97 protein-coding genes and 4 tRNA genes (2 of these 101 running past the window's edge) are annotated in these 115,343 nt (G+C 57.6%); 55 read left to right on the top strand and 46 right to left on the bottom strand.

What is annotated here, in order from left to right; all coding sequences use genetic code 11:
* Positions 1 to 240: the 3' end of a DUF2975 domain-containing protein gene (locus DX909_RS11475; RefSeq protein ID WP_229311016.1), read on the top strand. It extends 420 nt beyond the left edge of the window; 240 of the gene's 660 nt are visible here — the last part of the coding sequence; the start codon falls outside the window, past its left edge; it ends in the stop codon at positions 238 to 240.
* A gap of 3 nt (positions 241 to 243) precedes the next feature.
* The gene (locus DX909_RS11470) at positions 244 to 471 is read left to right on the top strand and encodes a helix-turn-helix domain-containing protein (RefSeq protein ID WP_128545312.1); all 228 of its coding nucleotides are present in this window, start codon (positions 244 to 246) and stop codon (positions 469 to 471) included.
* Positions 472 to 612: 141 nt separating this feature from the next.
* Here the strand turns inward: DX909_RS11470 and DX909_RS11465 are convergent, their stop codons facing one another.
* The 4 genes from DX909_RS11465 to hflX form a co-directional block, all read right to left on the bottom strand.
* The gene (locus DX909_RS11465; RefSeq protein ID WP_128545311.1) at positions 613 to 1,596 is read right to left on the bottom strand and encodes a glycoside hydrolase family 43 protein; all 984 of its coding nucleotides are present in this window, start codon (positions 1,594 to 1,596) and stop codon (positions 613 to 615) included.
* Between the two features lie 479 nt (positions 1,597 to 2,075).
* Entirely contained in the window at positions 2,076 to 3,101 is a 1,026-nt protein-coding gene (locus tag DX909_RS11460) for a ligand-binding sensor domain-containing protein (protein WP_128545310.1), read from the bottom strand.
* A gap of 969 nt (positions 3,102 to 4,070) precedes the next feature.
* Positions 4,071 to 4,145, bottom strand: a tRNA-Arg gene (locus DX909_RS11455).
* Between the two features lie 68 nt (positions 4,146 to 4,213).
* The gene (gene hflX, locus DX909_RS11450; protein ID WP_128545309.1) at positions 4,214 to 5,470 is read right to left on the bottom strand and encodes a GTPase HflX; all 1,257 of its coding nucleotides are present in this window, start codon (positions 5,468 to 5,470) and stop codon (positions 4,214 to 4,216) included.
* Positions 5,471 to 5,899: 429 nt separating this feature from the next.
* Between hflX and DX909_RS11445 the strand changes: the two genes are divergently transcribed.
* Positions 5,900 to 7,285 carry an MATE family efflux transporter gene (locus tag DX909_RS11445; RefSeq protein ID WP_128545308.1) on the top strand — a complete coding sequence of 462 codons (1,386 nt, stop codon included), beginning with the start codon at positions 5,900 to 5,902 and terminating at the stop codon, positions 7,283 to 7,285.
* Positions 7,286 to 7,577: 292 nt separating this feature from the next.
* Positions 7,578 to 11,024, top strand: coding sequence for a pyruvate carboxylase (locus tag DX909_RS11440; protein ID WP_128545307.1), 3,447 nt, complete (start codon positions 7,578 to 7,580; stop codon positions 11,022 to 11,024).
* Between the two features lie 12 nt (positions 11,025 to 11,036).
* On the opposite strand, the gene DX909_RS11435 is transcribed toward DX909_RS11440, so the two are convergent.
* A complete protein-coding gene (locus DX909_RS11435) occupies positions 11,037 to 11,315 on the bottom strand; it encodes an Rdx family protein (protein ID WP_128545306.1) in 279 nt (92 codons plus the stop codon).
* A 23-nt stretch (positions 11,316 to 11,338) separates the two neighbouring features.
* Between DX909_RS11435 and DX909_RS11430 the strand changes: the two genes are divergently transcribed.
* From DX909_RS11430 to DX909_RS11415, 4 genes are all read left to right on the top strand, one after another.
* Complete coding sequence (locus DX909_RS11430; RefSeq protein WP_128545305.1) at positions 11,339 to 11,914, top strand: Crp/Fnr family transcriptional regulator; 576 nt, start codon at positions 11,339 to 11,341, stop codon at positions 11,912 to 11,914.
* An 81-nt stretch (positions 11,915 to 11,995) separates the two neighbouring features.
* Positions 11,996 to 12,427 (top strand): ester cyclase, encoded by a 432-nt coding sequence (locus DX909_RS11425; protein WP_164851263.1) that lies wholly within the window; start codon positions 11,996 to 11,998, stop codon positions 12,425 to 12,427.
* Between the two features lie 59 nt (positions 12,428 to 12,486).
* Positions 12,487 to 12,879, top strand: a complete 393-nt coding sequence (locus tag DX909_RS11420; protein ID WP_128545303.1) for a DUF4870 domain-containing protein — start codon at positions 12,487 to 12,489, stop codon at positions 12,877 to 12,879.
* A 119-nt stretch (positions 12,880 to 12,998) separates the two neighbouring features.
* Entirely contained in the window at positions 12,999 to 13,793 is a 795-nt protein-coding gene (locus tag DX909_RS11415; RefSeq protein WP_229311022.1) for a DUF2490 domain-containing protein, read from the top strand.
* A 10-nt stretch (positions 13,794 to 13,803) separates the two neighbouring features.
* Here the strand turns inward: DX909_RS11415 and DX909_RS11410 are convergent, their stop codons facing one another.
* The 7 genes from DX909_RS11410 to tamL all read right to left on the bottom strand — a co-directional run bounded on the left by DX909_RS11410 (position 13,804) and on the right by tamL (position 22,002).
* Positions 13,804 to 14,421 carry a hypothetical protein gene (locus tag DX909_RS11410; protein WP_128545301.1) on the bottom strand — a complete coding sequence of 206 codons (618 nt, stop codon included), beginning with the start codon at positions 14,419 to 14,421 and terminating at the stop codon, positions 13,804 to 13,806.
* Positions 14,422 to 14,568: 147 nt separating this feature from the next.
* Positions 14,569 to 14,952 carry a preprotein translocase subunit SecG gene (gene secG, locus DX909_RS11405; RefSeq protein WP_128545300.1) on the bottom strand — a complete coding sequence of 128 codons (384 nt, stop codon included), beginning with the start codon at positions 14,950 to 14,952 and terminating at the stop codon, positions 14,569 to 14,571.
* Between the two features lie 57 nt (positions 14,953 to 15,009).
* Positions 15,010 to 15,900 (bottom strand): DUF8458 domain-containing protein, encoded by an 891-nt coding sequence (locus DX909_RS11400; protein ID WP_128545299.1) that lies wholly within the window; start codon positions 15,898 to 15,900, stop codon positions 15,010 to 15,012.
* Positions 15,901 to 15,989: 89 nt separating this feature from the next.
* Entirely contained in the window at positions 15,990 to 16,490 is a 501-nt protein-coding gene (locus tag DX909_RS11395; RefSeq protein ID WP_128545298.1) for an LptE family protein, read from the bottom strand.
* Positions 16,480 to 17,781 carry a sigma-54 interaction domain-containing protein gene (locus tag DX909_RS11390; protein WP_128545297.1) on the bottom strand — a complete coding sequence of 434 codons (1,302 nt, stop codon included), beginning with the start codon at positions 17,779 to 17,781 and terminating at the stop codon, positions 16,480 to 16,482. Before DX909_RS11390 ends, DX909_RS11395 begins: the two co-directional genes overlap by 11 nt.
* Positions 17,782 to 17,882: 101 nt before the next feature.
* Positions 17,883 to 19,313: a tRNA (N6-isopentenyl adenosine(37)-C2)-methylthiotransferase MiaB gene (gene miaB, locus DX909_RS11385; protein WP_128545296.1), complete on the bottom strand. Its 1,431-nt coding sequence runs from the start codon at positions 19,311 to 19,313 to the stop codon at positions 17,883 to 17,885.
* Between the two features lie 157 nt (positions 19,314 to 19,470).
* Positions 19,471 to 22,002, bottom strand: a complete 2,532-nt coding sequence (tamL, locus tag DX909_RS11380; protein ID WP_128545295.1) for a translocation and assembly module lipoprotein TamL — start codon at positions 22,000 to 22,002, stop codon at positions 19,471 to 19,473.
* On the opposite strand from tamL, the gene DX909_RS11375 reads away from it, so the two are divergent.
* The 8 genes from DX909_RS11375 to DX909_RS11340 all read left to right on the top strand — a co-directional run bounded on the left by DX909_RS11375 (position 22,001) and on the right by DX909_RS11340 (position 37,699).
* Positions 22,001 to 22,747, top strand: a complete 747-nt coding sequence (locus tag DX909_RS11375; protein ID WP_128545294.1) for a TrmH family RNA methyltransferase — start codon at positions 22,001 to 22,003, stop codon at positions 22,745 to 22,747. The two genes, tamL and DX909_RS11375, sit on opposite strands and share 2 nt — an antisense overlap.
* A gap of 183 nt (positions 22,748 to 22,930) precedes the next feature.
* Positions 22,931 to 26,170, top strand: coding sequence for a ligand-binding sensor domain-containing protein (locus DX909_RS11370; RefSeq protein WP_164851262.1), 3,240 nt, complete (start codon positions 22,931 to 22,933; stop codon positions 26,168 to 26,170).
* Between the two features lie 217 nt (positions 26,171 to 26,387).
* Positions 26,388 to 27,038 carry a response regulator gene (locus tag DX909_RS11365; RefSeq protein ID WP_128545292.1) on the top strand — a complete coding sequence of 217 codons (651 nt, stop codon included), beginning with the start codon at positions 26,388 to 26,390 and terminating at the stop codon, positions 27,036 to 27,038.
* A 245-nt stretch (positions 27,039 to 27,283) separates the two neighbouring features.
* Entirely contained in the window at positions 27,284 to 30,436 is a 3,153-nt protein-coding gene (locus DX909_RS11360; protein ID WP_128545291.1) for a SusC/RagA family TonB-linked outer membrane protein, read from the top strand.
* A 12-nt stretch (positions 30,437 to 30,448) separates the two neighbouring features.
* Positions 30,449 to 31,885 (top strand): RagB/SusD family nutrient uptake outer membrane protein, encoded by a 1,437-nt coding sequence (locus DX909_RS11355; protein WP_128545290.1) that lies wholly within the window; start codon positions 30,449 to 30,451, stop codon positions 31,883 to 31,885.
* Positions 31,886 to 32,304: 419 nt separating this feature from the next.
* Complete coding sequence (locus tag DX909_RS11350) at positions 32,305 to 35,499, top strand: SusC/RagA family TonB-linked outer membrane protein (RefSeq protein WP_128545289.1); 3,195 nt, start codon at positions 32,305 to 32,307, stop codon at positions 35,497 to 35,499.
* Between the two features lie 26 nt (positions 35,500 to 35,525).
* Entirely contained in the window at positions 35,526 to 37,067 is a 1,542-nt protein-coding gene (locus DX909_RS11345) for a SusD/RagB family nutrient-binding outer membrane lipoprotein (RefSeq protein ID WP_128545288.1), read from the top strand.
* A gap of 200 nt (positions 37,068 to 37,267) precedes the next feature.
* On the top strand, positions 37,268 to 37,699 hold the full coding sequence (locus DX909_RS11340; RefSeq protein WP_128545287.1) for a hypothetical protein: 432 nt from the start codon (positions 37,268 to 37,270) through the stop codon (positions 37,697 to 37,699).
* Between the two features lie 106 nt (positions 37,700 to 37,805).
* On the opposite strand, the gene DX909_RS11335 is transcribed toward DX909_RS11340, so the two are convergent.
* The 7 genes from DX909_RS11335 to DX909_RS11305 all read right to left on the bottom strand — a co-directional run bounded on the left by DX909_RS11335 (position 37,806) and on the right by DX909_RS11305 (position 49,201).
* Complete coding sequence (locus DX909_RS11335; protein WP_128545286.1) at positions 37,806 to 38,678, bottom strand: YybH family protein; 873 nt, start codon at positions 38,676 to 38,678, stop codon at positions 37,806 to 37,808.
* 4 nt (positions 38,679 to 38,682) lie between these two features.
* Positions 38,683 to 39,468: a queuosine precursor transporter gene (locus DX909_RS11330; RefSeq protein WP_128545285.1), complete on the bottom strand. Its 786-nt coding sequence runs from the start codon at positions 39,466 to 39,468 to the stop codon at positions 38,683 to 38,685.
* Positions 39,469 to 39,607: 139 nt separating this feature from the next.
* Entirely contained in the window at positions 39,608 to 40,819 is a 1,212-nt protein-coding gene (locus DX909_RS11325) for a pyridoxal phosphate-dependent aminotransferase (RefSeq protein ID WP_128545284.1), read from the bottom strand.
* Positions 40,820 to 40,918: 99 nt separating this feature from the next.
* Complete coding sequence (locus DX909_RS11320) at positions 40,919 to 42,409, bottom strand: glutamate synthase subunit beta (RefSeq protein ID WP_128545283.1); 1,491 nt, start codon at positions 42,407 to 42,409, stop codon at positions 40,919 to 40,921.
* A gap of 47 nt (positions 42,410 to 42,456) precedes the next feature.
* Positions 42,457 to 47,031 carry a glutamate synthase large subunit gene (gene gltB, locus DX909_RS11315; RefSeq protein WP_128545282.1) on the bottom strand — a complete coding sequence of 1,525 codons (4,575 nt, stop codon included), beginning with the start codon at positions 47,029 to 47,031 and terminating at the stop codon, positions 42,457 to 42,459.
* A gap of 300 nt (positions 47,032 to 47,331) precedes the next feature.
* Complete coding sequence (locus tag DX909_RS11310) at positions 47,332 to 48,273, bottom strand: glycosyltransferase family 2 protein (protein ID WP_128545281.1); 942 nt, start codon at positions 48,271 to 48,273, stop codon at positions 47,332 to 47,334.
* A gap of 25 nt (positions 48,274 to 48,298) precedes the next feature.
* Complete coding sequence (locus tag DX909_RS11305) at positions 48,299 to 49,201, bottom strand: glycosyltransferase family 2 protein (protein WP_164851261.1); 903 nt, start codon at positions 49,199 to 49,201, stop codon at positions 48,299 to 48,301.
* Between the two features lie 227 nt (positions 49,202 to 49,428).
* Here DX909_RS11305 and DX909_RS11300 point away from each other — a divergent pair, with 227 nt between their 5' ends.
* Together DX909_RS11300 and DX909_RS11295 are read left to right on the top strand one after the other, a co-directional pair.
* Positions 49,429 to 49,887 carry an FAD-binding oxidoreductase gene (locus DX909_RS11300; RefSeq protein ID WP_229311015.1) on the top strand — a complete coding sequence of 153 codons (459 nt, stop codon included), beginning with the start codon at positions 49,429 to 49,431 and terminating at the stop codon, positions 49,885 to 49,887.
* 42 nt (positions 49,888 to 49,929) lie between these two features.
* Positions 49,930 to 53,199 carry a M4 family metallopeptidase gene (locus DX909_RS11295; RefSeq protein ID WP_128545279.1) on the top strand — a complete coding sequence of 1,090 codons (3,270 nt, stop codon included), beginning with the start codon at positions 49,930 to 49,932 and terminating at the stop codon, positions 53,197 to 53,199.
* Between the two features lie 82 nt (positions 53,200 to 53,281).
* Here DX909_RS11295 and DX909_RS11290 read toward each other — a convergent pair whose 3' ends face one another.
* Positions 53,282 to 54,193: a ribonuclease Z gene (locus tag DX909_RS11290; RefSeq protein WP_128545278.1), complete on the bottom strand. Its 912-nt coding sequence runs from the start codon at positions 54,191 to 54,193 to the stop codon at positions 53,282 to 53,284.
* A 56-nt stretch (positions 54,194 to 54,249) separates the two neighbouring features.
* On the opposite strand from DX909_RS11290, the gene deoC reads away from it, so the two are divergent.
* The 3 genes from deoC to DX909_RS11275 all read left to right on the top strand — a co-directional run bounded on the left by deoC (position 54,250) and on the right by DX909_RS11275 (position 57,137).
* A complete protein-coding gene (gene deoC, locus DX909_RS11285) occupies positions 54,250 to 55,017 on the top strand; it encodes a deoxyribose-phosphate aldolase (RefSeq protein ID WP_128545277.1) in 768 nt (255 codons plus the stop codon).
* Positions 55,018 to 55,187: 170 nt separating this feature from the next.
* A complete protein-coding gene (locus DX909_RS11280) occupies positions 55,188 to 56,096 on the top strand; it encodes a sugar phosphate isomerase/epimerase family protein (protein ID WP_128545276.1) in 909 nt (302 codons plus the stop codon).
* Positions 56,097 to 56,114: 18 nt separating this feature from the next.
* Positions 56,115 to 57,137 carry a Gfo/Idh/MocA family protein gene (locus tag DX909_RS11275; RefSeq protein WP_128545275.1) on the top strand — a complete coding sequence of 341 codons (1,023 nt, stop codon included), beginning with the start codon at positions 56,115 to 56,117 and terminating at the stop codon, positions 57,135 to 57,137.
* Positions 57,138 to 57,179: 42 nt separating this feature from the next.
* Here DX909_RS11275 and DX909_RS11270 read toward each other — a convergent pair whose 3' ends face one another.
* The 5 genes from DX909_RS11270 to DX909_RS11250 form a co-directional block, all read right to left on the bottom strand.
* Positions 57,180 to 57,602: an STAS domain-containing protein gene (locus DX909_RS11270; RefSeq protein WP_128545274.1), complete on the bottom strand. Its 423-nt coding sequence runs from the start codon at positions 57,600 to 57,602 to the stop codon at positions 57,180 to 57,182.
* 12 nt (positions 57,603 to 57,614) lie between these two features.
* Positions 57,615 to 58,562 carry a phosphoribosylaminoimidazolesuccinocarboxamide synthase gene (locus tag DX909_RS11265; RefSeq protein ID WP_128545273.1) on the bottom strand — a complete coding sequence of 316 codons (948 nt, stop codon included), beginning with the start codon at positions 58,560 to 58,562 and terminating at the stop codon, positions 57,615 to 57,617.
* 17 nt (positions 58,563 to 58,579) lie between these two features.
* Positions 58,580 to 59,755, bottom strand: coding sequence for an acetyl-CoA C-acyltransferase (locus DX909_RS11260; protein ID WP_128545272.1), 1,176 nt, complete (start codon positions 59,753 to 59,755; stop codon positions 58,580 to 58,582).
* A gap of 67 nt (positions 59,756 to 59,822) precedes the next feature.
* Entirely contained in the window at positions 59,823 to 60,530 is a 708-nt protein-coding gene (locus DX909_RS11255) for a tetratricopeptide repeat protein (protein WP_128545271.1), read from the bottom strand.
* A gap of 58 nt (positions 60,531 to 60,588) precedes the next feature.
* Positions 60,589 to 61,551, bottom strand: a complete 963-nt coding sequence (locus tag DX909_RS11250; RefSeq protein WP_128545270.1) for a vWA domain-containing protein — start codon at positions 61,549 to 61,551, stop codon at positions 60,589 to 60,591.
* 167 nt (positions 61,552 to 61,718) lie between these two features.
* On the opposite strand from DX909_RS11250, the gene DX909_RS11245 reads away from it, so the two are divergent.
* Both DX909_RS11245 and DX909_RS11240 read left to right on the top strand, forming a co-directional pair.
* Positions 61,719 to 61,806, top strand: a tRNA-Ser gene (locus DX909_RS11245).
* Between the two features lie 34 nt (positions 61,807 to 61,840).
* Positions 61,841 to 61,915 (top strand) — tRNA-Pro (locus DX909_RS11240).
* A 266-nt stretch (positions 61,916 to 62,181) separates the two neighbouring features.
* Here DX909_RS11240 and DX909_RS11235 read toward each other — a convergent pair.
* A complete protein-coding gene (locus DX909_RS11235; protein ID WP_128545269.1) occupies positions 62,182 to 62,571 on the bottom strand; it encodes a hypothetical protein in 390 nt (129 codons plus the stop codon).
* 454 nt (positions 62,572 to 63,025) lie between these two features.
* Here DX909_RS11235 and DX909_RS11230 point away from each other — a divergent pair, with 454 nt between their 5' ends.
* Genes DX909_RS11230 through DX909_RS11220 form a run of 3 tightly spaced genes read left to right on the top strand, consistent with a single transcriptional unit; the run spans position 63,026 to position 65,074 of the window.
* Positions 63,026 to 63,853 carry a ParA family protein gene (locus DX909_RS11230; RefSeq protein WP_164851260.1) on the top strand — a complete coding sequence of 276 codons (828 nt, stop codon included), beginning with the start codon at positions 63,026 to 63,028 and terminating at the stop codon, positions 63,851 to 63,853.
* 1 nt (position 63,854) lies between these two features.
* Complete coding sequence (locus DX909_RS11225; protein WP_128545267.1) at positions 63,855 to 64,331, top strand: hypothetical protein; 477 nt, start codon at positions 63,855 to 63,857, stop codon at positions 64,329 to 64,331.
* On the top strand, positions 64,328 to 65,074 hold the full coding sequence (locus tag DX909_RS11220; RefSeq protein WP_128545266.1) for a hypothetical protein: 747 nt from the start codon (positions 64,328 to 64,330) through the stop codon (positions 65,072 to 65,074). Before DX909_RS11225 ends, DX909_RS11220 begins: the two co-directional genes overlap by 4 nt.
* A gap of 588 nt (positions 65,075 to 65,662) precedes the next feature.
* Here the strand turns inward: DX909_RS11220 and DX909_RS11215 are convergent.
* Entirely contained in the window at positions 65,663 to 65,890 is a 228-nt protein-coding gene (locus DX909_RS11215; protein WP_128545265.1) for a hypothetical protein, read from the bottom strand.
* A gap of 100 nt (positions 65,891 to 65,990) precedes the next feature.
* Between DX909_RS11215 and DX909_RS11210 the strand changes: the two genes are divergently transcribed.
* Positions 65,991 to 66,497, top strand: a complete 507-nt coding sequence (locus tag DX909_RS11210; RefSeq protein ID WP_128545264.1) for a hypothetical protein — start codon at positions 65,991 to 65,993, stop codon at positions 66,495 to 66,497.
* A 104-nt stretch (positions 66,498 to 66,601) separates the two neighbouring features.
* Complete coding sequence (locus DX909_RS11205; protein WP_128545263.1) at positions 66,602 to 66,781, top strand: hypothetical protein; 180 nt, start codon at positions 66,602 to 66,604, stop codon at positions 66,779 to 66,781.
* A gap of 18 nt (positions 66,782 to 66,799) precedes the next feature.
* Here DX909_RS11205 and DX909_RS11200 read toward each other — a convergent pair whose 3' ends face one another.
* Positions 66,800 to 68,092 (bottom strand): nucleoside hydrolase-like domain-containing protein, encoded by a 1,293-nt coding sequence (locus tag DX909_RS11200; protein ID WP_128545262.1) that lies wholly within the window; start codon positions 68,090 to 68,092, stop codon positions 66,800 to 66,802.
* A 299-nt stretch (positions 68,093 to 68,391) separates the two neighbouring features.
* Between DX909_RS11200 and DX909_RS11195 the strand changes: the two genes are divergently transcribed.
* The 8 genes from DX909_RS11195 to DX909_RS11160 all read left to right on the top strand — a co-directional run bounded on the left by DX909_RS11195 (position 68,392) and on the right by DX909_RS11160 (position 78,388).
* Positions 68,392 to 68,946 (top strand): hypothetical protein, encoded by a 555-nt coding sequence (locus tag DX909_RS11195; protein ID WP_128545261.1) that lies wholly within the window; start codon positions 68,392 to 68,394, stop codon positions 68,944 to 68,946.
* A 167-nt stretch (positions 68,947 to 69,113) separates the two neighbouring features.
* On the top strand, positions 69,114 to 72,413 hold the full coding sequence (locus DX909_RS11190) for an ATP-binding protein (RefSeq protein ID WP_128545260.1): 3,300 nt from the start codon (positions 69,114 to 69,116) through the stop codon (positions 72,411 to 72,413).
* A gap of 179 nt (positions 72,414 to 72,592) precedes the next feature.
* Positions 72,593 to 73,309, top strand: coding sequence for a hypothetical protein (locus tag DX909_RS11185; protein WP_128545259.1), 717 nt, complete (start codon positions 72,593 to 72,595; stop codon positions 73,307 to 73,309).
* 152 nt (positions 73,310 to 73,461) lie between these two features.
* Positions 73,462 to 74,727: a hypothetical protein gene (locus tag DX909_RS11180; RefSeq protein WP_229311014.1), complete on the top strand. Its 1,266-nt coding sequence runs from the start codon at positions 73,462 to 73,464 to the stop codon at positions 74,725 to 74,727.
* Positions 74,728 to 74,750: 23 nt separating this feature from the next.
* On the top strand, positions 74,751 to 76,556 hold the full coding sequence (locus tag DX909_RS11175; RefSeq protein WP_128545257.1) for a T9SS type A sorting domain-containing protein: 1,806 nt from the start codon (positions 74,751 to 74,753) through the stop codon (positions 76,554 to 76,556).
* Between the two features lie 90 nt (positions 76,557 to 76,646).
* Positions 76,647 to 77,111, top strand: a complete 465-nt coding sequence (locus DX909_RS11170; RefSeq protein WP_128545256.1) for a GNAT family N-acetyltransferase — start codon at positions 76,647 to 76,649, stop codon at positions 77,109 to 77,111.
* Positions 77,112 to 77,218: 107 nt separating this feature from the next.
* Positions 77,219 to 78,187, top strand: coding sequence for an MBL fold metallo-hydrolase (locus tag DX909_RS11165; protein ID WP_128545255.1), 969 nt, complete (start codon positions 77,219 to 77,221; stop codon positions 78,185 to 78,187).
* A 127-nt stretch (positions 78,188 to 78,314) separates the two neighbouring features.
* A tRNA-Arg gene (locus DX909_RS11160) sits at positions 78,315 to 78,388 on the top strand.
* Between the two features lie 68 nt (positions 78,389 to 78,456).
* On the opposite strand, the gene DX909_RS11155 is transcribed toward DX909_RS11160, so the two are convergent.
* Positions 78,457 to 80,862, bottom strand: a complete 2,406-nt coding sequence (locus DX909_RS11155) for a TonB-dependent receptor (protein WP_128545254.1) — start codon at positions 80,860 to 80,862, stop codon at positions 78,457 to 78,459.
* A 239-nt stretch (positions 80,863 to 81,101) separates the two neighbouring features.
* Here DX909_RS11155 and DX909_RS11150 point away from each other — a divergent pair, with 239 nt between their 5' ends.
* Complete coding sequence (locus DX909_RS11150) at positions 81,102 to 81,515, top strand: response regulator (protein ID WP_128545253.1); 414 nt, start codon at positions 81,102 to 81,104, stop codon at positions 81,513 to 81,515.
* On the opposite strand, the gene DX909_RS11145 is transcribed toward DX909_RS11150, so the two are convergent.
* Positions 81,512 to 81,694, bottom strand: coding sequence for a hypothetical protein (locus tag DX909_RS11145; RefSeq protein WP_128545252.1), 183 nt, complete (start codon positions 81,692 to 81,694; stop codon positions 81,512 to 81,514). The genes DX909_RS11150 and DX909_RS11145 overlap by 4 nt on opposite strands.
* 213 nt (positions 81,695 to 81,907) lie before the next feature.
* On the opposite strand from DX909_RS11145, the gene DX909_RS11140 reads away from it, so the two are divergent.
* A complete protein-coding gene (locus tag DX909_RS11140) occupies positions 81,908 to 82,720 on the top strand; it encodes an ATP-binding protein (protein WP_128545251.1) in 813 nt (270 codons plus the stop codon).
* Between the two features lie 350 nt (positions 82,721 to 83,070).
* Positions 83,071 to 85,191 (top strand): tetratricopeptide repeat-containing sensor histidine kinase, encoded by a 2,121-nt coding sequence (locus tag DX909_RS11135; RefSeq protein WP_128545250.1) that lies wholly within the window; start codon positions 83,071 to 83,073, stop codon positions 85,189 to 85,191.
* Here the strand turns inward: DX909_RS11135 and DX909_RS11130 are convergent.
* Positions 85,166 to 85,804, bottom strand: a complete 639-nt coding sequence (locus DX909_RS11130) for a response regulator (RefSeq protein ID WP_128545249.1) — start codon at positions 85,802 to 85,804, stop codon at positions 85,166 to 85,168. The genes DX909_RS11135 and DX909_RS11130 overlap by 26 nt on opposite strands.
* A gap of 175 nt (positions 85,805 to 85,979) precedes the next feature.
* The gene (locus DX909_RS11125) at positions 85,980 to 87,299 is read right to left on the bottom strand and encodes a vanadium-dependent haloperoxidase (RefSeq protein ID WP_164851259.1); all 1,320 of its coding nucleotides are present in this window, start codon (positions 87,297 to 87,299) and stop codon (positions 85,980 to 85,982) included.
* 432 nt (positions 87,300 to 87,731) lie between these two features.
* On the opposite strand from DX909_RS11125, the gene DX909_RS11120 reads away from it, so the two are divergent.
* Positions 87,732 to 88,610, top strand: coding sequence for a hypothetical protein (locus DX909_RS11120; protein ID WP_128545248.1), 879 nt, complete (start codon positions 87,732 to 87,734; stop codon positions 88,608 to 88,610).
* 462 nt (positions 88,611 to 89,072) lie between these two features.
* Complete coding sequence (locus DX909_RS11115) at positions 89,073 to 90,281, top strand: hypothetical protein (RefSeq protein ID WP_128545247.1); 1,209 nt, start codon at positions 89,073 to 89,075, stop codon at positions 90,279 to 90,281.
* A gap of 10 nt (positions 90,282 to 90,291) precedes the next feature.
* Here the strand turns inward: DX909_RS11115 and DX909_RS11110 are convergent, their stop codons facing one another.
* On the bottom strand, positions 90,292 to 90,879 hold the full coding sequence (locus DX909_RS11110) for a hypothetical protein (protein ID WP_128545246.1): 588 nt from the start codon (positions 90,877 to 90,879) through the stop codon (positions 90,292 to 90,294).
* A gap of 36 nt (positions 90,880 to 90,915) precedes the next feature.
* Here DX909_RS11110 and DX909_RS11105 point away from each other — a divergent pair, with 36 nt between their 5' ends.
* The 4 genes from DX909_RS11105 to DX909_RS11090 all read left to right on the top strand — a co-directional run bounded on the left by DX909_RS11105 (position 90,916) and on the right by DX909_RS11090 (position 94,461).
* The gene (locus DX909_RS11105) at positions 90,916 to 91,110 is read left to right on the top strand and encodes a helix-hairpin-helix domain-containing protein (RefSeq protein WP_128545245.1); all 195 of its coding nucleotides are present in this window, start codon (positions 90,916 to 90,918) and stop codon (positions 91,108 to 91,110) included.
* A gap of 106 nt (positions 91,111 to 91,216) precedes the next feature.
* Positions 91,217 to 92,809, top strand: a complete 1,593-nt coding sequence (locus DX909_RS11100; protein ID WP_128545244.1) for a hypothetical protein — start codon at positions 91,217 to 91,219, stop codon at positions 92,807 to 92,809.
* Between the two features lie 219 nt (positions 92,810 to 93,028).
* Positions 93,029 to 93,493, top strand: coding sequence for a YsnF/AvaK domain-containing protein (locus DX909_RS11095; protein ID WP_128545243.1), 465 nt, complete (start codon positions 93,029 to 93,031; stop codon positions 93,491 to 93,493).
* A 44-nt stretch (positions 93,494 to 93,537) separates the two neighbouring features.
* Positions 93,538 to 94,461 carry a YsnF/AvaK domain-containing protein gene (locus DX909_RS11090; RefSeq protein ID WP_128545242.1) on the top strand — a complete coding sequence of 308 codons (924 nt, stop codon included), beginning with the start codon at positions 93,538 to 93,540 and terminating at the stop codon, positions 94,459 to 94,461.
* Positions 94,462 to 94,529: 68 nt separating this feature from the next.
* On the opposite strand, the gene DX909_RS11085 is transcribed toward DX909_RS11090, so the two are convergent.
* The 3 genes from DX909_RS11085 to DX909_RS11075 are packed head-to-tail and all read right to left on the bottom strand — an operon-like array spanning position 94,530 to position 96,958.
* Positions 94,530 to 95,102: a hypothetical protein gene (locus tag DX909_RS11085; RefSeq protein ID WP_128545241.1), complete on the bottom strand. Its 573-nt coding sequence runs from the start codon at positions 95,100 to 95,102 to the stop codon at positions 94,530 to 94,532.
* Between the two features lie 42 nt (positions 95,103 to 95,144).
* Positions 95,145 to 95,936, bottom strand: coding sequence for a LytR/AlgR family response regulator transcription factor (locus tag DX909_RS11080; RefSeq protein ID WP_128545240.1), 792 nt, complete (start codon positions 95,934 to 95,936; stop codon positions 95,145 to 95,147).
* Positions 95,933 to 96,958 carry a sensor histidine kinase gene (locus tag DX909_RS11075; RefSeq protein WP_128545239.1) on the bottom strand — a complete coding sequence of 342 codons (1,026 nt, stop codon included), beginning with the start codon at positions 96,956 to 96,958 and terminating at the stop codon, positions 95,933 to 95,935. The genes DX909_RS11080 and DX909_RS11075 overlap by 4 nt, the downstream gene beginning before the upstream one ends.
* 556 nt (positions 96,959 to 97,514) lie before the next feature.
* Between DX909_RS11075 and DX909_RS11070 the strand changes: the two genes are divergently transcribed.
* On the top strand, positions 97,515 to 98,423 hold the full coding sequence (locus DX909_RS11070) for a Nif3-like dinuclear metal center hexameric protein (RefSeq protein ID WP_128545238.1): 909 nt from the start codon (positions 97,515 to 97,517) through the stop codon (positions 98,421 to 98,423).
* Positions 98,424 to 98,433: 10 nt separating this feature from the next.
* Here DX909_RS11070 and DX909_RS11065 read toward each other — a convergent pair whose 3' ends face one another.
* Complete coding sequence (locus DX909_RS11065; RefSeq protein WP_164851258.1) at positions 98,434 to 100,599, bottom strand: xanthine dehydrogenase family protein molybdopterin-binding subunit; 2,166 nt, start codon at positions 100,597 to 100,599, stop codon at positions 98,434 to 98,436.
* Between the two features lie 208 nt (positions 100,600 to 100,807).
* Here DX909_RS11065 and DX909_RS11060 point away from each other — a divergent pair, with 208 nt between their 5' ends.
* The 3 genes from DX909_RS11060 (at position 100,808) to DX909_RS11050 (ending at position 103,227) form a co-directional block, all read left to right on the top strand.
* A complete protein-coding gene (locus DX909_RS11060; RefSeq protein WP_128545236.1) occupies positions 100,808 to 101,962 on the top strand; it encodes a zinc-dependent alcohol dehydrogenase in 1,155 nt (384 codons plus the stop codon).
* Positions 101,963 to 101,978: 16 nt separating this feature from the next.
* Positions 101,979 to 102,488: a hypothetical protein gene (locus DX909_RS11055; RefSeq protein WP_128545235.1), complete on the top strand. Its 510-nt coding sequence runs from the start codon at positions 101,979 to 101,981 to the stop codon at positions 102,486 to 102,488.
* 445 nt (positions 102,489 to 102,933) lie between these two features.
* On the top strand, positions 102,934 to 103,227 hold the full coding sequence (locus DX909_RS11050; protein ID WP_128545234.1) for a hypothetical protein: 294 nt from the start codon (positions 102,934 to 102,936) through the stop codon (positions 103,225 to 103,227).
* Here the strand turns inward: DX909_RS11050 and DX909_RS11045 are convergent, their stop codons facing one another.
* Positions 103,228 to 104,019 (bottom strand): MBL fold metallo-hydrolase, encoded by a 792-nt coding sequence (locus DX909_RS11045; RefSeq protein ID WP_128545233.1) that lies wholly within the window; start codon positions 104,017 to 104,019, stop codon positions 103,228 to 103,230.
* Between the two features lie 68 nt (positions 104,020 to 104,087).
* Complete coding sequence (locus DX909_RS11040; protein ID WP_128545232.1) at positions 104,088 to 104,714, bottom strand: dioxygenase family protein; 627 nt, start codon at positions 104,712 to 104,714, stop codon at positions 104,088 to 104,090.
* A 226-nt stretch (positions 104,715 to 104,940) separates the two neighbouring features.
* Between DX909_RS11040 and DX909_RS11035 the strand changes: the two genes are divergently transcribed.
* The 5 genes from DX909_RS11035 (at position 104,941) to DX909_RS11015 (ending at position 108,731) form a co-directional block, all read left to right on the top strand.
* A complete protein-coding gene (locus DX909_RS11035; protein ID WP_128545231.1) occupies positions 104,941 to 106,002 on the top strand; it encodes a sensor histidine kinase in 1,062 nt (353 codons plus the stop codon).
* Position 106,003: 1 nt separating this feature from the next.
* Positions 106,004 to 106,516: a hypothetical protein gene (locus DX909_RS11030; RefSeq protein WP_128545230.1), complete on the top strand. Its 513-nt coding sequence runs from the start codon at positions 106,004 to 106,006 to the stop codon at positions 106,514 to 106,516.
* Positions 106,513 to 107,031, top strand: coding sequence for a hypothetical protein (locus DX909_RS11025; protein WP_128545229.1), 519 nt, complete (start codon positions 106,513 to 106,515; stop codon positions 107,029 to 107,031). Before DX909_RS11030 ends, DX909_RS11025 begins: the two co-directional genes overlap by 4 nt.
* Before the next feature lie 13 nt (positions 107,032 to 107,044).
* A complete protein-coding gene (locus tag DX909_RS11020) occupies positions 107,045 to 107,779 on the top strand; it encodes a LytR/AlgR family response regulator transcription factor (RefSeq protein ID WP_128545228.1) in 735 nt (244 codons plus the stop codon).
* Between the two features lie 64 nt (positions 107,780 to 107,843).
* Positions 107,844 to 108,731 carry a cation diffusion facilitator family transporter gene (locus tag DX909_RS11015; RefSeq protein WP_128545227.1) on the top strand — a complete coding sequence of 296 codons (888 nt, stop codon included), beginning with the start codon at positions 107,844 to 107,846 and terminating at the stop codon, positions 108,729 to 108,731.
* A gap of 177 nt (positions 108,732 to 108,908) precedes the next feature.
* On the opposite strand, the gene DX909_RS11010 is transcribed toward DX909_RS11015, so the two are convergent.
* The gene (locus DX909_RS11010) at positions 108,909 to 109,307 is read right to left on the bottom strand and encodes a hypothetical protein (RefSeq protein WP_128545226.1); all 399 of its coding nucleotides are present in this window, start codon (positions 109,305 to 109,307) and stop codon (positions 108,909 to 108,911) included.
* A gap of 222 nt (positions 109,308 to 109,529) precedes the next feature.
* On the opposite strand from DX909_RS11010, the gene DX909_RS11005 reads away from it, so the two are divergent.
* Complete coding sequence (locus DX909_RS11005; protein WP_128545225.1) at positions 109,530 to 110,072, top strand: YciE/YciF ferroxidase family protein; 543 nt, start codon at positions 109,530 to 109,532, stop codon at positions 110,070 to 110,072.
* A 365-nt stretch (positions 110,073 to 110,437) separates the two neighbouring features.
* Here DX909_RS11005 and DX909_RS11000 read toward each other — a convergent pair whose 3' ends face one another.
* The 6 genes from DX909_RS11000 to DX909_RS10975 all read right to left on the bottom strand — a co-directional run.
* A complete protein-coding gene (locus tag DX909_RS11000; RefSeq protein WP_128545224.1) occupies positions 110,438 to 111,646 on the bottom strand; it encodes an MraY family glycosyltransferase in 1,209 nt (402 codons plus the stop codon).
* 139 nt (positions 111,647 to 111,785) lie between these two features.
* A complete protein-coding gene (locus DX909_RS10995; RefSeq protein WP_128545223.1) occupies positions 111,786 to 112,538 on the bottom strand; it encodes a glycosyltransferase family 2 protein in 753 nt (250 codons plus the stop codon).
* Positions 112,535 to 113,113 carry a WcaF family extracellular polysaccharide biosynthesis acetyltransferase gene (locus tag DX909_RS10990; RefSeq protein WP_128545222.1) on the bottom strand — a complete coding sequence of 193 codons (579 nt, stop codon included), beginning with the start codon at positions 113,111 to 113,113 and terminating at the stop codon, positions 112,535 to 112,537. The genes DX909_RS10995 and DX909_RS10990 overlap by 4 nt, the downstream gene beginning before the upstream one ends.
* Positions 113,052 to 113,996 carry a glycosyltransferase family 2 protein gene (locus DX909_RS10985; RefSeq protein WP_128545221.1) on the bottom strand — a complete coding sequence of 315 codons (945 nt, stop codon included), beginning with the start codon at positions 113,994 to 113,996 and terminating at the stop codon, positions 113,052 to 113,054. Before DX909_RS10985 ends, DX909_RS10990 begins: the two co-directional genes overlap by 62 nt.
* Complete coding sequence (locus DX909_RS10980) at positions 113,993 to 115,171, bottom strand: glycosyltransferase (protein WP_128545220.1); 1,179 nt, start codon at positions 115,169 to 115,171, stop codon at positions 113,993 to 113,995. The genes DX909_RS10985 and DX909_RS10980 overlap by 4 nt, the downstream gene beginning before the upstream one ends.
* A gap of 16 nt (positions 115,172 to 115,187) precedes the next feature.
* Positions 115,188 to 115,343, bottom strand: the final stretch of a protein-coding gene (locus DX909_RS10975; protein ID WP_128545219.1) for a glycosyltransferase family 4 protein. Its footprint extends 1,005 nt past the window's final position; 156 of the gene's 1,161 nt are visible here — the last part of the coding sequence; the start codon falls outside the window, past its right edge — the gene reads right to left on this strand; it ends in the stop codon at positions 115,188 to 115,190.

The raw sequence follows: 115,343 nt of genomic DNA, 5'->3' as shown, positions 1-115,343 counted from the left end.
AACTCCGTTAAGGCTTTAACAAGTATTAAGTATTGTGCTATAGCACTGAGCATATTAATTGTGACGGCCGGGCTATACATCCTGATTGCCCACCACCAGGACGACGACCCTGCGGGTTTCCTTGCCATTTGTATCGTGACTACGCTGGCTTCAATCGTAGTAGCAACGGCTGCGGCAATATTTGAAAAATTACTGCAAAACGCGGTGGATATGAAATCTGAAAATGACTTAACCGTTTAAGTGATGCCCATAACAGTAAACTTGGACGTGGTGATGGCAAAGCGGAAAATTTCTCTGAATGAACTTTGCGACAGGGTCGATCTGACATTATCTAACCTGTCTATCTTAAAGACAGGGAAAGCGAAAGCCATTCGTTTCAGCACTTTAGAGGCCATTTGTAAAGCATTGGACTGCCAGCCGGGAGATATTCTGGAGTATGTAATGGAAGAGGAAAGAACCACGAACCGCTAATAGGTTCCGGTACTATCTGAGCTGAGAGTTTTTTATAGCCCCACCATTTTAGATGGACATACCGATACAACCGGCGGGGTGGAAAGGTTTTAAAACCGCCTGACCGGTATTTTAGGATAGTCGATTCCTGAATTGGGCTCTTTATTTTTCGGCCATTACCGGAACAATAACTCCTTTCCCGTTTACGCTGAACGTGTAAACACCGGCTTTTTGATCCCACTGTTTTATTACCGGTACTATGCGGGTTCTGCGTGGGCTTACGTTGTCCGATGAATTGTGAATGTGGTACACATAATACAATTGATTGCCCGGGCCTTCAAAAAGGTCGCCGTGCCCTGATCCATTCTCGCCAACGATAGAACGATGAATGATCGGGTTATTCTTATATTTCTGCCAGGGTCCATAAGGCGAATCGGCCACGGCATAGCCAATCGCATAATCGATGTTTTGAAAATGGTTGGCCGAATAAAACAGGTAGTATTTATTTTTCAGCTTTATGACGGTAGGACCCTCCATAATCGGTACTGATTTATAATTAGGGGTAGCCTCCCAGGCCTCCGTTTGGTCAAAACATCTTTTCAGGGTCCGGGGGTTTATCCTGCCGGTTTTCAGGTCAAACTCGGCTACATACAGGTAATTTCCTTTATTAAAACGGACACAATAGAGATACGTTTTACCGTCGGTATCCTTGAAAATAAAGGAATCGATATTTTTCTCGGACCCATCAATAGGGCCGACCTCTTTTTGCCTATATGGTCCCAATAACGATTCCGACTCAGCCAGGACGGTTTGTTCGTCGGCCGTATAGGTGATATAATAAGTGCCGTTCTCTCTGACGATCTGTGGTGCCCAGAAGCCCCTGGTGCCGAAGGTGTGGTCGCCTTTGGTGAGGATCATTCCCAGCGAGTCTTTGGACCTGGCAGGCACTGCCCAGGTTTTCAGGTCTTTCGACTCCAAAACGGCAAATCCCTCCGGTCCGCCGGATCCCCCTTTTGACCCGGTAAGGTAATACTTGCCTCCCTCCGCAAAGATGGTTACATCAGCAAAAAAAATCTCTCGCTTTGTCTGAGTTGATCCCTGCAGTACAGTGAGTACAAGGATAGAATAAACAAGAAATAATTTCATTCCTTCGGGGTTATGGCTACGAAGTTACTAAATCCCATCCCCGGTTCGGCTTGTAAAAGGCTTATTTTAACACCGGCTGTTGGACACGGGCCTTTTCCTCGAAACGAAATGGATAGAGCCGGGCTGTTCTAAACCTCCTATCAGTCAGGAAGAGCAAAGAGACAATCTCCGAAAAGAACACGGTTTTGAAAGAGTTGGACCGCCATTAACCGTTCTGAAACAATGAATAAGTAGTAAAGCTATTTATTCCCGGCAGAGTTTTGAAGCCGCCTAAATTCACGGGTTAAAAAATGAGATGAATAATTTTGAGGGCTTTCCTTTCAGGGTCCGGATCGAAGTGTCCTATGAATAGGCCAGATGAAAATGCTTCATAACATTCATAGGGTAGGACGCAATTTCAATTGGACCAATAATTTCAGTCAGTTCAGGAAAGGCAGGTCGGTGGTTTTGAATTGCTATCCATTTTTTATTTGATCTCTTTACTTCTTAAAGTCCGTGATGGTCTTTCCATCATACCGATACACCCCTCCCGCACCGAACCAAATACTGCCATCAGTAGCCTCTAAAATCCCAAAAAGCATCGTTTTAGTATCTTCAGATTCCAGTTCTACTTCGGTTACCGTGGGAGTTTTGTTGGACAAAGTATTTCCATCATATCGGAAAAGTGACCAACCCCAGTTCGTTTCGGAACTCGTCCAGATGTTGCCTTTTCTATCCTCGTAAACATACGAAACACCACGCTGGGTGAAATTGGTAAATGTATTGCCGTCATAGCGCCAAAGGCCATACTGGCTCCCAAGCCAGATATTGCCTTTTTTATCTTCAATGATCGTACGAACATTCCTGAATGGGAGGCCGTTATGGATTAATACGGTAAATGTTTTTCCATCATAAATACAGGCATTGCCCCGGGTGCCAATCCAGAATTTTCCGGTTTTGTCTTCAATTATGGAATTAACATCATTATGATCTTTAAACAAGAGTTTTTCCGTCGTTGTCAGATTGGTTGAATCTTCCATCATCCTGTAATTCTGAAATGATTTTCCATTATACCGGCTTGCTCCGTTTGAAGTGCCAAACCAAACAGTACCGGCTTTATCTTCATAAATATCTATCACCTGATTTTCGGCAAGCCCATCCTTCGTTGTGTAATTTCGAAAGGAGGTTCCATCGTAATAATAAACCCCTGAACCGACCGTACTGAACCAAAAATTTCCTTTTTTATCTTCTAAAACCGAAAAGAAACGGGCCGAACTTACTTGGCTGGTCACATTAGTAAACGATTTTCCGTCGTATCGAAAAACACCACCAAATGTGGCCATCCAAATGTTGCCCTTTCTATCTTGCTTGATCGTACGAGTGATATGGGTAGGTCCATAGGAGGTAATTACCTCTTTGGTTTCGGACCTAATTGTGTCTTTTGGCAGGTCTGATTTGTTCTGTGCTTTCCCGAAGGAATAAAAAGCAAACAGCAAGACCAGTGCAAGTTGGGGTACATACTTCATCAGTATTTCTTTTTATGGTCCAATGGTTTTAACAAACCTAATTGGTTTTGTAGTGAGCTTTAGTTAAGGATTTGTTAATGAGTATTAAAGAAAGCTATAACTGACTACGGAGAATTTTATTCGTGAGCAGGGTGTCCAATACAATTGTCTCACATTAAAGCTCCTTTTTTGAAAATTACATGCATTGCGTAGAATCGCACTTTTTGATTCTGGCAAGCCGGTTAGGCCTATATTCATTACGCGTAAACCTGATCCAGGTTGAATGAGGAGGTAATTACATCTACTCTAAAAAGTTAGGCAAAAACAGAGGACAACGGGACGCCTATCAACCTTTCAGGAGACTTGGGCGATTTACTAAATTTTAGCCAGAGCGAATAGAAAAGGAATGGCTATAGGATGGGCTGGTGTTCACAGGTTCATACCTGGAAACGGAATGGCAGGCCCATGAAGTACCGAGTCGAATGGGTGCAACTACCGGACACTACCGTTGGCTCACAGAATTTAAGCTCGATGAGGCTTTTCAGCAGGCGTATAAACGGTATGCCAAAAAGCATGATCGGGGCAAAGCCACACCGGCCATGAGAAGATCATTATAGCTAAAGAGAAGCTGGGAGGCAAGTCGGGATTTGAGAAGGGCAACCCTTTAGAGGTTGTTTGGGGAAGCGTTTTGTCATCCCGACGCAGGAGGGATCCTGGGGCTTGGGCGGCTTTTACCTCCAACCCCCAGCCGGACCACCCCCCGGCCCCCTCCTTAGCAAGGAGGGGAGAGCGCTGCCAGATTCAAATCCTGCGGAGCCACCCCCTCCTTGACAAGGAGGGGGCTGGAGGGTGGTCAACAGGATGACAAAACGCCCGGAAGGGCAAAAACCCTTCCCAAACAAGCTCTTAACAGCCCTATACAAAACCGTCGACGAAAGGACTTAAAAAGGCAGGTAAGTTGCTGACCTTCAAGCTGTTGACTTTTTCTACTGGTGGTCTCGCCGGGAATCGAACCCAGATCAAAAGTTTAGGAAACTTCTATTCTATCCGTTGAACTACGAGACCGGGAGGCAATGAAAAACCTGCAAGGCCGGACCGGCCTCACAGGTTTCGCAAAAATGCTTAAAAATCCGCTATTTACCAAAATCGCCCGTATCGTCGGCGTCCTCGGCCCAGTCGGCCAGCGGCACGTCGAGCCAGTTCGGGTAGATGTTGTAGTGCTTCTCTTTCACCATCCCGTAAAGCAGGTCGCGCAGCGCGTCGATGTTCTCGCGTGTCTCGGCGGAGATGAAGACCACGTTGTCGGCCCGGCGGGTCAGATACGTCTTTCTGAGGTAATCCAGGGCGGTCTGTTTCCGGATCGCCACCGGCAGCTCGTCGTCGAAGTCGTCCTCATGGTGCATCCATTCGTCGCGGGGTTCGAACTGGTCGATCTTGTTGAATACCAGCACCGTGGGTTTATCTCCGGCCCCGAGCTCGGTCAGGATGTTGTTGACTACCTCGATGTGTTCCTCGAACGAGGGATGCGATACGTCGACCACGTGCAGCAGAATATCCGCTTCCCGAACCTCGTCCAGCGTCGACTTGAACGACTCGATCAGGGTCGTAGGCAGTTTCCGGATGAACCCGACGGTATCCGTCAGCAGAAACGGGATGTTGCCCAGCACCACCTTCCGGACCGTCGAGTCCACGGTGGCGAACAGCTTGTTTTCCGCGAAGACCTCGGCTTTGGCCATTGTCCGCATCAGGGTCGATTTTCCGACGTTGGTATACCCGACGAGCGACACCCGCACAAGCCGGTCGCGTTCCTTCCGGCGGGTGATGCTCTGCTTGTCGATCTTTTCCAGCTTCTCTTTCAGGAAGGCGATCCGGTCCTGCACGATCCGGCGGTCGGTTTCGAGTTCCTTTTCCCCCGGACCGCGCATCCCGACCCCGCCTTTCTGGCGGCTCAGGTGAGTCCACATCCGGGTCAGACGCGGATACAGATACTGGTATTGAGCCAGTTCGACCTGAAGTTTGGCCTGGGCGGTCTGCGCCCGCATCGAGAAGATATTCAGGATCAGGAGGCTGCGGTCGAGCACCTTGATTTCCTGGAATGCCGACTCGAGGTTCCGGACCTGGGCCGGCGTCAGATCGTCATCGAAAATGATGGTGTCCACGGGATGTTCCGTAATGAACGTCTGTATCTCCTCCAGCTTCCCTTTGCCCACATAGGTGCGGGTATCGGGCCGTTCCAGCCGCTGAACAAACGATTTTACGGTATTGATGCCCGAGGTTTCGGCCAGGAACGCCAGTTCTTCCAGGTATTCCTGCGTTTTTTCGGCCGACTGTTTCTGGGTGACCAATGCCACCAGAACAGCCGTTTCGGGCTGCTTGTGCGTTTCAATCATATAGTATGGAGAAAAATTTAGTCGCCGGAGGGGATACATCCGTCCGGTGAATGGTTAAACAACCTCAAATTACAAATGGATATTAAAATTGCAACCGCCCGGGTTGGGTGGAGCGGTCGGAGGGGGATGAGAGGGGCCGGTTTCCGGCTTACTTGATCATGGGAGTAACTTCTTTTAAGGAGACTACAAAGGTAACACATTATTTAGCCGAATAATTGCCGTTCGCTCAATAGTTGTTTTCTGAAAACGATCTTTCCTTAATTTTGCCGTCTCAAAGTCTCAATGCTTTCAGCCGATGACCACTTTCGCCGTTTAACGGCCCCCTCCGCTACCCTTTGACCGCCACGTCGCCTGTCCGGCGGTCGCTCTTGCTTTACCTCATTTCGTATTAAATCCGGCGTCCGCGACGCCCCATTTCCGTTTTCACTCATGACGAAGTTTTTTCGCCTGCTGCTGGCCGCATTGCGCGGTTCTGAAAGCAATTTTACTTCCGGTAGTATCAACCGGGCCATCTTCCTGCTGTCGGTTCCGATGATTCTGGAGATGGTTATGGAGTCCCTTTTTGCGGTGGTCGACGTGTTTTTCGTGGCCAGGATCGGTACGGAAGCCGTCGCCACCGTCGGGCTGACGGAGTCGGTTCTGACGCTGGTTTATTCCATCGCCATCGGCCTGAGTACGGCCGCCACGGCGCTGGTATCCCGCCGGGTAGGGGAAGGCAATCCCCGGGAAGCCGGCAAATCGGTTGCCCAGGTGATTCTGGTTTCCCTGTTTCTGGCCCTGGCGCTCGGCATTCCCGGGTTCATCTTCGCCGAAGACATACTGCGCCTGATGGGCGGCAGCGAGCGTCTGATCGCCAACGGATCCGGCTTTACCCGGCTTATTTTTGCCAGCTCGCCGGCCATCATCCTGCTGTATACCCTGAGCGGCTGTCTGCGGGGAGCCGGTGAGGCCTCCACCGCCATGCGCTCGCTCTGGCTGGCCAACGGGGTCAACATCGCCCTGTGTCCGCTGTTCATATTCGGCTGGGGTCCGGTGCCGGCCCTGGGGGTCATGGGCTCGGCGGTCGCCACCACAACCGGACGCACCATCGGGGCGCTGTATCAGCTGTACAGCCTGATGCGGAACGGGCGGGACGTGCAGGTGCGGGGGTCGGATTTCGGGCCGGACCTCGCCATTATCCGCAACCTCCTGAACATAGCCGCCGGCGGCACCGCCCAGTTTCTGGTGGGTTCGGCCAGCTGGGTGTTCCTGACCCGCATCCTGTCCACCTTCGGCAACGACATCGTGGCCGGATATACCATCGCCATCCGGATCATCGTCTTTACGATCATGCCGTCCTGGGGCATGGCCAACGCTGCGGCCACCCTGGTGGGTCAGAACCTGGGGGCCGGACAGCCCGACCGCGCCGAGACTTCGGCCTGGCGGGCGGCTTTCTGCAACATGCTGTTCCTGGTCGGGGTAGGGGTGCTGTTCTTCACCGGGGCCGGCGAAATCGTCCGGCTGTTCAACCGGGATGCCGAGGTGGTCGCCATTGCGGTGCAGTGCCTCCGCATCTTCTGCCTGGGCTACGTGTTCTTCGCCTACGGCATGGTGATCAGCCAGGCGCTCAACGGGGCCGGCGACACCCGAACCCCGACGCTGATCAACATCGTCTGTTTCTGGCTCATCGAAATCCCGCTCGCCTACCTGCTGGCGAACGGGGCCGGATGGGGGCCGGAGGGAGTATTCTGGTCGGTGGCCATCAGTGAATCTCTCCTGGCGGTCATGGCGGTGATGGTTTTCCGTCGGGGGCGCTGGAAGCTGGTTCAGGTCTAACCGGAACATTTCACTCCGGGCAGGTGGCGTCAGGGCGAAAGCCGTGGCGCCACTTTGTTTTTAGGGCAGAAATGATGCGTTCCCGGTTTTCCGCCGGCAACGGGACACCGGTCCGGCGGTTTCGGGCATTGGCGGAAGTCCTTGTTGAATCGCAAAGCGATGCTGGAATATTTCGGGAAAAACATGGTTTTTCCGATGATACTTCGGTAAAAGATACAATTTTCAAACTTTTCAACAAACTTGCCGAATTATTGACCACCTCAGTTTCCTTTCAATGCCTTATCAGGTACCTATGAAAGAATACATCCGACCGATTCACCGCCTGCTGGTTGCCAACCGGGGCGAGATTGCCATCCGCATCATGCGGGCCGCCACCGAACTGGGTATTACCACCGTTGCCGTTTACACCTACGAAGACCGCTATTCGCTGCACCGGTACAAAGCCGATGAAGCCTATCAGATCGGGCGTGACGACGAACCCCTGAAGCCGTATCTGGACGTGGAAGGGCTGATTCTGCTGGCAAAGCACAAGAAAGTCGACGCGATTCATCCGGGTTACGGCTTTCTTTCGGAGAACGTGTACCTGGCCCGCCGGTGCCGGGAGGAAGGCATTATTTTTATCGGTCCGTCGCCCGAAGCGATGGAAGCGCTGGGCGATAAGGTCCGGGCCAAAAACCTCGCGATGCGGGCCGACGTCCCCATGATTCCGGACAGCCGGGGCGAACTGTCCGACTTTACCGTCGCCTTATCGGAGGCCCGAAAGATCGGTTTTCCCGTGATGATCAAGGCGGCTGCCGGTGGGGGCGGGCGCGGGATGCGCGTCGTTCGGGCGGAGGAGGATTTCGAACGGTCCTACAACGAGGCCCGCAATGAAGCGCGCAACGCCTTCGGCGACGATACCATCTTCCTGGAGAAGTTCGTCGTGGACCCCAAGCACATCGAGGTGCAGCTGCTGGGCGATCAGCACGGCAACATCGTGCACCTGTACGAACGCGACTGCTCGGTGCAGCGCCGGTTCCAGAAGGTCGTCGAAGTGGCCCCCTCGTTCGGGCTGCGCCAGGAAACCAAAAATAAACTGTACGAATACGCCCTCAAAATCGGTCGGGAAGCCAATTACTCCAACGCCGGAACGGTGGAGTTCCTCGTCGACAAGAACGAAAATATCTATTTCATCGAGGTGAATCCGCGGATTCAGGTCGAGCATACGATCACGGAAGAAGTGACCGGGATCGACCTGGTGCGGACCCAGATTCTGGTGGCGATGGGCTATAAGCTGTCCGACAACGGCATTTACATCAATCATCAGGATGAAATACCGCTCAACGGCTACGCCATCCAGTGCCGCGTCACCACCGAAGACCCCGCCAACGGCTTCAAACCGGACTTCGGCACCATCATCGCCTACCGCAACGCGGCCGGCTTCGGCATCCGTCTCGACGAGGGCAGCAGCTATCCCGGCGTTAAAATCTCGCCCTACTTCGACTCCATGATCGTGAAGGTGTCGGCGCGGGGCCGGACGCTGAAAGGCGCCACCCAGCGGCTGAAACGGGCGCTGGTGGAGTTCCGCATCCGGGGGGTCAAAACCAACATTCCGTTCCTGCTGAACGTGATCGACCACCCCATTTTCCAGCGGGGGGAAGCCCGGGTGTCGTTCATTGAAAACCACCCCGAACTGTTCAACCTGCGGAAGCCGAAAGACCGCTCGACCCGGGCGCTCAACTTCCTGGCGGATGTGATCGTCAACGGAAATCCGGAAGTGAAAGTGAAGCAGGAAAAGGTGTTCCGTACGCCCGTGGTGCCCCTCTTCGACCCCTATGCGCCCTACCCGAAAGGCAACCGCGACCGGCTGAAAGAGATGGGCCGCGAGAAGTTTGCCGAATGGGTCCGCGACCAGAAATCCATTCTTTATACCGATACGACTTTCCGCGACGGCCACCAGTCGCTGCTGGCAACGCGGGTCCGCACGCGCGACCTGCTGAAAGTGGCCGAAGGATTCGCCAAAAGCCATACCGAACTGTTTTCCATGGAAGTATGGGGCGGTGCGACCTTCGACGTGGCGATGCGGTTTCTGTATGAAAGCCCCTGGAGACGGCTCGAAGCCTTCCGGGAAGCCATGCCGAATATGCTGCTCCAGATGCTGTTCCGAGGCTCCAACGCCGTGGGGTATTCGGCCTATCCCGACAACCTGATCGAAAAGTTCGTCGAGAAAAGCTGGGAAACCGGGATCGACGTTTTCCGGATTTTCGACTCGCTGAACTGGGTCGAGGCCATGAAGGTGAGCATCCGGGCCGTGCGGGAGCGCACCGACGCCATCGCCGAAGCCGCCATCTGCTATACCGGCGACATGCTGGCTCCGAATCAGCAGAAATATACGCTGCAGTATTACCTCGATATGGCCCGCCGGCTGGAGGATGAAGGCGCCCATATGCTGGCCATCAAGGACATGGCCGGACTGCTGAAACCGCTGGCCGCCGAGGTGCTGGTCCGGGAACTGAAGCAGGCCGTCAGCGTTCCCATCCACCTGCACACCCACGATACGGCCTCCATCCAGGCGGCCACCTACCTGAAGGCCGTCGACGCGGGCGTCGACATCATCGACTGCGCCCTGGGCGCCCTGTCGGGCCTGACCTCCCAGCCGAACTTCAACTCGGTGGCGGCCATGCTGAAAGGGCACGAGCGCGAAGGGGCGATCGACCTGGAATCCCTCAATGCTTATTCGAACTACTGGGAAGACGTCCGGGAGTGGTATTATCCGTTCGAATCGGGCATGAAGGCCGGCAGCGCCGAGGTGTACGAAAACGAGATTCCCGGAGGGCAGTATTCCAACCTGAAGCCGCAGTCCATCGCGCTTGGCCTGGGCGACAAATTCGAGCTGCTGAAGAAGAATTACAGCGTCGTTAATACCATGTTCGGCGACATCGTCAAGGTGACGCCCTCTTCGAAAGTGGTGGGGGATATGGCCCTTTTCATGACCTCCAACAACCTGACGGCCGAAGACATTCTCACCAAAGGGGCCTCGCTCTCGTTCCCCGAATCGGTCAAGGGCTTTTTCCGGGGTGAACTCGGCCAGCCGCACGGCGGCTTCCCGAAGGAGTTGCAGGAGATCGTGCTGAAAGGCGAACAGCCGCTTACCGGCCGCCCCAACGAAAACCTGAAACCGATCGACTTCGAGGAGGATTTCAGGAAATTTGAAGAGAAGTTTCCGCAGAACGACGGGTTTCTGGACTACCTCTCGTACCAGATGTACCCGAAGGTATACGAGGAATATTACAAGGCCATCGAACAGCACGGCGACGTCAGCATCATCCCGACTCCGGCCTTTCTCTACGGGCTCAAACCGAATGAGGAAATCCTGATCGGGATCGACGAAGGCAAGAACATTCTGGTGCGGCTGCTGTTCGTGTCGGAAGCCGACGACCAGGGCATGCGGACCGTCACTTTTGAACTGAACGGCCAGAGCCGGCAGGTGCAGGTGCGCGACAAATCGCAGAAGGTCGACCGGCCGCAGCACGCCAAAATTTCGAAGGAAGGAGACGTCGGTGCACCGCTGCAGGGCCGTCTGACCCGGATCCTGGTGCAAGCGGGCGATGCGGTCCGGAAGAACCAGCCGCTGTTCGTCATCGAGGCCATGAAGATGGAAAGCATCGTGGCCGCTCCGAAAGAAGGCACCGTCAAGCAGCTGCTGCTGAAGGAAGGTACTGTGGTCGAACAGGACGACTGGGTCGTGGAGCTGGGTTGATCCCGGCTTCGGCTACCGGTGATCAGAATGCCCCAGCGATTTGTCCGGGTTGACGACGTCGCGCACCAGCTGTTTCAACTCCTTGATTTCCGGAAACCGTCCGGCTTCTTTCTGGTCGAAGAGGTTCCGGCCGTCGATGCTGACCGAAAACCGGCCGCTCAGTTCGGCCGGTTTTAGCAGCACGCCCCCGACGTCTTCCGTGAAAGTGGTGAGCAGTTCCTGCGCCATCCAGGCGGAGCGCAGCAGCCAGCCGCAGCGGGGGCAGTATTCGATGGTGATGACAGGTTTCATACGTGTAATTAAGCCGTGAAGTTATGGATTCCGATCTGATCCGGACGATTCGAACCTATATTCAGGTGGAACCGTCGGAAGAGCAGATCCTCCTGGATCGGTTCCGCGAAAAATTTCTGGAAAAGGATGACTATCTGCTGCGGGAAGGCGAAACCTGCCGGTATTTCGCCTTTCTTCAGCAGGGCCTGGTCCGGTATTATTATTCCCGCGACGGCGAGGAGATCACCTACAATTTCGGCCGCGAGGGTGATTTTGTCTGCAATTACGTCAGCTTCCTGCAAAAAATTCCATCGAATAAAACCATCCAGGCGCTGGAGCCGACCCGGCTGCTGCTGATCCCGTTTGACGACCTGCAACGCCTTTACCGGCAACTCCGGGAAGGGGAGAAACTGGGCCGGCTGCTGATGGAAGAGGTCTATATCCGGGGCATCGGCCAGCTGGCCTCCCAGTATACCGATTCGCCGGAGGAACGGTATCTCAAATTTCTCGGCCAGTTTCCGGACCTGGCGCAGCGGCTCCCGCAATATCTGATCGCTTCCTACGTCGGGGTGCGCCCTCCGTCGCTCAGCCGCATCCGCAAACGGATCATGGTCCGGTGATTTATTAACTCAGGTGAATGCACCGCCGGCTGCGGTGTGCCAACTTGCGGCCCTGTTCAACCTTTTTTCCAAATCATGACTATGGAACGCAGAACCGACATCCTGGCGCACAATCGCCGGCTCATCGAAGCTTATTTTCAGGAGGTATGGAATGAGGGCCGGCTCGACCGGCTCGACGACCTGCTCACCCCCGACTACCGGAACCACTCCTCCAGCATACCGAACCCCCAGCCCGGCCCGGAAGGGCTGAAGCCCATCGTTCAGGCCATCCGAAACGCCTTTCCCGACCTGAACTACCGGATCGAGGACCTGATCGTGACCGAAGACCGGGTGGTGGCCCGGGTGGTGATGAGCGGCACCCAGACCGGCGATTTTTTCGGAATCGCGCCCACCGGCCGAAGAATCGAGGTCAGTCAGATGAACATCGAGGCCGTGCGTGACGGCCGGATCGCCGAACACTGGCGTCTGACCGACGAGGCCGCGATGCTGCGGCAAATGGGTACGGCGGGTTAAAGGTTGTAAAAATCAATTCTTTATCCGTATTTGGGTCGATCAAAACCATTCCCTCCATCATGGAAAATCAACCCTACGGCAACCCGACTCCTCCGCCCACCACCAGCCAGCTAAGCCCCGCCGACGAACGGATGTGGGGCCTGCTGGCACACCTGAGTGCGCTCGCCGGTTTTATCATTCCGTTTGGAAACATCATCGGGCCGCTGATCGTCTGGCAGATCAACAAGGACAAGTCGGCCTACGTGGATTACCACGGTAAGGAGTCGCTCAATTTTCAGATTACCGTCTCCATCGCCTATGTGATCGGATTTTTCCTGATTTTCCTGCTGATTGGGATTCCCCTGCTGATCGTGCTGGCCCTGACGAGTCTGGTGCTGCTCATTCTGGCGGGTGTCAAGGCCAATAACGGGGAATATTACCGGTACCCGCTGACGGTCCGGTTTATCAAATAATTAGATACCGGAAAGAACGGCGAACAAAAAATTGGTTGTGGTCAATACCGGACGGCAGGCGTCCGGGTGCCGGGAGTTTATTACTTTTGCAGGAATTGACGACACCAATCGCTTGTTTGATGAATTCTTTCCGGTATTACCGTCCGGTTTCCGGCCCTTCCATGTGCATTCGTAGTTTACGGAGGGGCGTCTTTCTGCTGTTGTTGCTGAACGCCGGAGCTTTCGCGCAGTCGAATCCCTGGGGGAGCTGGTTCATAAGTACTTTACAGCTTCCGGCCACCGAACACGGCTGGGGTGGTTTTCTGGAGGTCCAGGCCCGCAGCCGCGCGCTTTTCGATGAGTTCAATTACTACGAAGTAAAAGGCGGGGTCAGCTACGACCTCGGCCCGAACTTCTCGGCCCTGATCGGGGCGGGCCGGTATCATAGCTATAACTACCGGGAACTGGACCTGGGGCCTCAGGCGCTCGAAACACGCCTGTGGGAGCAGCTCACCCTCAGCCAGTATCTGGACCGGCTCAAGTTTGAGCACCGGTACCGGGTCGAGCAGCGCTGGTACGGGGAGTCGACACCCGAACAGCAGGCGATTTTCGGCCGGTTCAGGAACCGCGTCCGATACCGGCTCAACCTGCTGATTCCGCTGAACGCCGATGCCATTCAGACCAAAACTGCGTTCCTCTCCATTTACGACGAACTGTTTCTAAACCCGAAATCGCCCCATTTCGAACGGAATCGCCTGTACGCCGGGCTTGGCTACCAGCTGAGCCGCAGCGTTACGCTCCAGGCCGGATGGCTGTACCAGTATGATTTCGCTCCGATCCGAACCGGGGGAAAAAACAACGCCGTCATCTCGGTCCTGTACCGCATCCACCGGAAAACCGCTGAGCGCGAGCGGCTCCCGACGCAGATGGACTAAGCCGGCCGGCTTAGAACCACGGCCGGCGAACCCTGAAGCTCTTTTTCAGCCCGCGGATGAGCAGGAAGGCGCCCAGGAGGCCGAAGATAATGGCCAGAATGGCAATCTTGAAAATGGCGAATACCAGCGCCACCGCAATCACCGGGATGGCGGCTTTCAGCTGCCAGGGAATGCGCTGCCACCAGTTCAGCTTTTTGCGCGGTTTCAGGCCCAGAATTTCCCGCAGCGTCTTTTTCTGCCCGGTTTTGGGTTTGGGACGCGGTTGTTCCGAAGCCCGGCTCTCCGAGGCCCGGCTTTCCGGAGCGGTCGGGGAGGAGGGCGTCCGCAGCAGGCCCGTAACCCGGTGAAGATGCTGCCGAACCTGCTGCGACGGATTCGTGCGGGGCCGCCCGGCAGTTGAAGCAAGCGCTTCCGGCCCGGAAGCGCCTTTACGGACCGGCTCCCCGAGCGGAACAACCGGCGGCTCCGGTTCCGGAACGGGATCCACGGCGGGCCGTTGCGTAGTTGCCGGTGTTACCGAAGTAAACCGTTCGACGGGTATCGGCTGGTAGCGGGCAATGGGACGATGGCAGGAAGCAGCAAAAACGAAACAGGCTACGGCAATCGGGGTAGCAGCACTTTTTCTCATTAACTTGAACCGGGATTCAGTGTGCAAATCTTGCAATTACAACGAAACCGGCAAGCCTGTTCATATTTTTGGGTCGAAAAAACTCTTTAAAAGATAAAAGCCCTTCCGATTTTCGACCGGAAGGGCTTTTTATGGGGGTAGCTGAACTTATTTCGCTGCGGAGTCGGCCTTCGGTGCTGCGGCCGGGGTCTGCTGCGCGCCGGCGGCCGGACGCTGTGCCGGAGCCTGAAGACCGGCACCCGGAACGGTTTTGGAAGCGGCCGCGTCGACGTTGGCGCTGTTGATGGTGGCCCCCGTACCGCTGCGGTCGACAAGGACGTAGGAAGCGAGGGTCAGCACCATGATGCCAATGGCGAGGCCCCAGGTGATCTGCTCAAGCAGGTCGGTCGTTTTCTTGACGCCCATCAGCTGGTTGGAACCGATTCCGCCGAATTCGCCGGAAAGTCCACCGCCTTTGGAATTCTGAATCAGTACTACCAGGATCAGCAGTACGGTAATAATGCAAATCAGGACAATGAATACAGTTAACATAAACAGGTCGCGACGGCGATTAGTAGGTAAATGTCTTTTGGTTTCGAACGAAGGCAGTTACGGTTGCTGCTGCTCTTTCAGTTCGTCGATTTTGTCTGCAAAATAAACCTTTTTTTCCGGATTTTTCACCATTAACTTCTGGTAAATGTCGATGGCGCGGTCGAGTTTGCCCTGGCGGATCAGAATGCGGGCGAAGGCTTCGGTCACCGGAACGTTGCCGGGGTTGGCCGGGGCCCGGCGGGTCAGGTCTTCCTGTTCGGCCACCTCATTGGGAGTGATGCGCGGCCGCTGGATCATCGGTTCCCGTTTGATGAACTCGTCGATCAGCTCCATCTGGCGCTGACGCCCCGGATCGACGGCCGGCTCGGCCGCTGCCGGAACTGCCTCCGTCACCGCCGGCTTCAGGTCGGACTGCAATACCGTTTCGGCCAGCGCGAGGTCGTCGACGATGGACCGATCTTCCGGTTCAGGGGATGCCGGGCCCTCCGGCTCTTTCGTAGCCGTCCTGGCCGACCATTCATCGAAGGACTGCGTATCGAAGCCGCCGGAGCGGGCAAAGTCAAAGAGAGGAATCGACGGGAAACTATGATTCTGATCGGCTTTCCGTTTGAACAGTTCGTAGCTTTCCTTTTTGTAATCGTCCGGAATCGGAACGTGCTTCAGTGACAGTTCATTCAACCGGCTGAGCAGGTTCTCCGACCACTGGAACTCGTTCTCGATGAGTTTGCGGAGGGCATTGCGGCTCAGGGCAAAGGCAGCCGCCTGCCGGACCTGGTCGATGGCATGCCCCTTCTGATGAACCGAAGCGGCCTTGGCCGCCAGAGTATACAGCGACTGGCAGTAGGGATACTGGCCGATGGCCTCCTGTAACTGCTGATAATCAGTAGGAATCAGTTCTTCCGGGTGGGTCACCCAGAACGAAAAGGTTTCTTTATCCAGAGAATTCATTGGGTCTGCTCGCAGAAAGGGTGTCGCCGAACCCGAAGTTAGTGATTTTCAACCGGCCCGATGAGCCGACGGAGAAAAAAAGTTATGATTTACCAGTCGGCGGCCGTTTTATTGAAAATGTCCAGCACGAGCTGGTCCTGAATGCGGGGCAGAATGCGGCTCTCGGCCTGGCTGAGGGTCTGGTTCTGCGGAAAGTCCTGATAGAACGAAAACGTCTGGTCGAAGTTCTTCGCTTCGTCCTTGTTGTTGGCGAACCGGACCTGCACCGTCAGCTGAAGCCGGTTCTGGGCTGCCTGATCGGAGGCCGTTGCGGACACGGGCAGCACGTCATACCCCGTGATGGACCCTTCCAGTACAATGTCGCCGTTGCTCTGCACCACCTTCAGGTCCGTATACCGCTGGTAATATTCCTTCAGCTTCTCGGTAAACTGGAGCGGCAGGTTGGCCGGGCCGCCGGCCGCCGAGGTCGTGAAGGTGTTGACCGTGATGGTTTTGATGGTCGGGTCGAGGGTCGTTCCGGTGAACGAATATTTTCCGCAGGCCTGGGAAAGCAGGCAAAAAAAGAGTCCCAAAAACAGCTTACTCTTCATCGATCTGATACTGCTTGATTTTTCGATATAACGTCCGCTCGGAAATGCCGAGTGCCTGAGCCGCGTATTTTCGTTTGTTGTTATTGCGCAGCAAGGCCTTGACGATCATTTCTTTCTCCTGCTTCTCGAGGGAGAGCGAGTCGTCCTCCTCGGTTTCGTGGGTAATGTCCTCCACGGTGACGTCGGTGCCGTTGTCTTCACTCTCATAGCCGTCGATGTCGATCACGTTGCCGGCCGGCAGCAGCCGGGCCACGCTCGGCTCCGGCTCGGGCGTCAGGTCGGCGGGCTGGAGGGTATCGAACAGTTCCTTGTGGTTGTTCAGGATTTCGCGGCCGTTCTGTTCATTCTTCAGCATATCCAGCACGAGCCGTTTGAGGTCGTTCATATCCCGACGCATATCGAACAGCACCTTGTAGAGCAGTTCGCGCTCGGAGATGGAACCGCCGTCGGTGGCGGCCCCGGGCAGAACCATGGGCGGCTGCGGCTGGCGGGAGGAAACCGGAGGCAGGTATTTTGCCAGGGCTTCGGCCTCGATGACCTTGCCGATTTCGGATTCCAGGATGGAAATCTGTTCGGCAATGTTTTTCAGCTGCCGGATGTTGCCCGGAAACGGATAACGGAGCAGCAGGAGTTTGGCGGCTTCCGAAAGCTGAATGGGTTTGATGCGGTAGCGTTCGGCAAAGTCGGTGGTGAACTTCCGGAACAGCAGCTCGATGTCGTCTCCCCGGTCGCGCAGGGGCGGAACGAAGATCGGGACGGTATTCAGGCGGTAGTAAAGGTCTTCGCGGAATTTCCCGTTTTCGACCGCAGCCAGCAGGTTAACGTTGGTGGCGGCCACTACCCGCACGTCGGTTTTCATCACCTTCGACGAGCCTACGCGGATAAACTCCCCGTTTTCCAGAACGCGCAGCAGCCGGGCCTGGGTGCCCATCGGCATTTCGCCGATTTCGTCCAGGAAGATGGTGCCGCCGTTGGTGGTTTCAAAATAGCCCTTCCGCTGGTCGACGGCCCCCGTGAAGGAGCCTTTTTCATGCCCGAACAGTTCGGAATCGATGGTTCCTTCCGGAATGGCCCCGCAGTTGATAGCGATGAACTGGCCGTGTTTGCGGCTGCTCAGGCTATGGATGATCTTGGAAAACGATTCTTTTCCGCTTCCGCTTTCGCCCGTGATCAGCACGGTCAGGTCCGTTGCCGCCACCTGAATCGCCACGTTGATGGCGTAATTCAGAGACGGTGCGTTGCCGATGATGCCGAACCGCTGCTTGACGGACTGGATTTCCTGTAAATTCATAAGTAAAAAACCGGGTCACCCCAAAAGAAGACCAACACCAACCCCTCGATCATCCCTTCTCCAACCATCCCAACTCCAAAACCCCCCAATCCCCAAACTCCTCAACTTTCCACCGTTTCTCCCAGCAGCGTGGCCGCCGTGCAGTCGGTGACCAGGACGTTGACGTAGTCGCCCTTGGCATAGCGTCCTTTCGGGAAAACCACCATTTTGTTCTGGTCGTTGCGGCCGCAGAGAAAGTCTTCGGAGCGTTTGGAAGTGCCCTCGATCAGCACCCGGTGGACCTTGCCGATGTGCCGCCGGTTGCGTTCGAGCGAAAGCCGCTGCTGAAGGGCGATGATCTCGTTCAGCCGCCGGAGTTTCACGTCGTACGGGATGTCGTCCGCGTATTTTTTGGCTGCCGGGGTGCCGGGGCGCTCCGAATAGGCAAACATATAACCGTAGTCGTAGCGGGCGTATTCCATCAGCGACAGCGTATCCTGATGTTCTTCCTCGGTTTCGGAGCAGAAACCGGCGATCATGTCGTGCGAAATGCCGCAGTCGTCGCCCAGGACGGCCCGGATGCGGTCGATTTTCCGTAGATACCATTCCCGGTCGTAGGTCCGGTTCATAAGCTTCAGAATCCGGCTGTTGCCGCTCTGGGCCGGCAGATGGATGTATTTGCAGATGTTGTCGAACTTCGCCATCGTGTACAGCACCTCGTCGGTGATGTCCTTCGGGTGGGAGGTCGAGAAGCGGATGCGCAGATCGGGGCTGACCCGGGCGACGCTTTCCAGCAATTGGGCGAAGGTCACGGTTTCGGTAGAGCCTTCGGGCGTCCATTTATAACTGTCGACGTTCTGACCGAGCAGCGTCACCTCGCGATAACCGGCTTCGAACAGGTCACGGGCTTCCCGGACGATGGAATGCGGATCGCGGCTGCGCTCCCGGCCCCGGGTATAGGGGACGACGCAGAAACTGCACATGTTGTCGCAGCCCCGCATGATAGAAATGAACGCCGTGACACCGTTGGAATTCAACCGGATAGGGGAGATGTCGGCGTAGGTTTCCTCCCGCGACAGAAAGACGTTCACCGCCTTCTGGCCCGATTCGGCCTCCTCCACCAGTTTCGGAATGTCGCGGTAGGCGTCCGGCCCGGCCACGATGTCCACGATCTTTTCTTCTTCGAGCAGTTTGGCCTTCAGGCGCTCGGCCATACAGCCCAGCATCCCGACGAGGAGTTCGGGCCGGCGTTTTTTGAGACCGTTGAGCTGCTTGAGCCGGTTCCGGACTTTCTGCTCCGCATTGTCACGGATGGCGCAGGTATTCAGGAAGATGACGTCGGCTTCTTCGGCGGTGGAGGTGGTGGCGAAACCCGCGTTGCGCATGACGGCGGCCACGATCTCGCTGTCGGAATAGTTCATCTGGCAGCCATAGCTTTCGATATAAAGCCGCTTTTTGCCCACGGCCAGCTCGTCTTCCGATACTTTGGGAAGATCGCCGGCTTCCTTGTCCGCTTCAGTCAGTATGGTGAGTGTTTCGGTAATGCGTTCCATAAAAGATACGACCGGAGGATCAGGAACGGCTCCGTGATTCGGCGCTCCGGTTCCTTCTGGTCAACCGTTGTGATTCGAAATTTGCCCCAAAGGTACGAAGATTTGAGGAAATGGTGACAGTTTGTCAGGTTTTGACCGGCCTGAATTTGCCTAAGCCTCAGAAAGGATACCCGATGCCGAAGTTGATGACCAGCGGATTCGGTCCCCGAAACATCTTGTCGAACCGGAACTGCGGCAGAAAAAACCGCTCGTCGACATACTCGGCGCTGCCGTCGTTGCCGACCTTTAAATACCGCCGGGCCGGGTCGTAGACCTTCACCGCCCCGTCGAAGCGGATGATGAAGAACGAAAAGTCGATGCGCAGCCCGACCCCGGCTCCCACGGCGATCTGGCCGGCAAAGGTGTTGAAGGCAAAATTTTCGTTGATCCGGTTCACGTTGTTCCGCAGCGCCCAGACGTTGCCCGCATCCACGAACACCGCTCCGTTGATGTCCCCGCCCAGGTGGAAAAGCCGCCCGCGCAGCTCGGCGGAGGCTTCCAGCAGAATGTCGCCGGGCTGCTCGAACCGGTAGAGGAACTGGCCGGGCCGGTTAGGATTGAAAACAGGCACTTTGATGTCTTCGGGATTGGTCAGCGGGAGGGAGGCCCCGGGGCCGAGCCGGCGGGGGAGCCAGGCCCGGATGCTGTTGCTCCCGCCCGCGAAGAACAGCTTTTCGTAAGGGGCGGTCTTGTTGGGTCCGTAGCCGATCACCAGCCCGGTGTTTACCCGAAAGGCCAGGGTGGAATTGGCCCGCAGGGGAATATAATGCCGGTAGTCGACGTTGGCCCGCAGGTATTTATAGAACTGAAGGCCGTTCGGGGAATCGGAGTTGAAAAACTTCTTCAAATTCTCCTCCCTGAAAAAATTCAGCGTCGTTCCGCCCGACTCGACCGCTACGCGCAGGAAGTTGGCCCGGCGGTTCTGCCCCAGCACGCTCGTGTTGTAGGTGTAGGAAAATCCGATGTTGGACGCGAAGGCGTTCCGGAAACTGTTCCGGATGGTATTGCCCAGCGAATCCTGCTCATTCAGAAACCGCTCGAACTCCCTGTCTTTGATGCTGGCCCTCAGGAAGTTGATGTCGGCGATCGTGAAGGCATACTGGTTGGTGTTCTTCAACCAGTTGTAGGAGACGCCGGAGCGAAAATTCCGACGGCGGTAATCCGGGCGGTCCGTGAAGTTGTAGCCGACGCTGATCTGCGTCCGGGGGCTGAGCCGGTTGAATTTGAACCGGATTTTTCCCGGAAACAGGATATGCGGGAAGATCACCGACGAGTTCAGCCCGAACTCCTGCGCCAGATAGACGCGGGAGTTGCTGGTGAAGCCGGTCTGGGCTTCGAAACCATACCGCAGGGCGGTTTCGAACGTGCCGAGGCCGCCGAAAATATTATGAACCCGGAACGTGAAATTGGTAAACGGACCGGGATACCCGCCCTGGCCCTGATACAGCACGAAAAGACCGCCCTCGGCCGAGACCTCGTACTTGTCGATGGGAACCAGGTTGATGCGGGTTCGGAGCCGGCGGCCGGTGGTGTCGGTAAAGTTGATGTTGGCGAAACGGAACTGGTTAAGCAGATATAGCTGCCGCTGGGTATCCTGGAAATTCCGGATGCGGTAGAGGCTGTCGGGCCGCAGGAAAATCCGGCTGTCGAGCAGGCGCATCGAGTACGGCTGCCGCCCCAGCTGGAACCGTAAACCGTTGTACATCACCGTATCGACAAAGGCGCGGTCTTCGGTCCGGGCCACGCGGACTTCCACCTCCCCGATGGTATACAGCGGGTGTCCGGACTGGCCGGGCGGGTTGGCGATCCGGAGCCACATATCCAGGTTCCGATAGGTCGAATCGGGACCGAAGGAGGCCGTCGAATCCACGTCGAGGGGCAGGGGAATGTATTGGCGGGTGAAGCCGTAGTAGCCGTTGTTCCGCATCAGTTCCTCGATCCGCACCCGTTCGTTGTTGATCTTGTCGGCGTCGTACCGTTCGCCGGTTTTAAGCACCGAGCGGTTCAGGGTTTTCCGGACGAGCGTATCCACGCGGGGGTCGCCGATCTGGTAGGTGATGTTGCGAAGGTGGAAAGGAATGTTTTCCGTGATGGTATAGGTCACCCGCACCCGCCGTCCGAGCGTCGTGCTGCTGTCGATGGAATAGCCGGCTTTCCCGAGAAAGAACCCTTTGTTGAACAGGTACCGCTGCATTTTTTCGGCGTTCTCCTTTGCGTCGGCTTCCACGAAGTAGGCCGGGGGTTCGCCCAGGACGCGCATCACCCAGTTGCCTTCTTCGGCCTTCCGGCGCAGTCGGGTGATCTGCCGGTTCATGCGCTTCACTTCTTTTTTAAAGGCGTTGGTCGAGTCGTTGCGGGCCGTCAGGGCTTCATATTCCTGGAGTTTGGCGTTGAGTTCGGCCTGCACGGCCTCGCGGTTGTAATTTCGCGACCCGATCTGATAGAACCAGAGGGCCGGGGTGATGGGCAGCCGGAGCAGCCTCCGGTTCGGTTTCTGGGGAATCAGATCCTCCAGATCTCCGCTCGGAATGGCCTTGTTCCCCCGGATGGTCTGGCCGTAGAGCAGATACTGGTTTTTCTGTAACTTTTCCGAACTTACGCAGGCCGAGAGGAACAGCACGAGTCCGAGAAACCAAAAAATATTCTTCATGCTTTCCAAATCACTAAGTAAGTATATTCAGTCGTTACACCATAAAAAGTACCGGCAGGAACACGGCGCTTTTCTGGTCGAAGGGGCCAAAAGTGTGCTCGAACTGCTGACGTCTGATTACCGGGTCGAGGTGCTTCTCAGTACCGAGTCATTCTACAAAGAAAATGCCCCGCTGCTGGATAAGCAACGGGTACGGCTGGAAATGGTGACGCCCGACGAACTGGGCCGCGCCGGTTCGCTGACTACCAACGACAGCTGCCTCGCTGTAGCCGGAACGAAGGAAAACCGGGTTTTAGTCGCTGATAACGAAGAATTTGTGCTGGTGCTGGACGACATCCGCGATCCCGGGAATCTCGGCACCATCCTCCGGATCGCCGACTGGTACGGCATCCGCAAACTGATCTGTTCTTCCTCGACGGCCGACGTCTACAATCCCAAGGTCATTTCGGCCAGCAAGGGGAGTTTTACGCGCGTCGCCTGGTATTACTGCGACCTGGCGGAGTATCTGGGCGGGCTGGACGGCGCCCGGGTGTTCGGGGCGTTTCTGACCGGCGGCAGCGTTCATACCACCGACTTCGGTACAACCGGGTACATCGTGATGGGCAACGAATCGAACGGGATCGGGCCGGAGGTGGAGCGGTTCGTGGGCCGGCGCATCACTATTCCGAGATATGGAGAGGCCGAGTCGCTGAACGTCGGGATCGCCACGGCGGTGATCTGCGACAACCTCCGGCGGGGGCGGTAAAATAAAAATAGCCCTGGTCGACGCAAGGCTACTTTTACTGCTTTCTTAACCTAAACTAAATGTACATGTTTGAACAAAGTTAGTGCCGGAATTCGCGATCGAATTACCCCAGATTGGGGGATTTATTAAGCCGCCGGAACGTCGTATTTTTGTAAAAATGGGGATATGTATCCCCCAGACTGGATGAGGTCTCTACTGGGCATACTGATTCTTTTCAGCCTCCGGACGGCGGGCCTGGGTCAGTCCGTTCAGAACCTGCCCAAAGGCAGCTCCTGGTACAGGCACGGCTCCGCTTCCCGGTTTCTGGATCAGCTTTCGGTCGACAACGGCCTCTCCCAGAGCGAGGTATTCTGCATTCTGAAAGACAGCCGGGGGTATGTATGGTTCGGTACGCAGGACGGCCTCAACCGCTACGACGGCTACCAGATCACCCACTATAAACACAATCCCTTCGACAGCACGACGCTCTCCCAGGATCATATTCTTTCTCTCTGTGAGGACGCCCGGGGCCACATCTGGGTCGGCACCATCAACGGACTCAATCGGTATGACCCCCTCACCGGGCGGTTTCAGCGGTACTGGGACCTGCTCGAGCCCAAACGCCGGCGGTTTAACCTCACCACCATCAATGCCGTCAAAGCCGACCGGTTCGGAACCCTGTGGGTCGGCACGAGCTGGGGGCTGAAACGGCTCGTCTTCCGGAAGAACGGTTCCTACCAGGTACAGCATTACAGCCTGGGCAACGCGGACGACCGGGCTTCTCAGGTGGTCACGACCCTGCTGCCCGATGCGAACGGAACCCTCTGGATCGGAACGGGGGGCGGGCTGGCCGAACTGCCGATGGCCCGGCCCGGAGCCGCACCGACCCAACCGCTGTCGATCGTGGCCTGTACCGAAAAACGGAAATACCAGCTTCCTGCCTCCTGGGTCAAAACGCTGGCCGTCGACCGGTACGGAACGCTCTGGGTCGGCACTACCAACGGGGTGGCGCGGATCAATCCGAAACTCGTTCAGTCGGAAATCCTGGGGGAAATCACGGCCCAGACCGGCGACAACGTCATCACCTCTCTTCACGCCGACCGTAACAACATCCTGTGGGTCAGCACCCAGAAAAGCGGCATCTGCCGGTTCTGGATCATCAGCGACCAGCACCTCCGGTATGAAGATTCCATCCGGGAGGACCCCTTCGGCCGGAAAGGACTGAAAACCGGGTACATCAACACCATCTACGAAGGACCGTCTCCCAACGAGGACGTGCTCTGGATCGGCACCCACGATTCGGGCGTGCAGCTCTACAGCCGGTCGAAGAACACGTTCCGGCAGTGGCCGATCATCACCAACCGGCAGCAATCGTCGGCGGCCAACCTGGTCTGGGCCCTTTGTACGGACCACTCCGGAAAACTCTGGGTCGGCACCCACGAGGGCCTGCTGAAGATCGACCGGCTGACGATGCAGGTGGAGCGGTACCGGGCCGACCCCGCCAACCCGAACAGCATCGGAAGCGATAAGATCGAGTCGATCCGGGAAGACCGCAAGGGCCGGCTCTGGGTCGGAAACCCCGCCGGCCTGTTCCGTTTCGACCGGGAAAAGAATCATTTCGTGAAAGTGCTGGCCGGGTCGGGCAAGGAAATGTCCGCCGGAACGGATGATCAGGGGGACGGCGTCCTGAGCCTCTACGAAGACAGCCGGGATAACCTCTGGGTAGGCGGGTATTCGAGCCTCCGAAGGATCGATGCCCGCACCGGCGCAGTGACCACCTACCGCTACGATCCGAAAGAACCCAACAGCCTGCGGGCCTTCGTGGTCTATGCCGTTCAGGAAGACCGGAACGGGATGCTCTGGGTCGGAACGGGTTTCGGCCTGAACAAGATCAATCCGAAAACCGGCCGGATCACCCACTACGAAAATAATCCCAAAGACCCCAACAGCCTGATCGGGGAACAGGTGCTCGGCTTCCTGCGCGACAGCCGCGACCAGTTCTGGGTGTGCAGCAACAAGGGTTTCAGCAAGATGGTATACGGCCGCGACGGGAAAGAGAAGTTCATCCATTATACCGAGCGCGACGGCCTGCCCAACGGGCTGGTCTACGGGGCGCTCGAAGACGCCCGGGGCCGCATCTGGATGAGTACCAACCTGGGTCTTTCGTGCTTCGATCCGGCCACGGAACGGTTCGAGAATTTCGACGCCAACGACGGCCTGACCATCAATGAGTTCAACATGAACTCCTACCACCAGAGCCGCGACGGAGAGATGTTTTTCGGCGGTATCGGCTCCCTGATCAGCTTCAACCCGCTCCGGATGACCCGCAACCGCCATCTGCCCCGGACGGTGCTGACCTCCTTTCAGAAATTCGAGAAGCCGGTCAACATCGACAGCCTGCTGGCCCAGAATGCGGAGATCGAGATTCGGCCGGGCGAGAATTTCTTCTCCTTCTCGTTTGCCTCCCTCGATTTTACCAACCCGCAGAAAAACCAGTACGCCTACATGCTCGAAGGCTTCCACGACGACTGGGTCTATAGCGGTACCCGCCGGTATGTGAGCTTCACGAACCTGAAACCCGGAACGTATATCCTGAAGGTGAGGGGCTCCAACAGCGACGGCGTCTGGAGCGACCGCGTGAACGGCCCGAAGGCGGGCCTGCAGATTCCGATCCGGGTGCTGCCGCCGTTCTGGCAGACGTGGTGGTTCCTGGTGCTGGTGCTGGCCGTGGTCATGGTCGGTTCGCGGGTCTATTACAACTACCGGGTTAAAAAACGGGTCCTGCATCTGCTGGAACTGGAGCGCGTGACCCTGGCGGAGAACGAGCGGGTCCGGAAAATGGCCGCACAGGACCTGCACGACGAGTTCGGAAACACGATCACCCGCATTTCGATGCTGACCGAGATCATCAAGAGCAAGCTGAACGGCCACGGGGAGGAGATCGCCCCCCTGCTGACCAAAATCAGCGACAACAGCAACCGGCTGTATCAGGGAACGAAGGACTTTATCTGGGCCATCAATCCCGAACATGACAACTTTCTGGAAATTGCCATCCGGCTGAAGGATTTCGGCGACGACGTCTTCGACCGGACCCGGATTACCTTTCAGGCGCTGGGCATCACCGACGACCTCCGGAAGGCCGTACTGCCCGTCGGGACGAGCCGCCACCTGATCTTCCTGTTCAAGGAGGCCATGAGCAATACGCTCAAGCACTCCCACGCTACCGAGGCCCGGATTACCTTCGCGATGCTGAACCGGCGGATCGAGGTGCAGTTGAAGGACAACGGAATCGGCATTCAGCCGAACGGAAAGTCGTCGATGGGCAACGGCCTGCACAACATCCAGAGCCGGGCCGAGAAGATCGGCGGCCGGGTGGAGATCACCTCGGAACGGATGGAGGGCACGACCATCACCTTCCGGATGGACATCCCGCAACCTGGGTGAACCGGGTGAGAAGGAATTTGAAAAAAATTGAAAGTCTAAACGCAACGTCCCCCGGATTGGGGGTGTCTATTACCAGAGAACCGGGACGAAGTCTCCGGCGATCTGCCGCTTCATCAACCTCCCTTTCGTAAAGTCAATCGTTCCGTTGGTGTAAAAACGGGGCCGTTTTTTGACAAATCCCTTTATTTTCCTACTGCAAACTCTAATGAACACACTCATGAACGTAACTCAACCGTTACGAAGTCCGCAGACCATCCGCATCTGCATCGTCGAGGATGATAACCTGATCCGCGACGGTTTTGCCCTGCTCATTAACAGTACGTACGGCTTCAAGATCGTCAACACGTACTACCGCTGCGAAGATGCCATCAAGAACATTCATACGGACGCCCCCGACGTCGTTCTGATGGACATCGAACTGCCCGGCATGAACGGCATCGAAGGCATCGCCCGAATCAAGAAGCTCCGTCCCAAGACCAATATCATCGTGGTCACCGTCTATGAAAATGACGAGCTGGTTTTCAAGGCGTTATGCGCCGGAGCGGGGGGCTACCTGACCAAGAACATGCAGCCCACCCGCCTGCTGGAAGCCATCCGGGATATTCAGGAAGGGGGGGCGCCGATGAGTACCAACATCGCCCGCATGGTGGTGGCCTCGTTCCAGAAGAACCGCAACTCGCCCCTCACGGCCCGCGAAACCGAAGTGCTCGAACTCCTCTCGAAAGGGAAAAGCTACACCACCATCGCCGAGCAGTTATTTGTCGACAAGGAAACCATCCGGACGCATATCAAGAATATTTACTGGAAACTCGAAGTCCACTCCAAAGCCGAGGCCATCGAAAAGGCCATCAAGGACCGGCTGATCTGAACCACCCCCCGACCCCCTCCTTGGTAAGGAGGGGGAGGGCGCTGCCAGATTCAAACCCTGCGTAGCCGCCCCTCCTTACCAAGGAGGGGGCGGACCGGCGCACCGGTTGGGGGTGGTCCCCGCCGACTGATAAAATCCCCCATTTAAGGGTAGAATTCCCCCATCCCGGATTCGGACATTTGTTTGTAAACTATCCCAGCAGGGGAATTACAACCTGATTCTCTACCCCATGTCCAATCCGTTCTATGAAAACAATTCTATCCATTACCGTTGTCCTGTTATTGGCCGTTCAGGCCTGGGCGCAGGACGTGAGTGTGACGGGAAAAGTCACCGCTGCCGAGGACGGCATCAACCTGCCGGGCGTCAGCGTGGTGGTGAAAGGCACGAGCACCGGCACTACCACCAACCCTGAAGGCACCTATCGCCTGTCGGTTCCGCCGAACGCCACGCTGGTTTTCTCCTATGTGGGATATATGCCCCAGGAAGTTACCGTTCAGAACCGCAGCACCATCAACGTCTCCCTGTCGGCCGATGTCCGCTCGCTGCAGGAGGTGGTGGTCGTGGCCTACGGGCAGCAGACCCGGCGGGCGCTGACCGGTGCGGTATCGGCCGTCAACGCGGACCAGATCCGGGCGCAGCAGGTGGTATCGCCCGTTCAGGCCCTTCAGGGAACGGCCCCGGGCGTACTGGTCGTCAACGGCTCCGGCCAGCCCGGCGACAACCCGGCCATCCGCATCCGGGGCGTCGGCTCCATCAATGCCTCCTCCAACCCGCTCATTGTGGTCGACGGCATTCCCTTTCAGGGCAACATCAACAGCATCAACCCGGGTGACATCGACAACATCAGTGTCCTGAAAGACGCTTCGGCCGCGGCCCTCTACGGGTCCCGGGCCGCCAACGGCGTGATTCTCATCACCACCAAAATGGGCAGGAAGGGAACCACCGAGATCAGCGTCTATTCGAGCTACGGGGTGTCGTCGCGGGCTGTGAAGGAATATTCGTTTCTGAATACGCAGCAGCAGTTCGAACTGGGGTGGGAGGCCATCCGCAACCTGGCGCAGGACGCCGGTATTCCCCAGCCCGAGCAATTTGCTTCCGAGAATCTGGTGTCCGAATTTCGGTACAACCCCTACGGCATCGCCCAGCCGGTCGGCGCGGACGGTAAGCTGGTTTCGGGTGCGAATCTGCTCTGGAATACCGACTGGACCAAAGAACTCACCAACCGGAATGCCGCCCGGAAGGAAGTCGGGGTAAGCGTCGGCGGAGGAAACGACAAAACCCGGTATTTTCTCTCTACGGCCTATCTGGGGCAGGAGGGGTATCTCATCACCTCCAAATTCGAGCGGATTTCGGCCCGTATGAACCTGACCTCCGATCTGAAAGACTGGCTCCAGGTCGGCCTTCGGACCCAGTTCGTCTATGCCGATCAGAACGCTCCGACCCAGGGCGGGTCCAGCTTCGATAACGTCGTACAGTACACGCGGTCCATGTCGTCGATTTATCCGGTGTACGAACGCGACGATAAGGGCAACCTGGTTCTCGACGCCAACGGCCAGCCGATCTACGACTTCGGGAATCCCAATCCTGACCGTCAGGTTAACCAGGACCGCCCGGTGCTGACCCCCTCGAACCTGGTGGCGACCACCTATCTGAACGACGCCCGTCGCGAGCGGTTCACCACCTCCCTGAACGGTTTTGCGGAAGTGCGGCCCCTGCCCGGCCTGCGGCTCCGCTCCAACTTCGGCATCGACCGGTATTCCTATTCCCTGCTCGACTATGAGAATCCCCGGCAGGGCAATGGGGCCAATGTGGGCGGTCGCGTCACCCGGCAGAACGACCTGACCACCTCCTGGACCTGGAACAACATGGTGAACTACACGAAGGCGTTCGGACCGCACAGCATCGACCTGATGGGCAGCATCGAAGCCTATAATTTCCTGTATGAAACCATGAGTTCGCAGAAGATCGGCTTTCCGTTTTTCGGGTTGAAGGAACTCAGTTCGGGCGCCCAGACCGAATTTGCCAACGGCTATACCAACCGCGAACGCATCGTCAGCTACCTCGGCCGGGCGGTGTATTCCTACCGGGATAAACTGTTCCTCGAAGCGACGGTTCGCCGGGACGGGTCGAGCCGGTTCTCGCCGGAGGGCGGCCGGCGCTGGGGCTTCTTCCCCTCGGTCGGGGCCTCGTGGGTGCTGAGTGAGGAAGCCTTCGTGAAACCCATCACCTCGCTGAGTTTCCTCAAGCTGCGGGCCAGCTTCGGAACCCTGGGGAACAACGGCCTGCTGACCCAGGCCGGCGGTATCCTTGCCGACAACTACTTCCCCTACCTGAGCCTGTTCAGCACCGGTTACAACGACCTGACCAATTCCGGCGTCTACTTCACCTATCTGGCCAATCCGCAGATTTCGTGGGAAAAACAGGCGTCCCTGAACGTGGGCGTCGACTTTGGCTTCCTGCAGGACCGCATCCGGGGCAACCTGGATTATTACGTCAAAAATACCTACGACCTGCTGTTCGGGCGGCCTCTGGTGCCCTCGTCGGGCATTCCGTCGGTGGATGAAAATATCGGCGACCTCCGCAATTCGGGCATCGAACTGGCCGTCAATACCGTCAACATCCGCGGGAAGAACCTGACCTGGGAAACCGGCATCAACTTCACCACCGTCAAAAACCGGCTCACCTCCCTGCCGCAGGGTGTAATCAAGAGCGGGGAGTTCCAGCGGGAAGTCGGCAAGTCGGTCTATGAGTTTCATATTCCGCTGTATGCGGGCGTCGATCCGCAGGACGGCAGCGCGATGTGGTATCAGGACGTACTGGACGCGAGCGGCAACCCGACCGGTGAGCGCACCACCACCAAAGTTCAGGGCGACGCGACCGATTATTACCAGGGAACGGCCATTCCGAAATGGCTGGGCGGTTTCACCTCGAAGCTGACCTACCGGGGCTTCGATCTGTCGTTGCTGCTGAACTTCGCCGGAGGGAACAAGATCATCGACTACGATTACACCGGCCTCATGCACGGGTTTACGGCGGTCGGCTACCAGCTTCATACCGACATGCTGAACCGCTGGCAGAAACCGGGGGATGTAACCGGCGTACCCCGCCTGGACCCGACCAATACCGACATCGTACAGCGGTCTTCCAATTATCTCTTCAAGGGCGATTACGTCCGGCTGCGGAACGTGACGCTGGGCTACAACGTCAAAGTGCCCGCGCGGTTCGTCCGGAATTTCAGGGTGTATGTGCAGGCGGATAACTACTGGACCTGGGTGCCGGGCGCGAAAAAGGGTCTCGACCCCGAAACCACCAACGCCAATAACCTGCCCAACGGGACCACCAGCAACACCTCGTCCATTTTCAAGACCCTGACGGGCGGTATCAACCTGACGTTCTAATCAACCGATCCGATGAACAAGACCATCAAAATCATACTGGGACTCGGCCTCATCCTGGCCTCCTGTTCCAAACAGTATCTGGAGGAACCCCAGCCGACCCAGCAGGTGTCGGCCCAGCAGGTGTTCTCCACCGAAGAGGGCGCCCGCGCCTTTTTCAACGGCATCTACGGCTGGGTCCGCAACCAGTGGAGCAACCTCAACTCGACTGCCGGAGGGGTGACCGACACCTGGGGCCTCGTGTCGATCAACCTGACGCGGGAGCAAAAGGGCGACGACGTCATCAATCCCGGCGGTTATTACCAGTTCGACTACCGGCACGAAAACCGCGAACCAACCTACCGCCGGGTGAACTTCACCTGGTCGTTTTTCTACGAGTTCATCAACCAGGCCAACATTCTGATCGACGGGGTCGGGAAGAGCAACTTCCCGGAAGCCTCCAAAAAGCGGCTGATCGCCGAGGGGCGGGCGCTGCGGGCCTGGCTCTATTTCGAAGCCATCCGCGAATTTCAGCACACGATCCTGAAAGATCCGAACGCCCCGGGCATCCCGGTGTATACCGAGCCGACGACGATCGAAACCGGGGGCAAGCCGCGCGGAACCATCAAACAGGTCTTCGACCAGATCAATGCCGACATCGAGTATGCGGTCGCCAATCTGGACAATAACCGGCTGCTCAAGAGCAACATCAACCAGAGCGTCGCCTATGGGCTTCAGGCCCGGATTTATCTGGAGCAGGGCCAGTGGGCGAAGGCGCGGGATGCGGCCGTCAGCGCCCGGAAAGGGTACGCCCTGCACCCTGAGGAATACGGTACCGGGTTCAAGGATATCAACAGTGCCGAGTGGATGTGGGCCTTCCCCAACACCACCGAAGGCCAGCAGACCCTGTATTACGGCGTACCCAGTTCGTTCTGGGAAAAATCCGGGGCGGGCTACGACAATTTTTACATCAACGAGGAATTCGTCGCCCGATTCTCGCCCACCGACGTCCGGAACCTTTTCTACAAGACCGGCCAGACCAACGCCCAACTGCGGTTTGCCACCACGAAATTCGGGACGACCACCGACTTCAACCAGGCATTGCCGATGATGCGGGTTCCGGAAATGTATCTGATCGAAGCGGAGGCCCGGGCCGAACTGGGGGATGCCACCGCGGGCGATCTGCTGTATGAAGTTCAGAAAAGCCGTGACCCCAAAGCCGTCAAGTCGGGCAAAACCGGCGCGGCCCTGGTCAGCGAGATTCTGCTGGAACGCCGGAAGGAACTCTACGGGGAACTGGGCATCAACTTCCTGGATCTCAAACGGCGGCAGCTCCCGCTGGTTCGGACGGGCAACCACTCGGCGGCTTTCAAATTCAACATTCCGGCCAACGATCCCCGGTTTATTATGAAGCTCCCCAAAACTGAAATCGACGCCAACGATGCCATCGGACCGCAGGACCAAAATCCCTGATAAATCACCTTTAATGGGGTAGGGCAGGACGAAATAATGCGCCTACTTTTGTTCTGTTGACACACGGGCAGGGCAAAGCAGTGTGCTCATCAGATAGGAGAATTGCGTTAGGTTCCGGACCTCCGGACCTAATCTATGAGATGAACGTAAAAAGAATAAACCGGTCGCTTCGGCCGGTTTATTCTTTTTATTGGTTTTCAGGATGTTGAAAGAAAAATACGTTAAAAGGCTGCGTCCGGCAAAGGCGGTTTCCGGCCTTGTTTTTCTCCCCCATTTTCTAATAAATCCTGCTTTTTCCGCGAATAAAATCGATTTAAAATCCCCCGCTTTGCGTGATTAATCCGCTTTAAAGGTTCATGAACTTTGTTGTTTAACATTTTTCATAATTGTTAACAACAAACAAATAATCAACAAACCAAATGAAATTACTACTACAAAGTTTGGTAGGGGTGCTGCTTTTTATTCAGATTGGGTTAGCCCAGACCCGATCCGTTTCCGGCACTGTCCGGAGCGCATCCGACAAGGGGCCCATGCCGGGCGTGAACGTGGGGATCAAAGGGACTTCTCAGGGCACGACGACCGACGGGAACGGGACATTCCGGCTCAGCAACGTCGAGCCGAACGCCACCCTGGTTTTTTCGTTCATCGGGTTTAAAACGCAGGAAGTTACGGTCGGTAACCGCAGCCGGTTCGATATTACGCTGGAAGAAGGGGCCGCCATTCTGGAGGAGGTCGTCGTGACGGCCTCGGCCATCGAACGGGAAAAGAAAACGCTGGGGTATGCCGTCACCAATGTCCGGGGCGATGAACTGGTACGGGCCAGCGAAGCCAACCTGCTGCGCTCCCTGCAGGGCCGGGTGGCCGGCGTCCAGATTTCGAGTGCCTCCGGGGCCGCCGGCGGAGCCACCCGCGTGGTCATTCGGGGGGCGCAGTCGTTCAACGGCAACAACCAGCCGCTGTATGTCGTCGACGGGATCATCATCAACAATAACAACACCACCACCGCCATCATCAACGGCAACGGCACGCCCTCCAACGCCGGAACGGGCGGGGACCTCAACAACGGGGTCGACATCACCAACCGGGCCGCCGACATCGATCCGAACAACATCGAGTCGGTTTCCATCCTGAAAGGCCCGGCCGCAGCCGCCCTTTACGGCTCCCAGGCGGCTTCGGGCGTCATCATCATCACGACCAAAAACCGGAGCAAAAACATTACGGACAAACCCCAGATCAGCCTGAACAGCGCGGTCAGCTTTGAAAATCCGCTGCGGCTGCCGGATTACCAGAACACCTACGGCGCCGGTTTCGACGGCGTATATGACCTGCTCGATGCCGGAAACATAAGCTGGGGGCCGAAGATGGACGGCCGGCGGGTGGCCGACTGGCGTACCTACGGGCTGTATTCCCTCGGCCAGCTGGAAGCGCCGGATTCCATTCCGCTGACGGCCAAGCCGAACAACATCCGCAACTTCTTCAATACCGGCGTGTCGCTGAACAACTCGTTCTCGATCCGGAACAACAACGGCACGTCCAACTACATCCTGACTTTTTCGGACGTCAACACGAAGTCGATGATCCCGAATACCGCCTACCGGCGGACCTCCGTAAACGTAGGGGCCGGCACCCGGTTTTTCGACAACAAGGTGTCGACCAACATCTCGGTCACCTACACCCGCTCGGGGGGTGATCGGGGCGTTCAGGGGCAGGGCCGCTCGAATATTCTCCAGACGATCTTCAACACCCCGCGCGACATTGAACTGACCGAGCAGAAGGATTACAACGACCCGCGGTATGACCTGCGCGGCTATTATCTGGCCGACTTCCGGAACAACCCGTACTGGCTTCTCGACAACAACCTGCTGAAAGACAACGTCAACCGGTTTTTCGGAAACGCGCAGGTGTCGTATGATCCGCTGCCCTGGCTGAACCTGACCTATCGCATCGGAACGGATATGTACTCCGACCTGCGGACCCAGACTTTCGCCCAGGGAACCATCGCCACCGTCGGCGGGCGCTATGTGGAAGACAACACGACCTTCAAAAGCCTGCTCTCGGACTTTATCCTTACGGCGAACCGGAACCTGACCTCGGACCTCAACCTGAAGGTGATTCTGGGGCATAACCTCCAGGATTACAGCAGTTCCCGGGGTGTTTATGACGGCCAGCCGCTGATCGTTCCGAACTTCTATGACCTCAGCAACGCCAGCACCATCGTCACCACCCGCATCGACTCCCGGACCCGGCTGTACGGGATCTACGGCGACGTGCAGCTGTCGTATAAGGACTATCTGTTTCTGGACGTCACGGGCCGGAACGACTACTCCTCCACGCTGCCCTCCAAAAACCGGTCGTTCTTTTACCCGGGCGCCAGCGTGAGCTTCATCCCGACCGCGGCCTTCGACATTAAAAGCACGAATCTGAACTACGTCAAGCTGCGGGCCAACGCGGCCCAGGTGGGCAAGGTGGCCAACGCCTACCAGATTCTGCCGGTCTACACCCGGACCAGCATCGTCGACGGTTTTCAGGGACAATACCAGTTCCCCCTGAATGGGGTAGCCGGCTTCTCCGTCGGGAACATCCGGGGCAACCCGGACCTGCGCTCCGAACGGACCACCTCCTGGGAGGTCGGGGCGGAAGTGCTCATGTTCAACAACCGCTTCGGCATCGACTTCACCTATTACAACTCGAAAAGTGACCAGCAGATCGTGAACGTGCCGATCTCCAGTACCTCCGGCTTTGCGGCCCAGACCCTGAACGCCGGGGCCATGACCAACAAAGGGATCGAGCTGCTGCTGACCGGCACCCCGGTGCGGGCGCGGAACGGTCTGCGTTGGGATGTGTCGTTCAACTTCACCCGGAACCGCAACGAGGTAACCGAGCTGTACAATCCCCTGGCCCCGGTAAACCTCGGCGGTCTGGCGTCGCCCGGCCTTCAGGCGCGTCTGGGCGAACCTTACGGCACCTTCTTCGGGAGCAGAATGCTGCGCGATCCGCAGGGCCGCGTCGTGGTGAACCCGACCACAGGCCGCCCGCTCGCCGACCCCGTGCTTCAGTCGCTGGGCAGCATCCAGCCCGACTTTACGGCCGGTCTGAGCAACACGGTTTCGTTCAAGGGTCTGTCGCTCAACGTGCTGTTCGATACCCGCCAGGGCGGCAAGTTCTTCTCCCAGACGATCAATCAGGGCCGGTTTGCCGGATCGCTGAAGGAAACCACCTACAACAACCGCGAGCCGTTCGTCTATCCTAACTCGGTGACTCAGAATCAGGACGGTACGTTCACGCCCAACACCAGCATCACCACCAACGGCGGCTTCGAATACTGGTCGACGGTCGCGAACTTCGGGGAAAATTCCCTGTTCGACGCGTCGTTCGTGAAGTTCCGCGAGCTGAGCCTGAGCTATGCCCTGCCGAAGACGCTGCTCGGAAAAACGCCCTTCACGAACATTCAGGTGTCGCTGATCGGCCGCAACCTGATGCTCTGGACGCCCAAATCCCAGCCGCACGTCGACCCGGAGGTCAGTTCCTTCGGTACCGGCAACTCGCAGGGGTATGAGTTCCTGGCCTACCCGACGGCCCGTTCGTACGGCGCCAGCCTGAAAATCGTCCTGTAATCTCCATCGACATTCATCGAAATCCCATGAAACTCAAAGTCATAAAAGCCCTGATGCTGACGGCCCTGCTCGGCATCAACACCGCCTGCGAAAAGGATTATCTCGACATCAATACCGACCCCAACAACCCGTCGGTGGCCGACATCAACCTGCTGCTGCCCGCCGGCCAGGCGCAGGTGGCCTTCGTCGTCGGCGGACAGTTCAACATTCTGGGCGGCATCATGGCCCAGTACTGGACTATCCCGCGCGGAGGAAACCAGTACCGGGTCTGGGATCAGTTCAACATTACCTCCTCCACCTTCGACGGGCAGGGCGGGCAGTTTGTAAACCTGTATGCCGGGGCGCTGGCCGATTTTCAGGACGTGATCAACAAGGGAACCCCGCAGAACGAATGGCGGATGGTCGGCATCTCGAAGATCATGAAGGCCTACACCTTCGGCATCCTGACGGACCTGTACGGGGATATTCCGTTCTCGGAGGCCCTGAACGCCGACAAGACCATTACCCCGAAATACGACACCCAGAAGGACGTGTATGCCGGGATGCAGGCGCTGCTCGATGAGGGCAAGGCCGACATCGCCAAAAAGCAGGGGCGCTTTCCGGGAACGGCCGACATGATTTATTCGGCGGGGAACGAAGCCGGCATGGACCGCTGGGTCCGGCTGGCCAACACCCTGAAACTGCGGTTCTATCTCCGGCTGAGCCAGGTGGACCCGACGCTGGCCCGGACCGGGATTCAGGCGCTGTATGCCTCGGCCGGGTCGGCCTTTATGCGGGCCGGGGAGAGCTTCCAGTTTGCCAACGGAACGACGACGAACACCGAAAATCCGCTCTGGCAGGCCAACTTCCGCCTGCCCAACAACCTGACGGCCAGCACCACCATCGGCAGCCTGATGACGGCCGCCGGCGACCCCCGCATCCCGGTCTATTTCCTGGATGCCGACCTGCGGACGCCCGAAGCGGAGTATGTTTTCACGCCCAACGGCACCACCTCGACCAATACCGCCCAGTATACGTCCTACCCCGGTAAATACTTCATCGGGCAGCGGTTCAGCAACGGGGCCATCACCGGAACCTCGGCCGCCAGCGGTGTGTCGGCCGCCGACGACAACGCGGCCAAGGCGCGGCCTGTCGTGCTGATGGCGTACGAGGAAAGCCTGTTCCTGCGGGCTGAAGCCGCCGTGCGGGGCTGGACCGGCACCACCGCCGAAGACCCGGCGAAGCTGTATTCGGAAGCCGTCACCGCATCCATGACCCGGTTCGGTGTTCAGGTGGGTGACTACCTGACCCGGCCGACCGTCGATTATTCCAAACAGACCAATAAGATTCAGGCCATCATTACCCAGAAGTACCTGGCCCTGTACGGTCTGAATGGGGTAGAGGCCTGGTCGGAACAACGCCGGACCGGCTTCCCGGCGCTCTCCGTCCCGGTGGTGAACATTACCGGCGGCAAGTTCATGAAGCGGCTGCCCTACGTCGATTCGGAACTCCAGAGAAACCCCAACATCACCACAACCGGCATCGCGCCGGGCGATGTGCTGACGCCCGTCTGGTGGGACGTCGATTGAGTATGGGGACTGACCCAAACCATAAAAACCAGCCTTTTTGGGCTGGTTTTTTATTTATCAGCGGTTTTAACCGCTTATCACCCCGAACGGCGTTTTGGCGGAAATCACCTGAAATGGGGTAGGCCGGGGCGGTGGCGTCCGGCTACTTTTATCCTATTGATACCTGATAAACTAATTGGTCAACTGAACAGCAAGTACGTATGAAACGCGCCCTGAACCTCCTCGCCATCGCGCTCCTGGCAAGCGCCCCGGTTTTTGCAACGGACCCGACCGACGACGGGAAAGAAAATGAGAAATTGGCAACCGCCCCCAACGTCAGCCGTACCAAAGCCATGGGCGTCGCCATCTACCAGTCCATTCACACCACCAAAATGAACCTGCTCATCGAGAATTACATCGAGGTGCCGCTGAAGGTGTCGTTGCTGAACGAGGACAATGAGGTGCTGCATTCGGAAAAGGTCAGCAAACGGCTGAAAACCTACTGGCGCAAGTTTGAAATGGCGACGATGAAAGACGGCCTGTACACCTTCGAAGTCAGTGACGGATTCACGACCGTCCGGAAATCGTTCCGGATCGACACGCCGAAGGTGGAGGTGAAGCAGCCGGACCGCTTCGTCTCCCTGCTGAATTAACCGCAACCCAACCTATCCTAACCGAACCATCCCTCGCCGGTGGAGAGGGGAGTGGATCAAAGAGGGCCGCTCTTCCACTTCCGACTTCCCGGTGGGGGATTTGTATTCAGGAGGGTGGTTCCAGATTGATCAGGTCCAGAACGATCTTCCACTGTCCCTGACTGTCTTTCTTCCAGATTCTGAGATAATTACCTGCCCTCCGGACCGCCTTTTCTGACTCGGTGGTCGTCACGACGGTATTCCCGTATACATAGCCGAGGTCACCCGAGGGGGCTACGGAAGCGTTCAGCGGATCGAACTGAACGGTTTCCGGTCTTTTCAGCAGGGAGTCGATGGCCGGGCGCTCCGTGAAGGGTTGCCGCCCCATGCGGTAAACGCGGGCCTGAGGAGACAGGTGCAGCCGGTACGTGGCTTCCGGTCCGTTCTTTTCCAGCGCCTTGATAAACTGATTGTCGAAAGCCAGCAGTTCGCTCCGCACCTTGGCCGAATCGGTACTGGTGACGCTCCGGATGCCCGTTGCCGCCCGGATGGCATCGACCGGCGGCTGGGGGGGCGCAGGGTGGGTGATGCCCAGATCGAGGGCCGCCCGGAACTTGCCGTCGGTCTGCTTTTTCCAGACGGTGACGTAATGACCGAACGCCACGGGTTTGTCCTCCAGCGTTTTGGGCCGGAACTCCCAGGGACCGGTCGTATAGCCGAAGTCGCCGGAAGCCGAAATATCAGCCGCCACCGGCTGCCAGGTCAGCTTGCCGGGGCGGTCTTCCGACTCTTCCCAGAATTTCTGTCCGTTGACCGGTTTGCCCTTCTGAAAAAGGAGGCCGTCGGGGGCCAGAAAGGTTTTGAACGCGGCTTTCGTCGTGTTTTCCTTCGAAAACTGGGCAAACTGCTTTTCAGTCTCCACCAGGGTTTTGAGCGGGCTCTGGGCCAGAACCAGCCCTGTCGGCACCGCCAGCAGGACGGCAATCAGGGTCGTTTTCATCGGATTACATAAAGGTGCTCATGCTCGACTCGTTGGCCAGCTCTTTGGCGTGTTCTTTCCCGAGGTAACCGTCGATCAGATAATGCGCCAGGTACAGCACCGGAGTCAGCAGAATGGCAACGCTGAATTTATAGATATAGTTGACGATGGCGACGGCGGTTACCTGCGCAAACGACCAGTTTCCGAAGACATAGAAGGCGATGGTCAGCACTACGAAACTGTCGATGAGCTGGGAGACGAGCGTCGAACCGGTTGCCCGGAGCCAGATTTTGCGGCTGCCGGTGATGCGTTTCAGGGACTGGAACACCGTGGCGTCGAGCAGTTGGGAAACCAGGAAGGCGGTGATCGAGCCGATGATGATGCCCAGGCCCTGCCGGAAGATCATGGCAAAGGCATTGTCGATGTTGACGGGATTGCCGGCCGCGTCCTTCGCGTTGACTTCCAGCCAGAACTGGGCCGGCGGCAGGAGAGTGACGGCGTAAATGATCAGGAAGCTGTAGGCGATGAAGCCGGCCGTCATGTAGGAAATGCGTTTGACCCCCTGCACGCCGAAATACTCGTTGATGATGTCGGAAGTGATGAACACGAAGGGCCAGATGACGGCCCCGGCCGTCAGGTTGAAATCCAGCACGAAGTCGCCGAACAGGTGAATCCGGGCCGGGGGAACGCCCAGCAGGGTCTCCCCGGAAAAAATCTTCACACCGATGATCTCCGCGACGATAGCGTTCGTCAGGAAGATGGCGCTCAGAAAAATGTAAAGGTTGGTACGCTTGTTGGTAAAGGAGGGCATAGTGGTCAAATGTTTTCCGTAAGGAGTTTGAGGCAGGCGGTTCTCAGACAGCCGGTTAGGATGCAATAAGGCGAAAAATCAACAACTTTTCAACTGTCTCCGCCCCGGCTTGCCCGGTCCGGAAAAGGAAACCGCCGGATTATTTCCGGCGGCTTTCCAGGAAGGCTTCGATGCGGTCGATGGCCAGGTTCAGTTCGTCAACCGAGGGCAGGCAGACGATGCGGAAATGGTCGTTGTGGACGTAGTTGAACCCGGTTCCGGCCACCACCAGCACCTTCTGTTCGTCGAGCAGATCGAACACGAACTCGTCGTCGTCGGCAATATGAAACTGCGAGAGGTCGATCTTCGGGAAGATATACAGCGACCCTTTCGGCTTCACGCACGACAGCCCCGGGATGGCCGTAATGCGGTCGTACGCCAGGTGGATCTGCTTGTAGAGCCGCCCGCTCGGGGCAATCAGTTCATTGATGCTCTGGTAACCACCGAGGGCGGTCTGGATGGCATACTGCGTCGGGACGTTGGCACAGAGCCGCATGCTGGCGAGCAGGGTCAGGCCTTCGATGTAGGATTTGGCTTCGTGTTTGGCTCCGCTCAGGATCAGCCAGCCGCCCCGAAAACCGGCTGCCCGGTAATTCTTCGAAAGCCCGCCCATCGACACGCAGAGCGTATCCTCCACCATCGTCGCAATCGGATAATGGACCGCGCCGTCGTACAGGATTTTATCGTAAATCTCATCGGAGAACAGGATCAGCCGGTGTTTTTCGGCGATGCGGGCGATTCCTTCCAGTACGCTCCGGTCGTAAACCGCCCCGGTGGGATTGTTCGGATTGATCACCACGATGGCCCGGGTGCGGGCCGTGATTTTGCGCTCCAGGTCTTCGAGGTCCGGGTTCCAGTCGGCCTGTTCGTCGCAGAGGTAATGGACCGGTTTGCCGCCGGAGAGGGCCACGGAGGTGGTCCAGAGTGGGTAGTCGGGGGAGGGAACCAGCACTTCGTCGCCTTCGTTGATCAGCGCCTGCATCGAGAGCAGAATCATTTCGCTGACGCCGTTGCCGATGAAGATGTCGTTGATCGCGACGTCTTTGATACCGACGTTCTGGGTATGGTGCATCACCGCCTTGCGGGCCGCGAACAGCCCGCGTGAGTCGGAATAGCCCTGCGCGTTCCGGATGTTAAGGATGATGTCGTGGACGATTTCGTCGGGTGCATCGAACCCGAAGGGCGCCGGATTGCCAATGTTCAGCGAGAGGATTTTGTAACCCTGACTCTCCAGTTCGAGGGCTTTTTCGTAGACCGGTCCGCGGATTTCGTAGCGTAAATTATTGAGCCGGTTCGATTTTAAAAACGTCATGGCAGGCGATAAAAGTGGGGCAAAGGTACAACGTGGTCATTAACAAAAAAGCCGCCGGTTCGAAAACCGGCGGCTGCATATGCGGTTTTCATCCGTGACCTACGTGGTCGCGAACATGGATTGCGCTTTGGCTTCCAGCTGGGTTTCGCCCATCAGGAATTCGTCGGCCGCCCGGGCGGCTTCCCGGCCTTCCGAAATGGCCCATACCACCAGGGACTGGCCCCGGCGCATGTCACCCGCGGCAAACACCTTCGGGTGGACGGTCGACTGGTAGTTGATCGTTTTTACGTTGCCGCGCTCGTCGTATTCGACGCCGAGGTCGTTGAGCAGCCCTTCCTGCTGCGGGTTCAGGAAGCCCGCGGCCAGCAGCGCCAGCTCGCATTCGATGTCGCGCTCGGAACCGGGCACCTCGACCATTTTCATCCGGCCGTCCACGGACTGCCACTCCAGGTCGACGATGCGGAGGGCCTTGAGGTGGCCGTTTTCGTCCCCAATGAAGGCTTTGGTATTGATGGACCAGTGCCGGTCGCAGCCTTCCTCGTGGGAGGTGGAGGTGCGCAGCATCATAGGCCAGTTGGGCCAGGGCGTGCTTTCGGCCCGCTCTTTCGGCGGCATCGGCAGCAGTTCGATCTGCGTCACGGAAGTGGCCCCGTGGCGGTTGGAGGTACCCACACAGTCGGAGCCGGTATCACCCCCGCCGATGACCACGACGTTTTTGCCCGTCGCCCAGATTTCACCCTCGGCAAAGGGAACACCCCGATGGTCGACCTTGACCGGCCGTTCGGCCACCCGCTTGTTCTGCTGGCTCAGGAACTCCATGGCGAAGTGAACGCCTTTCAGGTCCCGGCCCGGAATCGGGAGGTCGCGCGGAACGGTCGAGCCGCCGGTCAGCATGACCAGGTCGAAGTTCCGAAGCAGTTCGCCGGCCTTGATGTCGACCCCGACGTTGGTATTGGTTTTGAAGATGACCCCTTCGGCTTCCATGACGGCCAGTCGGCGGTCGATCACCCATTTCTCCAGTTTGAAGTCGGGAATGCCGTAGCGCAGCAGCCCGCCGATCTGGTCGGCCCGTTCGAACACGGTGACCTGGTGGCCGGCTTTGGTCAGCTGGGCGGCTGCCGCCAGACCCGCCGGACCGGAGCCGACGACGGCGACCTTTTTGCCGGTCGGTTTGGCCGGCTTATTCGGGGTCACGAAGCCACGGGCAAAGGCGGCTTCGATGATGGATTTTTCGATGAATTCGATGGCGACGGGCGGCTTGTTGATGCCCAGCACGCAGGAAGCTTCGCAGGGGGCGGGGCAGATGCGGCCCGTAAATTCGGGGAAATTGTTGGTCGACGCCAGAATTTCGTAGGCATACTCCCAGTTCTGTTCGTACACCGCGTCGTTGAATTCGGGAATGATGTTCCCCAGCGGACAGCCGTTATGGCAGAACGGAATCCCGCAATCCATGCAGCGGGCCGCCTGTTTCTGCGTATCGTCTTCGGCATACGGAAGTTCGATTTCCCTGTAATCGTGAACCCGTTCCTGCACGTCACGCTTTTTGGGCAGTTCGCGGGTGAATTCCAAAAAACCGGTCGGTTTTCCCATGGTATTGTGTACTGACTAATTGTTCGAGGTTGGAAAGAGAAACTGCATTACCCGTGGACGACATCGACGACGATGTCCTGGTAGACGACGTTCTTGTCGCGGATCTGGTCGGTGAGCGAGATGCCGCGTCCGGCCAGGGCCTTGCGGAAGTCGCCCGGCATGACCTTGACGAACTGCCCGGCCAGATTGTCCCAGTCCTGAATAAGCCGCAGGGCTACGTTGCTGGTCGTATACTGGAAGTGTTTTTCCACGTACTCCTTCAGGATCGCCAGATCGTCGGCATCCAGCTCTTCCAGATTGACCATTTCGCGGTTAACCTTCGCGGCAAAGTCGCCGTCCTGATTCCAGACGTAAGCCACCCCCCCCGACATCCCGGCGGCAAAGTTGCGGCCGACCGAGCCGAGGATGACGGCCAGACCGCCGGTCATGTATTCCAGACCGTGGTCGCCCACGCCCTCGACCACGACTTTGGCGCCGGAGTTCCGGACGCAGAAGCGTTCGCCCGCCATCCCCCGAATGTAGGCCTCGCCGGAGGTGGCTCCGTAGAAGGACACGTTCCCGACGATGCTGTTCTCTTCCGGTTTGAACGGAGCCGTCCGGTCCGGGTAGACGATCAGCTGCGCTCCGCAGAGCCCTTTGCCGAAATAGTCGTTGGCGTCCCCTTCCAGTTCAAGCTTGATGCCGGCGGTGTTGAAAGCGCCGAAGCTCTGGCCCGCCGTTCCGCGGAACTTGAAGTGAATGGTGCCGTCGGGCAGCCCCTTGCCGCCGTGAATTTTGGATATTTCGTTGGAAAGAACCGTCCCGACCGCCCGGTTTAGGTTGATGATGGGATACTCCCCATACACCGATTCGCCGTCGTTCAGGGCCGGCTGGGCAGCTTTCAGCAGATCCCAGTCGAGAATGTCGGCCATGCCGTGATCCTGGTCTTCCTGCCTGTAGAGGGCCACGTCGAGGTTGACCGGCTCCTTGTAGAGGATGGCCGACAGGTCGACGGCTTTGTATTTCCAGTGATCGACGTCGTCCCGGAATTCGAGCAAATGGGCCTGACCGACCATCTCGTTGACGGTCCGGAAGCCCAGCTCGGCCATGATTTCACGCAGTTCGGTCGCCAGGAAGGTGAACATGCTGACGACGTGTTCCGGCTTGCCCGAAAACAGCGCCCGCAGTTCCTTGTTCTGGGTGGCTACGCCCACCGGACAGGTGTTCAGATGGCATTTCCGCATCATGATACAGCCGACCGAAACCAGGGCCGCCGTGGCCACCCCGAATTCTTCGGCGCCCAGCAGGGCGGCAATCGCCAGGTCGCGGCCCGTCCGGATCTGTCCGTCGGCCTGGACCGTGACGCGGCCCCGCAGTTTGTTGCGGACCAGCGTCTGGTGCGTTTCGGCCAGACCCAGTTCCCAGGGCAGACCGGCATGCCGGATGGAGCTCAGCGGAGAGGCCCCCGTACCGCCGTCGTGACCCGAGATCAGGATATGGTCGGCATGGGCTTTGGCGACCCCGGCCGCAATCGTGCCGACGCCGGCTTCCGACACCAGCTTGACGCTGATCCGGGCTTCGCGGTTGGCATTCTTGAGGTCGAAGATCAGCTGGGCCAGGTCCTCGATGGAATAAATGTCGTGGTGGGGCGGGGGAGAGATCAGGCCCACGCCGGGGGTGGAGTGCCGCGTGCGGCCGATCCAGTCGTCGACTTTGTGGCCGGGCAACTGGCCGCCCTCGCCGGGCTTGGCGCCCTGCGCCATTTTGATCTGAAGCTCCTTCGCGTTGGTCAGGTAATGGCTGGTCACCCCGAAACGGCCGGAAGCGACCTGCTTGATGGCTGAACTCAGGTTGTCGCCGTTTTCATTCGGCTTGTACCGCAGTTCGTCCTCACCGCCTTCCCCGGAGTTGCTCTTGCCGCCGATGCGGTTCATGGCAATGGCCAGCGTGGTGTGCGCTTCCCAGGAGATGGACCCGAAGGACATGGCGCCGGTGGCGAACCGTTTGAAGATGCTTTCAATCGGCTCCACTTCGTCGAGAGGAACCGGGCTGCCCTTTTTGAACTTCATCAGGCCGCGCAGCGTGAGGGCTTTGTCGGTCTGGTCGTCGATCAGCCGGGCGTATTTCTTGTAAACCTGGTAGTCGTTTTTCCGGGTAGCCTGCTGGAGCAGGTGGATCGTTTCCGGGTTGAACAGGTGGGCTTCCCCGCGCTGCTTCCACTGGTAGACTCCGCCCACTTCCAGACGCGGAGCGCCGACGGGTTTTTCGGGGAAGGCCTGCCGGTGGCGAACCAGGATTTCACGGCCGATCTGCTCCAGCCCCATGCCGCCGATCCGGGAGATCGTGCCTGTGAAGTAGGTATCGACTACCTCCCGGTTCAGGCCGAGGCATTCGAAGATCATCGCTCCCTGATAGGATTGCAGGGTCGAGATGCCCATTTTCGAGAAGATTTTGAGCAGTTCCTTATTGACGGCCTTGATGTAATTCTGATGCAGTTTTTCGACCGGATAATCCACCTGAATCAGGTTGCGCTCCTTCATGTCCGTGATCGTTTCGAAGGCCATGTACGGGTTGATGCCCGAGGCTCCGTAACCGATCAGCGTGGCGAAGTGGTGGGTTTCCCAGACGTCGCCGGCTTCGACCAGAATACCGACCTGCCCGCGCAGACCCTTCCGGATCAGGTGGTGATGCACGGCCGAGGTCGCCAGCAGCGACGGCACCGGCGCATGGTCGGAGTCGATGGCGCGGTCGGAGAGGATGATGATTTCGAAACCGTCCTCGATGGCGTCTTCGGCGTAGCGGCAGATGCGTTCCAGCGCCCGTTCCAGCCCCTTTCCGCCCTGGTCGGCCCGGAAGTAGGTGTTGATGGTTTTGGCCTGGAAGTGATTTTTATCCACAAACCGCAGTTTGTCGAATTCTTCGATGGTCAGCACCGGCTGGGCCAGTTCGATCTGGCGGCAGTGTTCCGGCGTCTCGCTCAGCAGATTGCCGGTAGCCCCCACGAAGGAGATCAGCGACATGATGGCCCGCTCCCGGATCGAGTCGATCGGGGGGTTGGTCACCTGGGCAAAGAGCTGTTTGAAGTAGTTGGCGAGGTGCTGGCTCTGTTCCGACAGCACGGCCAGCGGAGCGTCCGTACCCATCGAGCCCAGGGCTTCCAGACCGGTTTCGGCCATGGGGCCGATGATCATGCGGAGGTCTTCCGCCGTGAAGCCGAACGCCTGCTGGCGCTGGGTAATGTCCTGCTTCCGCATGTGGCTGAACGTGCGGGCGGGTTTCGGCAGGTCGTTGATCTTGATCTTGTATTCGTCGAGCCACTGCTGGTACGGCTGACGGGCGCAGATGTCGGCTTTCAGTTCCTCGTCGCTGATGATGCGGCCCTGTTCGAGGTCTACGACGAACATCCGACCCGGCTGCAGCCGGCCTTTCCTGACCACTTTGGCGGGATCGACGTCGTTGACGCCCGCTTCGGACGCCATGATAACCACGTCGTCTTCGGTTACCCAGTAGCGCGAGGGGCGCAGACCGTTGCGGTCGAGGGTGGCGCCCACGATGCGGCCGTCGGTGAAGGAGATCGACGCAGGGCCGTCCCACGGCTCGATGATGGCCGCGTGGTATTCGTAGAAGGCCCGGCGGACAGGGTCCATCTGGTCGTTTTCATCCCAGGCTTCCGGGATGAGCATCATCATGACGTGGGGCAGTGAACGCCCGGCCATGACCAGCAGTTCGATGGCGTTGTCGAGGTTGGCCGAATCCGACTGGCTGAGGTTGCAGATCGGTTTCAGCATGTCGAGTTCTTCCGGCGTGAAGAGCGACGATTCCAGCATGGCCTCGGCCGACTTCATCCAGTTGACGTTCCCCTTAACGGTGTTAATCTCACCGTTGTGGGCAATATACCGGAACGGCTGGGCCAGTTTCCACGAGGGAAAAGTGTTCGTCGAGAAGCGGGAATGCACCACGCCGATGGCCGAAACCAGTTCTTCCCGGCCCAGGTCCGGGAAGTAATCCCGCAGCTGCTTGGTCGTGAGCTGGCCCTTGTAGGTGATGACCCGGCTCGACAGGGAGGAGTAATAAAAATCGTTATTGACGCCCGCAACGGTTTCGTTGATGATGCGGGTGCTGTAATTTCTTATAATGTAAAGTTTACGCTCAAATTCGTCGGAGGTAAGGTTTTCAGGTTTTCGGATAAACACCTGCTCCATGACCGGCTCTACCGAGCGCGAGCCGTTGCCGAGGTCGGAAGAATCGACCGGCACGACGCGGTAACCCAGCAGGTCGAGGTTCAGCTTTTTGATGGAGCGGTTGAGAATCTCCCGGCAGTCCTTGCGCAGCAGATCGTCCTTCGGCATGAACATCATCCCGACGCCGTATTCGCCGGCCGGGGGCAGGGAAAAACCCAGCTTCCGGCATTCGTCGACAAATAGCTCATGGGGAATCTGAATCAGAATACCCGCTCCGTCACCGGTGTTGGTTTCGTAGCCGACCGCACCCCGGTGGTCCATCCGGGTCAGCATCGTAAGGGCATCCTCCACAATCTGATGCGACTTGCGGCCTTTCACATGCGCGACGAATCCAATCCCACAGGCGTCGTGTTCAAACTCGGACCGGTAGAGGCCCAGTTGCGGTACGTCAGAAGCAGACATCGTGTACTCTTTTTGTGGTTTTGTTATTAAAAATTTGCAAATCAGGCGGTCTACAGGTGGGTTTATGAAAAACTATAAAGCAAGGTAGACGCTTCTGTTTTTGCGTTGGATGTGCAAGTTACGTTAAAATATATTTTGTAAAAAGTCGAATTGGCGGAATTTCATTTGCACCAATCCAATTTATAAACAGGGTACAAAAATGTCTTGGTTAATGAATAGAACCGTATAAGAAATTGAAATTGACTGAACGGATAAAAAATCGATCAGGCGGTATTTTTGCCCTGATAGGATCACCTAAGGTTATAGTTGTAGAAACTGTTCGGCCAGAAACGTGTATTCCACCTCGAATTCCAGCCCGATTCGGCCGATCAGCCCGGGCAGCAGCTTCCCGATTGCCGGAAGCAGGGATTTGAGCTTTTTCTGCTGCATTGCCTGCACGTGGGACGTCAGGCCGGCATCGAACGGGCGTTCGCTCCGGATCCAGCGGGATTGGATGTAGGCGGCCAGCTGCACCAGCGAGCCGAGGACGTAAGGCCGCGCCAGGGCATTCTTCAGAAGGGTCAGCAGGAAGAAATCGAAGCGGTAGGGGATGCGGCCCTTGAACTCCCCGGTCTCGAAATGATTGACCAGCGAAGGATGCCGGACCCCCTCCGGTTTCAGGTGGTCGAACGGCACCGGCAGAGTACGGGTGCGCCAGCCCTTCAGACGGGCCAGAAAGGTGTCGATCTCGTCTTCGCCCCGGATCGTGTAATAGGAGCCGATGGCATCGAAACAGGCCCGGCGGTAAATCCGGGTGGCGCCCCGGACGCCCTCCCAGTCCCGGATCGTTTCGGGCCGCCCGTCCTGCACCAGGTGCCCCGACGCCAGACCCAGCTGCGGATCGCGGGTAAATTCCCGGAAAATCCGCTCGAAAAAATCCGGTGCAAACGCGACGTCCGAATCAATCTTGACCACGAAATCGACGGCTTCATCCTGGATGAGTTCGCGGGCATGGTTCAGCAAAGCCCCGCTTCGTCCACCGGTGGTTCTCAGGTCGTTGCGGAAGTTTCGCAAGGTGATCAGCTCGATCCAGGGGTACTGGTTCCGGTAAGGCTCGATCAGCGCCGGCGTGGCATCCGTCGAATCGTCGTCGAGAATAATCCATCTGACCGGCCGGATCGTCTGCGCACAAACCGACCGGAGCGTTTTTTCGATATACTTTTCTTCATTTTTAGTAGGAGAAAGAATCAGGTACTTCATCATTGTGTATGGAAGGATAGGATGAGGCTCACTCGATACGGATGTGGCGGTATTTCCAGAACCAGGCCCGCCAGGTGGCCGCTACACTCAGGGCGACACCGAGGGGCCAGACCAGCGGAAGGCCGTGTTTCCGGTAAAAAAAGACGGTTTTCCGGATGGAGTTGACCGAATACCGATTGAAGAAGCTGTTCAGAAAAACGCTGAGGGAGGGATGGAGATACGGCGTGCCGGCCGCCGTCAGCCGAACGCGGTCGAAAACCACCGCATCCCAGGAAATATACACCGGAATACCGGCCCGCAGGGCCGTCAGGGCCAGATCGTCGTCGGAGCCGTACTGAGGGAACCGGCGCTCGTCGAGCAGGCCGATCCGGTCGAAAACCGCCACAGGAACCAGCGTCCCGCGTCCGTTCAGGCTCTGGGTCGGATGAAGTCCGGTGAGACGCCCGGGCACGTACGGCTCAAAGGGGGTCACGTAGTCGATGGTCTTCATCAGCCAGCGGAGCGTTCGCTTCGTGCCGCCGAAGGTGATTCTCCGGGGCGACTCTTCCGTCACCGACAGGCTCCCCACGATGGCCTCCGGGCCCGCTTCGGCCTGCGCCCGGGTCAGCTGCCGGAGGTAATCCGGTTCGACCACCGAGTCGTCGTTCAGGATCAGAACGTAGGTCGAAGTCCGCCGGGACCGGATGGAGCGGATGCCCTCGTTGACCGACCGGGTGAACCACCAGTTGCCCGGCCCCTGCACCACCTGCACCCCCGGAAAGTCGGTTTCCAGCATTTCCCGGGTGCCGTCGGACGACCCGTCGACCACGACGACGATCTCCAGGGTGAAATCCCCCGGCTGCTGACCGAATAATTGATGGAGCAGGTCCGCCAGACATTCCTTCCGGTTGAAAGTCGGAATCACCACCGCAATCGGAAAATACGGGTTCATGGTGGGTAATCGGTTGAAATACAACTCACCTTCGGGTAGGACCGCCCCTATTTCAACGAGAGGGGTCCGGCTTCCAAAGATAAGAAAAGAAAAGTTTTCATATATCGTTGTTACCGTTCCCTCAAGTCGGTGACGCTTCAGAAACTGTTTTTGACGACTCATCCGTAGAATTGTAGCGAAAAGTTAGTGGATGGTCTACTTTCGAACGCACATCGACACACCGCATCATGATCCGCTTTTTACTCTTCTTTCTGGTTTTCGGCCTCCCCGCCGTTACTTCCGTCCGGGCGCAGATGACCCCCGTCGGGAAGGTTCGTCCTGATCTTTACCGGGAACGGCAGATTGTGGTCGGAAGCGGGGGCGGGGTTACCGGGGCGTCGGGGGCCTATTACCTGCTCGAAAACGGGGCGCTCTACGGCCGTTCCGATGCGGATAAGGAGTTTACCTTTCTGGGGATGCAGTCGAAAGCCGCCACCCGGAAGCTGTTCCGGACGCTGGAACAGGAATGCCGCATCCGGAGCCTGAAATTCGATCATTCCGGCAACCAGTACCGCTTTGTCCGGTGGAAGAAAGGCCGGCAGGAGTATACGGTGACCTGGGGCGATCCCCAGAATCCGGTCCCCGCAGCCTTTTCCCGGTTTTACAGTGCCTTCATGGCGCTGGTTCCGGCGGCAAAACGGAACTAAACATACGCGTACCTAATACAACAACAAATACACCTCTTATCCATGAAACCACTTCTATTCAGCCTCCTGATGGGCTGGGCCGTCGGCGCGGCCGCCCAGGCACCCCAACCAGGCTTCGGGCGGAAGCACAAAACCGGCCTGCCTACCCCCGGTCTGGCCCAGCGCCTGAACGCCGGCGTCGCACCCGTTCCCCAGTCCGGCGTCAATGCCCGGGTAGCCGCCGGCCTGTCGAACGCCCGTCTGAACAGCCGGCCGCTTCGCCTTCGGATCGTCCGGGATACGGCCTCTCAACTACCGGTTTATATCGAAAACCGCACCCCCATCCGGCCCGGAGCCGGCAAAGGCGCCCGCATCAACGGAACGGCTTCCGCCTTCGCCTTTCTGAATCAGGTGAAAGGCATCCTGAAAATCGACCGCCCGGAAGAGCAGTTTACCATTACCCGGACGGAAACCGACGCCCTCGGCCAGACCCACATCCGGATGGCGCAGGTCCATCAGGGCGTACCGGTCTACGGCAGTGAGCTGATCGCGCACCTGACCGAAGGTACCGTGACGCTGCTCAACGGGCAATACCGCCCCCTGAAAAACACGGTTTCCACCCAACCCCGCCTGACGGTCGGGGATGCGGCTTCGCTGGCGCTGAAAGACGTCGGCAGGGAATCGGTGGTGCGGACGTTCGGAGAAAACCTGCTGAAAATGAAGTCGTCGGAAGGAGAGTTGTGCCTCTATCCCGTCGGCCGGGAGGTGAAGCTGGCCTACCGCATGACCATCCGCCCGAATATGATCGAACGCTGGCAGTACGTCATCGACGCCCAGACCGGCGCGGTTCTGGATAAGTACAACCACACCTGCGGGGTCGACGGCGTCGTGAAAGCGACCGGCAAGGACCTGAACGGCGTCAGCCGATCCTTCCAGACGCTGCAGGACGGCAAGGAATACTTCATGATCGACCTCTCGCGGCCCATGTTCGACGAGCAGGCCACCATCAAGGCGAAGCAGCTGGTCGGGGCGCTGGTGACACTCGATGCCGACAATACCTACGGCGATAAGTGGAAAGTGAAGAACATCGTTTCGACCAGCAATACCAACTGGAAACCGACCGCCATTTCGGCCCATTACAATGCCGGGCTGGCCTACGAATACTTCCTGAAAGTTCACAAGCGGAACTCCCTGAACGGCAAGGGCGGCACGATCACTTCCATCATCAACATCGTCAACGAGGACGGTACCGGCATGGACAACGCCTACTGGAACGGGCAGTATATGGGCTACGGAAACGGCAACAAGCTCTGTAAACCGCTGGCGGGCGGCCTCGACGTGGCCGGTCACGAAATGACGCACGGGGTGGTCGAGAACTCGGCCAACCTGGAGTACAAGGAGCAGTCGGGTGCCCTCAACGAGTCGTTTGCCGATATTTTCGGCACCATGCTCGACCGCGACGACTGGATGATGGGCGAGGACATCGTTCTCAAAAGCCAGTATCCGGGCGGGGCCATGCGGAATTTCGCCAACCCGAACCAGGCCGGTGAAGGAACCCGCGGCTACCAGCCGAAACACATGTCGCAGTTCATCGTGACGACCGAAGACAATGGCGGGGTCCACCGCAACAGCGGTATTCCGAACCATGCCTATTACCAGTTCGCCACCAAAATCGGCAAGGAGAAAGCCGAGCAGATTTACTACCGGGCGCTGACCAATTACCTGACCCGTTCGTCCAAGTTTCTGGACCTGCGGCTGGCGGTGATCCGGGCGGCCGGTGATCTCTACGGCGCTACCAGCAACGAAGTGACGGCGGCCAAACAGGCCTTCGACGCCGTCGGCATCGTGGAAACCAACCAGCAGCCCGACGACCCGAAAGACAACCTGCCCACCAACAACGGCCAGGATATGATTCTGCTGTACGGCGTGGGTGACGAGAAACTGTATACCGTTCCCTTCGGCTCCGAAAAGTTCGAAGCGAAGGTGAAGGTGCAGCTCAAACACCGCCCAAGCATCACCGACGACGGCAAGGTGGCCTATTACGTGTCGGCCGACAAGCGAATCCGGGCCGTCAACCTGACCGGTACCCCAAAGGAAGTAATCGTTTCCGACGAACCGATCTGGGACAACGTCGCCATCTCCAAGGACGGCACCAAACTGGCCGCCCTGACCGCCGAGCAGGACACCTCGATCTGGGTCTACAGCTACGACCTGAAGAAGTGGATGCGGTACGGCCTGTATAACCCCACTACCGCGGAGGGCGTCACGACCGGCGATGTCGTCTATGCCGATTCCTTCGAGTGGGATTATTCGGGCGAATATATCATCTACGACGCCTACAACCGGCTCAACAACCTCGACGGCGAAGCGAACGACTACTGGGACGTGGGCTTCATCCGGGTGTGGGACAAGGCGAAGAAGACCTTCGGCAAGGGGCAGATCGAAAAGCTGTATAACGGTTTGCCGGAAGGGGTGAGCATCGGAAACCCGTCGTTCTCCAAAAACTCCCCCGACGTGCTGACCTTCGACTATTACGACGCCACGGAGGAATCCTATCTGATTCTGGCGGCCGACCTGAAGGAAGGCAAGCTGATGGACGTGGTGATCAACAATACCCTCGGTTTTCCGGGCTACTCGCGTCTGGACAACAAGCTCATCTTCAATACCATCAGCGAAGACGAGATCGAACAGGTGGCGGTAATCGACCTGGAAGCGGACAAGATCAGCCCGAAAAGCGATCCGGAAGTAGTCTATGATAATGCCAAGTGGGCAGTCTGGTACGGGAACGGCGTCCGGCTGGAGGCCCAGAAAACCGCCCAGACGATCACCTTCAACGAGATTCCGGACCGCTACGCCGGCGACGGGTCGTTCACGCTGACGGCCACGGCCAGCTCCAAGCTGCCGGTGACCTTCCAGATCGTTTCCGGGCCGGCCACGCTGAACGGCAGCCGGGTAACGCCCCAGGGGCCGGGCGTGGTGACGATCCGGGCAACGCAGGCCGGGAACGACGAGTTTGCGGCCGCCACGCCGGTGGAGCGCAAATTCAGCCTGCTGGCCATCACCGGCATCAGCAACGAACCGACTTGGGTCGACGGGGTGAAGACCTACCCGAACCCGGTCGTCAGCTCCCTGACGGTGGAAATCTCCGAATCCGAGCGGCTGGAATCCCTCTCGCTTACCTCGGCCTCCGGGGCCACCGTGCTGCGGCAATCGTTCGCTACGCCGACCCACCGCGATACGCTCGACCTGAGCCGCCTTTCGCCGGGCATGTATGTGCTGGAAATCCGGACGCCGAAGGGAGTTACCCACAAAAAGATTCTGAAGCAGCAGTAAGCCGCCGGACACGAAAGCCGGGTAGCGGAGAGGTTCATCCTCAACCCGTTATCCGGCTTTTACTATTTTTATACTTCCGTTTCTAAATAGTAAATGTTTGTCCTTCAACTGCTTCGTAGGTTTGAGGGAACACGCTGCCTGCTTCTTTCAGAAAACCTTCGGTCGTTTTGTAACGGGAGGAAAAATGCCCGATCAACAGGCGGCCGACGCCGGCTTTTTCGGCAATGGCGGCCGCCTGCCGGGCCGTCGTGTGGTAAACTTCGCCGGCTCTTCCGGCCAGATCATCCAGAAAGGTGGCTTCGTGATACAGCAGATCGACGCCCCGGATCTGGTCGATGATCTGCTCGTTGTAGCGGGTATCGGAGCAGAAAGCGTAGGCGCGGGGGGCGGGGGCGGGCAGGCTGTATTCCCCGGCGCTGTAAAGAACCCGGCCCGACTCGCTCACCACGTCTTTCCCTTCCTTCAGTTGTTTCAGGTAGGAAAATGGCAGGTCGGAGGGGAGCCGTTCCCGGAGCAGTTTGCGCTTCCGTGGTTTTTCCCGGAACAGATACCCGGTGCAGTCGATGCGGTGCTGGAGCGGGATGGACTCCACCGTCAGGCTGGGGTGATCGAGCAGCAGGGCGGGATGGTGGGGGTCGGTTTCGGTAAAATGAATCGGGTAGTTCAGGCGGGTATCGGAATACCGGAACTGGACGGTCATGATGTCCATCAGCCCCCGCGGGCCGAACAGCCAGAGGTCGTCGGTCCGGCCGGCCAGGTTCAGGCTCGACAGCAGGGGCACCAGTCCGAAATAATGGTCGCCGTGGAGGTGGCTGATGAAGATGTATTTCAGCCGGCTGGGCCGGAAATGATGCTCCATGAGCCGGTACTGCGTCCCTTCTCCGCAATCGACCAGAAAATAATCACCTTCGTGGGAAATGAGCTGGGCGGTCGGGTGTCGGCCCGGAACCGGGGTGGCCGACCCGCTGCCGAGAATCGTCAGGTTGAATGTCATATTTTTCGTAAACTTGCCGCTGTTCCGTACTGTTTGCCAAACTCAAAATTACTTGCATGAACCAGACCCTGATCCGGGAGATCGCCAAAATGATCGACCATTCGCTGCTCCATCCCACCATGACCGATGCCGAATTACGCGAAGGGTGCGAACTGGCGAAGAAATACGATGTCGCATCGGTATGCATCAAACCGTATGCCGTTTCGATGGCGGCCGAACTGCTGGCCGGAAGTGAGGTTCTGGTCGGGACGGTGATCGGGTTCCCGCACGGAAACAGCAGCGTGGCCGTTAAGGTGGCCGAGACCATCCAGGCCTGCCGCGACGGGGCCGTTGAAATCGACATGGTCGTCAACATCGGCAAGGTGCTGGGCAACGACTGGGACTATGTAACCGACGAGATCCGGGCCGTGAAGGAAGCCTGCCGGGACAATGGCGCCATTCTGAAAGTCATCTTCGAAAACGACTTCCTGCCGGAAGATTCCTATAAAATCCGCCTTTGCGAAATCTGCACCCAGGTAGGGGCCGAGTTCGTCAAAACCTCCACCGGTTACGGCTTCGTGAAGGGCGCCGACGGCAAATACGGCTACGAAGGAGCCACCGAACCCGACCTGCGGCTGATGCTCGCCCATGTCGGTCCGGGCGTGCAGGTAAAAGCCGCCGGCGGGGTCCGGACGCTGGACGGCCTGCTGAAGGTGAAGCAGATGGGCGTTAGCCGCCTGGGTGCCAGCGCCACAGCCGCCATCATGGAGGATGCCTACCGTCGCTTCGGAGCGGTAGCCGCCGATGTCCCTGCTGCGGAGGTGAAAGAAACTAAAGGATATTAAGGTTTGACCACCCCCGGCCCCTCCTCATTAAGGAGGGGTGGCTTCGCAGGGACTGGAAAGTGGCAGCGCACTCCCCCTCCTTGATGAGGAGGGGGTCGGGGGGTGGTTTCCCACCGCCGGTTTCGTACCTGTTTAATCATTTATTCCGTTCCTGACTCATTTTATAGACCATGCTTGATTTAGGTTTCGTCAGTGCGATTCTGGGCGATTTCGACCTGGAATACGTGCTGAAGTTTGCGGCTGAACACCGCTTTAAATGCGTGGAAGTCATGTGCTGGCCCACCGATCATTCCGATAACCGCCGGTATGCGGGCGTCACCCACATCGACGTGGATCATTTGGACGTGGCCCGCATCCAGGAACTGACCCGCCAATACGGTATTTACATCTCCGGCCTGGGGTATTATCCCAACCCGCTCGACCCGGATGCGGAGAAGGCCGAATTTTACCGGGAACACCTCAAAAAGGTGATTCGGGCGGCTTCGAAGCTAAGCGTCCCGGTGGTCAACACCTTCATCGGCCGCACACCCTCGCTCAGTATGACCGAGAACCTGAAACTCTATGCCGAACACTGGCCGGCCCTCATCAAAGTCGCCGAGGAGGAAAACGTGAAGGTCGGGATCGAAAACTGCCCCATGTGGTTTACGAACGACGAGTGGCCCGGCGGCAAGAACCTCGCCACCACCCCCGCCGTCTGGGACCGGATGTTTGAGATCATTCCGTCGCCGATCCTGGGCCTCAACTACGACCCTTCGCACCTGATCTTCCAGATGATGGATGAAGTGCGGCCCATTTACGACTACAAAGACCGGCTGCACCACATTCACCTGAAGGATGTGAAAGTCTACCGCGACAAGCTGAACCGCGTCGGCATCATGGCCAACCCGCTGGAATACCACTCGCCGAAGCTGCCCGGTCTGGGCGACGTGCGCTGGCGGGATTTCTTCGCGGCCCTGACCGACGTCCGCTACCGGGGGCCGGTGTGCATCGAGGTCGAAGACAAGGCCTTCGAGGGCAGCCCCGAAGACGTTCAGACGGCCATCCTGACGGCCCGGAATTACCTCAATCAGTTTGTCTGATCCGGTTTTCTCTTTGTTATGACGAAATACAGGGCGGTCCTCATCGGTGGGGGCAGTATTGCCGACAAAAACCATATCCCGGCGCTGAAACAGCTTTCCGAACGGGTCGACATCGTGGCGGTTTGCAGCCGCGACGGCGGAAAGGCCCGCGCACTGGCCGACCGGCACGGCATCCCGCACGCCTTTTCCGATGCGGAGGAGATGTTCCGGACCGTCGGGCCGGACGTGATGGTCAACTGCACGCCCAACAACCTGCATTATCCGTTCACGACGATGGCGCTGGAATACGGCTGCCATGTCCTCTGCGAGAAGCCGCCTGCGATCAGCGCCCACGAGGCCCGCGACATGGCGGATCGGGCAAAAAGCCGGGGCCGGGTGCTGGCCTACAATCTCCAGTTGCGGCAGGCCGCCGAATGGGCGCTGCTGATGCGGTGTCGGGAAGAAGGCCGTCTGGGGGAAATCTACCATATCAAGGCCCATTTTCTGCGTCGGCGGGGAATACCGGGCTGGGGATATTTCACCGACCGGGCCGTGCAGGGTGGTGGTTCGCTGATGGACCTCGGCGTCCATGTTCTGGACCTGGCGCTCTGCGCGATGGACTACGCGCAGCCCGACCGGATTCTGGCGAATGCCTACGACTTTATCGGAAAAACCGGGGGGAAGGGTCTGATGGGGAGCTGGGACCCGACGAAATTCGGGGTGGAGGATGCCTGCATGGCCTACCTTTCCTTTCCAAACAATGCCTCCATCATGCTTTCGACCTCGTTTGCCCTGAACACCCAGGCCGACCGCGACCGGAATCTGGAGGTTTTCGGCAGTCGGGGAGGAGCGCGGCTATTTCCCTTCGTGCTTCATGCCGAACTCGCCGGTGAACTGGCCGACGTGCATTTCCCGTATCTGGAGGAAGAAGATATTCAGCTGAAAAATACCGCGGCTTTTCTGGACGCCTGCGACGGCAAACCGTCCAATGTCTGCACGGCGGAGGAAGGGGCCATTCTCCAGGCGGTCGTGGAGCAGATTTATCAGGCCGCCGGGAGATAATGAAACCGGGCAGGGTTCGGCCGAACCCTGCCCGGTTTCGGTTCAATAATCGTTGGAGTTGCTGCTACCACCTTCGAAGCCCTCGTAGGCATCGTCGTCTTCACTGCGGAAATCGTTTTCCAGTTCATTCATGAAGATGGCGTCGACGGCTTCCTCCACGGTGGGCAGGATGGTCAGGTCGGTGAGTTTGGATTCGTCCAGGAAATCGATCACCTCCTCGTTTTTGGTGACCAGCACGAACAGCCCCTCCTCACTGATGCAATGCCGGTTGATTTTCCGGATCACCGACACCCCGCCGGCGTCGACCTCGTCGGTGGCATTGAAGTCGACGATGATGTTGCTGTAGCCTTCCCGGAAAAGGTTTCGGCTCAGGGTTTCGAACGTCGTCGGGACTTCCCCGCCGAACACCGATTCGTTGAGCGTGATCAACGCGTACTGTTCATTCTTTTCAATGGCGTAATTCATACCGATTGGCTATTATTGATAATTGACCGTCAGCGAACGGCGGATGTTTTCTTCAATTCGGCCGGGAATGTCTTCCGTTTCGGCCCGGACGAACGCCTGCCCCGTTACGGTTTCGTACAGTTCCACGTAACGGTCGGAAATCTGGCGGATCCATTCGTCGCTCATTTCCGGAACCGTCTGGCCTTCCTTGCCCTGAAAATGGTTGGCAATCAGCCACTCCCGCACGAATTCCTTCGACAGTTGCTTCTGCTGAAGACCCTGACGCAGGTTTTCCTCATACGATTCGAGGTAGAAATACCGGGACGAGTCCGGGGTGTGGACCTCGTCGATCAGGTAGATGACCCCGTCCAGATTTCCGAATTCGTATTTCGTATCGACCAGAATCAGCCCCCGTTCGGCCGCCATTTCGGTGCCGCGCCGGAACAGCGCCCGGGCGTATTCCTCCAGTTGAAGATACTCGTTTTCGGGTACGATCCCTCGTTCCAGAATCGCTTCCCGGGAAATATCTTCGTCGTGGCCCTCGTGGGCTTTGGTAGTCGGCGTGATGATCGGTTCGGGCAGGCGGTCGTTCTCCCGCAGTCCTTCGGGCAGCGAAACCCCGCAGAGAGTCCGGTGGCCCGCCCGGTACTGGCGCCAGGCGTGTCCGGCCAGGTAGCCCCGCACCACCATTTCGACCGCATAGGGGCGGCACCGCAGTCCGACGCTAACGTTCGGGTCCGGAACGTCCAGCAGCCAGTTGGGCACGAGGTCGGCCGTGGCTTTCAGGAAGTGCGCGGCCGTCTGGTTCAGCACCTGGCCTTTGAACGGAATGGGTCGCGGCAGCACGACGTCGAAGGCCGAAATCCGGTCGCTGGCAACCATCACCAGGCGGTCTTCAAAAGGGTAAACGTCGCGGACCTTGCCCCGGTAGAACCCGGTTTGCCCGTCGAAATGGAAGTTGGTTTCTTTTAAAGCCTGCACGTTTTATGGGTTTACATTCACAACTTTTCAATCACGAGGGCCGACGCTCCGCCACCGCCGTGACAGATGCCGACGGCCCCGATTTTGCCGTTTTCCTGCGCCAGGACGTTAGTCAGGGTGGTCACGATGCGGGCGCCGGAAGCCCCCAGCGGGTGCCCCATCGACACCGCTCCGCCGAAGACGTTCAGCTTTTCCTCCGGTATTTCCAGCAGCTGCCCGCATACGATCGGTACGACCGCGAACGCTTCGTTGATCTCGAAGAAATCGACCTGATCGGCCCGGACGTCGGCCCGCTTCAGGGCGGCCGGAATCGCCAGCACCGGCGAGGTCGGGAAATGCGCCGGGATCTGCTCGGCGTCGGCATAACCCAGAATCCGGGCCAGCGGTTTAAGCCCCAGCTCGTCGGCTTTCTTCCGGCTCATCACCACCAGGGCCGACGCGCCGTCGCTGAGGTTGGACGCATTGGCCGCCGTGACGGTTCCGTCGGGCATGAAGGACGGTTTCAGATTTGGTATCTTTTCGAAGTCCACTTTCCGGAATTCCTCGTCCTCGGCGACGGTCCGGGTAATTTTTCCCTCCTTCACTTCGACCGGAACGATTTCGGCGCCGAACCGGCCGTTGTCGGTATTTTCCGCCGATCGACGGTAGGACCGCATGGCGTATTCGTCCTGGGCTTCCCGGCTGACGTTGTAGGTTTTGGCCGTCAGGTCGGCGTAGATGCCCATGGCACAGTGATCGAACGGGTCGAGCAGACCGTCTTTGGCCAGCCCGTCGATCAGTTCCCCGTTGCCGTACCGGTATCCGAAACGGGCTTTTGAAATATAATAGGGGGCATTGGACATACTTTCCATGCCGCCGGCCACGACAACGTCGGCCTGACCGAGCTGGATCGCCTGGGCCGCGAACATGATGGCTTTCGTGCCCGAGGCACACACTTTATTGACCGTCGTACAGCGAACGCTGGTAGGCAGGCCGGCTTTCAGGGTGGCCTGCCGGGCCGGTGCCTGGCCGAGGTTGGCCGACACCACGTTCCCCATAATCACTTCTTCCACCTCTTCCGGCCGGATGCCCGCCCGCTGGACGGCCGCCCGGATGGCCGCAGCACCCAGTTCGGTCGCCGACAGAGCCGCCAGGGTTCCGCCGAAACTGCCGATCGGGGTACGTACCGCCGAAACTATGACTACTTCATTCATGATCAAGGAGTTGTCTTGGTTTGTTGATGACTGGTCCGAAAGCCGGACCGGCAACCGGTTTCCCCGGCTACCACTTTCCGAAATCGCGCCCCGCCGATGCGGACGATTTCGGTTTTCGCTGGTGTATATACTGAACCTCGTTGTCGTGCATCGAGTTCAGGATGTTCAGGACCTGTTCTTCCGACAGGTTGAGCGACCGCAGACGCCGGAGCAGCTCATCCCGCCGGTCGCTGTTTTCCAGTTCATTACCGCCCTGCGGTTCCGCGTTCCGGTCGACCTCCGATTCGGTTTCGGCGGCCCGGGTTCTGGGTTTGACTTTGCGGCCCGCGGTCGGTGGGGTTTGGCCCGAATAGGTTTTCCGGATCAGCTCGTAATTGAACTGGGCCGCCTGATCGTTCGGGCGGGCGTCGAGCGCCTTCCGGAAATAGGTCAGGGCCGTGGCCGAATCCCCTTTCAGGACCGCAATGACACCCAGCTGCACAGCGGCCGTTGCCGCCAGATCGGCCCGCCGGACCTGGGCCACCTGCTCATAATATCTCCGGGCCTGGTCTAACTGCCGCAGGTGAAAATACGAATGGGCCAGATTCAGCCGGGCCGACGGCTCTACAAACAGGGACGAACGGACCAGCGCACCGTACTGTTCGGCCGCCTTTTCGTAGGCCCCGGAGCGGTAGGCTTTCATGGCCTCCATTCGGGCGATGTTGTTTCGGGCGATCTTGTCGAAAGACCGGTTGTCCCAGAGCCAGAGCAGAACCGACAGAATCAGATAGGTCATGCAGGGGTGATGATACCGGTGCAAAAATACGGATTCTTCTCCAGATTTCGGAGGCTGCCTACAGGCGAAAGGTGCGCACCGCCACGACGAGGTCGATGGCGATCAGGGCCAGGGCGGCCAGCAGGAAATAATAATACTTATTGGTCGTCACGGCCAGCTTCCGCTGGTCGATCAGGCGGTTTTCCAGCCCGTCGATGGCCTGCGCCAGCGGGTCCAGCGTGCCTGAGGCCGCGTTCAGTTCGAGGTAGGCCCCGCCGGCCGACTGCGCCAGTCGGCGGAGGTAATCGCGGTTCAGTCGAGTGCGGGCCAAATCGCCCTGTTCATCGCGGAGGTTACCCTGCGCCGTCGGGATGATGCTGCCCCGTTCGGTGCCTACGCCCACCACGAAGAGGGAGATGCCGTAAGTGCGGAGCCGTTCGGGAAGGCCGTTTTCGCAGTCGCCGAAATCTTCGCCGTCGGTCAGCACCACCACGACCCTGGTCTGGTTGGGTGCGGAGGTTTCGGCCAGCTGTTTGCGGAGGGCCAGCTGGAGAACCGAGCAGAGGTTGGTGCCGGATTCGGGCACCAGGCGGGTCGTCAGCGACTTGATGAAGGTGGCATAGGCCGCCCGGTCGGCGGTCAAAGGGGCATGGACATAGGCGTCGGTGGAGAAGACCAGCAGTCCGAAGCGGTTGCCCGGCAGCGACTCGACCAGCCGGTTCAGTTCAAACTTGACCTTTTCGAGCCGGGTGGGGGCGATGTCGGTCGCATCCATCGACTTCGACAGGTCGACGGCGATGTAGATGTCTTTCCCTTCGGCCACGAGTTCCTTTTCGGCTTCCCCGAAGGAGGGGCCGAGCAGGGCGATGAGCAGGAAGGTGAGGTAGCCGGTACGGAGGAAGAACTTCGGGATGGTGGCCCAGGCGGAGGTGCCCAGCTGCCTGGCCACGCGGAACGTCCGGAAGAAATAGAGGGCGTAGAGCAGCAGGAAGACGGCGATGAAGACGTATTCGGTCCGGGTCAGGCTGAAATTCCAGGTCATGAAAGCGGCAAATATCCGGCTGATAACGAGCAGAATGCCGTTTTGGGGCCGGTTGGCACAGGCTGCGAAGTTATAAGAAATGAAAAGATTTCAAGTCGGGATTTTGGCGAAACGGACGAAATTGCTCTATATTTGTGTCCCCATTGCGGAAGCGGAGTGGGGAAAACGGAGAGGTGCCTGAGTGGCCGAAAGGAGCAGTTTGCTAAACTGTCGTACCCCTAAAGGGTACCGCGGGTTCGAATCCCGCCCTCTCCGCGAGGTTTTGGAGATCCTGTTTCCGGAACTCCTCCGGGGTGTAGCGCAGTCCGGTTAGCGTACCTGGTTTGGGACCAGGTGGTCGCAGGTTCGAATCCTGCCACCCCGACCTGAAAAACCGTCTAAATCACACGATTTTGACGGTTTTTTTGTGCCTGTCGCTATGTTGGCAATTCTGAATACAAATTTTAGTGATTGCCATTCTTTAATATCCTTTATCGCCACTTTTTCCTATATTTTCTATTCATATTGTTGAACCCGTTTGGCTGCTGGTAGGTTTAAGCCCGACGGCGCTTGCCTGTATCTCCAGTTCGATTCTCTGCCAGAAGTATTTTGAAGGAAATAGGGATTAGTAGTTAAGTGAAGTGCTCTTTTTCAGTGTTTGGAAACCAACCTCTCCAGAATGCCGGTACCTGATAAATGACTGCTCAGCGTTTCCGGATTCAGATCATCTGCGGTCAGATCATACTGGGCCATGAAGGCAAACAGGGACTGTTCAAAACTGATCCCCATGAGCTTATTCTTCTGGGCCTTCTGATAGAACTCCTGAAACAGGAAAAGATCCACGGTTTTGTTGAACATCCTCACCTCAGCATCATTCAGCAGGATACGGCTCCGGGTGTGGTGAGCTTCGAGGATCTGGAGGTGAACGGTATCGGTGAGGGGTTTGGGCGTTCGACCGTAGGAACGCATTTTAACTTTTTCCGTCTGGACCATTGCCCAGACATAGAAAAGCAGGAGATCATGCTGTGGCGTTAGTACCATTCCGGATGGATAGCGGAGATTCAAGTACTTGCGATTCCGGCAATGAGCCGGAATCGCAAGCATTACTGGTGTTGCGAAGGTCATACGGTGGGGCAAATCTGAAAACTTGGAAATAATAAATTTAGTTTTTATTTTGTCAAGGTCATTAAGGAAATTGATTGTTTTAATGGTTATTTTAATTAATTCCTATTTTTTTATTTCAAATAACAAGAGGTTACCAACTGAGTTTTAAATATACATCTCTATTAATTTGAAATAGAGTTTCAGGCAAAAAAGAATTTGCAAAAGTGAAGTGTTGACCTAAAATCCATATTGAGAGTTTGTTTATTGACTTTATTGGAAATCTGTTGGATCATTTTTGCTCCTTGTTAAAAGCTTGTTTTTCTTGTAGTGTTTTATTTAAATGCCTAATATAAAGCAAATAAACTTGTAAAAATTTAATATGGTAATCAAGATGTCTAATAAAAAGATTGTTTGCATCATAAATATGAAAGGCGGTGTTGGTAAAACAACCCTTGCTGTAAATATTTCATATACATTAGCAAAACACTTTAATAAACGTGTTTTGCTTATTGATATGGACCCACAAATGAATTCTACCCAATATTGTTTATCTGATAACAATGTAGAAGATATTCTTAATCATCCTAGAAAATCCATTTATGGGGTTTTTGAGCCTGAACTTCCTTCAGTAGTTAAAGCGGAATCAACTGAAAAGCCAATAGAAACACAAGCATTTTCTGTAATAGAAAATTTGGATATAATTCCATCCCATTTAAATATAATGAGAGCAAACATTGGCGAGAGTCCATTGAAATTGAAGAATTATATTAATGAAAACAAGCTTTATGAGAAATATGACATATTGATAATTGATGCTCCGCCAACAATTTCTGGTTATATAAAAGCTGCGTTACTTTCCTCTACATATTATTTGGTGCCAATGAAAATTGATTTCTTATCACTTTTTGGGTTACCAATGTTGCAGACATATATAAATGACTTGTCAAGGGAATATGAAAGTCATATAATCTTTACTGGAATAATTTTAACACAGAAACATCCTACTCATACAAGGATTTATAGCTCTTTAAAGTCAAGAATTGAGCAAAATCCTGACTGGCAAAGGAATCTTTTTCAAAACGAGATGTTGTATAGAGCAGCAATCGCAAACTCACTTTCTCCTGAAAGCGGAACAAAATTTATATATGAGCTAGGAGGAGATATACAGGATCAGTTGGTTAATATTGCCGCAGAGCTAATTCAAAAAATCAGACTTTAAAATGAAAAATAGCACAAAAGAATTAATATATACACTCTTGGACATCCTAGATGTTTTAAAAAGGAGTAATTATATTCTTTCAGGCAATTCCAATGCCATAAATGAAGCAAAGAGTGAGTTGTTCGCATTAATTAATGATGGAAACAAACTATCGTATAATGTTATTCATGAATTAATTGGAACAATACCAGCGATCCTAATAGACAAAAATAAGTTTCCATCAAATGGAGATATTGTTAAATTTGCGGAAATGACATTAAATATAAAAGTTCCATATTGGGAGAAGAAAAAAAGAGAAGAGATTATTGGCAGGATTGTTTACGTTATCGCAGAAGAGAAACCAAAAGAATTAAGTAAGTTTATTATTCCCTGGGAAGAATTTAACTCAATTAAATTATCTGAAAGTAAAAAAGATAAAGTTGTAAAAAACTTTGTTGATACATGGCTTGAATTTTTTGAAAATTACAATAAGCAATGATAGACCAAATAATTGAAGGACCCAAAAAAGAAATTGTTGAATTCCTGAATAGTAAATACAATTTAAAGGTAGATACTATACTCGGATCTAATAATTTTCTGAATTCCTCAATAATGAGTTTAATTTCTTTAAAGTTTTGGGATGAGGCATTCAAATATGATTCAAAGGTTTACTTTGACGAAATAGTATCGAATTTTAACCAAATGACGATTCTTGCTCTACTCGGGTTCAAAGTGCCTGCTCTAATACTTTTAAGGAGGTGCCTTGAAAATATTGTGGTCTTTATCTACTATAAAGACCACCCTGTGGAATTCTTGAAAAAAGAGATGGATGTTTCTAAAAGAAATTTTGATAAAGTTGAGGATCTTTTGAATTATATAAATGATTTCCCCTATAATGCTTTTTTAAACGATATAGATTTAAACCAACTTAAATTCCTAATTCAAGATTTAAAAAAAGATTGGCAAGAAAATTATAAACTACTATCCAATTACGTTCATAGTAGCAATACAAAATATCTTGATTTGCATTCGTTCCTTTCTGATATTGCAACTAATGTGCAGTTATTGGATGAAGTATTAGGTTTTTCTAAGTCTATTATCTCGTATATTCATGCTATTTGTTTAATCTTTTTTCAAACTGAGTATTCGACGTTAAATCCAATGGCGAAAACAATGATTAGAAACTCTATTACAACAGAATCGTATAAAAGAAAGCTTATAACGTGTTTTGGTGAAATTTAATTTCTGAAAGTAACCTTTATAATGCCAAAAAGGTTTAGTACTTTAAATTTAGTATGATTTATATTTTTAATATAGGGTTGTTCAAAGTTGCTAAAGAATGAAAGGGGTGGTGATCCGCTTCAGTTTGCCGTTTTCTACCCATTTACGGAAGTCTTCCAGTGCCACATCATACGTGGCTTCCGTGTCAGTATTTAGCAGCTGGACCTGGGTAGCTTTCCACCGTTTGTTTGGCTCCCAGCCGAACAGACACACCACAATGATCAGCCGCCATCCCCATCCACCCACCGGGACCACCGGTGAACCGTAACCTGCCTTCCGGTTTGAACTTTTTGAAGACTATGATTTTCCTGCATAAAAATTCACTTTGAAAATCAGGAGGGTGTTTTCTACTACACTACTACAATTGTGCAAATACCTGAAGGTGACAAGGTTAAGCGAAAAGTTTTGTAGTAAAAGTGTAGTAGCCAAAAAACAAAAACTACAGAAAAACACTTTTACTACACTTCTACTACACACAATAGATTGATTATTAATTACTTAACCTGTTTTGTAGTCGTGTAGTAACTTTTTCGCTGATTTTTTTCATTTCTACGCATTATTTCGGCTTCTCCTGCCCTCTAAATTGATCCCGTATTTTTCTTTTAATCGGTCGTAACTCATTGCGCAACAGCCCTGGCGTGGTATGGTTGATTGTGTGCTATTTCCTTCTGAATCATGCCGAAAGCGGATGGCCTTTTTCATGGAATCCCAATCAGGCATTTCTTCGAAGGCAGCTATTTCCGTCTGGATGGTATCCTTTTCTGTGGGTGCTTCCATGTATTGCTTTTTCCCCAAAACGCCATAGCTTCATTAGAAAAACCGCCTGCTTCCGGCAGTGACCGGACAACAGCCGGTATCCGATAAATAAGTAGATCGCATGGAAACGCGCCGGGAAGTGCTCCTGCCGGTCTCGCCCGAGACGGCCCGACGGCGGCTGGCTGCGGCCTTTGCGGCCCCGCTGGTGGTTCAGCGGGGCAGTCTCTTTCTGGCAAAGATCGTCTGTACGGGCCGGATCGAGGGGGATGACCTGTGGCTCCAGTACGTCGAGCAGGGCCGGGCCCGGGTTTATATCGATCTGACCGGCCATCTGGAGGAGGCTCCCGGCGGGGTGAGGGTCACGATGACCATTTCGTCGGATAGTGCCTCCCACATTCTGGTTTACCTGCCCCTGGCCGCGTTAACGCTTTATTTTTTATTAAACAGTGTTAAGCCCGGCCATACCGCCGGGGCTGTCGTTCCGTTTCTTTTTCTCTTTCTGCTGGTCGGCCTATTTACTTACCTGATGCGGAAGCTGGTCTCCGCGTTCTCTTCGGTGCGGATCTCGGCCGTGGAACGCGTACTGGTGAACATCATTACGGGTACAATCCCTGAACGGGCATCCTGACCCGACCGGCCCGGCAAAAACCGTCCCATTCCCTTAATTCTCCCAACAATCCGCCCCCCGCCCGGTTGAGACCGTGAAGCCTGTTCACTAAAACACGACACGGTATGAATCGATTCGTCAAATATTACGCTCCGCAGTCGGGCGGGGGAAACAGTTCGAAGAACCAGAAGGAAGAAGGCAAGGCGGGCAAGGACGGCAGCCACCAGCGCACCACCAAAAAAACGACCGAAAAGCCCGACGCGGACAGCAAGAACACGAAAAAGAACGCCAACAGCGTCGACTGATCCGGGAATTTTCAACCCTCATTCCCGCAGCCGGGCCCAGCGGGTCGCCCAGTCGAGCAGGACGGCGCTGCGCCATTTCTGCACCGTCCGGGCGCCCTGCTGAATGCCGAGGAACAGCGCAGGGTCGGCCCGGTCGGTGTACCAGTGAGGGCCCAGCCGGTAATCATCCGGTCCCGGTCGGCCAGGCCAGACGTTGTTCACGACCAGTTGCCCGGATTGCTCCGGAAAGCCGGGGATTTCCGAGCGAATCCGGTAGGTCAGCACCTCGGTCTGTTTGGGGGCATACCGGATGACGTAGCGCCCCTTCCCCAGAGAATAACCCGGCCAGGTCTGCTCCCCGGCCCGGGATTGCACGGCCATCGTAAAACAGGCGGAATCCGGCGGCAGGTCGACCTCCGGGCCGTTGAAGTGAAACTCAACCACGGAATACACCGGCACGGTATCGGCCGTCGTGGTGGTCCGGTGATAGACCCGGCGCGGACTGTGTCGGAACGGTTCGAAACTGCCGCCCCAGCTTTCCCGGGCGGGGTCGTTCGGGTTCCCGTGCATCACATACAGCAGGGACGGTGTGTCGCCCATCTTGATGCTGCCCTGGTAATACTTTCCGAAATCCCTGCCCATAAAGCCGGCATCCCGGATATAGCGATCATAATAATTTCGGTTACTCAGGCTGTCCGGCGCCCCGGCATCGGCAAAGAAACCCTGGTAGGAGCCGTTTGCTTCGATCAGCCACAGGTCCGGGAAGTTTTCAACAATATAGGCATAGCTATTGACGCTCCATTTTTTGTTCGGCCCGCCGATCCAGTACACCCGGATTCGACTGCGGATGTCGGGAGCGTCGTGCAGAGCCTGGGCCAGATCGTCGAGGCCGCCCCAGACCAGCACCCAGAGCGGCTGCCGGCTTTCTTTGCGGGCACACCGGACGATCCATTCCGAGCCCTCGGTCGGGGCGGTATAGCCTTTGAGGGGAGCCGGACCGTGGCGGCCCTGTTTACAGACCGCCTTCAGTGCCTCCGGGCTGGGGTAGTCCTTCCGTTGGCGGCTCAGTCGGGGAAGGTCCTTCTTGTAGAGGTCGATCATTTCCAGGATCTTCTCCCGCGAACCGTTGCCGTAGGAGGGGGAGGAGACAAGGCCCTCGGCCCGGAACCGGTCGGCATACATCAGGAAATGAATCATCGACTGGTTGTCGTCCGGGTCGGTACCGCCAAGATCGGTGCTGATCAGGATGCGGGGTTTTTTCTCCGAAGCAGGCGGGGCAAAGCCGGTGAAGGAAAACAGTCCCCAGAAGATCCATAAAAGCCCTATTTTCATATGCCTGCCTTAAGTTTGCGGGTTCCGTCGTCGTCAAAAGGATACTTGCCCTCCGAAATACTGGGTTGCTGAACGGCTCCTTTCGACAATAAAATCAACTATTGCGCTTTTTCAGGAAAGTAATTGTCGGAAAAGGAAAGAAGAGTATATTGCTGACAGATAAACCATTATACCGATAAATTCTGCCAATCTTCCCAATGAGACACAGGAAACGCAATGCACCCCTTCGGTTTACCGTACTCCGGCGGTTCTTCCGGGACGTTTTCACCGGAATTATCAAAGCTGATTTTGTCTGAACCATGCACTCCTTACCGATTACCCGCCGTTTTCTGAAAAATCCCCTGATCGGGGTCGCCATCCTGCTGGTCGGCGTTGCCTTTTTTGAAGCCCTGACGTGGCTGTTTTCCTTCGAGAAAAAGATGGCGATTATGCAATCGTTCGGGGGCGCAGGCAGTTATTTCGGGATACTCATGCGGGGCGCCGTGCTTCCGGAGATCGTAACCCTGCTGATCGTCCTGATGCTGATCAACCTCGTTCACCAGGGCCTGGCCCTCCGGTCCGTCCGGCTAACTCCCGGAGGCATCGGGCTGTACGAGCTGACGTTTCTGCCCGTCCTGCTGCTGGCGTTTCCGGTGTTCAACCCCTTTACCCAGACCGTCCGTTACCTGCTGGTCGAATTCCCGGACTACGACTTCAATGCTTTCTATACTACCCACCTGGTCGAGACGTTCACCTGGCGGATTTACTTTCTGTATCTCCTGCCGGTTCTAATCTACGGCTACGGGGCGCTGAACATTTCGCTGGTCAAAGACCTTCTGAGCGCCCGGGCGGGCGGCCGGACAACCGTTGCCTAAATCCTTTATTCCCAGCCGTATGTCCCTTCGTATATTCGGCTGCTCAACCGGATGCCGTCTCGCGGGGCCGGGATCCTTTTTGCGCAATATGACCGTCCCATCCAGGCCACGGTCTGCCCTATTTTTTGCGGAAAGAACGCCGAACACCAGGTTCTGCCCTGATCTCTATGCCTTCACTCTTCCGGTTCCTGTTTTGCTTTCTCCTTGTTGCCGGTCCGGAAGCCGCTTCGGTCCTGGCCCAGACCGGTGTTGCTCAGGAAACGGTAAACCGGCAGCTGGAACGGGCGGAGCAACTCACTTCCTCCCAGCCCGAACAGGCGCTGAAGGCTGCCCAAACCGCCCTGACGCTGGCACGGAAGCATCACCTTACCTTATCGGAAGGAAAAGCTTACCAACGGCTGGCCCGGCTCTACGCCGACCGGGGTGACAACGCCGGTGCGCTCGCTGTCGCCAAAGCCGGGCTTTCAATTTTCCACAGGCTGGGCGAGCAGCGGTACCTTTGCCGCGCCTACATGGCCGTGGGCGTCATCAACCGTTACATGAAACTGTACGATGCGAGCATCGAGGCCAACCAGCAGGCCCTGAAAATCGCGGAAGCGCGGCAGGACACGGCCCTGCTCGGGGCCATTTACGGCAACCTGGGCAACGTATACTTCGACAAAAAAGATTACGACCGGTCCCTGCAGGCGGGTCTGAAGGCGTTGAACATCCAGACGGCCCGGCGGGATGAGCAGGCGATAGGCAACACGTTTCATAACCTGGCCAGGATTTACCGCATTCGGAAGGAGTTCGGCAAGGCGCGGAAGTTCTACAACCAGTCGCTGGCCATCGACCTGAAAAACGACAATCAGCTGAACATCGGCGGTTCCTATGCGGACCTGGCGCTGCTTTACAGGGACATGGGCGATTTTCCGCAGGCGCTGCAGTATTCGCAGCGGGCGCTGGTCATCGCCGAACGAATCCGGTCCAAAAGTCTTCAGCAGCTGGTTCTGTCCAATTTGCCCCTGATTTACGGCGTGCTGGGCAAACCCAGGGAAGCCGTGATCGCCCAACGCCAGTACCAGCTCCTGACCGACAGTCTGCAGTCTGCGGAATTGTCCCGGCAGATTGCCGACCTCCAGGCGCGATACCAGGGCGAACAGAAAGACCGTGAACTGCGTGTGCAGAACCTTCGCCTGCAGGCCCAGCAGGCGTCGCTAAGCCAGCACCGGACGCTGATCGTCACCCTGATCGCCTTCGTACTGCTGGGCGCTTTGATCGGCTATCTGCTTTTCAATCGGTATAAACTCCGGCAGCGCAACCTGAAGCTTTCCCTGGAAAACGAACAATACCGGCTTTCGCAAAGCCTGCAACTCCGGCAGGAAATAGACGAAACCATCCACTACTTCGCCACCTCGCTGTACGGCAAAAATACGGTGGACGAAATTCTGTGGGATGTGGCTAAAAACTGCATAGCCCGGCTGGGCTTTGTCGATTGCGTCATCTACCTGCTCAACGAAGACCGGACGGCCCTGGTGCAGAAAGCCGCCTACGGGAACAAGAACCCGGAGGCCTATTCCATCCTCAACCCGCTGGTCATTCCGCTCGGCGAGGGCATCGTGGGAAGCGTCGCCCGGACGGGCCAACCGGAAATTGTAACGGACACCACCCAGGACCCGCGTTATGTCGTCGACGACGAGGTGCGATCCGCTGAACTGGCCGTTCCGCTGCTGCTCCAGAACCAGGTCATTGGGGTTATCGACTCGGAACACCCCGAAAAAGGGTTCTTCAAAGAGCATCATCAGGAAGCCCTGCAAACCATTGCGGCCATCTGCAGCAGCAAAATTGCCCAGGCGCTGGCTGAAGAAGAGGCTAAAAAGGCCAGAATCCTGCAAATCGAAGCGGATTACATCAAACAGCTGGACCGGGTGAAGTCCCGGTTTTTCGCCAACATTTCGCACGAGTTCCGGACCCCCCTTCAGCTTATTCTGGCTCCGCTCCAGAAACGGGAAGCCATCAGTCCGGAAGAAACCCACATGATGGAGCGGAACGCCAACCGACTGCTGCGGCTGGTGAACCAGCTGCTCGATCTGGCCCGGGCCGAAATGGGGATGCTGACCATGAACCGGCAGCCGGGCCACCTGATCGGCTTTCTCCGGCAGACCGCCCAGTACTTTCAGCCCATGGCCGCCGGCAAGCAGCTGCATTACCGGATCGATCTGCCCGAGACCGAGTGGGTAGCGGCTTTCGACCGCGATAAGCTCGAAAAGATCGTGTACAACCTGCTGGCCAACGCCGTCAAGTTTACCCCGGCGGGCGGAGAGGTCACCCTGCGGGCGGAGGTAGACCCCGCGACCGGTCTTCGGCTCGTCGTCAGCGACACGGGCATCGGCATTCCCGAATCGCTGCAAACCCGCATCTTTGACCGCTTTTACCAGATCGATCCCTCCCAAACGCGGGCTTTCGAGGGTACCGGTCTGGGGCTGGCCCTGACCAAAGAACTGGTCGAACTGGGCAACGGCTCGATTCAGGTGATAAGCCGGCCCGCAATGGGCAGTACGTTTGAGGTCCGGCTGCCGCTGGAAGCCGCGGCAGCGCCGGACGCCGACGGAGTGACCCCGGTCGTTTCCCCAACGCCCCCCGGCATCGCCTTGACGGCCTCCGATCCGGTGGCGGAAGAGGAACGGGCCGAAGCCGGCGGGGAGGACAAACCCACGCTGCTGCTGGTGGAAGACCACCCCGAACTGAACGATTACCTCCGCGGGCAACTCTCCGGCCGCTTCCGGGTCGTGCAGGCCAAGCGGGGCGACGAAGGGCTGGAAATGGCCCGCCGGGTGGTTCCGGACCTGATCATTTCTGATGTGATGATGCCGGTGATGGACGGTTTTTCGATGACCCGCCACCTGAAAGCAGACGACCTTACCAGCCACATTCCGGTGATCCTGCTGACAGCCAAAGACGATGTCGAGTCCCGGAAAGAAGGGTTTGGGGGCGGGGCCGAGCAGTATCTGGCCAAGCCGTTTGCCCTCGACGAACTGGTGGCCCGCATCGACGGCATGCTCACCCAGCGGGACCTCCTGCGCCGGAAATACAGTCGGGAGGTGCTGCTGCAACCTTCCGGAACACCCCTCCGCGACCGCGAAGCCGAGTTTCTGGAAAAAACCGTCCGCATCATCGACGAACACATCGCCGACGAAGCCTTCAGCGTGGAAGGGCTTCAGCGGGAAATGGGCATGAGCCGGATGCAGCTGCACCGGAAGCTGAAAGCGCTCACCGACCAGTCGGCCTCCGATTTCATCCGCTACATCCGGCTGCAGCGGGCCGCCGACCTCCTGCAGCAACCCGGCATCCCGATTGCCGAGGCCGCTTACCTCTCCGGTTTCCAGCATCTTTCCTATTTCTCCCGTTGCTTTAAGGAGCAGTTCGGAATGCTGCCCTCCGAATTTGCGAAACAAAAAGCCGAAAGCTCTTCGGATGCCTTTTTGTAAATAATTGATTAGTAGCGGCTTTTTGCGAGTAATCGCTTCGTGTTACATCCATGCTATTTTCTGGGAAGTCCGTGTTAGCCCCCGGCAGGGAGCCCGCCCTACCTTTGTTGCCGTAAGGTATCGGCCGAATCACCTGTAAGCAGTAGGCAACCAATTCCTCTTTTTCCACACCAACTAAAATGCAGCACGTAAAAGGAGTTACCGTCTTCGCCCTCTTCCTGATGGGGCTGAGCGGTTGCAGGGAAAACTTCATTGATCGGCAGGTTCAGGCCACACGCGCCGATCAGGTCGTTCTAAATCCTCCCCCGAACGGGATCGGAGGCTACAATTCCAATCCGGGCGGGCAGCCCCTGGCGCACCCTACGATTACCCGCCAGACGTTCATTCCCGAATACGGTCTGTGGGCACACACCAAATGCCACACCTGGAGGATCGAGTGGCCGGTCTACCCGGCCGGGACCGACCCCAACCAGATTCCGACGGTGTTTACGCTGTCGAACGGCGCGCTCAACAGTTTCGATTTCCTGAACGGCCGGCCGGCGGCCACGACCTACAAGACCCATTTCAATCTGTACCACAACGCCCAGATCGAAATGTCCAGAACGATGTGGAGCGAACTGACCTACACGTTTGAGTCCGGGGATGCGATGGAAACCACCTGGTTCAATCCCGCCTATCTCTCCCTCAAGACCCTCGAACATATGGTGAAAGAGCGCCCGGGTCTGTTTGAAACCTACTGGGTGGATAACAACCAGGAGCCTCCGGTGTACCAGCAGGGCGACCTGTTCCTTTTTAAGGTGATGAAACCGATGAACCAGTTCCAGTATGGCGGTATCCGCATCGTCTCCATGACACCCCGGATCATCGAGGTGTACCTGGCCGTACCGAACAACTGATCCGGCCCGACCATCTCCCCACCCGGTAGAACCTTTTTCCCGGAGCAGTATACCTGCTCCGGGTTGGGGAAGCTATGGCTTTTTTAGTCGGTCTTAACCAAAAAACTTCACACAATACTTCAATGAACAAGTGTTTTGCAAACCTTCTGAGGATGGCCTGCCTGGCGGGTCTGTTGCTTCGCCCGTTTCAATCGCCGGCGCAATGGTTATCGGCCGGCGGCAACCAGTACGTTCTTCCGACGGTGAAAGTTGGCGTCGGGACGGCGACTCCCCAGCGGAGCCTGGACGTACAGAATACCGTGGATACCTATCTGAGAGTCAGTTCGATAGGTGGTAATCAGTTAAACGACCAGACGGCCGGTATCGAACTGCGGAGAAGCCTGCTGAACGGCACGGCCACCCTCTGGTCGATCAGCAACGAAGAGACGTTCCGCATCCGGCACAACGGGTCCATGCTGTTCGCCATGACGCCCGGAACGGCCCGGCTGGGTATCAGCGCCGACCACCCGACCGTCTTCACGGTGTACGGAGCAAACGTTTCGAAATCAGGCAATTATGTGGCGGACGGTGCCCTGCGCCTTCACTCGAAGGTGGGGGATAACATTCACATGCTGGCCCTCGACGGCAACCAGATCGAAAGCAGCGACCCGCTGTACATCAATAACGATTCGGAACAGAACGTCCACCTCGCCAACGGCGGGGGCAAGGTGAAAGTCGGAACTACCGACAACGAAGCCCGGTTGAGCGTCGCTTCGGAGAGTGATATGCAGCTTAAACTCATCAATCCGGGTGGGGGCGGAGCGGCCTGGCGCATCGGGGTAGCCAACAGCAGCTGGGGGGCCGGGGCCGGTAAGCTGGTTTTTTCCAAAACCGCCAGTTCCAACGAGGCAACGATGGTGATTACGCCCAACGGAAACGTCGGCATCGGCCTCACGGCCCCCTCCAAAACGTTACAGGTCAACGGAACCACCTCGACCAAAGTCCTCGAAATCACCGGCGGGGCCGACCTCGCCGAACACTTCGACATCGAGGGGGGCGAAACGCTGCTGCCGGGTACGGTGGTCAGTATCGATCCGGAAAAACCGGGTCACCTGCGGGTGGCCCGGCAGGCGTACGACAGAACGGTGGCCGGTATCGTGAGCGGGGCGGGCGACGTGCAGCCGGGGATGCTGATGGGGCAGGCCGGAACGCTCGCCGACGGGCAACACCCTGTGGCGCTGACGGGGCGGGTGTATTGCCGGGTCGACGCCCGGTATGGAGCCATCCGGCCGGGCGATCTGCTCACGACGTCGCCCACGGCGGGTCATGCCATGAAGGCGTCGGACCGCAGTCAGGCTCAGGGAGCCATTCTCGGCAAAGCCATGACGGCGCTGGAGAAGGGCACGGGGCTGGTGCTGGTACTGGTTAGTCTTCAGTGAGATACATTAACCCAGCAGCCACTGTGAAAGCAATCAATCTTTTCCTCGTCGGTCTGATCTGCCTGCTCGGCAGTTCGGCGGAGGCTCAGAAAATGGTGCCGCATTCCTTCCGATATACGGGCGATCCGCCGGGCCGCGATCACCTGCGGTTCCTGACGCAGGTGACGCAACCCCACACGACGTTTCTTCGGCTGTACTTCGCCGGTACGGAACTGGGTGAAAACAGCTATCTGGTGCTGGAAGGCAGCGACGGCGCCCGGCAGGAGCTGAGAAAGCAGGATCTCCGGGACTGGCACTACAGCTCGGCGTACTTCAACGGTCAATCGGTGAACGTATCGCTGTTTGCCGCTGCCGGCGACCGCAATACCGTGCGTCTTTCTGACGTCAGGATTACAGACGAGCGGGCACGAAGCGCCCGACAGGCTGCGGGAAACCCCGGCCTTTCGGCCCGAACCGTGACCTCCACTGCGACGAACCTTACGGAAACGCATCCGTATGCCAAAGCCGTGGGCCGGTTTACCAACGGGACGCACGCGTACGGCACGGGCTGGATTGCCCCCAACGGGTCCATCGTGACGTCCTGGAATATGTACGACCACTATTTCAGCCAGACCGACCCCTATGACGTCATCGAGTTCAACGTGCCGCCCTCGGTCGGCGGCACGGTCATGCACCCTGCGCCCCAGGACCAGTATCCTTTGAAAAATCGGACGCTGCCCCGGTCGGGTTCCCTGTACTTCAAAGCCGAACCCTACCTTTCATCCTGGTTCTTTTATTACGGCTGGGTGGTTTTTGAACCGCTGCCCAACGGCACCGGCCTGCGGCCCGGCGAACGCCAGCAGGAATATTTCCGCATCGCGACCAACCCCGGCAATTTCGCCATCGACGCGAAGGGGAACGGGGGCATACCGGTGGATATTTTCCATTATGGAGCCGACGGCGCCGTTCTGGAAGGCACTACTACATACAAAACCCTGCAACTGACGCAGACCTCTCTGTTGGAGCAGAACGAACACCTGACCACCCTGAAAAACGGTGACCGTGACCGGTTTATGATCTATGAAACCCCGTCGTTTTCGGGCGACATGGGCGGCCCCGTCACCTACCAGGGGTCGAACGTAGCGATTGGCGTTCACAACCAATCCAGTGTCACCAAATCCACTTTCGGCGAGCCGGATATTGCCCTGCCGGGTTACGGGCTGGGGTTTCAGGACGAAGCGTTTCGGGACGAGGTGGCCAGGTTTTATCAGGCTAAATCCGCCTACGTCGACGCGGAAGGATTGTATGACCAGCCCACCGGCGAAATTCATAAGCCCTACCGGACCCTGCAGCAGGCCGCCCAGCACGCGCCCAGCGATTATACGGTCTATATCGCCCGGGGTACCTATTCGGGCGCAGTCACCTTCAACCGGCCCCTGACGCTGCGGGCGCCCGTGGGCAGGGTGATTATAGGATCGTCGAATGGGGGGGCGCGGAAAGCGGCTGAGTCCTCCATCGCCCGGAATAGGGCTTTGGCTGAAACCCTGGGTGCTCACGAGCGGCCCGAAAGTGCGGAAACGGCGGAGAAGGTGCGGGCATACCCCAACCCCTTCCGGGAGAAAACCGACATAACCTACCGGTTTGAGGAGAGAGGGCCCGTGTCGGTGCGCATCCTCAACACGGCCGGCGTGCCCGTCGCCACGCTTACTCCGAACCAGGCGGCAACGGGTCGGACCGGGGTGCAATGGAACGGCACCGACCAGAACGGCACACCGCTTCCGGCCGGGCTCTATCTGGTACAGGTCAACGACGGAACGCAGACCTTTACCACCAAACTGCTGAAGCTGTAAACCGGGCAGGAGAGAGCCGGGTAGTTCCGGCTTTCTCCTGCCTTTTCCTGTTGGTAGCCTCCTAACCGTCATCCCCTGTACGCGATCCCGATGAATGTCGAAGTGAGAAAATTGACACAGGAAGACGCGGAGCCGTTCCTTGATCTGATTCACCTGTTCCGGGACGTTTTGGAAACCGGCCCGGAAGCCGGAGTCCGGCCCGAACATCGGCAACGCCTGCTGGAACGGGCTGATTTTATGGTGTTTGTCGCCCGGCTGGATCATCAGGTCGTTGGGGGCTTGACGGCCTACGTTTTAATGCAAATTCATTCGGAAAAGCCGGTTGTCTATTTATATGATATAGCGGTTCATCCCACCTGGCAGGGGCAGGGGATCGGGACGGAATTACTCCGGCAACTGATGCAATACTGCGGCCGTCTGGGTATGGAGGAGCTGTTTGTACAGGCGGATCAGGAGGATACGCAGGCTATTGACTTTTACCGGACCACGGGCGGTGCGGCAAGGCAGGTGATCCATTTTACGTATCCGCTGAATGGATCACACGGACAATTTTAGTGATCGGAAATGTTTTTTGCGAAGCGGAAAAGGGCCGCGTTCCTGTCCGGCTTCTCCAGTTCGGCGGAAAGGCCTGAAGAGATTTTTATCGATAGAAAAGGAATACCATGGAACGAAGAGAGTTTCTGCGGAAGAACGGAGAGCTGTTCCTCTCCCTGCCGTTTTTAGCCGCAACCCGGCCCGACTTTTCCCTCCGTCCCGGGCTGGCGGAGTATGAATCGTACGCCTTCACGATCGGGAAGTTCAAATGCCGGGTTTTCAAGGACCAGATGTTCAAATACCTGGGGAAGGATTACTTCATAAACGTCCCGGACGAGGAGGTGAGCCGGGCGCTGGAACGATATCAGCAGAAACCCGACAACATCCCGTCTCCGTTTGTTTCCATGCTGATAGAGAACGGCTCGGATAAGATTCTGATTGATACCGGCATCGGGTATTCCCGGGAACCGATCACATTCCGGGGGAAATCCTACCAGTTTCAGGGCCGGCTGCTGGAAATTCTGGCCCGGGAAGGCGTTCGTCCCGAAGAAATTACCACCCTCGTTCTGACGCATTTCCATCCGGACCATATCGGCGGGGTATACAGTGATGCCGGAACCCCAAATTTTCCCAAAGCCAGAGTGGTGCTGCACGAAGCGGAGTGGGATTTCTGGCGCTCCGACCGGTCGGCGGGCCAGTCACCGATGTTCTACCTCTTCATCAGGAACAACATCGAGCCCCTGAATAAGGGGAATCTGGAACTTCTCCGGGGGCAGGAAGCCGAAATCTCTCCGGGTGTAACGGCTATCCGGATTCCCGGGCATACGCCCGGACAGATTGCCGTCCGGCTGGCGTCGGAGGGGAAGGGCCTGATCTATATTTCGGATGCGTTTCTGCATCCGCTCCACATCGAACATCTCGACTGGCAGACCAATTATGACCTGGACCATGCCGAAGCGCGGAAGTCCAGAAGCCGGCTGCTGTCTCTCGCTGCGGAAGCCGGCCTTCCCATTCAGGCTTTCCATTTCGAATTTCCGGGCATCGGCCGGGCCGAAAAAGCAGGCAATGGATGGAAGTGGGCGTCCGCCAAAATCTGAGGACCGGCCTCCGGGTAACGGCAGGTGGGCAGGAGCCGAAAGCCTCAGAACCGCAATTCTCAAGGAGCCACTTGGGGAATTGCCGCCATTGCCGTACTTTTGGGGCATCCAGCGCAGGAATGCGTCCGGTCCCGTAGCTCAGTTGGATAGAGCAACTGCCTTCTAAGCAGTCGGTCTTTGGTTCGAGTCCAAACGGGATCGCGATTGATCAAGGCAGGCGGCTCTAAACGATTGATTTAGGCACCTGCCTTTTTTCTTTTTTACATTTCCTAAAACTTCTGGTTGTAGCCCAGCCGCACGACCTGCGTTTCGTAGTAGTCGGTGCTGGTATAACGGAACCCGTTCCCCTTCACCTCGCGCCGGAGCACGAGCGTATTGGCGATGTCGGTGCCGTTCAGAAATACTTCCCCCTTGCCCTGCCGGAGGACCTTTTTCAGCCCCACATCCACCGAGAAGCGGGCGTCGACGCGCCCCTGCGGGATCAGATCGGGGGCAAGATACTGGGCCGTGAACTGCGCTTCCACCTGCCGGGGTAATCGGAAGAGTCCGTTCAGTTTGATGTTCCCCGAAAACAACTGCTGCCGGATCGCCGAAAAGGGGCTGGTGACCGGATACCGGTTGACGACGCTGAAGGCGTCGATGGTGTTCCGGTAACCGTTCAGGTTCAGGTTCAGCGTCCCCCACCTGGCCGGACTATGGGACAGCACGACCTCCACACCCGTACTGCGGCTGTTGCCCGCGTTCTGGAACACGTTGTAAATGAGCGTACTGTTAGGGACTACCGTGCCGATACGGGCGATGGTAGCCTGCATTTCCTTGTGATAGAGGGCCGAGTACAGGTAACCCCCCGCCCAGTTGGTCCGGTAGCCCAGTTCGTAGGAAGTGGTGAACTGCGGACGAAGACCGGGATTGCCCACCTTGATGATTTCGGCATCGTCATATTTCGGGAAGATCCGGATGTCCACCTCATTGGGCCGGTCGACCCGGCGGTTGTAGAAGAACGAAAGCCGGTTGTTGTCGCTTACCTTATAACTCAGCCGCAGATTCGGAAACGGCTGCGCGTACTGATAGCCGTCGCTTTTATAGGTGTTGTGATTGGGATTGACCTCATACCGCAAATCGACATACTCCAGCCGCAGCCCCGCTTCAACTTCCAGATTCCTGGTCTCGATGACGTAGTTGCCATACAGGGCCGGAATCACCTCCGTATAGGTGGCCCGCCCACCCGCATCGACGTCTAAGGGCGAGTTCAACCCCGGAAAAAACTGCATGTTCGTCGGAATCCACCGACGGCGAAATTTGGCGCCGGTCTCCAGCCGGCCGTAACGCAGCGGCTGCACGTAGTCGACGGTCAGATCAGCCACGTTTTCGTCGGAAAGCAGCTTGAAGGAATCGCGGCCGGTGAAGGTCGGCAGGATGTTGTCGAAGAAGTACTTTTCGTCTTCACGGTGAAAGGTGTAATTCAGCCCCACATTCAGCAATCGGCCGGGTTGTCTGAATTTGTGCTGCCAGGCGATGGTTGCCGTCACGGTCGTTTTGAGTTCATCTTCCAGAAACTGCCAAAGCCGCAGCCGCTCCGACAGACTGCCGTCGAAAAAGGGCTCGTCGCCCCGATCAAGGATTTTTTCACTGCTGAACAGGCCGGAAACCGTCAGCGTGTTTTGGTCGTCGAAAAACCAGTCAAGACCGCCTTTGCCGGTGACGATGTTGGTATTGCGGTTGCGCTTCAATTGCTGACGAACGACCTGCCCGTCGGGATAGAAGCGGTCGGTGAACTCGTTTTTATTCAGTGTTTGGGTGTAGAGGTTATCCCCCTGAAAAAACAGGTTGAGCTTATTTTTTCGGTAATTGAGTGAAATAGAGGGGTTGAGCTTCGGCGTAGCCCGGTACTGCGGACGGATGGTCGGGTAGTTATCGCGCCGGACCCAGAGCGCTCCCAGGCCCACCGACATTCCGACCTTGCCGTTGAAGCCTGATTTTTGCTCTTTTTTGTAGATAATATTGATGATCCCGGCGTTGCCGTTGGCGTCGAACTTTGCGGAGGGGTTATTGATGATCTCGATCCGGTCGACGGCCGAGGCCGGAAGACTGGCCAGCCCCGATTGGCCGCCGATACCGGTCAATGCCGTTTGCCGCCCGTCGATCAGGACCATGACGCGGTCGCTGCCGCGCAGCAGCACCTGCCCTTCGCCACCGACGGTGATGCCCGGCAGGTTTTTCATGGCTTCCAGCACCGACCCGCCGGCCTGGCTGAGGTTCTCGGCCAGCGTAAAGGTTTTCTTGTCCATGGCCTGAGCTACCGCTTCGGCCTGGGCCGTAACGACCACCTCGCTCAGCTGGGTGGTTTCTTCGGTTAGTTCAATCGTACCGAGGTTCAGAAAATCACTGGCCCGACCGACCAGCACCGGCTGAAGCCGGGTTTTGTATCCGACCAGCGTAATACGCAGGCGGTACTCGCCGGGTTGGACGGGGCCAACCGAAAACAGCCCCTCTTCGTTGGTGATACCACCGGCTGCAAAGACACTGTCCGCGGAGGAAAGCAGGGTCAGGGTGACGTAGGGCAGCACAATCCTGGAATGGGCGTCGCGCACCGACCCGGAAAGCGTTACGTTGCCCGTCTGGGCCAGAACGGCCCCGGCCGGCAGAAGAAGGAGTAGAGAAAAGAAGGCGCGCATTCGGGTCGACAGTGGCTGGTAAATAAACGAAACTGCGCCGACTTTTAGGATGTCTCATTCCCGGCTGTTCCCCCTTTGACTGGTAATTTTCCTGCCGACCGGCCTCAAACGGTCCGTTGCAGGCCGTGTTTCCCGGTTTTTGGACCAAACCGCAGAAAAAAACTTTTTAAAATTTTTTAGGAATGTCGGTCAAATCCACTACCTTTCAAACGTATAACACTGTGACGTTCATATAAATAATGGATCCCTTTCTCATATTTCTGGCCGAAGACGATGAAGATGATGCCGAAATTTATCTGGAGTACCTGAAGAAAACGTTCCCCCTCGCGAAAGTCAGGCTGTTCAACAACGGAAAGGAACTGGTCGAAGCCCTGGACACTTCCAGTCTGGAGCCGGACTTTGCCATTCTGGACATCAACATGCCGATCATGAACGGCATTGATGCGCTGGCCGAACTGCGGGCCCAGCCGGCCACCCGGGATCTGCCGGTATATATGCTGACTTCCTCGGACTTCGATCAGCACATCGAGCGGTGCCACCAGCTGGGTCTGACCACCTATTTCGTCAAACCCTTCCGCGTCGTAGACATCAACCGCACCTTCGGGCTGATCCGGACGCAATGGTTGAACCGGCGCCCGCTGATCCGTTCTTAATCCAAAGCGTCGGGCGCTTTCAGGGCAGCCAGTTCGGCCTCGCGCTGCAGCCGCTCGGTCTTCCCGGCGATCTCTTCTTTTTTCCAGTGACGGATCTGTTCCTGAGCGTGCTCCTCCACTACCCGGGCCCGCTCGATCATCCCCAGGAGTTCTTCTTTCGTTATGGCTGGCTTTTCCATAAATTTTTGTAAAATATCTTTGCAAATAAGAAAATTTTTGTAAAATAATTCTGCCGGTTTCAGAGAATTGAGTAAGCGGTATCCCGGGGGCGGAGCGGCTGCCGGATGCGTTTCAGCGGCCGGAAAAATAGCATTGCGGTTATACGGTTTCCTTCCCTATCTTTGGATTCGACAGTTCTTCGATTCCTTTCACCATTCCAAAGCCTGTTTTCGATGAAAAAAGCACTCATTCTCTGCTGTCTGTTGTGGGGCGGCCATACCCGGGCGCAGCACCAGCTGACCAAAATCTGGGAGAGCGATTCCACCCTGGCGACCCCCGAATCCGTTCTGGCGGATAAGGATGTACTGTATGTTTCGCTGATCGACGGCAACCCCTGGGATACCGATGGGAAAGGCGGAATCGCCAAGGTCGGCAAGAACGGTAAAATCATGAACGCATCCTGGGTCAGCGGTCTGCACGCGCCGAAAGGCATGGGCATCTCGAACGGCAAAATGTACGTCGCCGACGTTTCGGATGTGGTGGTGGTCGATGTGGCCTCCGGGAAAGTTCAGAAAAAGATTCCCATCGAAGGGGCCACCGGCCTGAACGACGTGACCATCGACGGCAAAGGAGCGGTATATGTGTCCGACAGCAAAATGGGCAATGTCCACCAGATCACCGGCGACAAGCCCACCCTGTTCCTCAGCAATCTGAAAGGCGTCAACGGCCTGAAGGCGGTAGGGTCCGACCTGTACGTTCTGACGGCGAAGGAGATCTATAAAGTCGGGGCCGACAAGAAGCAGGAGGTGCTCGGCAGCCTGGAGTTCGGAGGGGACGGCATCGAGCCGGTCGGTCAGGGTGATTTCATCGTAACCAGCTGGGTCGGCGTGGTGTATTACCTCGGCCGGGACGGCAAGACGCAGACCCTGCTGGATACCCGTTCGCAGAAAAAGAATACCGCCGACATCGGCTACGACCCGGCCCAGCGGATCATCTATGTACCGACGTTCATGGCCAGATCCGTTGCCGCTTACCGGCTGGATTAAGGACAGCGGCCGGTTTTACTCCATCGGTTTTCGAATATTCCATGTTCAGGTCCCTGCCCGGCAAAGGCAGGGACTTTTTGTTTTCGGGTGGGCGCAAACCCCGTTTATTCCCCGGAAACCGGGTCTTTTTCGACCGTTCCCTAAGCGGAGGTCATAAAAATTCGGTTCCTGAGCAGGAATGGTTAACTTGGCAACTGTTAATCAGATTCTTACGGGCCGCAACGTTCCGAATTTTCGGCATCCGGAGAATCCCGGCCTTCCGGTTTTTTGGTCACCCAATTCGGTGATCTGGCGTCAAAACCGGACGAAGTCCGAATGATTTCCGGGCTTTATTCTGTTTCAGGTTCACGATGAAGTGCTGTCGAACCCTACCTCTGTTACTGATCGGCTTTTTGCTCCTGACCGGGTCCTCCCGGGCGCAGATCGTCCTGACGCCCCCTTTCAACTTCGATCGGGCGACGGATCGCGTCTATGTGGACAGCCTCCTGAATAAAACCCGCGAACGGATTTCAGATCTGAACCACTTCCGTCCCTCGCCGGTCGTCGATTCCGCCCGGCTGGAATATCTCCATTTCCTGGCCTACGTCCTGTACAGCGGCTCCCGCTACCGCGACAGCTCACTGACGGCTACGAACCAGCTGATTCGGCTGGCCGAACAGAAAAAGAACATCAAATACCAGATCAAGGGCCTGCTGCTGGCCGAGCGGTATTACCGGGTGTCCAGAAACAGTCCGCCCGAGTCGATCCGGATCAACTACCGCCTGCTGTCCCTGGTGGAAACCGATCCGGCCCAGTATGACCGTTTCCGGTGGCGCATCTACCGCAATCTCGGCAGCGTGAGCATGATGCTCGATGAATACGAGGAGGCCGCCACCTATTACGGAAAGGGCATCGAATGGTTCGACAAGGACCCCGCCGGTGATTTCATCAACCGGGCCGACCTGCACCGCAACCTGGCCAATGCCTTCCTGCACCGCAGCCGGCTGGAGGAAGCCGAAAAGCAATACCTGACGGCCTGGCAGGTGCTGCACCGCGAACCGGCCCCGCTCTCCAACAAAGCCTACCTGTCCAACGACCTCGGACAGCTCTATCAGAGACAGAAAAAACCGGCCCTCGCCATCCCGTACCTGAAGCAGTCGGTGAGTCTCTGGGGCCAGCTGAAAGCGCCCATGCCGCAGTCGGACGCGCTGGCCGACCTGGCCGCGGCCTACCTGGACATTCAGCAGTACGACGAAGCCATCGCGGCCGCCCGCCAGGCCCTCGATAAAAACAGCCGGGTTCATATTACGATTCTGACGGCCTATTCGGTGCTGGTCCGGGCCCACGAACAGCTCCAGGACTGGAAAAACGCCTTCGAGTACCAGCGCCTGTTTCTCCAGAAAAAACAGGAGCAGCAACTGGCTCTGAACCAGAGCGAAAGTCTCAAACAAAAAGCTCTCCTCGAACGGCAGCGGCTCGAACTGGCCTTCGAACAGGAGCGGCTGCTGCAGCAGGAACGGTACCAGACGCTGGCCAAACAGGCCGAAATCGACCGGCTGAACAGCATCAACCGGACCAATGAACTGCTGAACCGGGAACAGACCAGCGCCCTGCGGTATCAGCTGGAGAAACAGCAGCTGAAAACCGCGGCCATGCAGAAGCAGGCCCGGCAGCAGGCCATGATCCGGCACCTGAAAATCGACCAGCTGAATATGGGAATCAACGCCCAGAAAAAACAGCGCAACCTGCTGGTCGCGGGTCTGGTGGTGATCAGCCTCCTGGGGCTTCTGCTGCTGTATTACAGCCTTCGCCTGCGTCGGACCAACCGGGCGCTGCGGACCAAAAACCGGGAGATCGAAATGGCCCTGATCAAAGGGCAGACCATCGAACGCAAACGGGTCGCTTCCGAACTGCACGACCGGGTCAGCAGCCTCCTGGGCGCTACCAAGATGACCTTCCAGACGATGGACGCCGACCATCTGCCCCCGCGCGAAAAGACGCTTTACCAGAATAGCCTCGAATTGCTCGACGACGCCCTGACGCAGATCCGGCAGCTTTCCCACAACCTGATCCCCGAGCAACTGCTGCATCAGGACTTCGAAACGGTTCTGCAAAACCTGGTGGTCAAGCTCAACATGGCCGGCCGGACCAGCTTCTCCCTTTCCGCCGATCGGATCGGGGAACTGCCGCTGCCCGAATCCGTCCGGTTCAATCTGTACGTCATCTGCCTGGAGCTGTGTACGAACATCCTGCGGCACTCGCAGGCCACCCAGGCCCAGATCCGGCTGGAACGGGACGACGAATGGCTCTCGGTACAGGTCTTCGACAACGGCATCGGCCTTACCGATCAGAACCGCAACGGCATGGGACTGAAAAACATCCGGGAAAGGGCCACGGCTATCGGCGCGCAGCTCTGGTTCGAGCCCGACCTGCCTTCCGGCACTCAGGTCAGCATCCTGCTTCCCCTTACCGCTTTAATAAACCACGGCTGAGGGAATACTTCATCAGACCCAGCGAGGTGGTGATCCCCAGCTTCTGATAGATCCGTTTCCGGTGTGTTTCCACCGTGTTGAAGGAAATGAACAGCCGCTCCGCAATCTGATTGCTCGAAAGCTCGTCCAGAATCAGACCGGCCACTTCCAGCTCGCGATCCGTCAACGGAGTTTCCGGATAACCCGATGCCTGGACCGGAACCGGGCCGAGGGTAAAAATCCGGCTGTCGATGTGGGTGCGGCCTTCGGCAATCGCCAGAACGGCTTCGAATAACTCCGCTTTGTCGGCGGTCTTGGTCATAAACCCTTTGGCACCCGCCCGCATCGCCTTCCCGACCAGATCGGGGTCGGTGGAACCCGACAGCACCAGCACCGCCAGCCCGGGATACCGGCTCTGCAGGAAGGGGATCAGTTCGATCACGTCGACCGACGGAATAATCAGGTCGGTAACGAGCACGTCCACGGGTGGTTCTCCTTCCAGAACGGACAGCAGCGAGGGCTTGTCGGAAGCCATCCCCACCACCTGAAACTGGGGGGACGTACTGAGCAGATTGGCAAAACTTTCAAGGACGACCCGGTGATCGTCGAGCAGGGCAATGTTGTAGGTTTTCATTACGGGCCAGATAGAGGTAGATCGGTTCCTAAAAATCGCGATTTTCCCTCAAATATCTACCCGGTGATTGATTGAACGGTCGTGGAAGGTGTTGAATACTAGTTATATACGTTGACAAGCGGCAAAACCTGAAAATGGGGTCGGACCTTCCCGACCCCAAAAACCGCTTCCTGTGCTATTTCCTGAACCGAAGCTGGTTGGCAATGTTCTGAGAAACGGTTTTGCCCTGATGCAGACTCACCTCGCAGGTCTTCCGGTAGTGAAGGCCCGCATACACCCGGGATAAACCGACCTCCACCACGGCCTTCTCGAACGAATCGAAATCCCGCGGGGCAAACCCCAGGTATTGATAGGAGTTGTCCCGGAACCGGTAATTTTCTCCGAACGACTGCCCGAGCGCGTGGGCGGCCGCAGCCGACAGCACCGTATGGCCGGAGGGGTATTCCGGGTGGTTGGGCGTCGGGAACAGCGTGTTCCAGTCGGCCTGGTTCATCACCGTGCGGATGTAGGTGATGGGCCGCACTGCGTTGTAGGTATACTTCGACTTGAACAGGCTGATGCAGGCGTCCGACATGGCGAGGCCCAGGCGGGCGTAGGCCGTGGCCGCCTGCCCCAGGTTGCTGCGCTCTTTCAGGAGAATCTGGTGCAGGATGGCGTGCCAGTGGCCCCCGCCCAGACTTTTTCCGTCGGGCGAATCGGCCCAGAACAGGGCGATCGTCTTCTGCTCGTCGGTAAGTTTTTTTGACAGGTCATAGACCTCCTTCACCTGCGCATAGTAGGGTGAGGCCGGGTCTTTCGAGAAGGGTGTCGGGGCGCCCGGATCGGCGCCCGCGTCGCTGCCTTTGACCAGCGGCCGGTTTTTACCCCAGTTCGGGAAGGCGGCCGCAGCATTCGCCGGGGGCGTCGGAACCCAGAGTCCGTCGCCGGTCGGTGGGGTATAGGGCGTCGTGTTGTCGTTGCCGTCGGTTTTGGCCCAATCCAGCACGGCTGCGGCAATCTGTTTCCCGAAGGTTTCCGACCGGGCCAGTTCCTCGTTCGTCCGAACCTTCCGGTACTCGTTCAGCAGCGCCGTTTCGAGCGAATCCATCGAGGCTTTGTTGGCGGCCGACGTGGTCGTGAAGAAAGCCCGGCTCATGGCCGCAAAAGCCGCGTTGGCGCAGGCCGGCCAGTAATAGCTCTCCTTCTGATCCGGTTTGGGAAGGGCCGGAAGGCCGTTCAGCTTCGGCGCAATCGACTGATACGCGGGCAGGCCCGGAACGAGGGATTCATACACGGCGATGCCGGAATAGGCAAACCGACGGGCCGCCACCAGCGGAGAGGCCGGGGTGGTCTGCGTCAGCCGCAGTTGCAGATTCAGCCAGGAGGTGACGACCTCGGCCGGGTAGGCCGACGGGTCGGCCGGAGTAGGTGAATCAATGGGGTGGTCCTGACAGGACGCAGCCAGTAAGCCGGTGAGCATCAGGCCGATGCCGAACCGCATTCGAATCTTTTTCATGGAATGGATAGGATAAAAATGATTTCGATGCAAAGGTCCGAATGGGCAGGGTCCGGAAAATCACCGGATTCGGCGAATTCGATTCACGGAATCCGGTGATTTTTATCGTTTCGGCGGTCCCTACTTTTGCAGAGTATTAGGGAAAGTGAACTGATTACAAATTGTACAGAGGTTAGGGTTAAAAACCGGTCCGGATTCGGACCGGTTTTTTTGTGGTTCAACCGAATAAAGAAGAAGATTGAGGGGGCTGTCCCAAATTCGACGGTAATTGTCCAGATCGAGCAATAACTGTTTGATTGTTAGCGATATATTTGGCGCCTGATCCTGCCGTTATCGTCTTTTCGTTCCGACCCGGAGTACCTGTCAGGACCCTCCACTGCCGGATTCCCGCGCTCATCAGTCTGTCTGCTCATTCAGCCAAATCCGAACCTCATGAAAAAAACCTCCCTCTTTCTCGGGAAACTCCTCCTGATCCTTCTAATCCTTTCGGCCTGCCAGGACCACCGCAACCCGCCGGTAACGCCCGGTTCGTCGACGGACCTCCTTCGGTTGCGGTCCATTTCCCGCGCCGGAGAGCAGGGGACCGCCCGGGTCACCCTGTTCAGCTACGACGGCCAGAACCGCCTGAGTCAGCTGCTGACCTACCAGACGCCCGACAGCAGCGTCGCGCCGGTCGAGAATACCACCTATAGTTACGACGATCAGAACCGCCTGAGTGAAGTCAAGCGCCGGATCGTCCGCCGTTCGGGGCTTGACCCGGTGCCGGAGGAAATCTATAAGCTGACCTACAACCCGGCGGCCCAGCTATCCGAGATGACCTACGACAACAACCAGGGCGACAATCACTGGCTTCTTCAATTATATTATACCCCTCAGAATCAGCCGGCGAGCTTCCGGAAAAGCTTCAGTACCGGGGGGTTGTCTTACCAGGAAGTCCATACGCTGACCTTTACGGGAAAGAATCTGACCCAGGACGTATCCGTCAATACCGCGACCCGACTGGTTCCCGGGCTGGGCACGATCACGACCGACTTCAGCTACGATTCCCAGCGGAATCCGTTTTACGGCATCTTCATCATTCCGGCCCCATTCCAAAGCCTGTTGTCTGCACCACAGTTGGGTCTGCTCAATTATTATTCCTACTTCGGGGGGATCGACAATCTCCTGAACCTGAGTCCGAACAACGCTACCTCGGCCGGTCCGCTCACGTATGAATACACCTACAACGGCGAGGGGCTGCCGCTGACGAGAGTCACCAAAGAGGGAGGGACGGTCACGGAAAGCCTCGTGTTCACTTACGAAACGTATTGACGGCCGCGCCCGGCAGCGTCTGTCGGCAGGAATCGTTAACCGGCCCCCGCAGCAAACGGGGGCTTTTTTGTTTCCGGTGGTTCGGAATCGGGGGTACATCCCTTTTTAATTTCATTCATAATTCGTTCTTATCCCGCCGGTGTAGGTTTGCTTCACAGGCCGGACGAAGTGACTTCCTCCCGATCCACGCCAGCCGAAAACCATAAACACAATACAACCAGCCAGTTGCCATGAAAACCATGCAACTCGCGCTGCTGCCCGGCCAACTGAATGGTTCAAATTCGTAACCCCACCGCCCATCTCTCCATCCAAAAAAGAAGCGGTATATTATAATTGAATCAAAAACAGCCTAAAGTTGAATTAGAAGTTGCCTGGTAATATATTTTTGCATCAATGTTGCATAATCGGAAAAGGGGTGTATAAATTTGCAACCATGTTGCATATTTAAAAATTCTCTCGTTTATGCTGACTTTCTCCTTACCGAAACGAATGATTCTGGCGGCCGCTCTGGCTGTGGCGGTTTCCGCCTGCCGGAAAAACGACGACCCCGCACCGGTTCAGCGGGAGGCCGCTTTCGCCCGTCTGCTGGTAACCGACGCCGAAACGCCCGGCCTGTTTCTGCTGAACCCGGCGAAGGGAACCTCCGAATCGTTCCAGGCCCGGTTCACGGGTTCCAGTCTGTATCCGACCAAAAGCGGCCGGTATGCCCTGGTTCTGAACTACTCCAACAACCTCGTGCAGTTTTTCGACAGCGGGATTGAAAACCACGAGGATCACGCGCATCTGGTTGGTACGCCGAAATGGGCGGCCCTGACGGCGGAAGCGGCCAAACCGACCCACACCTATTTCTGGGGGAACCGCATCGCCGTCTTCAACGACGGGGAGGGCAGCCTGACCCTGACCCGGGAAGAAGACCTGCACAATGCCTCGGCCCGGCCAACCATCGTGAAGGTGGACGTGCCGCACCACGGTGCGGTGGTGGCCTTCGCCAACAACACCTTCGCCGTTACGGAAAAGGACGGAACGGTCTCCGGCACACTGCCCGAACGGGTGAAGATTGTCGATGAAAACGGAACGGTCCTGAAAAAGTCGGTTCTGGCGACGAAGGGCATCCACGGCGACGCAGGCAACGGTCAGGTGGCGCTGTTCGGTCATCCGGAGGGGATTCTGGTGGTGGACCAGGTCGGTAATCAGCGGAATATCGCCTATCCGGCCAGCATCGGAAAGGAATGGCTCGGAACAGTAATCTACCATGAAGGCGCCGGGACTTTTTACGGTTTCAGCGCCAAAGCCGGGGTCTACCGGATCGACGTCGCACAAAACCGCATCACGCCCGTGCTGGAAAGCACCCGGATTTCGGCCTTTCGGGTAGATCAGGACGGGAAGGCGGTGTATGCCCTGATGAACGATGGAACGCTTCAGAGCTTCGACGGCCGGACCAACGCAGCCCTGAGATCGACGAAGGTGATGGAAGCCATCGACCCGGCCGCCAAATTCAAACCGGACATGACCGTCTCAAACCGTTTCATTTACATCACGCTGCCCGAGCGCGGAGAGGTGAAGATGATTCACCGGGAAACGCTCGAAGTCGCCGAATCTCTGAAAGTTGCCGGCAAGCCGGCGAAGGTGGTTCTGATCGGCGCCCAGCAGGAGGTGGAAAAAGGAGACTGAGGTGCCGGCTTCAGGGGGGCAGCACTTTGCGGGCGGTTTCAAACAGCGGGTCCACTCCTTCGAGGTCACATTCGGTGGTGACGGCCAGGAGCGTGCGGTCCACGATGTTCAGCCGGGCCGCCCGCAGGTTCCGGCAGTCGGCACCGGTGCCCTCGGCCGTCACCGCCAGGGCCTGCACTTCGCCGTAGAGCCAGCTTACGGAGGAAAGCGTCAGCGGACGTGCCTCCGGCCCGCGGCAGAGAATCGGCCGGTGTTGAGGGGCCGGGCGGCCGGGGCCATGCCGACCGATAAAGGCGGTTTTCAGGGAGTCCGTCAGGTCGCAGGAAATCCAGAACAGCCGGTCGTCGTAGAGGATGGCCGTCAGGTCCGAAACTATATGGTTTTCATAGCGAAAGCGATCGGTTTGAAAAATCCGGAGATGGGAGCAGGGCAGCGCAATCGTTCCCTTGACGAGGGGCGGGTCCAGTTCCCGGAAACCCAGTCGGAGGAGGGCGTCGGCGGTGGTTTGGCCGATCACCAGCCGGCCCAGCCCGTTCAGAGTCGATTGACCCGGCATCAGATAGGAAAGGAGCAGCAGCCCCGCAATCAGCCATTTCATGTGTATATTTGAATTTCAGGACAACCCTCCGCTCCTATGGCCGCCGAACGTCCGCTTCCAAAAGTAGCAAAACCCGCCCAGCGCGCCCTGGCCCACGCCGGAATAACTTCCCTCGACCAGCTTACCCAATTTACGGAAGCCGAACTGATGCAACTGCACGGAATGGGAAAAAGCACCCTCCGAATGTTGAAAGCCTCTCTGGCCGGCCATCAGCTTTCGCTGGCCCGCTAACCGCTTCCGGCGTTCCAAAAATACCGCATTTCGCAGGATTGTGGCCGGGCTATGGTTTTCCGTACCTTGGAGTTGCCCCACACGGCCCAACCCTAAGCTGTTCAATATGAAGCGGTATTTCTCCGGCCTGATTCTTCTGGCCCTTCTGACGACGTCCTCCGGATCGGCCCGGCCGGCCCCGGCTCCCCTGCCGGGTGGTTTGAAACCGGGGCCGTTTGCCGTTGGTTTCCAGGTCTTCAACCGGTATGACCGCGGCCGTTATCTCCAGCCGAAAACCGATTTTGAGGGCCGGGCCAACCCGGGCGAAAACGCCTTCCCGATTCAGATCAGCGTGTGGTATCCGGCGGCCGGATCGCCGGCCGGTCCGTCGAAGCCGAGCCTCCTGTTTGAAGAATACCTTTACCTGAACGAGCAGAAGCAGACCTTCCGGCCGCTGACGGACGAGGAGAAAAACCGGGCGGCCGAGGGCCTGCGGGCGCTGGTGCGGTTCGGTGCCGGGCTGGAACTGACCGATGCCGACCTGCTGGCCATCCGCCGGACGCCGACGGCCGCCCATCGCGAAGCCAGACCTGCATCCGGCCCTTTCCCGGTGATCGTTTCCGGGCTGGACGGCGGCCCGGCTTCGGCCAGCGTGATGTACGAATACCTGGCCTCGCACGGCTACGTCGTTCTGGCCACTCCCGGCATCGGCCGCACCGCCACCCTGCAGGCGAGCCGCCCCCAGCTCGCGCTTCACGAACGCATCGACCAGCTCGAATATGTGCTGGCCTTTGCCCATTCGCTGCCCACCGCCGACCCGACCCGGCTGGGGGTGCTGGGCATCAACTTCGACGGCATGAGCGGCCTGCTGTTTCAGATGAAGAATATGCAGGCCGACGCGGTGGTCAGCCTCGACGGCTGGGAGGGAAAAAATGCGGGAAGCCGGACCCTGCGGGAGTCGCCCTGGTACGCTCCGGTGAATCTGCGGGTGCCGTATCTGGTCGTCATTCAGGATGAGAAGGACCCCCGGCCGGACCTGCTGCCCAACCGGGAGGTGTTCGATGCGCTGGTTTATTCCGAGCGGTATTTCTTAATTATAAAGGAGATGAATCATGCCTGGCTGGTCGGCAACCTGGCGGTTCTGCCGAACCTTCCGGCCGATAAGCGAATGGCCTGCCACTACCTCTTCGCCGGCATTCTGAACTTCTTCCAGGCCCATGTGAAAAAAGACCCTGCCGGCCTTGCTTACCTGAAGAAAACCGCCCCCGAAAAGGGATTTCCTGCGGAACTGCTCCGGTTCGAAAGTTGGAAGGCGGCTTTCCCGGCCGTCCCGACGCCGGGGGAGTTTGAGACGCTGGTGATGGCCGGAGAGGTGGAAAAAGCCGCCCGAATTTACCGGGAGGCCGTTCGCCTGAACCCCTCCCTCGAACTGTTCGACGAACAGACAATGCACCTGTATGCCTTCCGGTTCAGCCGCCAGAATCGGCCCGAAACCGTTCTGTCCCTCCGCCGGCTGGCCGCCGAAGCCTTTCCGAAGTCGGTAGGGGCGCAGGAGAACCTCGGGCTGGCGTGGCAGGCCGTCGGCCGGAAAGCCGAGGCCCGGGCGTGTTTTGAAAAAGCCGCCCGGCTGGTGGATGCGGACGGCGGGATGGACCCGTCCCGCAAAGACCGGCTCCGCAAGGCGCTGGCCGACCGAATCATTGCTCTCGACGCCCCCTGAACCCCCGCAGGCCGGTGGATAACTTAACGAAAAAGTAATGCAGATTTATAGACTAAATCGGCATCGTAGAAAACTCCATACCCAAGTGTGGAGAGAATTGCCCCGCTATTTTTTGGAGCGTTTTCATAACAGTTTGATTATTAGGTGAATGGTTTGTATTTATTTGCTGGCACAGAACTTGACCCTAGAGGCATACCAACTTCCAGCTTATGAAACGCGATGATACCTGAACAGCAACCGCCGGAAAACCGGTCGACCGAACCAAAGCAGGTGATTCCCGTTATCGAGGAACGGATCGTCGTAGACAAGCAGGTGGTGGAAACGGGCAGCGTCCGGGTCAGCAAACGAGTTTCGGAAGAGGAAAAGACGTTTGAAATTCCGGTCCTGTCGGAAGAATACAGTGTGGAGCGGGTGCCGGTGAATCAATACATCGAAACCCCGCCCGAAGCCGTTCGGTATGAAGGGGATACGATGATTCTTCCCGTTTTGCAGGAAGTGGTGGTGGTGGAGAAGCGGTTGTTACTGGTGGAGGAAATCCGGATCAGTAAGAATCAGAAAATGACCAGTGCCTCCCAGCAGGTTACCCTGCGCCGGGAGGAGGTCATCGTCGACCGGATTCCCGTCTCCGGGAATCCCACCGTTGGGATTTCCCGTCAGGACGCCACCGGATCAGATAATCAATAATCAGTTCATTTTTATCAACGTTAAAACTTAAAATCAGGAAAGTCATGGCACAGACGGTAATTGGGTTGTTCGACAACGAAGCAGAGGCAAGACAGGCCGTGCAGCAATTGGTAAGCAATGGGTTTACCCACGACGATATCGATATTTCGACTGAAAATTCGACTACATCCGGTACGGTTTCGGAGCGTCGGACCGATCGGGACGACGATAACGACAGCTTCGGCGACAGCATCGGCAATTTCTTCAGCTCCCTCTTCGGCAGCAACGACGAAGCCGACCGGTACAGCGAAGTGGCCCGGCGCCTGCGCTCTCTGGTAACCGTCTATACCGACTCGGCCGAAGAAGCCGAACGGGCTGCGGATATTCTGGATGATGCAGGGGCGGTCAACGTCGACGAGCGGGCGCAGCAATACGGCTATGCAGGCCGCACCGGGATCACCGATGCCTCTACGACGACCGGTTATGCTGCTACAGGCACGACCGATGAGACAACCTACGGCACGACCGACACGACCAACCTGAGAGATACGGATCTTAACGATACCGGTTCCATCAAGGTAGTGGAGGAGAACCTGCAGGTAGGCAAACGTGAAGTGACCACTGGCGGTGCACGACTGCGCAGCCGGGTCGTTGAAAAACCGGTGGAAGAAACCCTGCGGCTTCGCCAGGAGCACGTTCGGGTGAACCGTCAGGCCGTCGACCGGCCGGCTACGGAAGCCGACTTCTCCAACTTCAAGGAAGGTGAAATCGAACTGACCGAACGGGCCGAAGTGCCGGTGGTGAACAAGGAAGCCCGCGTGGTGGAAGAAGTTTCACTGAGCAAGGAAGTGGAAGAGCGGGAAGAGACCATTCGCGACACGGTCCGCAAGACGGAAGTGGATGTCGAGAACCTGAACCGCGACCGCGATCAGCTGACTGACCGCGACATCGACCAGACCCGCAACCGGTCTACCGACAATACGTTCTGATTCCCGGGCACATACGAGTGAACCTGAAGCGGGGCCTGAGCAATCAGGCCCCGCTTTTTTGATTGATGTCAGGCTGGAAAGGCTTTCAGATCAGGCTCCCGCGCTTTGGCGGGAGCGATCACCACCGCTGCCAGCAGGCACCAGGCCAGGGCATTGTAGATTCCGCCGAAGAACAGGGCAACCGGTGCCGGAACCCCGAATTTGGTTGCCATCGCCAGCGGAAGCCAGCAGCCGCAGAGCAGCGGTATGTACCGGCGCCAGCCCGAAAGCCGCCGGGTCCGGATGACCAGGATGCCGAACGGGATCATCAGGAGGTGGCTCAGGGGCCAGAACGTATCCAGCACCCAGTAGACGGTCGGGCGGTAGTCGGGGGCCACCAGCAGCCAGAAGTTGGACACGTTGGCCAGGGTCAGGGTTCCCAGCAGGACCTCGGGCAGCCGTCGGCCGAATCGGGTGTCGCCGGTGACGCGCATCCGGCGGAGCGCCACGATGCTGATCATAAAAGCTGTGATGTAGGTAATTCCCCAGGCGCCGGTCCACCATTTTTCATGCAGCGAGGGATAGTGTTCTTCGGCCAGGATGCCAAGGTACATGGCGGGGGCTCCCAGAAGGGCCAGGACGCCGAGCGTTTTGTTGTTCATTAGATTTGTTGTTTAGAGGATATGGATAAAAGCATGGTCTGTTCAGCCTCCGAGCCATTTCCGAAACTCCGGAGCGCGGTCGCGGCTGACGAACAGCATCTCCGTAATGGTTGGTTTCAGAGTTATTTTCAGTTTGCCGTTCAAATGGACATAAACTCCGCTGACGGCCGGGCGCGCGACCAGAAACTGGCGGCTGGCCCGGAAGAACTGCCGCTCGTCGATCTGTCCCTCGATGTCTTCCAGCGGCTGATCGACCGGAAAATACCGCCCGTCGTGCGTTTTCAGGAAGGTTACCCGGTCTTCACTGTAGAAATAGGCGATTTCTCCCACCCCGACCGAAATGAGCCGCTGTCCCTGCCGGACCAGGAAGTATTCCCGGGGTGAAACCGGCCCGGTCAGGGTCGATCGCCGGAGCTGGTCGATCAGAGCGTTCATGTCGAAGGCCGGCCCGGCCGGGCGGTATCGCTCGCTCAGCTGCCGGAATTTGGTCAGGCTGCTGCGCAGTTCCTCCCGCTGGATGGGTTTGAGCAGGTAGTCGATGCTGTGAACCTTGAAGGCCTGGAGCGCATATTCGTCATAGGCCGTCGTGAAAATCACGGGGCAGGGTACCTCCACCTCCCGAAAGATTTCGAAGCTCTGTCCGTCGACCAGTTCGATGTCCATCAGGATCAGGTCCGGGCGGTCGGGGCCGTCGGCGTGGCTGCGCAGAAAGGTCACGCTGTCCTCGATGCTGTCGGCCCAGCCCACGATCCGGGCGTCGGGGGCGGTTTGCTGCACCAGCTCCCGAATGCGTTCGGCCGCCACGATCTCGTCTTCAATGATAAACAGGTTCATTCGGTAACGGGTTGAATCAGTGGTACTTTGACGGTAAATCGGCTGGGCTCGGCCATCACCTGCACTTCGGGCTGGTTGAGCAGCCGGTATTTGGCCGCAATGTTGGCCAGCCCGGTTCCGGTGGTCGGGATGCTCACCCGTTTCTGCTGCACGTTGTTGGTCACCGACAGCCACCGGCCGCCTTCGACCCCGATGCCGACGCAGAGGGGTTTGCTGATCGAGACCTGGTTGTGCTTGACCGCATTTTCCACCAGCATCTGGAGCGTCAGCGGGGGAATCAGGTAATGTTCGTAGGGCTCCGCTCCCTCGACCGTCAGCGAGATGCCCTGGCCGAAGCGGGTTTGCAGCAGGAAGAAATACGCCTGCGTGAACTGCAATTCCCCGCCGAGCGATATCAGGGCGTTTTCGTTGCTCTGGAGCAGGTACCGGTACACTTTAGACAGCTCCGCTATGAACCGCACCGCCTGGGCCTGGTCTTTCTCCACGAGGGCCGTCAGCGTGTTCAGGCTGTTGAACAGGAAGTGCGGTTTGACCTGGTTTTTGAGCGAGTCCAGCTGGCTGACCAGATTGGCTTTCTTGAGTTGTTCGGCTTCCTGATTGGATTTCTGCCAGGCTTCCATATAATATAAGAATTCGTAAAAACCGGCGACCAGCAGGCCGTACAGGTACGTGTAAAAAAGACCGAACAGGTAGAAGAACGGCGGGACGGGGTCTTCATTGGCCCAGTACGGATAAATCAGCATCCAGGTGCCGTATAAGCCGCCGAGCAGGAGAAACAGCAGCCCGAGTTCCCGGCCGAACCGCCACAGAGTCAGCTGATGGAGCGGGTAACGCCGGTGCATGAACACGACGATGAGCCGGCTGGCCTCCCAGATGACGGCGGCTGCGAACAGCGTGTTCTCGACTACCATCATCCAGTTGATGTTCTCCTCCACCCAGAGGTCGACCATCAGGCCCAGCCGGAGCGTGGCGACGACCAGAATGCCGAAGATGCGAACCCGGATGTCGTTGATCAGTCTCATGTTACAAAACAAACCGGTCCCGGAGCAAAAGCAAACACCCTTCCGTTTCACCCGTCGGAGCGGCTGTATGAGTCGCAGAAAACCCGCACTGAGTTGTAGCCGGCCATCCAAAGCCGGATTCTCAATTCCTTACGCTTCCCATATTGATTTTCAATATAGTAAATAGGAAATTCCTGTCCCTTCGGAGGGCGGCATGCCGCCCTGAACCCGCTTTCTTTTTAGCCTGGATCGGACGCCGGGCCGGCTTCCTGTCAAATCAGTCGGGCCGGAAGAATAACCCCTGCCCCAAAGTGGTGGAAAACCGACGCCGATGCAGTTGGGACCGTCCTTGTACCGCCCATCCGACCGAGTTAACGGTGTTAGAAAATAGATTTTCTTTTGTAGCCGACGCCGGCAGCACTGGAACGGGAAAGCCTGCCCGACCGGCAAGAGGGGCCGCGGCTGTGGAAACCGCAGGCATCGACCGGGAGAAAGGGGTAGAATTTCGCCGGTCGCCCGGGACATTCCGCCGTAATTCAATAACTTGCTACCTTCCCTTACCAACTGATTCCTCCTCATGAAACCCCATACCGGCAGACGCCGTTTTATGGCCGACCTGACCAGAGCCGTCGGCACGTCCCTGTTCCTTGGCTCGCCCCTGATCAGCCGGTCTGCACCGCTGAGTCATCCTAAAGCTCCGCTCACGGTAGGAGAGGTGATGGAGCTGATTCTGAAGACGATACCGAATGCTCCCTTTTCGAAAACCGTCGATACGCTGAAGTCGGGAAAACCGGAGCAGGCGGTGACCGGCATCGTCACGACCATGTTCACCACCACCGAGGTGATCGAAAAGACCGTGGCCGCCGGTGCCAACTTCATCATCGCCCACGAACCGACCTTCTACAACCACCTCGACGAAACCGACTGGCTGAAGCAGGACGAGGTGTTCCGGCACAAACAGGATCTGCTGACGAAAAACAACATCGCGGTCTGGCGCTTCCATGACTACTGGCATTCGCACCGCCCCGACGGCATCACCTCCGGCATGATGGCCGCCCTGGGCTGGGAGAAGTACGTCGACCCGGCCAACCCGCTGCTGCTGAATCTGCCGGCTACTCCGCTCCACCAGATCATCGCCCACGCCAAGAGCAAACTCGGTATCAAAATGGTCCGGGTGGTCGGCGACCGCAGCCAGGTGTGCCGCCGGGTGCTGCTGCTGCCGGGGGCGCCGGGCGGGCGCAATCAGATCAGCGCGATCCAGAAGGTGCGGCCCGACGCCGTCCTTTGCGGGGAGGTCAGTGAATGGGAGACGCCCGAGTACATCCGGGATGCCCGGCAGGAGGGACAAAAGGTGTCGCTGGTCGTGCTGGGTCACATCATGAGCGAAGCCGCCGGGATGGAGTGGCTCGTCTCCTGGCTCCAGCCCAAAGTGCCGGGCGTGAAGGTCCGCTACATTGCTTCCGGAAATCCGTTTACCTACGAGTGAAACCCGGCCGTTAGCTGAGGTTCGACAGGAGGGGCAGCCGGCGGATCCGTCGGCCGGTGGCGGCAAATACGGCATTGCAGACGGCCGCAGCCACCGGCGGAAGGCCCATCTCGCCCAGTCCTTTCGGAGCTTTCCGGCTTTCGACTAAATGCACCTCCACCTCCGGCGCTTCCGACATCCGCAGCATCCGGTACTGGTGAAAATTGGTTTGCCGGGCGGCCGCCTTCTCAATGGTTACCTGGCCGTACAGGGCCGCGCCGAGGCCGTCCAGAATGGCCCCGGCCACCTGCTGGCGGGCGCCGTTCCGGTTGATGACCTGGCCGCAGTCCACGGCCGCCGTGATTTTATGGACGCGGATGCCGCCCGACCCGTCCACGGATATTTCGGCCACCTCCGCCACCGGCACCCCGAAAGTAACATGGGCCGACAGCCCCTGATAGCGGCCTTTTTCGAGCGGTTTGCCCCAGCCGGCCTTATCGGCCGCCAGTTGCAGCACGGCCCGTAGTTCCCGCGCATCGTAATCGCCCCCGTGATCGCGGTATTTCATCACTTCATGGTCGCCGATCAGGTCCAGCCGGAACGCCAGCGGGTCTTTCCCGGCGGCATGGGCCAGTTCGTCCAGCATCGACTGGATGACGAAGGCCGTGGCGTTATGGCCGGGCGCCCGCCAGGCGCCCACCGGGACCGTCGAGGGCGGGTTCCGGTAGTCGAGCCGGAAATGGGGGACGAAGCCGGCCGGGAGTTCGTCGGGGAACACTTCGGTGATGTGGGGAGAGCGGTCGGCTTTGCGGAAGGCGTAGCGGGAGGTGGTGGCGGCCTTCATATGCCAGGCCGTCAGCCGGCCGTCGGCATCCAGCCCGGCCGCGATCCGGTACATCCCGGCGGGCCGGTAAAAATCGTGCAGGAGGTCGTCCTCCCGCGTCCAGACCACCTGCACGGGCGTCCCGGTTTCCTTCGACACCAGCAGGGCATCGGCGGCATAGTCGGCGTTGAGCCGCCGGCCGAACCCCCCTCCCGAGCGGTTCAGATGGATTTTGATGGCCGAAGGAGAAAGCCCCGTCAGCATGGTGGCGTATTCCATGATCGTATCCGGCACCTGCGTCGAACCCCAGAGTTCGCAGCGGTCTTTCCGGACCCAGGCCGTATAGTTCTGCGGTTCCATCGTCACGTGCGCCAGGAACGGAAGCTCATAGTCGGCTTCCACACGTTTGGCCGCCCCGCCGAGGGCGGTCTGCACGTCGCCGTCCTGCCGGACGGCGGTCAGGTCGGAACTCGACAGGATGGTTTCGAATTTCTTTCGCAGGCCTTCGCTGCTTTCCGTTGGGTCGTCGCCCTCGCTCCAGGTGATTTCCAGGGCATTCCGGCCTTTCATGGCGGCCCAGGTAGAGGTGGCGACCACGGCCACCCCGCCGGTTTCGATGCCGGGGGTGGGGTGGGGCTGGAGCCGGACGATCTGCTTCACCCCGGGGACAGCCCGGGCGCGGGCGTCGTTCACCGAAATCACGTTGGCTCCGAACCGGGGTGGTTTGGCGATGCAGGCATACAGCATCCCCGGTAACTGAATGTCCAGTCCGAACAGAGGCTTTCCGGTCACGATGGCCGGCGTGTCGGGGTCCGGGACGCTCGTTCCGATCAGCCGGAAGGCGGAGGGGTCTTTCAGGGGCGGGTTCTGCGGAGCGGGCAGTTTAGCGGCTTCGGCGGCCAGTTCGCCGTAGGAGAGCCGCCGGTTCCCGGTTCTGGAAAGCACGTGACTTTTTTCGGTGAGGCAGTCGCTTTCGGGGATTTTCCAGCGCGCGGCTGCGGCTTTCACCAGCAGCGCCCGGGCGGCTGCCCCCACCTTCCGTAGTTCCAGAAAATTAGACCGCATGGCGTCGCTTCCGCCCGTAAACTGATCGCCGTACTGCGGGTCGAAGGGCGCCTGCTCGACCTGGATATCCGACCAGTCGGCATCGAGTTCCTCGGCGATCAGGAGCGGAACCGAGGTCTTGACGCCCTGGCCGATTTCCGGCCGTGAAGCCATGATCGTGATCCGGTTGTCGGGAGCGATCCGGACAAAGCCGTTGAGTTCGACGGAGGCCGGGGAAGCGCCGGCCGGCCGCTTCCCGCGGAGGTGGAAGCCTAGCAGCAGCGCACCGCCGGCGGTCAGGGAAGTCTGGAGAAAGAAGCGTCGTTGCATGGCCGGGGCCGTTTTTCCTGAAAACCAGTTGGTAGAAAGAGGAAAGATACGGTTTTCCGGCCCGGTTCCCATCCCACAGTTTGGGGTAACTCGGTCGGCCCGTTGAATCATTACTTCCAACATTTCTCCCGTCAGATCTATTCTACCTGAATGCGTGGACCTTCGGTCCGTGCGCTGAATCGTTTAAAAAGATGGAGGGACCAATCGTATGCTGGCAATGAATTACCGTGGACCCATGCGGGTCCGAGTTGACCAAAAACCCATGCCCCAGATCGAGCACCCCGAAGACGCCATTGTCCGGGTAACCCGCTCCTGCATCTGCGGGTCCGATCTTCACCTGTACAACGGCCTTGTGCCCGATACGCGGGTGGGCAGTACGTTCGGCCATGAATTTATCGGCGTAGTGGAGGAGATCGGACCGGAGGTTCATAAACTGAAGGTAGGCGATCATGTGCTGGTGCCGTTCAATATTGCCTGCGGCAAATGCGCCTTCTGCCGCCAGGGCCTGTTCGGCAACTGTCACGAATCCAACCCGCAGGCTACGGCCGTGGGCGGTATTTTCGGGTATTCCCACACGGCGGGCGGTTTCGCCGGCGGGCAGGCCGAGTTTGTACGGGTTCCGTACGCGAACGTCGGCCCGACGGTCATTCCGGAAGGCATGGACCCCGACGACGCCGTGCTGCTCACGGACGTGGTGCCGACGGCCTACCAGGCCGCCGAAATGGGCGGGATACAGCCCGGCGACACGGTGGTGGTGTTTGGGGCCGGCCCGGTGGGCATCATGGCCGCGCGTTGCTGCTGGCTGTTCGGAGCCGGGCGGGTGATCGTCTTCGACGAGGTCGATTACCGGCTGGAATTTGTCCGTAACTACGCCAGCTGCGAGGCTTATAACTACAAGGAGATCGACGACGTGGTTCTTTTCGTGAAGAAAACCACCGACTGGCTGGGGGCCGACGTCTGCATCGATGCCGTCGGGGCCGACGCGGCCGGAAACACGGCGCAGACGCTGCTGGGGCGGAAAATGCTGATGACCGGCGGTTCCGCAACGGCCCTGCACTGGGCGATCAACGCGGTTAAGAAGGGTGGGATCGTCTCTATTGTCGGGGTCTATGGCCCGATTGATTCACTGATTCCCATCGGCAATGTGGTGAACAAGGGACTGACCATCCGGGCCAACCAGGCATCGGTGAAGAAGCACCTGCCGAGGCTGATCGAACATGTCATGTCGGGTACGCTCAATCCGAAAGCCCTCATTACGCACCGCATCCCGCTGGAAGAAATCTCCGACGCCTACCGGATGTTCTCCGACAAGCTCGACAACTGCATCAAACCCGTTCTGATTCCCCCAACCGCGAGAAGCTAAAGCCCAACACAACCCTATGGAAAATACGGAAACAGGCGTAAGAAGCCGCCCCGACATCAAAGGCTGGGGCATCGATGCCGACCCGGCCAACGATCCGACCTATCCCATGAAGGCCCGCACCGATGAGGAGCAGCTCGGGTACACGTGGGAACGCCCCACCCAGCAGCCTATTACGGTGGAGGTGCTGCACTCGAACGAGCGGCCCAATGTCAGCGCGGTCTACGGCAGCACCCTGCCGCCGAAAGGACTGAGCGGTCAGCTGCGCCGGTATGCGTTCAAATACAGCGAGAGCGACTACAAACACTGGCTCCCGCTGGTGCTGGCCGACCGTGTCGATGTGGTGGAAGGGCTCATCGACGACATTAAACACGGCCACATCCCCAACATCTTTGCCGAACGGGGCTGGAAGGTCAAGTGGAAACACGACCGGTCGGGCCTGATCAAGGACATCGCCGTGGCCGCCGTGATCACCTATGCAGTCTATGCGTGGCTGTCACCGGGCCGAAAAAAACGGAGACGCGACTGATTGAACCGAATGCAACGGAGGAAGCCCCCGCACCGTATCGGTGCGGGGGCTCCTTGTTTTTAGGAGAGGTTTGGTGTAGGGTTTTTGCCCTTCCGGGCGTTTTGTCATCCTGTTGACCACCCCCCAGCCCCCTCCTTAGCAAGGAGGGGGTGGCTCCGCAGGATTTGATTCTGGCAGCGCTCTCCCCCTCCTTGCTAAGGAGGGGGCTGGGGGTGGTCCGGCTGGGGGTTGGAGGTAAAAGCCGCCCAAGCCCCAGGATCCCTCCTGCGTCGGGATGACAAACCGTTTCCCCAAACAAGCTCTCAGGAGGCCGGGTGTCGGCTGCAGGCTCGGATTTGGCCGGTTCTAAGGAGTTTCTAAGCGAATTTTAAGTGGTTTCTTAACATCGCTCCCTTCCTTAACGGGACCAGCCTCCGTTTTTTCGGGAATGCCCGGTCGCAGCTCTATGAATAAAACCGAAACGAATGTCTTTGTCGTTCATTTTTCCCGCCGTGAACTTCTTCGGAAAACGCATCCCAATCTGGCGGATGACCCGGCCGATGCGGGAGTCAGCTTCCAGCTGATGCGGGAAATCGACAGTGTGGTGAAGGATATAGAAAATGCCCGGACGCTGTCCCGGCAGGGGGCGGAAATCCTGTCGATCAGCCAGGGATGCTATTCCCTCGGCGACGACGTCATCTTCAGTTTCACGATTCTCTACCAGCCCAAACCAGGATCGGCCGCCCGAAATGAGGTCTGATCACAGAAGTTCTTCAACCTCCTGCCCCCGGATCGTGAAAACCGGGGTTTCCTCGAAGCGCGAGGCCACGATCACCTCCGTGCCGTCCTGATGGGCTGAAAACAGGTCCCGCGTCCGCACCGGGCAGTTGTTTTCCTTCGAGAGGTGCGACAACAGGACGTGGCTCATATACGACGGTTTGTGGTTGCGGAACAGGTCCAGCGCCTGGCGGTTGGAAAGATGCCCCATACCGCCCCGGATCCGTCGTTTGAGGTAGTAGGGATACCGGCCTGATTCCAGCATGTCTTCGTCGTAATTCGCTTCCAGAAAAGCCGCGTGGCACCGGCTGAAATAGCTCACCACCTGCTCGCAGGCCTGGCCGATGTCGGTGAAAACACCCACGCGCGTGTCGTGGCAGGAGACCAGAAAGCTGTGCGGGTCGCAGGCATCGTGGAGCTTGGGGAAGGCCGTAATTCTCAGGTCGCCGATCTGCACCGGCTCGTGGCTTTCCAGTGTCCGGACCGGAAACCACCCGTCCGGAAAGCCCGATTGCAGGTAGGTACGGCGGGTAATATAGACGGGAAGCTGGTACTTGCGGGCCAGCTGCGGGACGCCCCGGATGTGGTCGGAATGTTCGTGGGAAATAAAAATTGCCCGGACGGTATCCATCGACAGGCCCAGCCGCCGGAGCCGTTTTTCGGTTTCGCGGCAGGAGATGCCCGCGTCTACGAGAACCGCGTCCTGTTCGTTGCCGATGTAATAACAGTTTCCGTTGCTGCCCGAATTCAGGGACGTAATAAACAGCTGCCTCATTCTACAAAGAAACAGCTTTTGGAGATTTTTAGTCCCATGGCCGGACGTAAAAAATCAGGGCTCCGGCTTCAGGGCGCGGCCGGGTAATCCGTGATGTTCCGGCCCAGATATATGTTCCGTTCCGCTTTGTACATATTGCCGACGTCGATCAGTTTGAGGAGACCGGGGCCGCCCCGCCCGGGCGACCGGTGACCCGCCGTCAGCGGATCGTCGGCAAAAGTATAGTCATCGATATAATAGGGTTCCAGACCCGGTTCCTTCACGATGATGTGGATGTGGGCCGGATCGGTCCGGCCGGGATAGGGGGCCGGCCGCAGGGTCACGAACTTGTACTCGCCTTTCTCGTTGGTCCGCATCCAGCCCCGCAGGTAACCGTGCCGCCGGCCCCAGCCCTGCTCATCGCCCTTCTTCGGATAAATCCCTTTTTCGTTGGTGTGGTAGACGTACAGAACCACCCCGGGTGCCGGGGTCCGGCCGTCGGCTTTATAGACGACGCCGTTAATGCCGAGCGGCTTTTTACCGTCCCAATCGGCATCCGGAAGCAGAACGACGCTTTTCAGAGCCTCGAACGGTATCGGGGATTCAAAAATCGCTTCGCAGCCTTCACAGGGGCCGCCCACCTTCCGGTCCTGACCGAAGAGGGAGAAGCCGCTCAGCAACGCTGCAATCAGGAGAAGGAACCCGGTCGTTTTCATAGCAGGAAATTGAATTAATTTCCTCCAAATCAATTACTTTCCGTCGGCTTTCGAAAAAATAGTAGACAAACGTCCGAAAAAATAGAGGAGCCGCCGGCCGGGGGCCATTCCTCTACTTTTCCGGTTGTTGGTCGATAATTTTTTCCGGTGACCCGGCTTTTGCGTTCATTTATATTGCGGGCGGTCCGAAAGAGGCCCGTCCCGCAACCGACCTCATTTCCGACCGATGGATTTTCTTGACCGACCGATCCGACTTCCGCTGTCCAACCGGACCACCACGATGAAGTACGCGCTGGTGCATGCGGCTTACTGGGTGCTGATCACCGGCTTTTTCCTCTACGAAAAACGATATCTGATTTTCAAGGCCAGCCTGCCGTATTTTCTGATCTGCGTGCTGGTCCGGATCGTCCTGCTGATCGGTATTGCCTACCTGAACCTGCATTTCTTCCTGCCCCGTTACCTGCTGAAAGGCCGGTATCTGCGGTATTTCTCGATGATCTTCCTGTCCATTCTGGGCTACCTGCTGGTGCAGGCCCTGACCGATTACTGGCTCTACGGTTTTGTGATCGGTCCGATGCGGAACAGCAATTGGGTCGAAACGCTTTCCTACAACTTTTTCAGCACCCTCTGGTACCTGGGGCTGATGGTGGCCCTCCGTATGAGCCTCGACTGGTATGAGCAGCAGCGGCTTTTGCAGAAAATTACGGTCGAAAAGCTCCAGGCGGAAGTCAACTTTCTGCGGTCGCAGGTCAACCCGCATTTTCTGTTCAACAGCCTCAACAACCTGTATGCCCTGACGCTCAAAAAATCGGACCGGGCCCCGGACATGGTGCTGAAACTGGCCGATATGATGGAATATATGCTGTATGATAGCGACGAGGTACGCGTGCCGCTGGAAAAGGAGGTCGATTATCTGAAAAACTACCTCGACCTGGAAAAATTGCGCTGCCGGGAGGATTCCGACATTTCGCTGGAGGTGCAGGGCGAGATGAACGGGCTGGAGATGGCCCCGCATCTGCTGCTGCCCCTGGTCGAAAATGCCGTCAAGCACGGAGTCGGAAAACAGGCCCGGCAGGCCCGTCTGCACGGTACCCTGACCGTGGACCGGTCGGTCGTGCAGTTCACGGTGGAAAACAGCAAACCGCCGGCCCTTTCGTCGGCCGGAAAAGGCGGCATCGGCCTGACCAACCTGCGCAAGCGGCTCGAACTGCTGTATCCGGGTGCCCACTCGCTGCGAATCGACGACCAGCCGTCCCTGTTCCGGGTGACCCTTGAAATTGCCCTATGAGATGAAGAAACATTCGATTCATACCGTTTTCCGGCCGTATCGGCTCCTGCTGCCGGTGCTCGCCGGCCTGGCCCTTTCGGGGAGCCGGACCGCATCACCGGAGCCTGAAGTGTTCGTCGGCACCAGCCCCTGCGACGACCTTCCCCGGAAAATGCTGTCCATTCCTTTGAATACCGACTGTGAAATGATTCGATGGGAATTGACCCTGCACCCCCGGCTGACCGACCGTGGCCCTTCGCGTTTCGGCCTTCGGTATCGCTACGGAATGACCCAACCCGGAACGCCCGACTTCCGCAACGGCGGTTCCGTCGCCGAAATGGCCGGAACCTGGGAGGTCCGGAAGGAGGCCGACCGCCGGACCGTGTACCGGCTCGACCCGACAGGAAACGGAACCCCGCTTTCCTTCCGGCGGCTGGATGCCCGGCTGCTTCACCTCCTGGACCCGGAAAACCGGCTGATGATCGGGAATGCCGGCTGGAGTTATTCACTGAACCGGAAAGACGGAAACCCATGAAAAGGCTTCTTCTGACACTCGGTATTTCGGCCGGGTTGCTGACGGCAGGACCGGCGGTTTCCCAAGAGAGCCGGCCGGCTAACGTGCCCTCGGTGAACACCGCCCGTACGCCCCTGCCGGAAGGCTCCGGCGTATTCGGCGTGTTCGACGGACGGGTGCCCTGCGCCGGGCTGGCCGAAACCTGGAAGGTGCCGCTCCGGCCGGAATGTACGAAGGTAAAACTGCGGATCGTCCTCTTTCAGGACCCCGCCACCCGCCGGCCGACGACTTACCGGCTTTTCGGAACCATGAACCGCGACCGGGTTCGGGAAGGCCGGTGGGAACTGCTCCGGAGAACGCCCTCCGACCCGGAAGCGGTCATTCTGAAACTGGACCCTGACCGCCCGGACGTTTCCCTGTCCTTTCTTCAGGCTGACGACCACGTGCTGTTCATGCTCGACCAGAAGGGCGGTTTCCGGGTCGGCAATGCCGATTTTAGTTACACGCTCAACCGGGTGATCAACCCGGGACACTGATTTCTGAACGGCGATGCTGAACTGTGTGGTGGTCGATGACGAAGCTCCGGCGCGCGAGGTGCTGGAAGGCTATCTGCGCCGGCTCCCGGACGTCAGTTCGGTGGTTCAGTTCGGGAATGCCCGCGAAGCCGTGCGGTATCTGACCGAAAACGAGGCCGGTGTGCTGTTCCTGGATATCGAAATGCCCGAAATGACGGGCATCGACCTCCTGAAAGCCCTGCCGCAGCCGCCGGTCACGGTATTCACCACCGCCTACCGCGACTATGCCTTCGAGGGATTCGAGCTGGGCGTAATCGACTTCCTGCTGAAGCCCATCGCCTTTCCCCGCTTTGTGCTGGCCATGGACAAGGTCCGGGATTTTCTGTCATTGCGGGACCAGAATACCGGCATCCTCGACCGGCCGCCGGGGGAGCCGGGCGGTATGGTGTTTGTCAAAAGCGGGGTGCAGCGGCTGCCTCTGCATTTCGACCAGGTCCTGTACATTCAGGGGCTGAAAGACTACGCCATCATCCATACCGACACGGGCCGGATCGTCCTGAAAGGCTCGGTCAAGGCCATGCAGGAGCTGTTTCCGCCCGACCGTTTCCTCCGCGTCCATAAATCCTTCATCGTGTCGGTGTCCCGGATCAGCCGGATCGAACGAAACCGGCTGATCGTAAACGGCAACGCGGTTCCGGTGGGCAGGAATTACCGGGAGGAACTGGATAGGATACTGCCCGTTCTCCGTAAAAAAACGTCCTCAGAATAGGCGGCCGCCCTTTCGGTGAAACCCTCGGGAAATTTCCCACGTTGTATGGGGAGTATTCCGACGGATGGAACAAACGCAGAAGAAACGGCACCGGGCCGAACAGGGCCAGAAGACAACCCTGGTGGGCATCGCGGTCAACCTCGGGCTGGTAATTGTGAAGGGACTGGCCGGCTGGCTGGGCAATTCCTACGCCCTGATCGCCGATGCGCTCGAATCCGCCACCGATATGATCACCTCCGCCTTCGTCTGGCTGGGCCTGCGGGCCGCGGCCCGAAAACCGGACGAAAACCACCCTTACGGGCACGGGAAGGCGGAGCCGCTGGCGGCCATCGTGGTATCGTTTGCCCTTGTGGGGGCGGCCATCCTGATCGGCGTTCAGAGCCTTCAGAATATTCAGCAGCCGCACGAACTCCCGGCGCCGTATACGCTGGCGGTGCTGGCGGGGGTGGTGCTGGTGAAGGAGGTGCTGTTCCGTCGGATTGCGGCCGTCGGGGCCGAAACCGGGAGCAGCGCCGTCAAGGCCGATGCCTGGCACCACCGGGCCGACGCCATCACTTCCCTGACGGCTTTCGTGGGCATCTCGATTGCGCTGATCGGCGGCCCCGGATACGAAAGCGCCGACGATTGGGCGGCCCTGCTGGCCTCCTGCATCATTTTCTACAATGCCTACCACATTTTTCGGCCGTCGTTCGGAGAGATCATGGACGAGTCGCCCCCGGGCAACTGGCGGGAGGAGATCGAAGCGCTGGCGCTGACGGTAGAGGGTGTCCAGAATGTGGAGAAATGCTTCGTCCGCAAAACCGGCTTTGAATATTTTGTCGATCTGCACCTGCGGGTTTCGGGTGATCTTACGGTCCGGGAGGGACACGAGATCGCTCACCGGGTAAAGGCGTCGATCAAGGAAGCCCGGCCGGCGGTCTACGACGTACTGATTCATGTAGAACCGGATTAAAAAAACAAACCCGGCTTCGTAATGAGCCGGGATGTCGGTCTTCTCTGTCTTATAATATCCTTACCAATGCGGTTGAGTGACCGTGGTAAAAGTCCAGGTGTCAGGCAGGCCTTTTACCACGGTGCGTCACCTCCTGATGCCTCATTTATGGCAACGACCGTGCCAAACTTTATTTTTTTACAGGTCGTTTTCATCGATTTCCTCCGTTAAATCGTCCAGATCACCTTCATAGGCGAGCGAGTTGGAGCGATTCTCGGCGGTATTGATGGCGGTATGGGTGTCGGTAAACAGCATCGTGTCCGTAGCCTCGTCGCCGGCTTTGTTGTAGGTGTCTTCTTCGCCCAGGCCCAGGTCGGTAAACATGGGGGCGGTATCGGCTTCGGACAGCGGTGGAATCTCCAGCGTTTCGTCGAGGGGGGGCGCGTTCCGGTCCGGACCCGAACCGGGGAAGGGATCGGACTGGTTCTGGCCGTAGGCGTCGGAATAGGTATCGGTCTGGAAGGTGCCTCCCTCCTGAATCGTTCCCTGATCCGAAAGATTGTCCTCGTTGAAGTCATCGTTCATGGCATTTTCCATAGCGGTAGTTGATTTGGGTTGTAGTCGTATAACCAACGCTGGTCCGGATTGTTGGCGGCCGGGCCGGTGCCGGGACGGCTTTCTTCCCGCCCCCTAAGAATTTCCCGATAACACCCGAAACGGCCAAACATTCCCGAAAGACAGGCGGTTACTTTTTTCGACAGGCCCACCTTTCGGTCGGTCTGAAAACTCATTTTTTCACACTCAAACTCAACGTGAGTTATGGCTTCATTCACTGATTCAGTCGGTAATTTCTTCCGTGGGGAAGACAATGACACTTCACTGCGGGAACTGTTCCTGCATGAACTGAAAGACATTTATTATGCCGAGAAAAAACTGGTAGACAACCTGCCGGTCATGGCTGAGAAAGCCACCACCCAGGAGCTGCGTTCGGCTTTCCAGATGCACCTGCAGGAAACTCAGAACCAGGTATCCCGCCTGGAGCAGGTGTTCCGTTCGGTCGGGGAAGAGGCTGAGGAAGTAACCTGTGAGGCCATGGACGGCCTGGTGGAAGAAGGGGAGGAAGTGATCGACGAAACGCAGGAAGGCACCCTGACCCGGGATGCCGGTCTGATCATCTCGGCCCAGAAAATCGAACATTACGAAATTTCGGCCTATGGTTCCCTGCGGACGCTGGCCCAGATGCTCGGCTTCAACGAAGCGGCCCAACTGCTCCAGCAGACGCTGGAAGAAGAAAAAGCCACCGACGCCAAACTGACGGCCGTGGCCGAGTCGTTCGTCAACCAGCGGGCGGCTGCGGAATAAGTTTGGGGGGTTAGGGTGTTTGGGGGTATGGGAGTTGTAAGGATGTGCGGGAGGACCCCCTGACGAACCCCTCGAAGCAGAATCGGGCGGGCGGAGGACGGTTTTTGATCGTCCTCCGCCCGCCCGATTTTTATGGCCCCGGCGCCTTTGTCCTCCCGACGCAGGAGGGACCCTGTGGCTCAATGACCCATCTGATGGAGCGCCGAAGCTCAAGGTCCCTCGTTCCTCGGGATGACAAACCGGCGGGGGGACAAAGCTGGCCGGATGACAAAACCGGTCGCGATGACAAACCGTTCGGGGAGGACTTAAGCTCAGACGGCCCAGCCCCGACTCCTAAACTCCCCAACCCCTCAACTCCTTAACTTTCAAAGGTATTTCAGCATGTCCTTCCGGCTCACGGTGCTCAGGAGCTGGCGGACGAAAAGGCCTTTCCGGCGGGGTTTGGAGATGGCCCGGACCCGCGCCATGGTTTTCAGCAGAACGCCCGCGGCCATGTAAACGAAAAACATCCCGATCAGAATCACCAGCGACATCGTATTCGAAATGTTCCGGTGGAACAGGAAGAACAGGACGGTGTTGGCCAGCGACATAGTGCAGAGAACCAGGGTGGCTGCGGCATGCGACAGCCCGTTGTCGATCAGGATGTGGTGCATGTGGTTCCGGTCGGCGGAGAAGGGCGAACGCCCGGCCAGTATACGAACCAGAAAGACCCGCAGCGTGTCGAAGATCGGCACGATCAGGATGACGATGGCGATGATCGGTGCGTTGAAAAACGAGGTAGGATCGAAGCGGTAGGTGTTGTTCAGGTTCACGAACCGGACGGCGAAGAACGAGAGCAGAAAGCCCAGAATCAGCGAGCCTGTATTCCCCATGAAAATCTTGCTGGTGTGCGAGAAGTTGAACCGCAGGAACCCGACCAGTGCGCCCGAAAGCGTGAAGGCCAGACAGGCCATCGAAAAGTGCCCCGTCAACAGAAACCAGCCCCCGAAAGTCAGGCTCGCCAGCGTCGCGATTCCGCCCGCCAGACCGTCGATCCCGTCGATCAGGTTGATGGCGTTGATGATCGCAATGAAGATGAAACAGGTGATCAGAACCGAGAACAGGTCGTTGATATGGTAAAAACCGAAGATTCCGTAGAGGTAGTCGATCCGGAGCTTGCCGAAGAAAATCAGAATCAGCGACGGCAGAATCTGGAAAAAGATTTTCTTGTTGGGGTCGATGCCGACCATGTCGTCCTTGATGCCGATGAAGAACAGGATCGCCATCCCTACTACCGACAGGTTCGTTCGGTAAATGTCGGTCTGGTCGATGGCCGGCCAGAGGAAGTAGCTGATCAGGATGGCGGCAAAGATGGCGATGCCCCCGAAGGTGGGCGTGGCCTGTTTATGAGAACTCCGCACGCCCGGCTTCTCCATCAGAAACTTGAGTTCCGAAATCTTGATAACCACCGGAATCGAGACAACCGATACAAAGCAGGCAACCAGAAACGACAGCAGACACTGGTACAAACCCAGTTGAAAAAGATCGTCGGTTAATTTTTTTTGGATATAGGCCAGCAGCAACTCGATGTTCATAGTGGAGGTTGGTGTGAGTACAAAAACTCAGAAGCAGGGCAGTTAAAGATGTAAATGTTACCTATTTAGGCTTGTGTTGCAATAAAAAACCACCATTTGGTAAGCAAATTTTATTGAGTGGTTACAAAGTAAAGGTGCTTTAGAACTGGGGCAGAAACTGGTTTAGTTTACGGATCGGCTTCAGCCACAGGGTGAAAAAATAGGGCCGGAGACCGTTCATCTTCCAGGCCTGTCGGTCTTCCTGGTTGGCCCGCAGCCGGTTTTTGAAGGTCGCATTGGAAACGCCCCCCGCCCGCATCGCCACCAGGACCTCCGGCAGATATGCCAGCCTGATCCTGTTCTTGTGAATGAACCGCAGTAGCAGTTCGTAGTCGGAGGAACTGCGCAGTTCCAGCGAATAGCCGCCGTACCGTTCGTACACCGAGCGACGGATGAAACAGGTCGGATGGGGGGGCATCCAGCCCCAGAGGAACGTTCCCTCCCGGTATTCACCGACCTGCCAGTGGCGGATGACCTTGTCGGTCCGGTCGCGGTCGACATAGATCAGGTCTCCGTAGACGCCGTCGCAGCCGGTTTTCCGAAACCGTTCGACGACCTTTTCGACCACCTGGTCGGTCCGGTAAAAATCGTCGGCGTTCAGGTAGGCGATGATGTCGCCGGTCGCCATGTGCATGCCCTTGTTCATGGCGTCGTACAGCCCCCGGTCCTTTTCGGAGACGAAGCGGTTGATGCGGTCCCCATACGAGCGGACGATCTCGACGGTTTGGTCGGTCGACCGGCCGTCCACGACGATGTACTCGATATCCCGATAGGTCTGGGCCAGCACCGAGTCGATGGTGGACCGGATCGTGTCGGCTCCGTTAAATACGACGGTTATGATGGTTACTTTCACTCCTTGATCTCACGTTTTTTTATCCAGACGGCCGGGTTGCCCTGGTAAATGCCATAGGCTTCCAGATGCCGCGTCGCCACCGACCCGACGGCCAGCATGGCGTGGGAGTGGCAGGTGATGCCCGGGCAGACGACGGCCTGCGCGCCGATCCAGACCCCGTTTTCGAGGTGAATGGATTTGACGATCAGGTCGAACGCCCGACGGCGGTAGTTGTGATTTCCGGTCAGGAGCATGGCCCCCTGCGACAGGCAGGCATGATCCCCGATGACGACCTCGGTCAGGTTGTCGATCCAGACGTTCTCGCCGATCCAGACGTACTGCCCTACCCGCAGGAACCACGGGTATTTGATGTTGACCCCCGGTTTGATTACCGTGCCCCGCCCGATCCGTGCCCCGAACAGCTTCAGCACCGCCACCCGCACCGGGCTGGGGATCGGCAGGTGGTTGTACACCACCAGCGGGCTGACGACGAACCACAGGAAGCGTTTCCAGCCCGGCCCCGGTTTGTACCACTCATTGTTGTACGCCGACAGGTCCGTGCTGCCCTGGACGGCGGGCCTGGAGGTCTTTTCCATATTCAGTGCGGAAAAAGTCAATAATCGCCTGTTTGTCCCGGCCGGCCCGGTGATACACCTCATACAGCTTGGCATCGACCAGAAAGCGATACCACAAGCCCTGCAGGAAGTGCCACACCAGCCCCTGGCGTCCGTCCAGAAAACCCAGCCGGACCACGAAACGGTACAGAAAATACAGGATCGGCCGGGTGAACAGCGGCAGCGAGGCATACCGGATTTTCAGATACCGCTTGCGCTGCTCCTGGGTTCCGAAAAACTTCGGCTCCACCCGTTCCGACTCGTCAAAGTTATAGCGAATGTTCAAAATATCGATGACTTCCCGGATCGCATACAAATTATGTTTTTGCGTCCACCACGTTAAATTATTCAGATTATGGTCGACGATGTCATGCCCGAACCGGGTCGGTTCCCCCTGCGAGAGCTTGATGTGTTCGTCCATCCAGGTTTCCTCACAGATGCCCTGTCCGTTCCGCCATAGCCGCAGCAGCCAGATCGGGTAATAGGCTCCGTGCCGGATCCAGCGGTTCATGAACATCACCCGTCGCTTCACGTACACCCCACTGACGGATTGGGGCAGACCCGCCAGCCGCGACCGGATTTCGGCGGCCAGTTCGGGCGTTACGTATTCGTCGGCGTCCATCCGCATCAGCCAGTCGGAGTTGAAGGGCGTATGCCGGATGCCGTAGTTGAACTGGGTGGCGTAGTTGACCCAGGGGTTCTGGACCACCACCGCGCCCATCGAGCGGGCTACCTCCACGGTATTGTCGGTGGAAAAGCTGTCCACGATAAAAATCTGGTCGGTAAATTCCTGAAGGCTGGCGATGCACCGGCCAATGTGTTTTTCTTCGTTGTTCGTCAGTATGATGACCGATACGGTACTCATGCGCGCAGAGGTTCAATACGTTGGGCGGAGCGTTCGACCAGCTTGCCGTACTCCTGCAATAAACGTTCCGAGACGATGCTGATGTCGTACCGGGTTTCGACCAGCCGGCGGGCGTTCCGGCTCAGGGTTTCGGCATAGGCGGGGTCGTGCAGCACCTGTTCGATGCCTTCGCGGACGGCATCCGGCTTGAGGTCGGTGAGGCAGGCGGCTTGGGTCCGGCCCACTTCCCGCCCCAGCCCGACCCGGTCCGAAACGACCGTCGGCACCCCCGCGGCCATCGCTTCCAGAACGGCCATCGACAACCCTTCGGAGTAGGAGGGCAGCACGAACGCGTCGGCGTCGGCGAAGGCGTTGAGCTTGGTTTCCCCCGTCACCATGCCGGCTAGAAGAATTTGCCGGTCGAGTCCGTTCTCCCGGATAAAAGCCTGGGTCTGGGCAAGATAGCCATCGTCCGACCCGGCCAGCACCAGCACCGCATCGTCGTGGCGGGCGCAGTAGTCGCGGAAGGCGGGCAGCAGGAGATCGAGCCCTTTTTTGCTGTTGATGCGGCTCATGAACAGCACTAATTTTTTGTCGTCGGGCAGGCCGAGTTGTTCCCGGAACTTGCCGCCCGGGGGCAGCCCGCTGAAGTCCTGAACCCGGATACCGTTGGGAATCAGTACAATTCGGGGATGCGGGCGGCCCAGATACCGCTCTACGTCCTGGCGTTCGTCTTCGTTCAGAATATGAATCAGATCGGCCCGCATGACCAGTTTCTTCTGGATCAGGGCATCGACGAGGTTTTTCTTCCAGGCACTCTGCTTCCGCGCCCAGGCGTCCAGTACGCCGTGGATGGTCAGCACTTTCGGAACCCTGTGGTCGAGCAGGAACGGGGTGACGCTGGCAAAATGCCAGAGCCCGTGGCAGTGGATGATGTCGTATTCACCGGCGTGTTTCCGGAGATAATGGTACAGATCGAGCGAAACCTCCCGAAAGAAGCGGCTGATCCATTCGTTGCGCCGACAGGCGATGACGCGGCTTCCGGCCGGGGCCGGGTAGAGTTCGTCGCCTTCCGACATCGGGCTGAGAATATCGACCTGATGCCCCTGCGAGACGGCATACTGCGTATGGTCGTAGATCATCCGGGCAGGGCCTCCGATAGCCCAGGTGTAAGCGCAAATGTGCAGAATCCGCATACAGACAGTGAAATAACTACCTCCCAACCACTTTCACAAATCCCGCCAGCATTTCGGCCGCGGCCTTTTCGGGCGTATAGGAACCGATGATCTGCCCGGAAGCCCGGCCCATGGCCGGAAGGTCGGCTTGCCCGCTCATGATCCGCTCCAGAGACCGGCTCAGAACTTCCGG

Source organism: Larkinella soli (assembly GCF_003703975.1).
GTDB classification, from domain to species: Bacteria; Bacteroidota; Bacteroidia; order Cytophagales; family Spirosomataceae; genus Larkinella; species Larkinella soli.
The sequence above is the reverse complement of the archived record's forward strand: the minus strand, read 5'-3'. Positions and strand labels throughout refer to the sequence as shown.

What these genes read in the sequence shown, in the direction of transcription:
- DX909_RS11470 (WP_128545312.1), top strand. Translation starts at nt 244, where the DNA reads ATGCCCATAACAGTAAACTTGGACGTGGTGATGGCAAAGCGGAAAATT.
- DX909_RS11465 (WP_128545311.1), bottom strand. Translation starts at nt 1,596, where the DNA reads ATGAAATTATTTCTTGTTTATTCTATCCTTGTACTCACTGTACTGCAG.
- DX909_RS11460 (WP_128545310.1), bottom strand. Translation starts at nt 3,101, where the DNA reads ATGAAGTATGTACCCCAACTTGCACTGGTCTTGCTGTTTGCTTTTTAT.
- hflX (WP_128545309.1), bottom strand. Translation starts at nt 5,470, where the DNA reads ATGATTGAAACGCACAAGCAGCCCGAAACGGCTGTTCTGGTGGCATTG.
- DX909_RS11445 (WP_128545308.1), top strand. Translation starts at nt 5,900, where the DNA reads ATGACGAAGTTTTTTCGCCTGCTGCTGGCCGCATTGCGCGGTTCTGAA.
- DX909_RS11440 (WP_128545307.1), top strand. Translation starts at nt 7,578, where the DNA reads ATGAAAGAATACATCCGACCGATTCACCGCCTGCTGGTTGCCAACCGG.
- DX909_RS11435 (WP_128545306.1), bottom strand. Translation starts at nt 11,315, where the DNA reads ATGAAACCTGTCATCACCATCGAATACTGCCCCCGCTGCGGCTGGCTG.
- DX909_RS11430 (WP_128545305.1), top strand. Translation starts at nt 11,339, where the DNA reads ATGGATTCCGATCTGATCCGGACGATTCGAACCTATATTCAGGTGGAA.
- DX909_RS11425 (WP_164851263.1), top strand. Translation starts at nt 11,996, where the DNA reads ATGGAACGCAGAACCGACATCCTGGCGCACAATCGCCGGCTCATCGAA.
- DX909_RS11420 (WP_128545303.1), top strand. Translation starts at nt 12,487, where the DNA reads ATGGAAAATCAACCCTACGGCAACCCGACTCCTCCGCCCACCACCAGC.
- DX909_RS11415 (WP_229311022.1), top strand. Translation starts at nt 12,999, where the DNA reads ATGAATTCTTTCCGGTATTACCGTCCGGTTTCCGGCCCTTCCATGTGC.
- DX909_RS11410 (WP_128545301.1), bottom strand. Translation starts at nt 14,421, where the DNA reads ATGAGAAAAAGTGCTGCTACCCCGATTGCCGTAGCCTGTTTCGTTTTT.
- secG (WP_128545300.1), bottom strand. Translation starts at nt 14,952, where the DNA reads ATGTTAACTGTATTCATTGTCCTGATTTGCATTATTACCGTACTGCTG.
- DX909_RS11400 (WP_128545299.1), bottom strand. Translation starts at nt 15,900, where the DNA reads ATGAATTCTCTGGATAAAGAAACCTTTTCGTTCTGGGTGACCCACCCG.
- DX909_RS11395 (WP_128545298.1), bottom strand. Translation starts at nt 16,490, where the DNA reads ATGAAGAGTAAGCTGTTTTTGGGACTCTTTTTTTGCCTGCTTTCCCAG.
- DX909_RS11390 (WP_128545297.1), bottom strand. Translation starts at nt 17,781, where the DNA reads ATGAATTTACAGGAAATCCAGTCCGTCAAGCAGCGGTTCGGCATCATC.
- miaB (WP_128545296.1), bottom strand. Translation starts at nt 19,313, where the DNA reads ATGGAACGCATTACCGAAACACTCACCATACTGACTGAAGCGGACAAG.
- DX909_RS11375 (WP_128545294.1), top strand. Translation starts at nt 22,001, where the DNA reads ATGCTTTCCAAATCACTAAGTAAGTATATTCAGTCGTTACACCATAAA.
- tamL (WP_128545295.1), bottom strand. Translation starts at nt 22,002, where the DNA reads ATGAAGAATATTTTTTGGTTTCTCGGACTCGTGCTGTTCCTCTCGGCC.
- DX909_RS11370 (WP_164851262.1), top strand. Translation starts at nt 22,931, where the DNA reads ATGAGGTCTCTACTGGGCATACTGATTCTTTTCAGCCTCCGGACGGCG.
- DX909_RS11365 (WP_128545292.1), top strand. Translation starts at nt 26,388, where the DNA reads ATGAACGTAACTCAACCGTTACGAAGTCCGCAGACCATCCGCATCTGC.
- DX909_RS11360 (WP_128545291.1), top strand. Translation starts at nt 27,284, where the DNA reads ATGAAAACAATTCTATCCATTACCGTTGTCCTGTTATTGGCCGTTCAG.
- DX909_RS11355 (WP_128545290.1), top strand. Translation starts at nt 30,449, where the DNA reads ATGAACAAGACCATCAAAATCATACTGGGACTCGGCCTCATCCTGGCC.
- DX909_RS11350 (WP_128545289.1), top strand. Translation starts at nt 32,305, where the DNA reads ATGAAATTACTACTACAAAGTTTGGTAGGGGTGCTGCTTTTTATTCAG.
- DX909_RS11345 (WP_128545288.1), top strand. Translation starts at nt 35,526, where the DNA reads ATGAAACTCAAAGTCATAAAAGCCCTGATGCTGACGGCCCTGCTCGGC.
- DX909_RS11340 (WP_128545287.1), top strand. Translation starts at nt 37,268, where the DNA reads ATGAAACGCGCCCTGAACCTCCTCGCCATCGCGCTCCTGGCAAGCGCC.
- DX909_RS11335 (WP_128545286.1), bottom strand. Translation starts at nt 38,678, where the DNA reads ATGAAAACGACCCTGATTGCCGTCCTGCTGGCGGTGCCGACAGGGCTG.
- DX909_RS11330 (WP_128545285.1), bottom strand. Translation starts at nt 39,468, where the DNA reads ATGCCCTCCTTTACCAACAAGCGTACCAACCTTTACATTTTTCTGAGC.
- DX909_RS11325 (WP_128545284.1), bottom strand. Translation starts at nt 40,819, where the DNA reads ATGACGTTTTTAAAATCGAACCGGCTCAATAATTTACGCTACGAAATC.
- DX909_RS11320 (WP_128545283.1), bottom strand. Translation starts at nt 42,409, where the DNA reads ATGGGAAAACCGACCGGTTTTTTGGAATTCACCCGCGAACTGCCCAAA.
- gltB (WP_128545282.1), bottom strand. Translation starts at nt 47,031, where the DNA reads ATGTCTGCTTCTGACGTACCGCAACTGGGCCTCTACCGGTCCGAGTTT.
- DX909_RS11310 (WP_128545281.1), bottom strand. Translation starts at nt 48,273, where the DNA reads ATGATGAAGTACCTGATTCTTTCTCCTACTAAAAATGAAGAAAAGTAT.
- DX909_RS11305 (WP_164851261.1), bottom strand. Translation starts at nt 49,201, where the DNA reads ATGAACCCGTATTTTCCGATTGCGGTGGTGATTCCGACTTTCAACCGG.
- DX909_RS11300 (WP_229311015.1), top strand. Translation starts at nt 49,429, where the DNA reads ATGATCCGCTTTTTACTCTTCTTTCTGGTTTTCGGCCTCCCCGCCGTT.
- DX909_RS11295 (WP_128545279.1), top strand. Translation starts at nt 49,930, where the DNA reads ATGAAACCACTTCTATTCAGCCTCCTGATGGGCTGGGCCGTCGGCGCG.
- DX909_RS11290 (WP_128545278.1), bottom strand. Translation starts at nt 54,193, where the DNA reads ATGACATTCAACCTGACGATTCTCGGCAGCGGGTCGGCCACCCCGGTT.
- deoC (WP_128545277.1), top strand. Translation starts at nt 54,250, where the DNA reads ATGAACCAGACCCTGATCCGGGAGATCGCCAAAATGATCGACCATTCG.
- DX909_RS11280 (WP_128545276.1), top strand. Translation starts at nt 55,188, where the DNA reads ATGCTTGATTTAGGTTTCGTCAGTGCGATTCTGGGCGATTTCGACCTG.
- DX909_RS11275 (WP_128545275.1), top strand. Translation starts at nt 56,115, where the DNA reads ATGACGAAATACAGGGCGGTCCTCATCGGTGGGGGCAGTATTGCCGAC.
- DX909_RS11270 (WP_128545274.1), bottom strand. Translation starts at nt 57,602, where the DNA reads ATGAATTACGCCATTGAAAAGAATGAACAGTACGCGTTGATCACGCTC.
- DX909_RS11260 (WP_128545272.1), bottom strand. Translation starts at nt 59,755, where the DNA reads ATGAATGAAGTAGTCATAGTTTCGGCGGTACGTACCCCGATCGGCAGT.
- DX909_RS11255 (WP_128545271.1), bottom strand. Translation starts at nt 60,530, where the DNA reads ATGACCTATCTGATTCTGTCGGTTCTGCTCTGGCTCTGGGACAACCGG.
- DX909_RS11250 (WP_128545270.1), bottom strand. Translation starts at nt 61,551, where the DNA reads ATGACCTGGAATTTCAGCCTGACCCGGACCGAATACGTCTTCATCGCC.
- DX909_RS11235 (WP_128545269.1), bottom strand. Translation starts at nt 62,571, where the DNA reads ATGGTACTAACGCCACAGCATGATCTCCTGCTTTTCTATGTCTGGGCA.
- DX909_RS11230 (WP_164851260.1), top strand. Translation starts at nt 63,026, where the DNA reads ATGTCTAATAAAAAGATTGTTTGCATCATAAATATGAAAGGCGGTGTT.
- DX909_RS11225 (WP_128545267.1), top strand. Translation starts at nt 63,855, where the DNA reads ATGAAAAATAGCACAAAAGAATTAATATATACACTCTTGGACATCCTA.
- DX909_RS11220 (WP_128545266.1), top strand. Translation starts at nt 64,328, where the DNA reads ATGATAGACCAAATAATTGAAGGACCCAAAAAAGAAATTGTTGAATTC.
- DX909_RS11215 (WP_128545265.1), bottom strand. Translation starts at nt 65,890, where the DNA reads ATGGAAGCACCCACAGAAAAGGATACCATCCAGACGGAAATAGCTGCC.
- DX909_RS11210 (WP_128545264.1), top strand. Translation starts at nt 65,991, where the DNA reads ATGGAAACGCGCCGGGAAGTGCTCCTGCCGGTCTCGCCCGAGACGGCC.
- DX909_RS11205 (WP_128545263.1), top strand. Translation starts at nt 66,602, where the DNA reads ATGAATCGATTCGTCAAATATTACGCTCCGCAGTCGGGCGGGGGAAAC.
- DX909_RS11200 (WP_128545262.1), bottom strand. Translation starts at nt 68,092, where the DNA reads ATGAAAATAGGGCTTTTATGGATCTTCTGGGGACTGTTTTCCTTCACC.
- DX909_RS11195 (WP_128545261.1), top strand. Translation starts at nt 68,392, where the DNA reads ATGCACTCCTTACCGATTACCCGCCGTTTTCTGAAAAATCCCCTGATC.
- DX909_RS11190 (WP_128545260.1), top strand. Translation starts at nt 69,114, where the DNA reads ATGCCTTCACTCTTCCGGTTCCTGTTTTGCTTTCTCCTTGTTGCCGGT.
- DX909_RS11185 (WP_128545259.1), top strand. Translation starts at nt 72,593, where the DNA reads ATGCAGCACGTAAAAGGAGTTACCGTCTTCGCCCTCTTCCTGATGGGG.
- DX909_RS11180 (WP_229311014.1), top strand. Translation starts at nt 73,462, where the DNA reads ATGGCCTGCCTGGCGGGTCTGTTGCTTCGCCCGTTTCAATCGCCGGCG.
- DX909_RS11170 (WP_128545256.1), top strand. Translation starts at nt 76,647, where the DNA reads ATGAATGTCGAAGTGAGAAAATTGACACAGGAAGACGCGGAGCCGTTC.
- DX909_RS11165 (WP_128545255.1), top strand. Translation starts at nt 77,219, where the DNA reads ATGGAACGAAGAGAGTTTCTGCGGAAGAACGGAGAGCTGTTCCTCTCC.
- DX909_RS11155 (WP_128545254.1), bottom strand. Translation starts at nt 80,862, where the DNA reads ATGCGCGCCTTCTTTTCTCTACTCCTTCTTCTGCCGGCCGGGGCCGTT.
- DX909_RS11150 (WP_128545253.1), top strand. Translation starts at nt 81,102, where the DNA reads ATGGATCCCTTTCTCATATTTCTGGCCGAAGACGATGAAGATGATGCC.
- DX909_RS11145 (WP_128545252.1), bottom strand. Translation starts at nt 81,694, where the DNA reads ATGGAAAAGCCAGCCATAACGAAAGAAGAACTCCTGGGGATGATCGAG.
- DX909_RS11140 (WP_128545251.1), top strand. Translation starts at nt 81,908, where the DNA reads ATGAAAAAAGCACTCATTCTCTGCTGTCTGTTGTGGGGCGGCCATACC.
- DX909_RS11135 (WP_128545250.1), top strand. Translation starts at nt 83,071, where the DNA reads ATGAAGTGCTGTCGAACCCTACCTCTGTTACTGATCGGCTTTTTGCTC.
- DX909_RS11130 (WP_128545249.1), bottom strand. Translation starts at nt 85,804, where the DNA reads ATGAAAACCTACAACATTGCCCTGCTCGACGATCACCGGGTCGTCCTT.
- DX909_RS11125 (WP_164851259.1), bottom strand. Translation starts at nt 87,299, where the DNA reads ATGAAAAAGATTCGAATGCGGTTCGGCATCGGCCTGATGCTCACCGGC.
- DX909_RS11120 (WP_128545248.1), top strand. Translation starts at nt 87,732, where the DNA reads ATGAAAAAAACCTCCCTCTTTCTCGGGAAACTCCTCCTGATCCTTCTA.
- DX909_RS11115 (WP_128545247.1), top strand. Translation starts at nt 89,073, where the DNA reads ATGCTGACTTTCTCCTTACCGAAACGAATGATTCTGGCGGCCGCTCTG.
- DX909_RS11110 (WP_128545246.1), bottom strand. Translation starts at nt 90,879, where the DNA reads ATGAAATGGCTGATTGCGGGGCTGCTGCTCCTTTCCTATCTGATGCCG.
- DX909_RS11105 (WP_128545245.1), top strand. Translation starts at nt 90,916, where the DNA reads ATGGCCGCCGAACGTCCGCTTCCAAAAGTAGCAAAACCCGCCCAGCGC.
- DX909_RS11100 (WP_128545244.1), top strand. Translation starts at nt 91,217, where the DNA reads ATGAAGCGGTATTTCTCCGGCCTGATTCTTCTGGCCCTTCTGACGACG.
- DX909_RS11095 (WP_128545243.1), top strand. Translation starts at nt 93,029, where the DNA reads ATGATACCTGAACAGCAACCGCCGGAAAACCGGTCGACCGAACCAAAG.
- DX909_RS11090 (WP_128545242.1), top strand. Translation starts at nt 93,538, where the DNA reads ATGGCACAGACGGTAATTGGGTTGTTCGACAACGAAGCAGAGGCAAGA.
- DX909_RS11085 (WP_128545241.1), bottom strand. Translation starts at nt 95,102, where the DNA reads ATGAACAACAAAACGCTCGGCGTCCTGGCCCTTCTGGGAGCCCCCGCC.
- DX909_RS11080 (WP_128545240.1), bottom strand. Translation starts at nt 95,936, where the DNA reads ATGAACCTGTTTATCATTGAAGACGAGATCGTGGCGGCCGAACGCATT.
- DX909_RS11075 (WP_128545239.1), bottom strand. Translation starts at nt 96,958, where the DNA reads ATGAGACTGATCAACGACATCCGGGTTCGCATCTTCGGCATTCTGGTC.
- DX909_RS11070 (WP_128545238.1), top strand. Translation starts at nt 97,515, where the DNA reads ATGAAACCCCATACCGGCAGACGCCGTTTTATGGCCGACCTGACCAGA.
- DX909_RS11065 (WP_164851258.1), bottom strand. Translation starts at nt 100,599, where the DNA reads ATGCAACGACGCTTCTTTCTCCAGACTTCCCTGACCGCCGGCGGTGCG.
- DX909_RS11060 (WP_128545236.1), top strand. Translation starts at nt 100,808, where the DNA reads ATGCTGGCAATGAATTACCGTGGACCCATGCGGGTCCGAGTTGACCAA.
- DX909_RS11055 (WP_128545235.1), top strand. Translation starts at nt 101,979, where the DNA reads ATGGAAAATACGGAAACAGGCGTAAGAAGCCGCCCCGACATCAAAGGC.
- DX909_RS11050 (WP_128545234.1), top strand. Translation starts at nt 102,934, where the DNA reads ATGAATAAAACCGAAACGAATGTCTTTGTCGTTCATTTTTCCCGCCGT.
- DX909_RS11045 (WP_128545233.1), bottom strand. Translation starts at nt 104,019, where the DNA reads ATGAGGCAGCTGTTTATTACGTCCCTGAATTCGGGCAGCAACGGAAAC.
- DX909_RS11040 (WP_128545232.1), bottom strand. Translation starts at nt 104,714, where the DNA reads ATGAAAACGACCGGGTTCCTTCTCCTGATTGCAGCGTTGCTGAGCGGC.
- DX909_RS11035 (WP_128545231.1), top strand. Translation starts at nt 104,941, where the DNA reads ATGGATTTTCTTGACCGACCGATCCGACTTCCGCTGTCCAACCGGACC.
- DX909_RS11030 (WP_128545230.1), top strand. Translation starts at nt 106,004, where the DNA reads ATGAAGAAACATTCGATTCATACCGTTTTCCGGCCGTATCGGCTCCTG.
- DX909_RS11025 (WP_128545229.1), top strand. Translation starts at nt 106,513, where the DNA reads ATGAAAAGGCTTCTTCTGACACTCGGTATTTCGGCCGGGTTGCTGACG.
- DX909_RS11020 (WP_128545228.1), top strand. Translation starts at nt 107,045, where the DNA reads ATGCTGAACTGTGTGGTGGTCGATGACGAAGCTCCGGCGCGCGAGGTG.
- DX909_RS11015 (WP_128545227.1), top strand. Translation starts at nt 107,844, where the DNA reads ATGGAACAAACGCAGAAGAAACGGCACCGGGCCGAACAGGGCCAGAAG.
- DX909_RS11010 (WP_128545226.1), bottom strand. Translation starts at nt 109,307, where the DNA reads ATGGAAAATGCCATGAACGATGACTTCAACGAGGACAATCTTTCGGAT.
- DX909_RS11005 (WP_128545225.1), top strand. Translation starts at nt 109,530, where the DNA reads ATGGCTTCATTCACTGATTCAGTCGGTAATTTCTTCCGTGGGGAAGAC.
- DX909_RS11000 (WP_128545224.1), bottom strand. Translation starts at nt 111,646, where the DNA reads ATGAACATCGAGTTGCTGCTGGCCTATATCCAAAAAAAATTAACCGAC.
- DX909_RS10990 (WP_128545222.1), bottom strand. Translation starts at nt 113,113, where the DNA reads ATGGAAAAGACCTCCAGGCCCGCCGTCCAGGGCAGCACGGACCTGTCG.
- DX909_RS10985 (WP_128545221.1), bottom strand. Translation starts at nt 113,996, where the DNA reads ATGAGTACCGTATCGGTCATCATACTGACGAACAACGAAGAAAAACAC.
- DX909_RS10980 (WP_128545220.1), bottom strand. Translation starts at nt 115,171, where the DNA reads ATGCGGATTCTGCACATTTGCGCTTACACCTGGGCTATCGGAGGCCCT.